Consider the following 86,071-nt stretch of genomic DNA (forward strand, 5'->3'; position numbering starts at 1 on the left):
GGCCTTCCGTCCGGCACACCGAGAGCACGCACCGGACACCGCGGGCACCGCACAGGACTTTCGAAACACCCCCTAGTGCCGGTTTCCGAGCTCGCCGATCAGCCGCTCGAAGCGGGCCCGCCAGCGCTGCTCCGACTCCCGGTTCCCTCTGCCTGTCCCTACGACGAAGGCCGGTTCCCGTGACTCAGGTCACAGGGAACCGGCCTTCACCGTAAGCGAGTTACGGACTCACACGCCCGCGTAGGAGTGCTTGCCGGAGACGAAGATGTTGACGCCGTAGTAGTTGAACAGCCAGCAGCCGAACGCGATCAGCGCCAGGTAGGCGGCCTTGCGGCCCTTCCAGCCGGCGGTGGCGCGGGCGTGCAGGTAGCAGGCGTAGGCGACCCAGGTGATGAACGCCCAGGTCTCCTTGGGGTCCCAGCCCCAGTAGCGGCCCCAGGCGTCGCCCGCCCAGATCGCGCCCGCGATGATCGTGAACGTCCACAGCGGGAAGACGGCCGCGTTGACGCGGTAGGAGAACTTGTCGAGGGTCGACGAGGCGGGCAGCCGCTCCAGGAACGAGGTGGCGAACTGGCCGGGCCTGCCGCCGCTCTGCAGCTTGCTCTCGTACGAGTCCTTGAACAGGTAGAGGATCGTGCTGACGGCGCCGACGTAGAAGACCGCGCCGCACAGGATCGCGGTCGAGACGTGGATGTACAGCCAGTACGAGTGGAGGGCGGGAACCAACTGGTCGCTGGCGGTGTACAAGACAGTGACGGCGATGCCGAGATCGAGGAGGACCGTCGTGATCAGGAACAGTCCGAGCCAGCGCACGTTCTTCTTCAGCGCGAGCAGCGTGAGGTACACACCGACGGCCACGGTGGAGAAGGTGATGTTGAACTCGTACATGTTGCCCCAGGGCGCCCGCTCCACCGAGGCAGCCCGGGCGATGACCCCGCCCAGCTGGATGAGGAACGCGAGCACCGTGAGGGACACGGCGATACGCCCGTAGAGGTCGCCCTGCGCATCGCCCCCGTGGGCGCCGGGCCCGTCGGGCACATCACGCGACCCGGCCGCCGCCCGCACGACGACCTTCGGCCGCTCCAGTACGGCGGTGGAGCCGCCCTTCTTCACCGTGACGGCCGGCGCCTTCGCCGCCTTCTCGGAGGTGAGCGCGGCGGCGGTGCGGGCGATCTTGCTGCGGCCGCCGAAGGTCCATTCGGCGATGTAGGCGAAGAAGGCCAGGGTGTAGACGGCCATCGCGGAGTAGATCAGCGTGTTGCTGAGGTTCGCGAGGTTTTCGTTGGTGGCGGCGGCCAGGTTCGTCACGGCGGTCAGATCGGTTGCGGCGGCGAGAGTCACTTCTCAGCCCCTTCGGCAGGTACGACTTGGGGGTCGGGGGTGGGGGTGTCGTCGGAGTCTTCTGGTTCGGGGGCGCCCGGTGCCTGGTCGTAGAGGATCCCGGCGAGGTCGCCGAGTTCCTCGGGCACCTTGGCGGACTCGCTGCGGCCGAGGCCGGCCATCTCGACGACGGTGACACCGTCGTCGCCCTTGACGGCCCGCACCCACACGCGGCGGCGCTGGATGAACAGGGAGCCGGCCAGACCGAAGATCGCGGCGATCGAACCGCCGAGCGCCCAGCCGCTGCCCGGCTGCCGGGTGATCTGGAAGTTGGCCCACTCCTTGGTGCCCTCGTAGGTGACCGAGCCGGCGCCGTTCGGGAGCTGCATGGTCTCGCCGGGTTTCAGGTTCTCCCGCAGCTGCGTGCCCTTGGAGTTCTTGAACTCCTTCAGGTGGGTCTTGTCGAGCTGGTACACGCTCTGCGGGATACCCGCGTCGACGCCGAGGTCGCCGTGGTAGGCCTCCAGGTTCAGCACCGGATTGTTCAGCGCCGGGAACTGCGAGACCACCGCGGAGTTGGCCCCGCCGTAGGTCGGCAGGAAGAAGGCCTGGAAGCCGAGCTGTTCCTTCACGCCCTTGGCGTTGCGGTAGCCGTCCATGACCTTGATCGCACCGGAGGAGGTGACGTTGGAGTCGAGCGGGAGGAGGGGCACGGCCTGGCTGTAGACGACGTTGCCCTTGCCGTCGCGGACGGTGATGACGGGGGCGTAGCCGTGGGCGGTGAGGTAGACCTTCGAGTCGCCGATGTCCAGCGGCCCGTTGGGCTCGATGGTGGTCTTCCGGTCCTTGCCGTAGGCGCCGACGCTGTAGTCGACGGTCGCCCGGTAGACGCGCGGGGTGCCCTTGCTGGGGCCCGACGGCTCGTAGGTGCCCGTGAAGTCGTCCAGGACGAAGCTGAACGGGTCCAGGTCGTCCTGGCTGAAGAGGTTGCCGGACTTGAAGTCGTCGTACTGCGTGATGGTGTTGGAGAAGCCGTCGCCCTCGACGACCAGCTTGTTGCCCTCCATCTTGAACAACTGACCCCAGGCGAAGGCGGTGAGCATCACGATCAGGGCGATGTGGAAGGCGAGGTTGCCCACCTCGCGCAGATAGCCCTTCTCGGCGGCGACGGCGTCACCGGCGAGGTGGGCGCGGAAGCGGCGCTTCTTCAGCAGGGCGAGCGCGGCCTCGCGGACCTGCTCCGGCTCGGCCTCGGTGCGCCAGGTGGTGTAGGCGGGCAGCCGGGTCATGCGCCTGGGGGCGCCCGGCGGCCGGCCGCGCAGCTGGCCCACGAACTGCCAGGTGCGCGGGACGATGCAGCCGATGAGGGAGATGAACAGCAGGATGTAGATCGCGGAGAACCACACCGAGCTGTAGACGTGGAAGAGCCCGAGCTTGTCGTAGACGTCGCCCAGGGTGGGGTGCGCGCTGCGGAAGTCGGCGACCTTCGTCTCGTCGGTCCCGGACTGCGGGATCAGCGAGCCGGGGATCGCGCCGAGCGACAGCAACAGGAGCAGGAGCAGCGCGACCCGCATGGAGGTCAGCTGCCGCCAGAACCAGCGGGCCCAGCCGATGACGCCCAGGGAGGGCAGGTCGGGCAGCTCTTCCTTGGGGGCGGTGGACAGCTGGGATCCGGCGGCGCCGAGGTCCTGTTCGTCCGGGGTCGCGTCAGCGGGCGCGCCGGTGGTCGTCTTGCTCATCGATCAGATCCCCACAGTGAAGCCGTTGGACCAGTTCTGCATCTCGGAGACGATCTGGTCCCACGCGCCGGTCAGCAGCAGCAGACCGGTCACGATCATCATGGTGCCGCCCAGGCGCATCACCCAGACGTAGTGGCGCTTGACCCAGCCGAAGGCGCCGAGCGCCTTGCGGAAGGCGACCGCGGCGAGCACGAACGGCAGGCCGAGGCCCAGGCAGTACGCGACTGTCAGTATGGCCCCGCGGCCGGCGCTCGCCTGGCTGAAGGACAGCGCCTGCACGGAGGCGAGGGTGGGTCCGATGCAGGGCGCCCAGCCGATGCCGAAGAGGGCGCCGAGGACGGGGGCGCCGACCAGCCCGGCGGCCGGCTTCTGGTGGAAGCGGAAATCGCGCTGGGTGAGCCAGGGCATCAGGCCCATGAAGAAGACACCCATGAGGATCATGAGCACGCCGAGCACCTTGGACAGGATGCCCTTCTGCTCCTGCAGCGTCTCCCCGAAGTACCCGAACAGGGCCCCGCCGGAGACGAACACGGCGGTGAAGCCGAGCACGAACAGCGAGGCCCCGACGACCATCCGCCCGCGCCGGGCCTCGGCCAGGTCGGTGCCGGTGACTCCGGTGACGTAGGAGAGGTAGCCGGGGACCAGGGGCAGGACGCACGGCGAGAAGAAGGAGACGAGTCCGCCGAGCAGGGCGATGGGCAGGGCGACCAGCAGGGCACCGCTGAACACGGTCTCGTTGCGGCCCGTCGCCTCGGCGAGGGTCACCAGCGCGCTCACGTCACTTCTCCGCGAGGACGGGCTTGAGCATGCTGAGCAGATCCTCCTCGCCGAGGGCCTGCAGCGCCCGCGCGGCGACCTTGCCGTCCTTGTCGATGACGAGCGTGGAGGGGATCAGCTGCGGGTTGAGGGTGCCCTTCTTGAAGCGGAGCATCAGCTTGCCCGTGGGGTCGTACAGGCTCGGGTAGGTGATGCCGTAGTCCTTCTCGAAGGCGACCGCGACTCCGGTGCTGGTGTCCCGGGTGTTGATGCCGACGAACTGGACGCCCTTGTCCGCGTACTCCTTGGAGATCTTGGAGAAGTACTTGGCCTCCGCGCGGCACGGCCCGCACCAGGAGCCCCAGACGTTGAGGACGACGACCTTGCCCTTGTAGTCGGCGACGTCGAGCTGCTTGCCGTCGATGGTGGCGCCGGAGAGGTCGGGGGCGGCGACCCGCTCGGCCTGCGCGACGGTGTCGATGCCGTTGTTGCCGGTGACGAAGTTGGTGTCACCGCCTCCGCCGGACGTACCGCCCGAACTGCACGCGGACAGGGTCACCGCGGCTGCCGAGGCAACGGCGGTGAGCAGGACGGCGCGACGGGTGCGACTACGGCTGGCGGCGCTCATGTGAAAAGTTTCGCATGCCCGTTCTGGGGATCTTGCGCACCCCCCTTGCGGGCGGAAACCCGCATTTCAGGCAGCGTTCTCCGAGGTCGCCGAGGTCGCCGAGGCGGTCGAGGCGGTGTCCTTCAGGAACTCGTTCCAGCCACCGGCCGGCTGCTGCCCGACATCGAGGGTACGCAGCTTGGCGAGAACCTCGGGCTTCTGGACGTCCATCCAGTCGACGAACTGCCGGAAGGAGACCAGGCGTACGTCCTCGCCCTTCTCCTTCTCCCGCGCGATGTGCTTGAAGGCCTCCTCGACGGCGTCCATGTAGATGCCGCCGTTCCACTGCTCGAAGTGGTTGCCGACGAAGAAGGGTGCGCGGTTTGTCTCGTATGCCCGCTGGAATCCCTGGATGTAGGCGCCGGCGGACTGCTCGCGCCAGGCCGGGTAGTTGTGGGCGGGCGCGTTGGTGGAGTTGACGGACTGGTTCGCCAAGTGGTTGTAATCCATGGAAAGCACCTCAAATCGGCGGCCGGGGAAAGGTATCGCCTGCAGCGGGAGGTCCCACATGCCCTCCTTCTGCTGCGGCCAGACCTGGCGGCCGCCGGGCGAGGAGGCGTCGTAGCGCCAGCCGAGTTCGCGGGCGGTGGGCAGCAGGTTGTCCTGGCCGAGGAGGCAGGGCGTGCGGCCGCCGACGAGTTCCTTGTCGTAGTCGAAGGGCAGCGCGGGCAGGTCGGTCCACCCCGTGTTGGTCCGCCACTCCTTGACGAAGGACTTGGCCTGGTCGATCTCGCTGCGCCACTGCTGGGGCGTCCAGTTGCCGACGGTGCCCGTGCCGGCGCAGAAGTGGCCGTTGAAGTGGGTGCCTATCTCGTGACCTTCGAGCCATGCCCGCCGGACGTTCGTCAGCGTCGCCCTGACGTGCTCGTCGGTGAGGTAGCCGATGTCGGAGGCGCCGCGCGGGTTGTTCGGCGGGTCGTAGAGGCGCTTCTTCGACTCGGGCAGCAGATACAGCCCCGAGAGGAAGAAGGTCATGCTCGCGCCGTGCTCCTTGGCGAGGTCCAGGAAGCGCGGGAAGAGGCCGTTGCCGACCTCGCCGGCCCCGTCCCAGGAGAAGATCACGAACTGCGGCGGGGTCTGCCCCGGCTCCAACGGCTCGGGCTTCGCGGGCTGGTGGGGCTGCCTGCCGGTGAAGGAGGTGGAGCCGTCGCCGAGGGGGCGGGCGGTGGGCTTCGGGCTGCTCGGGCGGCCGTCGCCGGAACCTCCGGCATGGCTCGACCCGTCCGACGGGGTGAGCGTGCCGCACCCCGCCAGTCCTACGGCGGCCGCGGCGCCCGCGCCGAGTCCGAGTGCTCCCCTTCGGGTGAGAGTGCGCATTGCATCCCCGTTCGTCACGTTCTCTGGTGGTCACCCAGTCAGAGGCGGCGACGAACGGGGAGGTTCCTCCGATACTTACGGATTTCGTAACAGAGGAACCGAGAATGCGCTTACGCCCCGAAGGCCTTGCCCTGCCCCTTCACCGGCTTCGCGCCGGCGAGGAGATGAGCGGGGACGAGATCGCGGGCCGGCTCGGAGTAGCCGACGGAGACGATCTTGTCGCCCCGGTACGTGAAGGTCGTCAGGGACGCGAGGGTGCACTGCCGCTTGCGCGGGTCGTGCCACAGCCGCCGCTTCTCGACGTACGACCGCACGATCCAGATCGGCAGCTGGTGACTGACGAGCACGGCCTCGTGACCACGCGCCCGGTCCTTCGCCGCGTCCAGCGCGCCCATCATGCGGATGACCTGGTCGACGTACGGCTCGCCCCACGACGGCTTGAACGGGTTGACCAGGTGCTTCCAGTTCTCCAGCCGCCGCAGCGCCCCGTCCCCGACCCCGAAGGTCTTGCCCTGGAAGACGTTCTCGGCCTCGATGAGCCGCTCGTCCGTCGCGATGTCCAGGCCGTGCGCCTTGGCGATCGGCATCGCCGTCTCCTGCGCCCGCTCCAGCGGGGAGGCGACGACATGCGTCACGTCACGGGTGGCGAGGTGCTCGGCGACCCGGTCGGCCATCTGCCGGCCGAGCTCGGAGAGGTGGTAGCCCGCGAGACGGCCGTAGAGGACACCGTCCGGGTTGGCGACTTCACCGTGCCGCATCACGTGGACGACGGTGATGTCCCCGTTGTCGTTGTCGTTGCCGTTGCCGTTGGCGTTGGCGTTGGCGCTCATGCTTGCGTGGCCTCCGCAGCCGCTCGGGCCGCCGCCGGAAGGGCGTCGGCGATCCGCTGGACGGCCCGCTCGTCGTGGGCCGTGGACACGAACCAGGACTCGAAGGACGACGGCGGCAGGTAGACGCCGTTCGCCAGCAGGGAGTGGAAGAAGGCGGTGAAGCGGTACGACTCCTGCGCCTTCGCGTCCTCGTAGGTGCGGACCGGGCGGTCCGTGAAGAAGACGGAGAACATGTTGGAGGCGTTCTGCACGGTGTGCGCGACGCCTTCCTTGGCGAGGGCCCCGGAGACCAGCGCCTGGATCTGCGCCGACACGTCGTTGATCTTGGCGTAGGCCGCGTCGTCGAGCAGCCGCAGCTGGGCGAGACCGGCGGCGGTGGCGACCGGGTTACCGGAGAGGGTGCCGGCCTGGTAGACGGGCCCGGCGGGCGCGAGGTGCTCCATGACATCGGCGCGACCGCCGAAGGCGGCGGCCGGGAACCCGCCCCCCATCACCTTGCCGAAGGTCATCAGGTCGGGCCGGACGCCGTCGATGCCGTACCAGCCGGCCTTGCTGGTCCGGAAGCCGGTCATGACCTCGTCGGAGACGTACAGCGCGCCGTTCTTCGCGCACACGTCCTTCAGCCCCTGGTTGAAGCCGGGCAGCGGCGGTACGACGCCCATGTTGCCCGGCGATGCCTCGGTGATCACACAGGCGATCTCGCCGGGGTGGGCCTCGAAAGCGGCGTGCACGGCGTCCAGGTCGTTGTAGGGCAGGACGATGGTGTCGGCGGCCTGGGCGCCGGTGACACCGGGAGTGTCGGGCAGCGCGAAGGTGGCGACGCCGGACCCGGCGGAGGCGAGGAGCGAGTCGACGTGACCGTGGTAACACCCGGCGAACTTGATCACCTTGGTGCGCCGGGTGAACCCGCGGGCGAGCCGGATGGCCGACATGGTGGCCTCGGTCCCGCTGGACACCAGCCGCACCTGCTCCAGCGGCTCGATCCGGGCGACCATCTCCTCGGCGAGCGTGACCTCGCCCTCACCGGGCGTACCGAAGGAGGTGCCGCGGGAGACGGCGTCCTGTACGGCGGCGATGACCTCGGGGCGGGAGTGCCCGAGGATCATGGGCCCCCAGGAACAGACCAGGTCGACGTACTCGCGCCCGTCGGCGTCGGTGAGGTACGGACCCTTGCCGGACACCATGAACCGGGGCGTTCCGCCCACGGCACGGAAGGCGCGCACCGGGGAGTTCACGCCGCCGGGCGTGACGGCGGCCGCACGGTCGAACAGAGCCTGCGAGACAGGCGCATCGTATGAATAGGGCAATTCGCTCATGTCCTGCGACTTCTCCGACCTTCTCCGACTGCTCGGACTCCGGTTTTGCCAGTGACCTCCTCAGGGTAGGCCAGGGGGCACCGAGGACAGCGGGCCGCTGTGGACGGGGCCGCCGAGGCGGGGGCGGGCGGGCTGCCGATGCGGCTACTGACCCGGCGACCAGTCCCGGGCCCCCGTCATCTGCGAGACTGGCACCTGATACACACAGCTCACAGGGACGATGTTGTGGTGCGCCCTGTTCAGGGGCTGCAAAGATCCTGCGGACAGGTGTTTCAGCGCACGTTTCGGCGGGCGGCCGTGGGGGAGGTCACTGACACGATGATCGGGTTGCGCGGCGGGGCCCGCGCGTCCTAGAAAAGCAGTCGGGTGGAGATATGCATCGCGGTGGCGGGCTGGGCGAGGGGACTGACGACCTGGGTCCTCGACGTGCCCGGCGGGGAAGGCACCGACGCGACGCGGAGGAATCGAACGAAGCACGCCAGGGACACGTTGTACCTGGTGAGGAGTCGGAGTGGTCCGACCGACGGATCGACCGGCTGAGGGCGGGGAGCAGGAATGGTGGTCGGGTGGGGGTGACGTACAAGTACTTCGGCGCGCCCGACGGCGCGACCGCAGCCCGCGTCCCGATCTCCATGCGCCCCGAGGAACTCGGCGGCGACGAGCTCGGGATGAACGGCATGTTCACGAAGATCAAGCCGGAGACCATGGCGGCGATGGTCCTCACCGGCATCGAGGGCGTCCCGCTCCACAAGGTGCCGCCCCTGGAACTCGTCGTCCTGCACCCCGACTACGCGGTGGTCAAGCTCCCCATGACGGTCGTCGACCCGCTCCGCGGCATCGGCGAGGAGGCGGTGGGCGCGGCGGCGTTCATCTGGTCGACGGTGCCGGACCGGGGCGGGCCCCGGGACGCGTTCAACGTGTACCAACTGCTGCACGAGTGGCAGGACTTCAGCCATCGGTTGCATGAGGCGGGGCATCAGCCGTACTGCTTGGTGTGGCCCTGACCTGGGGATTCGTGGGATTCGGGCGGGGTCTTCGGGCCTCGCCTTTTTCATGTCCCCGGAGGGGCCGTCAGGCGGCCAGGGCACATTGAGGGCACATGGGTTTTGGTGGGGGCACTGATGTGCCCTGGTCGGCAGGCGGGTCGTCGCCGTTGTCATCCGCCTCGGCTTCCGTGAGGGCGTCGTCGATCGCCTTGCGGGTGCGGGTCTCGCTGGACGGCAGCAGATGCGTGTACGTCCGCAGTGTGAAGCCCGGGTCCGAGTGACCGAGGTACTCGGAGAGCGCCTTGATGCTCTCCCCCGCGTCCAGGAGCACGGAGGCGTAGGCGTGCCGGAGGGCGTGCATGCCGTCTTCCGGAGCCGCTTGGAGGTAGCGCGCGCCGCGCTCGCGCGGCGGGATCACGCCGGCGGCAGCCAGGGCGAGCTTCCAGGCACCCATGTTGAAGACGCTGCGGTTGTACGCCCGACTCTTCTCGTCGACGAAGAGGAGACGGAAGGTCTTCGGTTCGCCGTCCGGCTTGGCCCAGGGCAGCGTGACGGCGACGGGTGGGAACTCCTTCATGTGGGCCTTGAGGGCGGCGGCAAGTTGGGCCGGCAGGGGCACTGAACGGATCTTGTTGCCCTTGGGCAGGGCGAAGACAGGCTTCGTACCGACCAGCCGCACCTGTCGGTTGACGTGGATCCAGCCGCCCTTGAAGTCGATGTCGTCGACTTCAAAACCGAACACCTCGCCCTGGCGCAGGCCGCAGCCGAAAGCGAGATTGCCACCGGCCTGGAAGCGCTTCGGGAGTCCGGCGACGACCGCGCGTACGCGTTCCAACGACCAAGGAATGATCTTCTTCTTGGTCGCCGTCGGTAGCTTGACCGACTTCGCCTTGCAGGGGTTCTTCGGCAGCAACCCGTCCTCCACGGCCGCGCCGAGGATGCCGGAGAGGATGTCGAAGATGCCCTCGATCGTCGACCCCTCAAGGCCGCTGTCCTGGAGCGTACGGACCCAACCCTGAATGAGCGAGGGCTGGTTGAGGGACCGCAGTTCGCGTCGTCCGAGGTGCTCGACGATGTGGTTGCGCACGGTCGCCTCGTAGCGAAGGGCGGTCGTCGGGCCGACGGAGTTCGCGTCGAGCCACTTCTGCGCGTAGGCGCCGAGCGTCTGCTTCGTCTCGGCCGGGACGACGTAGGAGCCGCGACGGATCTCGACGTCGACCTCGGCGGCGCGGTTGTCCGCCTCGGCCTTCGTGTGGAAGTTCTCCTTGCGCTGACGGCCGTCCAAATCTCGGTACCGGACCTGCCAGCGCTTGCCGATGCCGTGATCGGCGGTGGGGACGGCCCGCTTCGTGCGGCCCCTGTGCTCGCTGCACTCGGACTCGTCGGGGTTGGGGTGCGACTTGTGCCAGCGGTCGTACACGTCAGCCAAGAAGGGCCCCCTGAATGTCGTCGAGGGTCCCGCCGAAGTGGGACGCGGGGTCGCGGGCTGCCCACAACGGCAGCAGGGCCGCTGGCGCGATACCGAGAGCCGCGGCGATCGTGACGAGGTCGTCGATGTCGCAGCGGCGGCGGGCGCGCTCGGTGCGGCTGAGGGCGGTGTTGGTCATCGGGCGGCCCAGTGCGGTGCAGCGGGCAGCGAGCTGGTGCTGGGTCAGGCCGCGCGTGAGGCGGATGCACTCGATAGCGCGGGCGGACTGGAGGCCGGCGGGGCCTATTTCGACAGGTCGGGATGCCATGACAGATATCTGTAACTTGCAGCCGGGCGTTATGGCAAGAGTTGGTTCTTAAACTCTACAGAAGTCGTTCGAGGGCAGAGTGGCGTTCGTCTCAGCAATTCACGGCCTATCACGAACCATTTCTCCGGAGCGTCGTGTTAACTTCCCTTCGCGCACGCGAAATGGGGGATTTAGGTAAGTTTCTACCTAACCGTCCAGAGAGGGAGCCGTAGCCCTCATGGCAGCTCGCTGACACGTATGAGCTGTGGCGACGCCTGTGGGCCCACACTCGACCGGCTGTTTCGACGCGGGAATTGCGGCGGCGGAAGAAGCGATTTCGGCAACCGGGGATCCGCCCTTACCGTTTTGGAATCAATCGGTCACACCGAGAAGTGCTGGAGAGTTTGAGAACCAACTCTGGACTTTTCCGCCCGGGGTGTGGCTGTGTTGTCCAAGCCCGATGTCCAAGACCGAAAAGGAGCCCTGTGCCGAATTCCTCTTCCCGCATCACCAACGCCCCTGCCACCGCCGAGGCTGCCAGGCGCGGTCCGCTCGCCAGCCCGCAGGAAGTCGCCACCTACCTCGGCGTGCCGGTGAAGACCCTCTACCAGTGGAAGTACCGGGGTATCGGCCCCAACGTGCACAAGGTCGGCCGTCACCTGCGCTACCGCTGGTCCGAGGTGGACGCCTGGCTGAACGCCCGGTCCGCGTACGACCTCGCCGTCTGAAGCCGCCCATTCGGGACAGCGAAACGGCCCTCGCCGAGCCACCGCCGAGAGCCGCAGTGTCCCTGCCCCGTCGCCCTTGAATGATCGATCCGGTGGGCCGGACCTTACCCGTCCGGCCCACCAGGGAGGAACGCCTGTGGACGAACCTACGTCTCCCACCGCCCCCACCGCACTCTCGACGCCCGCCTGGCCGTCCGTCGCCGCCCCCGGACAGGGCCCACACCCCGGCCCCAAGCCCTCGTCAACCGAGGACGCGGAAGCGCAGCAGGCCGCAGACGGCGCGGAGCTGCTGGACGAGCTGCGGGAAGCCATCGCGCGGTACGTAATCTTGCCGAGCAGCGAGGCTCTGACGGCGGTGACCTTGTGGATTGCGGCAGCGCATATCCAGCCCGCACTGCAGCACGCGCCGCGCCTGGCGGTGGTCGGGCCGGCGAAGCGGTGCGGCAAGTCCCGCCTGCTGGATGTGATCACGGAGACGGTGCACGAGCCGCTGATCACCGTGAACACCAGCCCGGCGGTGGTCTTCCGCGCCATCGGCGACGACCCGCCCACGCTGCTGGTGGACGAGGCCGACACCATCTTCGGCAGCATCAAAGCAGCCGAGAAGAACGAGGAGTTGCGCGGTCTGCTGAACGCCGGCCATCAGCGCAACCGGCCCGCGCTGCGTATCTCCGGGCCGGAGCACAAGCCGCAGGCGTTTCCCACCTTCGCCATGGCTGCGCTGGCCGGCATCGGGGATCTGCCGGACACGATCATGGATCGGGCGGTGGTGATCCGCATGCAGCGCCGCAAGGGTGGCGAGCGGGTGGAGCAGTTCCGCTCCCGCCGGGACATCCCCGCCCTGCACGAAGTGCGCGACCGGCTCGCCGCGTGGCTTCGCCCGCTGCTCGACACCGCCGCCGACCTGGTGCCCCCGATGCCGGTCCAGGACCGGGCGGCGGACACCTGGGAGCCGCTGGTGATCGTCGCCGAACTGGCAGGCGGCCCCTGGCCGGAGCGGGCCCGCGAAGCGTGCGTGGTCATGTGTGCGGCCGAGGTGGGCCAGGACGACGAGTCGAACCTGAAGACCCGCCTGCTGCGGGACATCCGCCGCGTCTTCGCGCGCTTCGGCGATCCCGACATCATGCGCACCCGGGACCTGCTGGAGGAACTCCTCAAGGACCAGGAGGCCCCGTGGGCGGAGTACCGCAACACGGGACTGACGTCACGCCACTTGGGGATCCTGCTCAAGGACTTCGGCATCCAGGCAGCCGTTCTCCGCTTCGAGGGCGGGCGGCAGGCCAGGGGGTTCGCGCACCTGCAATTCACCGATGCCTGGGCTCGCTACTGCCCCGAGGAGCCGACACCGACCCGTGGTGACGAGAGCGCTCGCCACGGGGAGGCCATACACCCGTAAACACCCGTCACACGCGTCGCATCCCAGGTCAGCCCCGTGACGGGTCGTGCGGCTGTGACGGGTCCTCCCGTACCACGCCGTGCTCCCGTACCTGCTCTGACCAGGCATGCGACGGGTGCGACGAGTCATCGCACCTCCCAGTGGTCACCCCACGATCGTGGCCGCCGACCGTTCCCTGCCTGGAGTACTTCGCGTGCCTTCGTCCACCGCCACCACGCCCGCCGCGATACCTGGAACCGCCGCGATCCAGCTCGGCATCGTCCTGCTCGGCGCGATCGGCTTCGCGCTCTCCTACGACGCGCTGCGTCAGATGGCCGTCGCGATCCACGTGCGCGGACTGCTCACCTACGCCTTCCCCCTCGTGATCGACGGGTTCATCGCCATCGGCGTCGGCGCCCTTCTCATCCTGCGCAACGCCCCGCTGCACTCCCGCTTGTACGTGTGGGCGCTCGTCGGGATCGCTACCATCACCAGCATCTGGGCCAACGCTTTGCATGCCGTTCGCCTCAACCAGCAGACTCGCCAAGGCGATGGCCTCCATCTCGACGACTTCACCGTCGGCGGCCTGTCCGCCATCGCCCCGCTCGCCCTGGCCGGCGCGGTCCACCTCTACATCGTCGTCCACCGCCATGCCGCTGCTCACGGCCCAGCCAATGTGGCGCGAGATGCTGCCCACGTGGCTCCGGACACCACCGAAGTGGCTGAGGACTCACAATCCTCCACCGAACCGCCGGATCGCGAGCCCAACGAAATCTCTCCCGAACGGCTCGCCCTCGCGCGTATTGCGCCACTGGGGCGCAAAGGGCGTGCCTCACGCCGCCACATCGAAGCCACCTTCCGTAGCAGGGACTTGACCATCGGCAGGACTGAGGCGGACAAGCTCAAGGACCTCCTTCAGGCCGAACTCGACGAAGTCGCTTCCCAGCAGCAGAGGGACCTCGACACGACCCCCGCCAGGGCCGCCTGACCCTTGCCTTCGCGCCGATCGCCCGCCTCCCGGGCTCACCCCCGTGTCCCCGTGCAGCCGAGCACGGGGACACGGGAGCCGCGCACAGCGAAGCGCCCGACACTCAAGCAACCCCCGGAGACCCCCATGCACGACCCGTACCGCGAAATCCCCACCGCTCAGCAGGAGATGACCACCGCCCCCAACAGCGCAGCAAGGTATGCCGCTGGACCGTCCAAGGGCCGGCCCAACGGGGATGCCTCCGCCCCGGGGGTGGCGGAGGACCTCGGGCACCAGGGGGTGCACGAGGGAGAACAGCCCGTCGACACCGGCGCCGCTGTGCCGCTGCCGCGTGCTGCCGAAGCCGCCGCGCTGCACCGTGTCGCCCGACGCCGTAAGCCCGACCCGAACGGCCAGCGCAAGGAGCGTGTCGACGCGCGCTACAGCGTCGCCGAGAAGAAGGACATCCTGCGCATGGCCCGGTCGCTGAACATCGCCGGCGCCCACTACGTCGGCGCCGTCGTCATGGCCCACATCCACGGTGATCTCACGCTGCCCGGCCAGCGCACTCCGCTGGACGACTACATCGACGAGCTGACCGCCCTGCGTGGCGAGGCCGCCAAGATCGGTCACAACATCAACCAGATCGCCAAGAAGCTGAACTCCGGTGGTCATCCACAGCTTGGGGATACCGCCGTTCTGGCCCAGGCCGAGCGCACCCTGACCGCGGTCGGCGCCACCGTTCGCCACATCGCGGCAGCCGCGAACCAGGCCGTCGCCAAGAAGGCGGCCCGATGATCGCGAAGATCGGCAGCGGCAAATACACCGCGGGACTGATCCGGTACCTCTTCGACACGAAGAAGGCCAAGGACCACACCGACCCGCACATGGTCGCCTCCTGGGACGGCTTCGCCCCAGACCCCGGCCGCACGGACGACTATGACGCCACCAAGAAACTCTTGGTGGCCGACCTCAACCTGCACGTCAAGCAGGCCCGGCGACTGGGCCGCGCCCCCGAGAAACACGTGTGGCACTGCTCGATCCGTGCCACCGAGAGCGACCGCCACCTCAGCGACGAGGAATGGGCCGACATCGCCCGTCGGGTGGTCGCGGCCACCGGCATCGCGCCCGACGGCGACCCGGACGGCTGCCGGTGGGTCGCCGTCCGCCACGCCCCCGACCACATCCACATCGCCGCCACCAAAGTCCGCGCCGACCTGAGCACCGCACGCCACTGGAACGACTACAACACCGCCGACCGCGAACTGGCCACCATCGAGAAGGAATACGGCCTCTTCCAAGTCGTACGCGGTGACCGCACCGCCGCAAAGCGCCCCACCCGCGCCGAGCAGGAGAAGGCCCGCCGCGCCGGCCACGACAAGCCCGCCCGCGAACGTCTGCGCACCACCGTGCGGACCGCCGTGGCCGCCGCTTCCAGCATGGAGGAGTTCCTCTACCTGCTCAGCCACATCGACGGCGTGCTCGCCGAGGTCGTGTACTTCCCCTCCGGCGATGTGCGGGGCTACAAGGTGGCCAGCGAAGACACCACCACCGCCGACCACGAGCCCGTCTGGTTCTCCGGCTACGAACTCTCCCCGGACCTGTCCTTCCCCAAGATCCAAAAGCGTCTGGCGGGCATCGACCCGCAGTCCACTGGGCAGCCGGGTCGGCGCAGGGCCAACCCGTGGCACCAGGCCACCGCCGCCACCGAGCGCATCCCCCACCACCTGGACCAGGCCGACGACGAAGCCTCCCAGGCCCACCTCGCCGCCTTCGGCGAAGCCCTCGACGCCCTCCCGCTCCTCGCTCCACAGGCCCTGCGGCCCCAACTTCGAGAGGCAGCGACCGCGTTCGAGCGTGCCACTCGCTCTCGCATCCAGGCCGAACACCACCACGCTCGCGCACTGCGCGGCGCCGTGCGGGCGATGGTCCGCGAGCCCGCCCCCAAGGACGGCGCCATCCTGGTGATGTTCCTGGACGCCGCGATCCTCCTGGTCATCGCCGCCGCCCGCTGGCACCAGCTCCGCCACCACGACCAGCAAGTCACCGCCGCGCAAGAAACCCTGCTCCACCTCCAGGCCGCCTACGACCAAGCAGCCGCCGCACCGCTGGCCGCCCTCACCCAGCGCCAGCCGCCCCAGCAGGCCGTGGAGCGGCAGATCCGCCGCCTACGCCAGGTCGTGCCCGACCACGCCGAGCAGGTCATCGCAGACCCCGCCTTCGACGCCCTCGCAGTCACCCTCGCCAAGGCAGAAGCAGCCGGACACGACCCGGAGCGGCTCCTCCAACAGGCAGCCGACCAGCGGGCCTTGGACGACGCCGGCTCTGCCGCACGCGTCCTGATCTGGCGCATCCAACGTCTCACGGCGGCGTCGGCACCCAGCACACCAACTCATGCCTCTGCTTCGACCCGGCGCACCCCGCTCACGTCGACACGGCAGTCTTCCGCGCAGCAGTCCGCTATCAGTGGCCAACGCCGCCGCTGACCTACGGCTGACGGCCCGATCGCAGCCTCCGAGCCAATGAACCATCCGCGATGGACTGGCGGTTGTCGACCCTGAAGCGACTAGCAATCAAGCAGATCACGCGCCACAGAGAAGCGCTTGTGCAAAAACTCCTACATCAACTAAAGTCTGCCTGGCAGTGAAGTGCTCCAATGCGAAGTCCGACCAGAGGAGTCGTCCGCATGAGTGTGCCTCTTTCATCCTGGGCGACCGAGGTGTTCGGCAAGCAGGCGTCCGCAGTCCGCATGGGCCTCGGGCAGGCACTACGGAACATGCAGGCCAACGCCCAGGCCGCGCAGGAACAGGCCGATTCGCGCACCAACCACACCTACGGCTCGGCCCGTTGGCAGGGCCAGTTCGAGCGAGTGTGTGAGGAACTGAAGGATCTGCCCGGCTCCACTCCCGTCAAGCCGTTCGGGTTCCCCTTCGAGCTCATGGTCGTCGGAAACGGCCTGCTCTATCCGTTCCTCTACTCGAAGACCACGTCGGACGTTCGCACAGCCCGCATCCCGCGTGAGTCTCGGTTGGTGAAGGAGCTGTTCACGTTCGCGCCCGACCCGGCCGAGGTGCAGGGCGCATTCGACTTCGACGACCTCGACGAGAGCGGCCAGGTGGTGGAGCCGCGAGGTGGTCTCGCGACCGTGCCGCCTGGCACCCGCCTGGTCCTGGTTCCCTTCGCTTGCAACGCCTCCGAGCTGCTGGAGGCTCACTGGGGCATGGCCGCACTGGGTGCCGAGCGACGCCTGGAGTGGGCGACGCTCCCCGAGGCACTTGCGCTGCCTGACACCGTCACCTTCCACGGGCAGCATCTGAGGAGCATCCCCAAGCAGTCGATGTCGTCCGAGCGGGAGCTGACGAGCTTCGACGGCGGAGCAGAGCCGACCCTTACGCTGTCGTCGCGTGGGAACGTTGATCAGCGGCGCGACGTTCCGCCCCTGACCGAAGCAGAGCTACGCGAGGACCAGACCAGCGAAGACGATGCGAACGATTAAGCAAGACCTCATCCCGGACTTGGAGGAGCGGGGCACAACGCCCCGCGCCATTTCCGACGGCTTCGATCCCGCCCGGCTGACGCAGGCGCGTCGGCTGGCCGAGATGACGAAGAAGGACGTCGCGACTGCCCTTGGGGTGACCCCGGCGGCCGTGGGCCAGTACGAGACCGGGGTTTCCCGTCCTCGCCCGGACCTCATCCCCCGTCTTGCCGAATCACTCGGCGTACCTGCCACTTTCTTTCTGGTCGGCCGTCCGGCAAGCCGACTCGATTCCTCCATGGCCCACTTCCGCAGCTTGCGCAGCACGCCGAAGTCCCAGAGGGAACGGGCCCTGGCCTTCGCCGAACAGGTATGGGAACTCACCTACGCCCTCGAACGACGGATTCAGCTTCCCCTCGTGAACCTGCCCGGCTTCGCCGGCGGTGAGGTCCACCCCGGAGCCGAACTGCCCACGGACCCGGCAGCGGCAGCACGCGAGCTGCGGCGGCGTTGGGGTATGGGAGAAGGACCGGTCACCCACCTCGTCCGACGCATGGAATCCCACGGCATCGTTGTCGTGTTGCCCCCCGCGTCCGATCCTTCGGCAGCGACCGTGGACGCGTTCTCCACTCGGGCGGCCCGGCCGCTTGTAGTTCTTACTGCCAATCGGGCCGATGACATCTACCGCCATCGCTTCACGGCCGCACACGAACTCGGGCACCTCGTACTCCATGGCGACGCCACCGGTGACAGCCGTCAAGAGAAGGAAGCCGACGCCTTCGCCGCAGAGTTCCTCACCCCCCAGGACAGCATCCTTCCCTTCCTGCCCAAGCGGATGGACCTCGCGCGCCTGGCCGAGCTCAGGCAGGTCTGGGGCGTTTCCATCCACTCGCTCGTCTACCGATGCCGTGAACTCGGCCTGATCTCCGACGCCACGACCAGCCGCACATATCAACGCCTTCGTGCGCTGGATGGCCAGCCCGGCTTCATCCCCGAGTCGGTATCGAACTACGCCGGCGAGCAGCCCTCTCTGCTGCGCCAAGCCTTCGAACTAGCCCGCAAGGAAGCGGATCTGTCAGTGGCCACACTGGCGCATGAACTGGCCTGGACGCCCCAGCGCGTTCGTGAGCTGCTCGACGTCCAGGAACAGCGGCCGGTCCTACGCCTCGTGCAGTAGTAGGGCAGCTTGTGTGCCATTACACCTGGACTGCAAGGAAGCGAGATTCTCGTTGGACAGCCAGTCTGTTCGCCAACGCCCCGGGACCGATCTTGCTCAAGGCCCAGAGGCTGCTGGTCCTCCGGGCCCACTGCCAGAGCGCATCATCCGTATCCACAGGGGTACGGAAAGGCAGCACAGGGATGTTGCGGGCATGGAACGGATCAACGTCGAGGTAGCGCAGCCCACCGGTGCCACACAGATAGTGGGTACTGCTGGTGGCTGCGGCGAGATCGGCAAGGCGCTCGGACCGGCCTTGACGGGTAGAGATCTCGCTGCTGACCAGCACTTCTCCTGACCAGCCAAGAGCGGTGAGCAGGGCGATCGTCGATGCTCTCGTGAGGTCGGCCACGCGGTCTGTGGTGTCGATCATGTACAAGACCGCGTCCAGGACCTCGCGCGTGGCATCCCAGTAGCGGCTGTGGCCGTAGTACTGGCGCACGAGCAGTTCGACCGTCCGTCGCGAGCGGCGGGGATCGACGAGCCGAGCCTGGCTGATCCTCGTCGCGCGCCCGTGGGGAAGGTGCGTCGGGAGCGTGAGCCACTGCTGCCGACCAGGATCGTCCAAGGCGGCGAGACGGGCTCGATGCTGGTAGTCGCGCCGGGCGAACTGCACATCGTCGAGGACGATCCAGCGGTCGGCGGCAAAGAGCTTCGCCAATGTGGACAGCCGTGGAAACAAGTTCGGTTGATGAATCGCACACACCCCGTCCGACGGACCGACGCGGGGTGATTCAGGCGCTGATGAGGCGGCTGTCGAATCCGGCCTGTAGAAGGCGCTCGTAGGCGTCATGGACATCCTTCGGTACGTCCTGCTCAACGGCGAAGCCGAGCTTCGGGTATTCGATCACCCGTTGCAGGTCTCCGACGAGCATGTCGACGACGAGCCTCTCGTCGCCGATGGACTTGATGTAGTCGTCCAACTCAAGTGGCTCAGAGGCACAGACCACCTCCACCTCCGGCCACAAGATGCGGCAGGTCGCGTACGAGCGGCGCTCCATGTACGGCTTAGAGATCAGCAGAAGCGACTCCACCTCCACGCCGGCGTCGGCCAGCAGCTCGCGGGAGAAGGTGATGTTCTGGCCTGTGTTCGCCGCCTTCGGTTCCACCAGAATCGCCTCGTCCGGAACGCCCAGGGCGAGCGCATGCTCGCGGTAGTGGACGGCCTCGCCGCGCGGGAAGCGGGCTCGGGTGGTGGGGCTGTTGCCGCCGCTGAACACCACGATGGGGACGAGGTCGGCGCGGTATAGGTCGGCGGCAGTGGTGGCCACGCCCAGGTCGTGGCTGCCCAGGCCGATCGCCGCCGAGCAGGGCCGCTGCTCGTGGCCCATCTGGTGGTAGTTCCAGATCAACGTCGCGTCGTGGAACTGCTCGTCGGTGATCTGGCGCTGCTGGTGCTCCGGCACGTTCACTCCCTGACTCATCCCTGCTGGCCTCTACGGATGCCCTCGATGCTGCGCAGCTGGTGGCTCAGCCCGAACTGCTGGGCCACCTGTGCCGCCTGGTCGAGGACGGACAGCCCATCATTCCGGGTCGCCGCGTCCGACAGAAGGATGTGCCCGTACGCGGTGTCCAACCGCACCCGCTGCATCGGGGAGTCGACCATGCCGGTGGTACGCGCGACGTCGATGTAATGCAGGGCCTGCTTCAGATCGCCGACGCCGCGATGGGCCAGGGCCAGCTTCTGGTGGGCGACCGACCAGTCCTCCGGCTCGCCGAGGTCCTCGAAAGCTCGGGTGGCGGCCGTCATCACGTTGGTGGCGTACTCGTTGTCGCCCTCCTTGCTCAGGGCCGTACCGACCCAGAGCTGGGCGCGGGCGCGGTCGCGAGGGCTCAAGCGCTCATCCGTGGCGAGGAGTTCGTAGTGGCGGGCGGAGGCTTCGAGCCGGCCGGACATCTCCTGCACGACGGCGAGGGACAGCTCGATCTGCGCCACTCGCCGTGGGATGTCGAGTTCGGTGAACATGCCGTGGGCAGTGCGGTAGGAGTGAAGGGCGGAGAGCGGGCCGAGGATCGCGCCCTGGTCCCGCTGAAGGTCACCGAGCAGGACGAGTGAACGGCCGTACAAATAGAGGCCCTTGTTGTCTAGGCGGTGCGGGTCGTGACTCCCCAGCCAGCGGTTCAACAAGGTGGAGGCGAAGGAGAAGTTCTGGCGGCTGATGCAGACCACAGCCCGCTCGATGTCCTCGGTCCAGGTCTCGTAGTCCGCTGGCCTTGCGCTCTCTCGCTCCGGGACCAGCACCGCCTCGAACCGGGCATGAGCTGCAGCATCGGCACGAGCCAGCGCGGTGTCGAGGATCGCCTGGGTATCGGGCCGCGGCTGCGTTTCGGCGCGCAGGTTCTCCCATTTGGCCACCGTACGCAGGGCGACGCCCAGGTGCTCGGCGAAGGCGCGCGTGCTCATGCGCAGGGCAGCGCGCAGAGCGCTCGCCTCCCGGCCTGTCCATTGCTGCACGCTGACCACGGCTGACCTCCCCTCCGTCACGTATGTAAGCACCCTCTGTGACGGCGCAGGGCAAGAAGTGCAACGGAAGTACAACAGCAGGTCATTTCGAGGCCGTTCGCACTAGCCGATGCTTTGGACATGGACGAGGAACTCATCACGGAACGCCGCCCGGTCACCGGCCCACACGTCTTCGGCTACATACGCCATGTGACCGGTGGACAGGCCCGCCATGCGGCGTTGGCCGACTGCCTCACCGAGTACTGCCGACGGCACGAACTGACCCTGTACGGGGTCTTCACCGACCGCGAGGCAACCGTAACCGTCCGCTCCCCCGCCTTCGTCGGCCTCCTCGACGCCCTCGAACTCCCCGACACCTACGGCGCCGTGATCCCCGTCCTCAGCCATCTCGGCCCCAAGCGGACCGCCAGCGAGCGGAAGCGGCAGATAAATGCGACCAACACCCGTCTGATCGTGGTCCGTTCCACGCTGGCGACCACTGGTCCTGCGCCTTCGCTGGGCACAAGTTCCGACCTCCAACGGCAAGGAGGCACGTGATGTTCCTACGCGAAGCGCTGCGGAGCGCCCTCATGGTCAACGATGTGCCCGGACTGCGCCTGCTCCAAGTCGGCGACTGCTGGGACCTCGTACGGACCCCCGCGGACATCGGCTTCCTGGCCTTGGCTCACCTCCGCACCACCGGCGCGACGATCGGCCCCGTGCTGTACGACAAGCCCAACGAACGCCTCTACTACGCGATCAGGACCGGCACCCTCGGCAATTGGGACGACTTGCCCGTGCGGCATCTCTCCAGCAACTCTTGGCTGGTGGCCCCTGGCCTGGAGCTGATGGACGACTGGTTCGGCGGCTGGTGCGAACTGCCCGACGACAGCACCCTCACGGACGCGCACGCCCTCCGTGCCGCACTCCAGCACCCGTACGTCGCCACGGCTCTGGAGGCGGTTCGATGACCAGCCGCGCGATCATTCGCCAGAAGCAGTGGACCCTCCAGCCCGACCGGGAACCTGACGCCGAGCCCACCACGTACGCGATGCAGTGCGCGGTCTGCGGCAAGACCTCACCGCCCGGTACCGACTTCGCCGAACCACAGAGCTGGGTACTCGCGCACGGCGGCCGCAATCCCTCGCACCATACGTACCGGGAGATCATCACCCGCCCATGGAGGGCCTGGTGGAAGCCGTGAGCGGCCGCGTCGCCGCCCAGGCTGCCCGCTACACCGGACAACTACTGATCGTGCTCGTGTCCGCCTCGTGCGGCTTCGTGATCGGCGTGGCCGCCTCGACCGCGCGAATCACGACCTGACCTGCGCTTGGCGAAGGGATCCACCGGCCGAGCCGACGGCCAACCTGATCGCCCCCAGACCCGACCAACCCCTCGTACCCAACCCGTGGAGGTCCCGTGATCGAGACGAACACCAGCGCCGAGAGGCTGAGGACCAAAACAGCTCCGCGGCTCGTGGCCAGCCCGTTTCTCGCCCAGTACCTCCTCGTCCAGCCCGGCCGGGCGGCTGGCGTGCGCATCCCGGAGATCCGCTACGAAGAGCTGCGAGCCGCAGGCGCGGAAGGCCGATCCGTCCCGGACTGGCTGGCCGACGCGGCGAGGGAAGCGTGGGGGACCGAGCTGCCCGCGTCGCCGGTCGGCGACGTCGTCCTCGTCCGCGAACGGTCCCGGTACAGGTACGGCAAGGCGTCGTGGGAGATCAACCTCGGCTGCGACTACGACTGCGAGTTCTGCTACCTCGGGAAGAAGCGGTTCGAGGGCCTGAACTGGGACGGTAAGCAGGCGCTGCTCCAGACACTGAGCAACGCCGGTGTCCTGTGGTTGCAGATCACCGGCGGTGAGGCGCTGATCGACCGCGAGTTCGGCGCGGCGTACGAGTACGCCCACCAGCTCGGGATGATGGTCCAGGTCTCGTCGAACGGCTCCTCGCTGCGGAAGCAGCCGATCCGGGACCTGTTCGCCCGCCACCGGCCGTACCGGCTGACCCTGAGCGTCTACGGAGCCACCGCCGAGACGTACGACAAGGTGACGCGGAACCGCGGGGCGTTCAGCCGGTTCCTGAAGGGCCTGGACGCCGCCCGCGAGGACAAGCTGCCGGTCCGCCTGAACGTGATCGTCTCAGACGACAACGCGCACGAAACAGACGCGATGGTGTGCCTCGCGAAGTCGTACGGCTTCCCGCACCAGGTCTTCACGAACATGTCGCCCACGATCGACGGCGAGGCGAACCCCCTGGCGACGCAGGCACTGGGCCATCTCAAAGCCCGCAGCGTGTTCACCGGCTGCAACGCCGGCCACACGTTCTTCCACGTCAACCCGCACGGCATCGCGTCGATCTGCAAGGTAGGCCGCGACCCGAGCGTGAATCTCATCACCGAGGGCGTCGAAGCCCTCCCCCGACTCGGCGCGGTCGCCGAGTCCCTACAGCTCCGCACCGGTGGATGCTCCGGCTGCACGAAGGTAGGCACGTGCCGCACGTGCCGACCGCTGGCCAAGCTCTACCAGGAGGCGGGGGACCGACGAGAGCTCTACTGCCAACATGGAGGTTACGGATCATGACTCCGCCCACCGCAGCCCTGACCCCGCCCCGCGAGCCGATGCCGCTCACCATCGGACGGCGGCCGGCGGATGGGCCGACCAGCGCCCTGCCGGTGCAACTGACCGCCGCGTCGATCAAGGACGACGAGTTCCAGATCATCGCCGACCTGGACGAGGCTGCCGAGGGCGCCGAGTGCAGTTGCTCGGCCGGTGACGACCAGCCGTACTAAATCCAACGCGGACGGCGCCCATGCTGGCCGCCTTGTTCCACCCCCTGAGTGCCGCCCCGGCCGTACCCTGGCCGGGGCGGCATTCTCCGCACCCGAGCACTCCCTGAGGAACCGCACGTGTCCATGTCCCGCATCCCCTTCGAGCAGCTTCCCGCCGACGTCCGCCAAGCCGTCGCCGACGAGATCGGTGCCGTGCATCAATCGCTGACTGCGCAGGGCGGCATGAACTCCGGCATCGCCTCCGTCCTGGAGACGAACAGCGGCAGGTTCTTCGTGAAGGGCATCCCGGCCGACCATCCCCAGGTCGCTGCCCAGCGCCGCGAGGCGGCCGTCGCCCCGTATCTGCCTACGTCCTGTCCGCGCCTGTACTGGCACCTGGAGCTCGGCGGCTGGAGCTTGCTCGGCTACGAGATGATCGACGGCCGCCACGCCGACTACACGCCAGGCTCGCTCGATCTGCCGCTCGTGGAAGCCGCGCTTGTCGAACTGCAGAGCGTTACAGCACCCGCAGGTATAGGAATCAAGGACGCCTTCGACCGGTGGGCGGACTACGCACCTCCGGGCTCGCTGCACTACTTCGAGGGCAACACTCTCCTGCACACCGACTTCGCCCCGGACAACCTCCTGATCACCGGTGACCGTGCACGACTCATCGACTGGGCCTGGCCAACACGAGGGGCGGCCTGGATCGACCCCGGCGCCCTTGTCCTCCGGCTCATGGACGCCGGGCATTCCGTGGAGGAGGCACTCGCCTTCGCAAGTCGGTTCCCGTCCTGGCGGGACGCAAAGGCCGAGGCACTCGCGGCGTTCAGCTCGGCCACGGCGGCACTGTGGCGGGAGATCGCTGAAGTGGACCCGACACCATGGAAGTTGGGGATGGCCGAGCGGGCGACGACGCTCGCACGCATCCGAGACAGAACCTGTAGATGCTAGGCGCTGGGTAACGGGGGCGCGTTCGGGCGGGCTTACCGAGGCCCCCAGCTGTGTTCGCGTCGGGGACGCTTGGGGCTGACGACGGCGTGGTGTCAGTGGTGACGCCTAGGCTGAATGAAGCAAGTGTGTTGCGCCGTCAGTTCCCTTCCTCTGATGTGGTCCGGGGGCGGTCGGCCCGTTCGAATGCGAGGACAACCATGCAGCTCGCCGACCATTTCAATGAGTTCCTGCGCACTACGGTCAACCTGGGCCAAGTCAAACTCGACCTTCTCGATACCAGGGTGGAGGCGATCTACCGGGCGCTGAAGGCGGACGAGGAAATCGGCTCGCTGATCCTGGGCAAGATTCCGCAGGGCTCATGGGCGCATCGCACGATCATCGACCCGGTCGGCGGGACGGAGTTCGATGCTGACGTGATGCTGCTGATGGCCGAGAACCCGGACTGGTCGCAGAGCCCCAAGACGTATATCGAGGAGGTATATGCGGCCCTGCATCGGCACAGCATCTACAAGGACATGCCTCACTCGCGTAAGTGCCGATGCGTGCGGCTGGTCTACAGCAACTCCATGCACGTGGACATCGTTCCCTACGTGGTGCTGGTCGACGGTCGAGAGGTCATCGTCAACCGCGACGAGGACACCTGGGAGAACACCGACTCGCAGGGCTTCACCACTTGGATGCGCACTCAGGACCAGATCGCTCAGGGGAATCTGCGCAAGGTCATCCGGTTGATGAAGTTCCTGCGCGATCACAAGGGATCGTTCACCGGGACGCGGTCGGTGATCCTGACAACGCTGCTCGGCAACCAAGTTCATGACTACAAAAAGTTCTCCGATCCGGGCTACTACCGTGATGTGCCCACTGCTCTATTGCACATCGTCGGTGACCTGGACACCTATCTGCAGGCCAACGAGATCAAGCCTTCGGTCGCCGACCCCTCCGGGTCTGGGCTGACCTACGACCACCGTTGGGAGCAGAACACGTACTCCTACTTCCGCGACCGCATCCACAAGCACGCCGCCGAGATCCACGCCGCTTACCACGCCGAGGACAAGGACACGAGCCTCCGGCTGTGGCAGGACCTTTTCGGCCCCGAGTTCAAGGCCCCGGTCACGGCAACCAGCAGCGCCAAGTTCCCCGTGGCTGCCGCCTCGGTCACCGCTGTCGCGCGGCCCGGTCGCGCCGGGTGAGCAGCAGCAAGAACCGACTCGCACCGACGGACTGGCAGAAGCAGGCCCTGGCCGAGCTGCGCGAGGCGGCGGCCGAGCAGCCGGACGTACTGCGTCTAGTGGGTGTTCCGGCTCGCGGCCAGAACGGTGCGCTCCGGGTGACACTGCGGCTTCACACCGGTCCCTTGACCACTGCTGACGGCGGCTTGGTTCTGCAGGAGCACGAGGAGTTCGTCCTGACCCTGCCAGCCTCACCGCTGTCCGCAACCACCGTCGAAGTCGAGCACTGGAGGTTCGCCGGCTACCCGCACGTCCTCCAGGGGCGCCAGTTGTGCATCTTCCTGGACCCCGCCCGCGAGTGGGATCCGCTGCGCGCGGGCATGCGGGCGTATCTAAACCGGCTGTGGTCCTGGCTTAGGGACGCGGCAGCGGGCGAGTTCGACGCCTCGAAGGCGATGTACCACGCCGTCGGCGGAGTGCTTCACCACACACCCGGCACCCCGACCCTGGTCGTACGCGTTCCCGGCCCCGACCAGCGGATCCAGACTGGATATCTGATCGCGCGCACCGAGCACCGCCTAGACCTGGCCTACAGTCCGCCCCCGGAAGGCGGGGCCGCACGGTTGCCAGTGATCACCATTGCAGGCGCGCTGCCGCTCGGCGGCGGCTCCACCTTTGCGGAGCTGCTGACCTACGTGGACAACCCTCCGTTCGATCGCCAGCAGAGAGGCTCGCCGCAGGCGGTCGCCCAGTCTCCGGCGATCCTGACCACGCTCGCGGCCAGTGCAGCCCGCAACCCCGATGGCTCGCCGCAGTACCTGATTCTGGCGGTCCCGCACCCTGCGGGCGGCCCGCCCCATCTGTTGGGTGCACGTCTTCCCGCGCCCGCCGCGGATGCGCTGCGGCACATGGCCCACGAGCAGGGTTCCGCGCTGAACATCGACGCCTCCCGGATCCGCTCGGACCTACTGATCGAATGGTGCCCTGTGTCCGATGAACGACCTGCCGTGACCACACGTCGCGATGACGGAAGCCTCATCGGGGGCTTCTTTGGGAAACACGTGCATGTCTGGGGCTGCGGCGGCCTTGGCTCCTGGATCGCCGAGTTCGTCGTCCGTGCCGGCGCCTCACAGGTGACGGTGTGCGACCCCGGAACAGTCACCGGCGGACTGCTGGTCCGGCAGAACTACGTCGAGGTTGACGTTGGAGCCTCCAAAGCCCAGTCCCTGGCCCGACGGCTGCGAGCAGTGGATGACACCGTCGCGATCCACGTCCACGACGGCGTACTGCCCGACGCTGCAGCTCTGGCGGGCGCCGAAGTCATTATCGACGCGACCGTCAGCATTGCCATGGGCCACATCCTGGAGCGCCTCGCAGCTAGCGGGGGACTCCGCCCGGTCCTGGCTCAGGTAGCCACCGACACCCGCACCGGCACCTTGGGCCTACTGAGCGTCTCCGCGCCCACCACCGCACAGGGGCCCAGCAGCATCGACACTGCCGCCGGGAAGATCGTACTGGCCGACCCCGCCCTGGAGCTTTACCACCGCCTGTGGCAGGACACCCCGGACGGCGACGAACTTGTACCGACCCGCGGCTGTTCGGTGCCCACCTTCCACGGGTCATCGGCCGACCTGGCCGCTGTCGCCGGAACGCTGACGTCCTTCCTGGGGATGCACCTGATCACTCCCGGCTCGGGTACGCATCTGGTCGCGCTTCCTCACGCCGCCGGATCGCCCCATCACCGCTTTCTGCCCCACGACCCGACACCGGCCGCGCCCTGACCCGCCCCGCGCGCACTGGGCCGGTTGTGCTGTCACCAAGGTGAACGCAGTAGCGGGCTATCGGCTCGCCAGCGCGTGCCAGTGCGTCAGGGGATCTCCAAGGCCAGTCGATATCCGCTCGGCGTGCGGTCGTAGAGCACCAGCGCCGGGTGCACCTGCCGGTCGCGTACCCGTCCCAGGCTCACCCCGGCCGAGAGCGGCACCGCGAACAGCACGTGCAGGCGCCGTACCTGCTTCGCGCTCGCCTCCAGATCCGCGAACAGCGACCGCAGCACCTCCTGGAACTGGGTCAAGGAAGCGCGATTGCGCAGCACGTCCGGCGCGGCGGCAGCACCGACAGGGCTGATGCGGTAGCGGCGTAGTCCGGCGAGTTGGTGCGGAACCTCCTCGGGCTGGATCGTGCCTGAGAGGTTCAGCACCAGCACCGCCTCATGTGCGGGAGGCTGGTCTACGTCGAGGTGGACCGCGAAGCCGACCACCGGCGCAGTCGAAGACCACGACCAGGACTCGTCCTCGCGGTGGCGCTGGTAGATGTCGGTGGGCACGGTGTCGTCCAGACGGGATCCGAGGTAGACAAGCAGTGGCAGCCGGGCGAAGCCGAAGACGCTCAAGTGCGCGACTTTGTCTCGGGCGATGCCGCGGTTGAGCTGGTTGTCGATGACCTCGTCGATGGCGGCGGTGGCCGCCCGGTAGTAGGGCGAGCCTCCAGTCTCCTCATCGGGGATGTCACGCAGATCGATCGTCATCTCGCCGGCCACGTGGCGCAGGTCGATCTCCACGCCATGCCGCTCATAAGACTCCAGGAACAGCGGGAACCGATCCCCGGAGGTGATCACCGTGGTAGCAGCGGTCTGCCGGGTCAGCTCGACTTCCTGGCCACGCACCCGGCCCACCATCCGCAGCACCGTGGTCGCCCGGTCGTCGGCCAGCCCAGTGACATGCTTGATGCGGTCCTCGTGAGCGCGTTTGAGCGCGCGCAGCCGTTCCACGGTGAAAACGTCCAGGGTGCCGGAAGCGTCGATCTCGTCGTGCTCGTCGGCGCAGACCAGCATCAAGTTGTCGGCCGTGTCGCGTTCCACCAAATCGTGTTCACCGCGCGGGGATCCTACGGTCTGTTGCTGGCCCACGATGTGCGCCAGCTCCCCCTGCCGCACAGTGCGGCCCGTCATCCCACCGTCGAGCAAATACCTATTACAGATCGCGCACCGGCCACCACTGCGCACCCACACCTCCAAGCGCACAGGCGCTGGGATGGCTCGTCTCCCGCCGCCCTGTCCCGCAGCCTTCCTCGCCATAGCTTGTCTCCTGCCTCGGAGCGCATCTGCTGGAACCATTGTGCGTTCCCAGCCGCCCGTATGACCGCCCCTCGATCCCAACACAGGAAGCCATGTTGCGTTCCGACCCCGCCGACTACCGTCCGGTGTGGATGCTCGCCTTCTACGACCAAGCCGAGCTGGATTCCCTGGCCCTGTCAGCGCACTTGTCGCTCGGCGACTACTCGACCGCCGAGTACCACGCCCACCGCTGCCTGGCCGCCCTCCGACCCCACATGATCCGGTCCCGAGCCATCACCACCACCCGGCTCGCACACGCCCAACTCGCACAGGGCGCCCCCGACGCCGCCATGAAGGTCCCCGCCGACGCCGCCACTCAGCACGCCCGGGTAACGCGCATGCTGCAGGAGTTCGGAGCCGCGCTGCGCGCCACCGCACCGGGCAGTTCCAGCGTGCAGACCTGGACCGAGCACGCCGCCACCTGGAGGATGGCCGCATGACCACGGCACCCGCCATCGAACTGCGCACGTCACCACCCTCGACACCGCCCGCGGCGACCTCCTCGACGTGTACGCAGACGTGCGCGCCCCACTGCTCCACCTGCCGAACTACGCGGTCACCGCGTTCGGCGAACGCATCGACCGGCACAGCACCGAGCCCGGATTCATGGCCGTCCTCGCATACGCGAACGGCCATCCGGTCGGCTACGCCTACGGCAACACCATCGAACACGGCGATCGGTATTGGCAGCGCACCAGCCCGGCGCCGGCGGACAAGTACACCGAGCATCCGGCCGTGGCCTTGAAGGAGATCGGCGTCCGGCCGGCTTGGCGGAAGACCGGCACCGCCCGCCGCATCCACGACGCTCTCCTCGCCACCCGTGACGAGCCGTACGTGACGCTCATGGTCAACCCGGCCGCCGGTGACGGAAAGGTCCACGCGCTCTACGAGTCGTGGGGATACGAGGACATCGGGCAGAGCCAGCCCTCACCGGCCTCGCCGACCCTGATCGTGATGATCCGCGCGATCCGAGGACCGGACCGCAGGTAGTCCAGGAACCCTGTCAGGTGTCAGATCCACAGGACAAAGCCGCAGTGGGGCAAGAAACACGAGCCACCACAAGATCCTCAGTCAGCGGTCGCTGCTCACACTGCCGCCTACTTGCCGATAAAGGACACCAGCCGTAGCTCAGCGGAATCGGACAACCAAAGCCCTACCGCCCGCCCCCTTATTGCCTGGTGTGGCGCTGACCTGGGGTTCTGGTGTTGGCGGGCGGGGTTTTCGGACCCCGCCTTTTTCATGTCCTCGGGGCGCCCGTATGGCCACACGGGCGCCCCACCGGCTTCACCCTCCGTGGGGCACCTGCGTCGTCGGCCGACTCGGCTGACGGCGCCGTGGTCGCTGCGTCGGGCAGCTAGGCGATCGTCAGCGTCGTCTTGGCCGTGGCGAGCGAGCTGTTGCCCACGTAGATGTCGATGGCGCCCTTTTCGATCTCGAAATGTCCACCGGTGTCGTTCGTCCAGAAGCCGAGGTCGTCGGCGCCGAGGCGGAACCGGACGGTGGTGCCCTGGCCCGCGTCCAGGCTGACCCTGCGGAAGCCGCGCAGCCTGCGCACCGGCTGCACGATGCTCGCGACGGGGTCGTGGAGGTAGAGCTGGACGACCTCGTCGCCCGAAAGCTCGCCGGTGTTGCGCACGGTGACCGCCACCTCGACGGTGTCGCCCTTGCGGAGCGCGCCCGCCGAGATCCGGCGGGCGCTCAGGGCCGGGTCGCCGATGGCGAACGATGTGTAGCTCAGGCCGTGCCCGAAGGGGAACTGAGGCCCGTCAGAGAGGTCGAGGTACTTGGACGTGTACTTTTCGACGGCGTCGTACGGGCGGCCGGTGTTCTCGTGGTTGTAGTAGATCGGGATCTGCCCGACGGTGCGAGAGAAGGTCACCGGGAGCTTGCCGCCGGGGTTGACGGTGCCGAACAACACGTCCGCGATGGCGTTGCCGGCCTCCATGCCGGGATGCCACGCCTCTAGGACGGCGGGGGCCAAGTCCAGCCAGCCGCCTGTGGCGAGAGGACGCCCGTTGACCAGGACGACGACGAAGGGCTTGCCGGTGGCCGCGACCGCGGTGATCAGGTCCTCCTGCGCGCCGGGCAGTGTGATGTCGCTGCGCGCGCCGGCCTCGCCGCTCATCCACGGCGGCTCGCCGACCACGACGACGGTGACGTCGGCCGCCTGGGCCGCCGCGACCGCGTCCCTGATTCCCGAGGTGTCCGTACCCTCCGGGTTCACCCCCGTGACGGCCGTGACCTTCGCCTTGGGGGCTGCCTCCCGGATCCCGTCCAGCACGGTCGCCGAGGGGAACTTTTCCCACCCAGGGCCGGCCCACGTGCCCTGTAGATCCTTGGAGTCGGAAAACGGACCGACGACGGCGATGGTACCGACGCCCGCACGCAGGGGCAGGGCGGCCTTGTCGTTCTTCAGCAGCACCATGGCTCGCGCGGCAGTCGTTCGCGCTGCGGCGCGGGCCTCCTCGGTCGGCTTCGTGATCGCCGCTTCCTCGTCGACGTAGGGGTGGTCGAAGAGCCCGAGCCGGAACTTCAGACGCAGGATGCGGGAGACCGCGTCGTCCAGGCGACGGGTGGTGATCCGGCCGCTGCTGAGCAGTTCCTCGCCGTGGTCCATGAGGTTGGTGCTGACCATCTCCATGTCCACCCCGGCGTTCAGGGCGAGCCTGCCGGCGTCGGCCCCGTCGGCGGCGAAGCCGTGGACGATCAGTTCCTGCACGCCGGTGTAGTCGCTGACGACGAAGCCGTCGAAGCCCCATTCGTCCTTGAGGATGTCGGTCAGCACATGCTCGTTGCCGTGGGCGGGGACGCCGCTGACGGTGTTGAAGGACGCCATGACGGTGGCCACGCCGGCGTCGAGGGCTGCCTTGAAGGGCGGGAGGTAGTGGTTGCGCAGACGGGCCTCGGAGACGTCCACGGTGTTGTAGTCGCGGCCGCCCTCCGCGCCTCCGTAGGCGACGAGGTGCTTGGCGCACGCCGCGATGCGGTCCTTGGCGTCCAGGTCCTTGCCGTCGCCCTGGTATCCACGGGTTTTGGCTGCCGCGAAGACCGCCGTGAGGTACGGGTCCTCGCCGTTGCCCTCCGCGATGCGCCCCCAGCGCGGGTCGTGAGTGACGTCCATCATCGGGGAGAACGTCCAGCGGACCCCGTTGGAGCGCGCCTCCGCCGCCGAGACCTCGGCGTCCCGCTCGGCCACCGCCGGGTCGAAGCTGGACGCCTGGGCCAGGGGGATGGGGAACGTGGTCAGGTAGCCGTGGATGATGTCGCCGCCGAACAGCAGCGGGATGCCCAGCCTCGACTCCTCGACGGCGATCCGTTGAAGGGCGTTGGTGGTGTCCGCCCCGTAGATGTTGAGTACGGACCCGAGCAGGCCCTTGCGGGCGGCTTCCTCCGCCTGTGCGGTCTGCCCGCCGCCGGGGCCCGTCTCGCCCGTCCAGGACAGCTGCTGCAACTGCCCCAGCTTCTCCTCTACGGTCATCCGGCCCAACAGGGCCTGGGCCTCTGCTTCGTACGGGCCGGTTCCGCCCTTCGCTGCGGCTGCCGAAGCGGGGTCCTCGGCCGCCTCTTCGGTGCCCGCGGCTGCTGCGGCGGCGACCGTCCCGCCGAGTGCCGTCATCGCTGTGCGCCTCCGTATGCCACTCATAGAACATTGATCCTTTTTGCCTGTGGGGGGGAATCTCCGGGCTGTCCCAGGCCCTGTGGTCACTTGATGCCGACGGTGGCGATGCCTTGGACGAAGTAGCGCTGCAGTGCCATGAACAGGGCGACGATGGGTGCGATGACGAGAACTGATCCGGCCAGCAGGAGGCCGTAGTGGGTGGAGTTCTGGCCCTGCGAGTACAGCGCCAGGGCGACCGGGAGGGTGTACTTGTCCTCGGTCTGGGCGGCGACCAGCGGCCACAGGAAGTTGTTCCACGAGCCGAGGAAGGTCAGGATCGCCAGGGTGGCCAGCGGCGGCCCGCACAACGGCAGCACGATCCTGGTGAAGGTCCGGATCTGCCCGGCGCCGTCGATCCTGGCCGCCTCCAGGAGCGAGTCGGGGATGCCGAGCATGAACTGCCGCATGAGGAACACCCCGAGCGGCGAGGCCAGGAACGGCAGGATCAGGGCTGGGTAGGTGTTGACCATGTGCAGCTTGGCGACCATGACGAACATCGGTACGAAGGTCACCACGCCGGGCACCATGAGCGTGATCATGACCAGGGTGAACAGCAGGCGCTTGCCGGGGAAGTCCAGCTTGGCCAGCGCGTAGCCGATCATGGAGCAGAAGAGCAGGTTGCCCAGCACGGTGAAGACCGCGACGATCAGGCTGTTGAGGAAGTAGTGGCCGATGTGCAGGTCGCCGAGCCAGGTCGTGTAGTTGCTCAGGGTCGGCGACTGCGGGAGCCAGCCGCTGGGGTCGCGTACCAGCTCACCCTGGGTCTTGAAGGACGACAGCAGCATCCAGGCGAACGGCATGAGTGTCGCGGCGAGGGCGACGGCCAGCACGGCGTAGGTCAGCACGCGTGCGCGCCGCGAGGTTGCGGTGGGCGATGCACCACCGCCGCGCGTCTTCGGTACGGCCGGGGAGACGGTGGGTGTCGAGTGGGTCATGTTCTCCGCCTCAGTCCTTCGGCCGCAGCAGTCGGAACTGGAGCATGCTCAGCGCGGCGATCACCGTGAACAGCACGTAGCTGGCTGCCGAGGCGTAGCCGTACTTGCCGAAGCCGAACTGGTTGTAGGTGAAGTAGCTCACCGACAGCGTCGAGTTCAGCGGGCCGCCCTGCGTCATGACGAACGACTCCTCGAAGAACTGGAGGTAGCCCACCGAGAGCATGACCGCGCCGAACAGCAGGGTCGGGCGCAGCAGCGGCAGCGTGATCCGGCGGAAGCGCTGCCACGGGCTGGCACCGTCCATGGTCGCCGCCTCGTGCAGTTCTCCCGGGACGTTCTGCAGGCCGGCCAGGAAGATGATCATCAGTGTGCCCATGTTGCGCCACGCGGTCATCACGATCAGCGACGGCAGGGCCCAGGTGGTGCTGTGCAGCCAGTCGGGACCGGTGATGCCGATCCAGCCGAGCACGGTGTTGAGTACCCCGTCGGGCTGCAGGATGAAGCGCCACACGACCGCGACGGCGACGATGCTGGTCACCACCGGCGTGTAGAAGCCGACCCGGAACAGCGTACGCAGCCGCGTGATCCCGCTGTTGAGGGCCACGGCGAGCGCCAGGGCGACCGCCATCGTCAGCGGGATGCCGAACACGACGACGTACGCGGTGTTGACCATGGCCTTGCGGAACTGCTCGTCCCCGAACAGGTCCACATACTGCCGCAGACCCACGAAGTCCACCGCGAACGGCGTCTGCGCGTCGGTGCTGCGGAAGTCGGTGAACGACATCAGGAACGAAGAGACCAGCGGGACGAGCATGAAGACGGCGAAGACCAGCATGAACGGCAGTGCGAACAGCCATGCGGCCAGTCCCTGCCGCCGCCGTGCGGCCGAAGGGCCGCCCCGGGCCCGCCGGGGCCCCGCGCCCCGGCCGGCGCGGCGTCCCCCGGCCGGGGCGTCTGCGGTGGTGGTCGCCATCGGTCAGTTCCCGGTTCCCATGGAATCCGCGCTCTTCTGCAGGTCGCGCAGCGCCGAGGCGGGGTCGGTGCCCTTGACGATGCGTTCGATCTGCCCGTCACCGGCGTCGCTGACCTGGTTCCAGGCGGTGTTGTTCGGCGCCGCCTTGACGTTCTTCAGCTGCTCCTTGAAGACCGCCAGCTTCGGGTCGCCGGTCAGGCTGGAGTCGTTCCAGGCGGACTGCACGGCCGGCAGGTCACCGGTCATCTTGTACCAGCTGGCCTGAACGCTGGGCTTGGACAGGTACTGCACCAGCTTCCAGGCCGCGGCGCTGTGCTTGGAGTTGCGGAAGACGACCAGGTTGGAGCCGCCGACGAGCGAGGTGGAGCTCTGGTCCTTCGGGATCGGCATGACGCTGTACTTCTTGTCGAAGCCCTTGCCGCCGGCGTCGTTGATCGTGCTGATGTCCCAGGGACCGTTGATGAGGGCCCCGGTCGTGCCCTTGACGAACGACGCCTCCGCGGCCCCGGGCGAGATGTCGGGGTTGCGGTCGGCGATGCCCTCGGTGAAGAAACTCTGGTAGTACTTCATCGCGGTGGCCATCTGCGGGGTGTCGAGGGTCCACTTGGTGCCGGCGCCGTTCATCAGCGACCCTCCGGCCGACCAGACGAACGGCAGCGCGCCCTGGAAGGCGAGGCTGCCGTTGCCGCCGGTGGGCAGATTGATGCCCCACTTCGCGCCGGCCTTGGTCTGCATCGCCTTCAGCATCGCCTTGAAGTCGGCCGAGGTCTTCGGCGGGCTGGTGTACCCGGCCTTCTTGGCGAGGTCGGTGCGGTAGTAGATGACACGGGTGTCGACGTACCAGGGCACACCGAGCGTGTCCCCCTTCACCACCGCCGACTCCTTCGACCCCGGGAAGATGTCACTGGTGTCGATCCCCTTCGGCACCTGCTGGAAGGCGTCCGCGAAGTCCGGCATGTAGGTCGTGCCCATCTGCGCGACATCGGGTGTCGTGCCGCCGGCGATCGCCGTCTGGTACTTGCTGTGCGCGTTGGCCCAGGGGATCGCGGTGACGTTCACCTTCACACCGGGATTCTCCGCCTCGAAGCCCTTGACCAGCGCCGGCAGCTTCTCCCCCTCGGTACCCTGCGCCCACAAGGTGATCGTGCCCTTGACCTTGCCGGACGGCACCGCACCGGACGGCGTCGACGACGACGCGCCGGTATCGCTCCGCCCGCACCCCGCCACCAACAACGCGGCGGCCACGCACACGGCGGCCGTAGAAGTCTTCCTCAGCACCATTGCTGCCCCTCTCCTGGGAACCGCCACCAACCGGATGACGGAGGGATCGATTGATATAAGCGCTTAGATCCTCAGCGTGCTCGGAATCTAAGCGCATAGGAGGTGGCCTGTAAAGAGTCGATGCCGATCACGTTACGGCTACGGTCCGACGCTCGACCGCCGGAGACCTGCCCGGAAACCGCCCAGCCGCAGGATCCCGAAACCCACGGGCAACGCCACTACCTGCGGAAAGTTCAACGGCAGGACAGCCGAAGCTCTCACCTGCCACCACCGGCGACCGGCCAACGGCGCGCTATCGGCGGCCCGGCCGGGTCCCGTCGAACCGACGAGCCGCACTCCGCGATCGGTCAGCGCTGTCGACGGTCACATTTCGCCAAGATCGCATCCTCGGGCACCGAGAGGAGTCAGGACGACTCCGCCGCGGTCAGGGCCCGTACTCGCCGTCTAAGCGCATAACATGGGGCAGGAAGCGGCTGAGGAAAGCAGGGGGAACGTGGCGAAGGCTCCGACGGTCTATGACGTGGCGGAACGCGCCGGGGTGTCCATCGCGACCGTGTCGATGACCTTTCGCCGTCCCCACAAGGTGAAAGAGGAGACCCGGAAGATCGTCGAGGCCGCTGCCGAGGCGCTGAACTACGTGCCCAGCGCGAGCGCGCGCGGGCTGGCACATGGACACACCGGGGCGCTGGGCCTCTACTCGTACGACATCTTCCTCCCGGAACCCGACGAGAGTCTCGGGAGCAAGGCGGCGGGCAGCGCGCGGTCCCGAGCCAAGGTCCCTGTGGTCCGGGACGACGGCGACGACGACTACCGCCGTTTCCCGCTCTACGTCCACGAGGTGCAGCGTGGTGTCGAGCTCGAGTGCTGGCAGCGTGGGTACGCGCTGTTGATCGGCGGGGCCAGTCAGGCCGACAGCGCGACCCGGGTCACCGACATCGTCGGGCGGGTCGACGGGCTCGCGGTCTTTCCCGACCACTCCATCCCCGCTGAAGTCCTTGAGCGGATCGCGCGCCGGAAACCGGTGGTCGCCGTGTCGCAGCGACCGCAGGACGACGGCCTGAGCCATGTCTCGATCGACAACAGGGGCGGCATGCGCGCGATGACGGAGCACCTGGTCGTCGAGCACGGGATGCGCGATCTGCTGTTCGTCGGTTACATGAACACCTTCGACGCCCAGGAGCGGTTCGCCGGATTCCGGGCAGCGCTGCGGGCAGCCGGACTGCGCGTGCCGAGCAAGCCCGCGCAGTTGATCGGCAAGAACTACGTGGAAAGCGTCGTCGCCGATGTCCTGGCGCGTGACGCGCTGCCCGAGGCGTTCGTGTGTGTCAGCGACGAGATCGCCCTCGACCTGATGAAGGTGCTGGCCGAGCACGGGGTGCGGGTCCCGGAGCAGGTGGCCGTGACGGGGTTCGACGGGGTCGTGGCGGGGCGGGTCGTACGGCCTTCGCTGACGACCGTGCGTCAGCCGATGCAGGCGATGGGACGAGTCGTGGTGGACATCCTCCTGGAGCGGATCGCCGACCCGGCCGGGCAGCCGATCACGCGTCGGCTGCCGGTCCAGGTGGTGCTGCGGGAGAGCTGCGGCTGCTCACGGCCCTGAGACTCCGCGGAGTGGCCGCCCGCATGGAGGTCGCCTGGTCAGGGCATGACAATCCACGGCGTGATGGTCCGCGGTATGGCGATCATGAGGCGCCGACCGGCAGGCGGGCCCAGAACAGGGCATGGCCCCCGTCACCTTCCGGCACGAACTCCTCCCGCTCAATGGTCAGCCCGACCTGAGCGATCCACTCACGGTTGGTGGCGGCGTCCGCGTGACTCCACCACATCGGAGCCCCGCCGCCCAGCCAGTCCTCCTCGACGCCGGTCCAGGCACGGTGCCCTGTCGTGGCCACGAACCAGCCTCCCGGACGCAGCCACCCGGCGATCTTCCGCAACAACGGCGGCTGCTCGGCCAACGGCACGTGGATGAGGGCGTAGAAGGAGACGACCGCGTCGAAGGAGGCGGCGGCGAAGGTGGCCGCCGTGGCATCGACGTGGATGAACTCCGCCTGCGGCACTCGTTCCCGAGCCCGGCGGATCTGCACCTCGCTGATGTCGATGCCGGTGACCTGGTGACCGGCATCGGCCAGAGTGCGGGCGACCGGCACGCCGCTTCCACACCCCAGGTCCAGCACTGTGCCGCCGGCCGGGATCCGCCGACGCAGGTCGTCGAGAAGCTGCTCGTACTTGCTCTCGGCGCCGTACGACTCGTCGTACCGCAGGGAGACGGCGTCGTATCCACGCCGGACGATGTCCTTGAGGTTGTGCGCGTCCATGCCCGGAGACGCTAGTCATTGCCCCGAGCCGCTGCGAACGCATTTCGCCCCCGTCCGACGGCCTCCGTCTCAGCGTGTGCCGACCCTGTGGGCATCGACGACCGCATCGACGGCCAGGCGCAGGTCGCGGCTGGAGCGTCCGATGTGGAGCCGGTAGCGGCCGGGAGGAGTGTGCCAGCCCTGTGCCTCGGTGTCCCAGATCTGGAAGGCCCGGGCTGGCACGTGGACCTCGGCGCTGACGCGGGCGCCCGCCTCCGCGTGGACGGTGGCGAAGCCCGCGAGCAGGCGCACCGGCCGGTCGGGGCCGTCCTGCGGGGGCTCCAGATAGACCTGGACGACCTCACGGCCCGGGCGCGGTCCGGTGTTGGTCAGCTCCACGGTCAGTTTGAGCCCGTCTCCGCCTGCGGGGCTGGTCAGGGAGGCGGCGGAGACGGGGTACTTGGGGGAAAGGGTCACGGACTCGTAGGACCAGTGGGTCCAGCCGAGGCCGTGGCCGAAGGGGAAGGCCGGAGCGAGTCCGGCGCGGTCCCAGGAACGGTGGCCGATGTGGACGCCTTCGGTGTAGTCCACGATGCCGTCGCGGGGGCGGGCGTCGGGTACGGGGACGTCTTCTGCCCGGGCGGGCAGCGTCCACGGCAGCCGGCCCGACGGCTCGGCGCGGCCGAGGAGCACGTCGGCCAGAGCGTGCCCGGCCTCCTGGCCCGGCAGCCAGGCCCACAGCAGCGCCGGTACCTCCTGCGCCCAGGGCAGGAGGACCGGGGCGCCGGCGTTGACGACCACGAGGGTGCGTGGGTTTGCGGCGAGGACCTTGCGCACCAGCTCGTTCTGGTGGCCGGGCAGGTCGATGCTCGTGCGGTCCCAGCCCTCGGATTCGACCTCCTCGTTGGTGCCGACCACGACCACGGCCACGTCGGCGGCGGCCGCCGCGGCCACGGCATCGGCAATCTCCTCGTACGGCGTGGGCGCCGGCGGAGCGTGCCGCAGCTGGGCGGTGACGAAGCGGTTGTAGCCGCCGGCGTCGACGACGGTGAGGTCCACCACAAAAGCGATGCTGCGCGGCTCGTCACCCACGTGGAGGTCGATGTCCTTCAGCGGCGGGTGGTGGAAGCTGGAGTCGAGCACCAGCTCCACGCCCCGGTCGTCGTCCCCTGACAGGATCTCCTCGCCGTCCACGGTCACCCGGAAGCGTCCCACGCACCCGATCTGGAGGCGGTGCGTTCCGGGCTCGGTCAGGGTCAGTACCGTGCGCAGGACGACGCGGCGGGTGGCCAGGGTGAAGGCGCCGTAGGCGCTCCAGTCAGCGTCGCGGCGGACCTCGCCGCCGATCAGGGTGGCGTCGGCGTCGAAGAAGTCGGCCCGCACCCCGGGCGCGCCGGTGTCGGGGTCGGCCAGCAGGTCGCCGGACACGAACGGGGCGCCCAGGCGGGAGTCGCCGCCGCGGTGCACGCTCAGACGCACCTGCTCGGGCAGGGCGGCACGCAGCCCCTCGGCGAAGGAGACGGAGCGGACCGCCGGGACGAACGCGCTGCCGCCCCCCTGGAGGTAGGGGTCCACGGCGTTCGGGCCGATCAGTGCCACACTGGCCAGCCTCTCCGGGGCCAGCGGCAGCAGGTCCTGCTCGTTGCGCAGCACCACTGTGCCGCGGCTCGCCACCTCGCGCAGCAGACCGAACTCCTCCGGCCCCGGCGCTTCGGGAGCCGCAGACGGCCGCGGATCGTGGCCCGGTGCCCCGAGCCGACCGGTGTGCCGGGCCAGGCGCAGCAGCCGCAGCACCTTGTCGTCCACCAGGTGCTCCGGCACCTCGTTGGCGCGTACCGCCGCCACGAGCGCGTCGCCCCAGGGGCCGCCCGGCCCGGGCATCACCAGGTCCAGACCGCCGAGCGCCGAGGCCGCCGTCGATTCGGTGGCGGACCAGTCGCTGACCACCGGCCCGGTGAAACCCCACTCCTGTTTCAGGACCTCGCGCAGCAGCCGCGTGTGCTCGGTCATCGGCGCCGACTGTGTGCCGTCGTCGACGCCGGAGTAGGCGGACATCACACTCCACGGCTCGACCTCGGCGAGGACCTGCTCGAACGGGGCTAGGTACACCTCGCGCAGCGTGCGCTCGTCCAGCCGGGCCCGGTATCGGGTGCGGTCGGTCTCCGAGTCGTTGGCCACGAAGTGCTTCAGGCATGCGCCGACGCCCAACCCCTGGAGACCGCGCACGACCGCCCCGGCCACCGCCGCGGTCAGCAGCGGGTCCTCGGAGAAGTACTCGAAATGTCTGCCGGCGACCGGCGTGCGCTGCAGGTTCACCGCAGGCGCCAGCACCACGTCGACGCCCTTGCGCCGTGCCTCGGTGGCGAACAGCTCCCCCAGCCGCTCGGCCAGGCCCGTGTCCCACGCCGCCGCCAAGGCGCTGGGAGCCGGGGCCAGCAGCCCGGTGTCCGCGGGGTCGTCCAGGGTGCCGCGGACCCCCTGTGGGCCGTCCGACATCGTCACCGCCGCCAGCCCGAGTCGGGGTTCGGCCGGAACTCTCCACAGGCTCGCCCCCGTCAGCAGCCGGACCTTCGACTCCAGGTCCATGTCCCGGATGCGGGTGAGCAGCTCGGAGTCATCGGGCAGGGCAGCGGGGATCATGCTGGTCCTTACATCAGATCTAAGCGCTTAACTTCTCCGGATGCTCGAAATCTAAGCGCATAGAAAGCGGGCTGTAAAGCGATGCAGACGGAGAGGGCGGGCCCGAAGGATGGCGAGCACCAACTCCTGCGGCGATCTGGCCGAGGCATGGCCGGTGCCACCAAGGGGGAGCAGCGCATGCGGGCCTCCGCGTGCACCGGAAGCCATCGCGCCGGCGCCGGTCGCACCGGCCTCGACCGGGCCGAACTACTGGACTCGACGGGCGCCTGGTAGGTGCACACAGCGGTACCCGCCACGCATACGAAGGCGGCGCTGTTCGTGTAGCCGCCCTCTACGGAGACCGCGCGCGGACGACTGCGACATGGACCTCCGGTCCGGGCGACTCGCCCGGGCGTCTCCAGACACCCGGGCGAGTCGCCCAGACCCACACACCGCTCAACCTCCGTTACGGAGACAGACTCAGTGGGTGAACGTGAACCAGTTGAGGTTGGTGAAGTCGGCGGACTGGTCGCTGGCGAAGGTCAGGTAGACGGAGTGGGTGCCGGTGACGCCGGAGAGGTCGGCGGTCTTGGTGGCCCAGGTCTGCCAGCCTCCTGTGTTCTCCACCGTGACGCTGCCGACCGGGGTGCTGGTGGGTGAGTCGAGCCGGACCTCGATCCGGCCGCTGACGCCGCTCGCGGCGCCGGATGCCACCCGGACCTGGAACTGGGTCGCGGCCGTGGTGCCGAACTGCACCTTGGGGTACTCGGCCCAGTCGCCGGGGGAGATGTAGGCGATGTCCTGCCCGCCGCCGGTGTCACCTGTCTTCTCGATGACGACGCCGGACGCGTTGAGGTAGTTCTCGGCCTGGATCGTGCCGTACGCGTCGGTACCGGTGTCGCGGGTGAACGTGAACCAGTTGACGTTGGCGAAGTTGTCCGGCTGGTCGCTGGCGAAGGTCAGGTAGACGGTGTGAGTGCCGGTGACTCCGGAGATGTCGACAAGCTTGGTGATCCAGCTCTGCCAGCCGCCGGTGCTGTCCACCTGGATGCTGGCGACCGGCTTGCTGGAGCGTGAGTCGAGCCGCACCTCGATCCGGCCACTGACGCCGCTCGCGACACCCGATGCCACCCGGATCTTGAACTGGGTCGCGGCCTGAGCTCCGAACGCCACGTTGCGGTACTCAGTCCAACTGCCGTTGCCCAGCCAGCTGATGTCCTCCCCACCGCCCGTGTCGCCACTGGCCTCGACGGCGGCACTGGAGGCGTCGTCGTACGCCTCGGCCTGGATCCTGCCGTAGGCGTCGGCAGCGGCGGCGGACGACGACGAGGGTGTCCAGACGTACGTGCCGACGGTCTTCGGCGGCAGGGCGTCTATGAGCTGCTGCTGCCCGCTGCGCAGGGTGAACTCCTGGGCGTCGGAGGTCCCGTTGATCACGACGGTCGCGACCGTGCCGTCCGGGTTGCGGAAGGCCACCGTGGTGACGGTGTCGGTGCTGCCGTAGTCGCTCCAGATGCGCTTGGCGCCGCGCTGGACGAACTTCGAGAACTGCGCGAACAGGTAGTACTCGGGCAGCATCCAGTACGTGTTACGGCTCTCGGGGTCCTGGATGAGCGGCGTCGGGTCGGGGCGGCCCAGCTGCTGGCTGTCCCGGTTCTGGTCGAGCATCGTGACCCACGAGATGTAGCCCGTCGACCAGCTGCGCAGGTACCGCGCGATCCGGTCCGCGCCGTTCGTGCCCCACAGCATGCGCTCGGTCATGACCATGTCGAGGTCGGGGTAGTCCGTCTTGGCCAGGGACATCATGCTCGGGTCGCCGGAGTAGTCGTGCCAGGCGATGCCGTCGGTATTGCGGTAGGCGTCGGTGTACCCGGACTCCTTGGTGCCGAGCGAGTCGGGGAGGTAGGTCCCGACGTCGCCGAAGTTCCAGTCCCAGGCCCAGATCTGTGTCTTGATGCCGTGCGCGTCGAACTCCGCGCGCATGGCGTTGATGAGCTTCTTCGACTGCTGGGCGCTGACCAGCATGCTCGGGTAGATGCCCGCAGGCCAGCCGGGTTCGTTCTGGGGCGAGACGGCGTGGACGGTGATGCCCTGCTTGGCGTACGCCTGCAGGGTCATGCGGTAGTAGCGGGCGAGGGTGGGGATGTACTCGTCGAGCAGGTGGCCGTCGATGAGGCTGTTGTTGTCCTTCATCCAGGCCGGGCCGCTCCAGGCGGTGCCGCAGATGAAGAGGTCCGGGTTGATCCGGAGCGCTTCCTTCAGGGTCGAGATGATGTGGTTGTCGATGTCCTTCTGGATGGAGAACCGCGACAGGGTGGGGTCGGCCGGGCCGTCGCAGTAGGTGTAGAAGTCCGGCGAGTGGTAGAAGTCGGAGCTGCCGAAGCAGATGCGGGTGAGGTCGAACCCGGCGCCGCTGGTGGGGTGGAAGAGCGCCTGGAGGGCCTTGGTGCGCGTCTTCTTGTTCATCAGCGACAGGTTGTGGATGGTCGAGTCCTCCATCGAGGAGCCGATGCCGAGCATGCTCTGGTACGCCTTCGCCGGGTCGACGTTGATCACCGAGCCGAAGTCCCTGCCCGAGGCGGCCAGCGCGATGTCGTCCTGCCGGCTGAGCTTGTAGGCGACCGAGGCCAGGCCGACCGCCGGATCGGCGAACCAGGTGCCGCTCTTGGGCGCGTAGCCGCTCGCGGTGGACTCCGAACTCCAGGTCACGCTGGCCTTGGCGGTGGGGCTCGGACGGCTCGGGGCGGCACTCGCCCGGCCCGGCAGCGCGAGCTCGGACCCCGCCGCCGCGGCGGCGACAGCGGCGGCGGCAAGGAAGTTCCGGCGGCTGAGGCGGGCGTGGCCCTGCGGGGACGACGGTTGCGCGGGCGTGGAAGCGGACGTGGACATGGATCGGCTCCTTCAGATCTGGGCTCGTCGTCCCGACGCGAGCGCAGGCTGGTTGTCGAGGTGCGCAGCCCTGGGCAGGCGGCCGGTCGAGGGCCGCGGGCCGGTGTGGTCCCCACACATGGAAGCGCTGCACGTCTTATTTCAAGGTGTAATGGAAGTGCTCTAGGCGCCGGGCGTCAAGGTGTCGGACACAATGAATCGCAGCGACCGGAACCCAACGTGCCGCTTCCGCGGCGCTCTGAGCAGCGTGGCGCACCGCGCGGCAGCAGGGAGTTCGCGGCGCTTACGCCGCCCAACTCGTAAGCCGTGCCGACGACTTCATCCACGTAAACCCCGAAGACCGTCTCCGACCCGAAGGCGTCCAGGGCTTCGTCGTGCCGCCCCGCCGCGTGGCAGCGTCACCCTCGGCTGGATCACGGACGAGCGACCACATCACACGGGCGTCGCTGTGCTGCGAGAGACGTTCGTAGTCGCGGACGTTACGGCGGACGCGCTTTCGCCCGCAAAGGTGATGGCCTGGTCGCCTCCGCGAGCGAGCAGGCCAAAATCCGTTCATGCCGGCTCTTTCAGCGCGCAGTCCGTTCGTCTAACACCGTGCGCCACGCCGGAGACAGTCCCTCACTCACGGGCTCGGCGCGCCGCCCGCCCCGTGCGAAGAAGTCGGCGAGGGGCAGGATCGCGGCGCCGACCGTGACCGCGTCCGGGCCCAGCCTGCCGAGGTCGACGGAGACACGTTCCGCAGGATGGCGCAGGGCGTAGGAGGCGGCGTGCCGGCGTACGGCGGGCAGGAAGCGGGTGCCGAGCTGGAGCCCTGCCCAGCCGCCGATGAGGATGCGCTCGGGCTGGAAGAGGTTGATCAGGTCGGACAGTCCGGCGCCCACGTACTCGGCGGTCTCCTCCAGGACGGCGAGTGCCACCGCATCGGCCGGGCCGCCCTCGGCCGGGTAGGCCGCGGTGAGCATCGCGGTCAGCGCGGTCTCCTCGTCGATGCCCTCCGGCGGGTGCCCGCCCGCCTCGCGCCAGCGGTCGAGGAGCGCCCCCGCTCCCACGTACGCCTCCAGGCAGCCCCGGGCACCGCAGCGGCAGCGGCGCCCCCCGACCCGTACGGTCACATGCCCCCACTCAAGGGACCGACCGTGCTCCATTTCCTCGGTGACGAGGCAGGCGCCGACGCCGGAGCCGAGGAGGACGACGACCGCGTTACGGGCACCACGGCCGGCGCCGAACCACATCTCGGCCAGGCCGAGCGTCCGGGCGCCGTTGTCGATGAAGAACGGGACAGAATCAGGGAGTTCACACGTCGCGCGCAGCAGGGATTCGAGTGGGACGGCGTCCCAGCCGATCGTCTGGCCGTGGACCACAGCTCCCTGTTCGGGGGTGCGGGCGACGATGCCGGGGACGCCGATACCGACGCCCAGAAGCTGATCGGGGGCGATGTCCGTCTCGGCGAGGACCTCGGCGATACCGTCGCGGATGTGGCCGACTATGACCCCGACGTCGTAGCCCTCATGCTCCAAGGGCCGTTCTGTGCGGCCGAGCTCGGCGAGAGTGAGGTCGAAGAGTTCGACGCGTACGCGGGTCTCACCGACGTCGACGCCGATCATGTGGCCGCTGGCGGGTGCGACGCGCAGCAGGATGCGGGGCCGTCCGCCGTCGGACTCGACGCTGCCGGCCTCCTCGACAAGGTTGTCCTCGACCAGTTCCGCGACCACGTTGCTGATGGAACCGCCGCTCAGCCCGGTGGCCGGGGCCAGCTCGAAGCGGCTCATCGGCCCGTCGAAATACAACCGTTGCAGCACGGCGGTGCGATTGCCCCGCCGCAGGTCACGCACGGTCCGCCCGCTCCGCCCCGCCATGTGGGTCCCCTTCCCATCTGCCCGACCTGCAAGATACCGGTGCGCGAGCTCTTGACGCGACTTTGTTCAACCTCTTAAATCACATCGTAAATTAAGCCCTGGATGTTGGGAAGTGAACCCGCCCGGGGCCCCCTGGAAGGGACGCCAGAGCCATGCGTAGAACCCGAGCCGCGGCCGCCGGTGCGGTCACTGTTTCCCTGCTCACCGCCGTGACCGCCTGTGGCGGCGGCTCGTCGACGGGCGGCGGGTCCAACGACTCGCCGAAGACCCTGACCTACTGGGCCTCCAACCAGGGCGCCAGCGTCGAGGTCGACAAGAAGGTCCTCCAGCCGGAGCTCGACAAGTTCGAGAAGCAGACCGGCATCAAGGTGAAGGTGGAGGTCGTGCCCTGGTCGGACCTGCTCAACCGGATCCTCACCGCGACCACCTCCGGCCAGGGCCCGGACGTCCTGAACATCGGCAACACCTGGAGCGCCTCGCTGCAGGCCACCGGAGGTCTGCTGCCCTGGGACGCGAAGAACTTCGCCGCGATCGGCGGCAAGGACCGCTTCGTCGACTCCGCGCTCGGCTCGACCGGCGCGCAGGGCCAGGACCCGGCCGCCGTCCCGCTGTACTCGATGTCGTACGCGCTCTACTACAACAAGAAGATGTTCGCCGACGCCGGCATAGCCAAGCCGCCGGCGACCTGGGACGAGCTGATCGCCGACGGCAAGAAGCTGTCCAAGGACGGCAAGTGGGGCCTGGGCATCGAGGGCTCGAACCCCTCGGAGAACGTCCACCACGCCTTCGTCTTCGCCAAGCAGCACGGCGCGGAGTTCTTCACCGCCGACGGCAAGCCCGACTTCACCAACGACGGCGCGGTCGCCGGGGTCAAGCAGTACGTCGACCTCATGGCCAAGGACAAGATCGCCGCACCGGGCAACGCCGAGTACGCCCAGAACCAGTCGGTCAGCGACTTCGCCAAGGGCAAGACGGCGATGCTGCTGTGGCAGGGCGTGTCCGCCAACCTCAAGTCGCAGGGGATGAGCGAGGACGCCTACGGTGTCGCCCCGGTCCCCGTGCAGTCCGGCACCCCCGGGACCGGCAAGCAGGTCAACTCCATCGTCGCCGGCATCAACCTCGCCGTGTTCAAGAACACCGACAACCTCGACGGTGCCAAGAAGTTCGTGAAGTTCATGACCAGCGACGAGGAGCAGAAGGTCCTGAACACCGCGTACGACTCCATCCCGCCGGTGAAGGCCGCCCAGTCGGACGCCGCCTTCAGCGCCGGGGCCACGGCCGTCCTCAAGGACACCCTCGCCAAGAGCGCCGCCGCGATGCCGCAGGTCGCCGACGAGTCCCAGTTCGAGACGGCCGTCGGTACCGCCGTCAAGGAGCTGCTCGCCGACGCGGCCGCCGGACGCCCGGTCACCACCGGCTCGGTGAAGGCGGCGCTGGAGAAGGCCCAGCAGCAGATGCCGGCGAAGTGAGGACGATGACGACCACTGCTTCCGCAGAGGCTGCCGTGCACAAGAGCCCTTCCGGGGCGGCGGAGCAAACGCCCCGCTTCCGCCGCCCCGGGAGGATCCGCCGCATCGGGCTGCCGTATCTGCTGCTCCTGCCCGCCCTGCTCCTCGAGCTCCTCGTCCACCTGGTGCCGATGGTGATCGGCATCGTGATGAGCTTCAAGGAGCTCACGCAGTTCTACATCCGTGACTGGGGCACGGCGCCCTGGTCGGGCCTGTCCAACTACAAGGTGTCGGTGGACTTCGACGCCCCCGTCGGCGAGGCCCTCCTCCACTCCTTCTTCGTCACCATCGCCTTCACTCTTCTGTCGGTCGGCCTCTGCTGGCTGATCGGCACGGCGGCGGCGATCTACATGCAGGACACCTTCCGAGGCCGCGGCCTGCTGCGGGCACTCTTCCTGGTGCCGTACGCACTTCCGGTCTACGCGGCCGTCATCACCTGGGTGTTCATGTTCCAGCACGACAACGGCCTGGTGAACCACGTTCTGCACGACCAGCTCGGTCTCACCGACAAGCCGTCCTTCTGGCTGATCGGCGACAACAGCTTCTGGGCGCTGCTGATCGTGTCCGTGTGGAAGGGCTGGCCGTTCGCCTTCCTCATCGTCATGGCGGGGCTGCAGAACATCCCCGGGGAGCTGTACGAGGCAGCCGCGCTGGACGGTGCCGGGATGTTGCAGCAGGTCCGCCGGATCACCCTGCCGTCCCTGCGCCCGGTCAACCAGGTGCTGGTGCTGGTGCTGTTCCTGTGGACGTTCAACGATTTCAACACGCCGTTCGTCCTGTTCGGCAAGTCGGCTCCGGAGGCCGCCGACCTCATCTCGGTCCACATCTACCAGGCGTCGTTCGTCACCTGGAACTTCGGCACCGGCTCCGCCATGTCCGTTTTGCTGCTGCTCTTCCTGCTCGTGCTGACGGGCTTCTACCTCCTGCTGACCTCCCGAGGAAGGAAGCCGGCCGATGTCTAGCACCTCCCAGGCGCACCGCTCGCCGATGGCTCCGCCCCGGTCCTACTTCTGGTCACGGCGGATCTTCCTGACCCTGCTCGCCAGTTTCGTCCTGGTACCGGTCTACGTGATGGTCTCCAGCTCACTGAAGCCCCTGGCCGACGTCTCGGGAGAGTTCCGCTGGCTGCCGAGCAGCGTGACCATCCGCCCGTACATCGACATCTGGTCGACGATCCCGCTCGCGCGCTACTTCCTGAACTCGCTGATCGTGGCGGGCGCGGCGACGGTCTGCTCGGTGGTGATCGCGGTGTTCGCCGCCTACGCGGTGAGCCGCTACGAGTTCCGGGGCAAGCGCGTCTTCACGGTCACCGTGCTGTCCACGCAGATGTTCCCCGGCATCCTCTTCCTGCTCCCGCTGTTCCTCATCTACGTCAACATCGGCAACGCCACCGGCATCGCCCTGTTCGGCTCACGCGGCGGACTGATCCTTACGTATCTGACCTTCTCGCTGCCGTTCTCGATCTGGATGCTCATCGGCTACTTCGACTCGGTGCCGCGCGAGCTGGACGAAGCCGCGCTGGTGGACGGCTGCGGCCCGCTCGGCGCGCTGTTCAGGGTCGTCGTCCCGGCCGCGATCCCCGGCATCATCGCGGTCGCCGTCTACGCCTTCATGACCGCCTGGGGCGAAGTGCTGTTCGCGTCCGTGATGACCAACGACAGTACGCGCACACTCGCAGTGGGCCTCCAGGGCTACTCCACGCTCAACAACGTCTACTGGAACCAGATCATGGCCGCGTCGCTGGTGGTCAGCGTGCCCGTGGTCGCCGGGTTCCTGCTCCTGCAGCGCTACCTCGTCGCCGGGCTCACCGCAGGAGCCGTCAAATGACCAACTCGCCTGTCCCCGAAGGGAATTTTGTGACCATCGACCTTGCCGCACTCCCCGACGACTTCCTGTGGGGCACGGCCACGTCGGCCTACCAGATCGAGGGAGCCGTGGCAGAGGACGGCCGCTCCCCCTCCATCTGGGACACGTTCTCGCACACCCCCGGCAAGACCGACAACGGCGACCACGGGGACACCGCCTGCGACCACTACCACCGCTGGCGCGACGACATCACGCTGATGCGCCAACTGGGCGCGAACGCCTACCGGTTGTCGATCGCCTGGCCGCGAGTGGTGCCCGGCGGCGACGGCCCGGTCAACGCCAAGGGGCTCGACTACTACGACGCGTTGATCGACGGACTGCTGGAGGCGGGCATCACCCCGTCCGTCACCCTGTACCACTGGGACCTGCCGCAGGTGCTCCAGGACCGGGGCGGCTGGCCGGTCCGCGACACGGCACACCACCTCGCCTCGTACGCGGCGGTCGTCGCCGAGCGTCTCGGCGACCGTGTCCACCACTGGACCACCCTCAACGAGCCCCTCTGCTCGGCCTGGATCGGCCACCTGGAAGGCAAGATGGCCCCCGGGCTGACCGACCTCACGGCCGCCGTCCGCGCCTCCTACCATCTCCTCCTCGGTCACGGCCTCGCCACGCAGGCGATCCGCGCGGCGGCGCCGGACGCCCAGGTCGGCATCGTCAACAACCTCTCCACGATCCACGCCGCCACCGGCCGCCCCGAGGACATCGCCGCCGCCCGCCGCATGGACGGGCACACCAACCGCTGGTGGCTTGACCCGGTCCACGGCCGCGGCTTCCCCGAGGACATGCGCGAGGTCTACGGCGTCGACCTTCCCGAACATCCAGGCGACTCGGAGACCATCGCACAGCCCCTGGACTGGCTGGGCCTCAACTACTACATGCCGTTCACCGTCGCCGACGACCGCACCGGGCCGGCCCCACGGGCCCGCACGGTCCCCCGCCCCGGCGTGCCCCGCACCGGCATGGACTGGGAGATCGACGCCTCCGGCATCGAGACACTCCTGCTCCGCCTGACGCGCGAGTACGGCGCCCGCAAGCTGTACGTCACGGAGAACGGCTCCTCCTACCCCGACGTCGTACGCCCCGACGGCACCGTCGACGACCCCGAGCGCACCGAGTACCTGGAGCAGCACCTCGCGGCCTGCACCTCAGCAGCCCGACAGGGTGCCCCGCTCGCCGGCTACTTCGCCTGGTCGCTGCTGGACAACTTCGAGTGGGCGTACGGCTACGACAAGCGCTTCGGGCTGGTGCACGTCGACTACCCGACCCAGAAGCGCACAGTGAAGGGCAGCGGCCACCGGTACGCGGACATCATCCGGGCGTATGCGGAAAGAGGGCGCAGGGCTGCATAGCAGAAGCCCCGGGTCACAAGCCCTTTTCACTGGTGACCCTGGCGACGGGCCCTCCCAGGACCAGCTCGTCGGCCGAACAGGGAGTCCTCCGGTGAGTGGGCCCGAGGGCACATCCAGGGCACATGAGCCTGGGAAACGGCGTTGACCAGTGAGAACTACGGAGAGGGGTTTGGACGATTCCCGCCCTCCCGCGTACGTACAGGAGTCCCACGTTCGAACGACGCGATCGGTACGGCAGGACGGCCTGTTCGTACCGACCTGGCTCGGGGCGGCCTTCGACATCCCGGGACGGATCGATCTCGACGTCCTCCAAGGCGCGTTGCGTACCTGGACACTTCGGCACGAGACGCTGCGCAACGGATTCCGCTGGACCGACGACGAGATGCGACGCTTCACGCTGGACGCCGACACGGTCGTGCTGCACCGCGAGGACATCGGCACCTTCTCCGACGCGGCGGTGCTGACCCGCTATCTGCAGGACCGTTTCGACGTCGCGGCGGACGCGCTCACCTGGCCGAACTTCATTTTCACCACGGTCGTCAGGGACGACGGCACGAGTGTGTACATGGCGTTCGACCACAGCAACGTCGACTCGTACTCGCTGCAGCGCATCCCCGGCGAGATCCACGACCTCTACGCGGCCGGGCTCCAGGGCCGCACCGCCGACACGGCACCGGTCACCAGCTACGTCGACTTCTGCGCGTCCGAGCGCACGCGTGCCGACGGGATCGACGACTCGCACGCGACGGTCACCCGCTGGCGGGAGTTCATCTCCCGATGCGACGGGAGGCTGCCGAACTTCCCCGTCGACCTCGGCCTCGACCCCGAAGGGCCGCTGCCCGCCCAGAAGCTCATGCACGAGATGCTGGTCGACGACGCGGAAGCGGCAGCCTTCGAGGCGTACTGCCGCCCGTACGGCGGAAGTCTGGTCGGCATCCTCGCCGCCACCGCCCTCGTCGTCCGCGAGATCGGCGGCCAGCAAGTCTACCGCACCGTCGTGCCGTTCCACACCAGGGCGAAATCCCAGTGGTCGGACTCGGTGGGCTGGTACGTGGGCGGCGCGCCGATCGAGGTTCCCGTGGCACGGGCGGCGGATTTCGACAGCGCGCTGGCGATGGTCCGCACCGCGCTGCGGGAGAACCGGTCACTGGCCCGGATGCCCATCGCCCGCGTGCTCGGGTTGCTGGGCTCCGACTTCCGGCCCACGTCTCCGGACCTGTACTCGATCGTCTCGTACGTCGACACGCGCGGCACTCCGGGGTCGGAGCGGTGGCAGGACCTGAAGGCCTCCGGGCTGATGCGGATTTCGTACGGCGACCAGGTGTGCGTGTGGATGAACAGGCTCCACGAGGGCTTGCAGTTCGCCAGCCGCTATCCCGACAACGACGTCGCGTACAAGAACATGCGGCTGTACGTCGAGGGGCTGCGGGACCTCATGGTTTCGGTGGCCCGGGACTCGGCCGTGCGCGTCTAGGACGGGGCCGTAGGTGGAGCGGGCTACACCCCCGACCGGGGAGAACGCTCTCTCGTGATGGCAGGCCGATGACGGGATCGTTGATCTCACAAGGTCAACGGCTCCCGTCGGGGAGATCCACAGATCCACCTCTCCCCGAAAGGCACCTGCCATGAAGGCGATGCTCTCCTCCCGCCCCGTCCTGTGGTTCCTGTTCCTCTTCAACCTCACCGTCGCCCTGGCCGCCCCCCTCATCGACGACAGCGCGAAGGGCATCGCGACCAGCATCGGCATGGCGGTCGTCTCCCTGGGCGCCGGGTCAGCCCTGTACAAGGGCCGCGGCCGGCGCGCCTGACCGCGCAAACCCCACGTCCGCGATCGCCCCGCGCGGGTACCCGTACGGTCGTGATCACTGAGGTGGAGTGGGGGACGTTCGCCCCGTCGGCGCTGCTGCTGGCGGCCACGCCCGGGGCGAATCAGTTACTGGCCCTGCGCAACGGGCTGCGGCACGGACTGGCCCCCGCCGTCAGCGCGTCCCTCGGCCGCTTCGCGGCGTTCGCGCTGATGGTGATCGCGGTCGCGGCGGGGCTCGGAGCGGTACTCACGGAGTCCGCGGTGGCGTTCAACGTCATCAAGTGGTGCGGCGTGGCCTACCTGGGGTGGCTGGGAGCGCGAACGGTGCTGGCGGCCGTACGCGGGAAGGCGTCGCGGGCCGCAGCCGACGGCGAGCCTGCCGACGAGGGCCTGAACGGCGTCAGGTCGCCGTGGCGGCTCGCGTGGCAGGAGTTCCTCGTGGCGGCCTCGAACCCGAAGGCGCTGATTCTGTTCACCGTGTTCCTGCCGCAGTTCCTGCCGCAGTTCCTGCCGCGCGACGCCGACCGCGTCGCCGTCCCGCTGCTGGCCCTCGGCGCCGCGTACATCGGCGTCGAGTTCTGCTGCGCCTGTGGTTACGCGGCTCTGGGCAGCCGTCTGCAGAGCATGGGAATCACTCGGCGCGCCCGCCGGTGGCTGGACGCGCTGACGGGTGCGGCCATGCTGGGTCTGGCCGGGGGGCTGGCCACGGAGAACCGTTGAAGGGGCGGGCAACCCCTGCCTGCCTCAAGCCCCGCCCACCGTGAACCCGATCACCGTCCCGCCGCCCTCCCGCCGCACGGCGAACGGCGCGCCCCCGTGCGCGAGGGCCACCTCCCGCACGATGGACAGGCCGAGGCCCGAGCCCGGCAGGGAGCGCGCGTCGGCGGCGCGGTAGAAGCGGTCGAAGATGCGGACCAGGTCGGCGTCGGCGATGCCGGGGCCGCGGTCGAGGACCTCGACGCGGACGGTGCCCGGGCGGGCCGGACCGCTGACCTTGATCTCAATGGGGCCCCTACCGTCGCGGTCGAACTTGGCCGCGTTCTCGACGAGGTTGGAGAAGGCGCGCTGAAGCATCGCCGGGCGGCCGTCGGTCGTCGTGTCACCGCTCGCCCGGACGACGATCTCCCGCCCGGTACGGCGGCGCGCGAGCCCGGCGACGTCCTCGGCGATGTCGGCGAGGTCGACCCGCTGGGGCGGCTCGGTGTCGGACTGCCCGGCCGCGAGGTCGACCAGCTCGTTGACGAGGTCGGTGAGTTCGCGGGCCTCCTGGCCGAGGTCGGCGACCAGTTCGGCCCGGGTGTCGGGAGGCAGCTCGTCAATCCTGCGCAGCAACGAGATGTTCGTCCGCAGGGAGGTCAGCGGCGTACGGAGTTCATGCCCCGCGTCCTGGACCAGCCGCCGCTGGTCCTCCTCGGACTGGGCGAGCCGCCCGAGCATGCGGTCGAAGGCGCGGCCGAGGCGGCCGACCTCGTCGTAGCCGGCGACGGGCACCTGGATGCCGAGGCGTCGGGTACGGGCGACGTCCTCGGCGGCGGAGGTGAGGATCACCAGCCGGCGGGTGATGCGCCGGGCCAGCCACCAGCCGAAGAGCCCGGCCGCGGTCACGACCGCGGCCATGAGGCCGAGCGTCCGCTGCTGCAGGGCCCGCAGCAGGTCCTCGGTGTCGCTGAACTCCTGCGCGACCTGCACCGCGCCCCGCCCGTCGCCGAGGGCGACGGTCGCGACCCGGTAGACGTCGTCACCGACGTCGACGTCCTTGTGCTCGACCATCGTCCCGGCGGTGGCGTCGGCCGCGATCCGCCGGTCGCCGGCGACGACCGGCAGCCCCGGCCGGCCGGGGTCGACGACGCCGCCGTCCGGCCCGAGCACCTGCACATCCGTGCGGGCGGGCCGGACGAGGTCGTGGCCGGGCTCGGAGGAGGAGAAGTCGCCGGGTGTCATCCGGTGCGTGCGCACCTCGTCCCGCAGGTCCTGCACGACCTGGTCGAACACGGATTCCTGGTCGACCCGGACCAGCCGGGCGGCGGCGTTGTAGGAGAGCACGCCGACGAGGAGGGTGACGGCGGCGGTCACGGCCGCGAAGGACACCGCGAAGGTGGTCCGCAGGGACAGGAGCCGGGGCCGCCGTCTCACCAGCAGCCGCCCGAGGCGGCCCACCCGTCAGTCCTCCCGCAGCACATAACCCACACCGCGGACCGTGTGGATCAGCAGCGGCGCCCCGGGCTCGTCGAGCTTGCGGCGCAGGTAGCCGACGTACACGGCGAGATTCTTGGAGCCCGGCCCGAAGTCGTAGCCCCAGATCCGGTCGTAGATCGTGGAGTGGTCGAGGACGATCCCCGCGTTGCGGACCAGCAGCTCCAGCAGCTCGAACTCGGTGCGGGTCAGCTCCAGCTCCCGCCCCCCGCGCCAGGCCCGCCGCGCCTGTACGTCCATCCGCAGCCCGCCCGCCTCGATCCGCCCCTCGGCGTGCTCGGGCGCCTGCGGCTGCGGCGCCCCGCTCAGCGCGCCGACCGGGCTGGTCCGGCGCAGCAGCGCCCGCAGCCGGGCGAAGACCTCCTCGACGTCGAAGGGCTTGACCACATAGTCGTCGGCGCCCGCGTCCAGCCCGGCGATCCGGTCCTGGGTCTCCACGAGTGCCGTCAGCATCAGGATCGGTGTCCGGTCCCCCTCGGCGCGCAGGACCCGGCAGACCTGCAGTCCGTCGATCCCGGGCATCATCACATCCAGCACGAGCACGTCGGGCGGACTCTTGTGGGCGTGCGCCAGCGCCTCGATCCCGTCGGCGACCGCGGTGACCCGGTAGCCCTCCAGGGTCAGGGCGCGCTCCAGCGCATGGCGGATGGCGCGGTCGTCTTCGGCGAGCAGCACGTTTTGGGGCACGCCCTCAGTGTGCCAAGCCCGCCGACCCGTGCGACGTGATGAGCGGCTCACCGGGCGCCCTTCTTACTGCCCTCTCACCGCCGGGTGCGCAACCGGGGGCGCACCCCTACCGTCCTCTCACTCTCCCCGCCGGGGAGCTCACGGGCGCAGGCCGTCGAGCGCGGCCCGCAGGATCGGCTCGACGTAGTCGGGGGCGCCGTGAATCGTGGCGACGGCGATGATCATGTCGCAGATCTGCTCGAGGGTGAGGTCGTCGCGGACCTCGTGGGCCTGCTGTGCGGCGACGAGGAGCGGCCGGCCGGCGGCCAGTACGCGGCTGCGGCTCTCGCTGAAGACGGCGTCGTCGCTGTCGGAGTGCGTCAGCAGCTCGGTGGCGATGTCGTGCTTGCCGGTGGCGAAGGCGAAGAACCGGTGCAGCCAGGCCGTGAACACCGCTCCCGGCGTCTGGCCGTCGACGGCCTCGGCAGGCGCGCAGACGGCGTCGACCTCGTCGAGGTAGAGGGCTTCCAGGAGCTCTCGGCGGCCGGGGAAGTTGCGGTAGAGCGTCGCCATGCCGACGCCGGCGCGTCGCGAGATCTCGGCCATCGACACCTGGGCGCCGGGCTCGGCGAAGGCGGCGCGGGCCGCCGTGAGGATCTTGTCGCGGTTCCGCTCGGCGTCGGCACGTCTCGACGGTGTGGGCGACTGGTCCGAGGTCATCACGCGTCGTCGAGGCGCAGTGGACCGCCGAGCGCCGCGGCCGCGAACGGTTCCGCACCGAGCAGCCCCCGTACTCCCTCCTGGCCCGCGCCATCGAGTACGACGTGCTGCCGACCTGCCTGCGCCACGGGATGGGCGTGCTGGCCTACAGCCCGCTGGCCGGCGGCTGGCTGACCGGCCGCTACCGCAAGGGCCAGGAGATCGCCGGGCCCGGTTCGACGGCCCGCCGGGTCCGTTTCGCCGACGTCTACGACGCCACGTCCCCGGCGAACGCGGCCAAGCTCGACGCCGCCGACGCCCTCGGGGCGCTCGCCGACGAGGCCGGGATGACGCTCGTCCAGATGGCGATCGCGTTCGTCGTCCGCCACCCGGCGGTCACCTCCGCGATCGTCGGCCCACGCACCATGGACCACCTGGAGTCCTACCTGACCACCGACGGCATCGAACTGTCCGACGACCTCCTCGACCGCATCGACGAGATCGTGCCCCCCGGACACACGGTCAACATCGCCGACAACATGTGGCACACCAGCACGTCCACACTGGACGCCGCCTTCCGCCGCCGCTAGGGCGCTTCTGATGGATCTCCGTGGAGGAAGGAGCGGCGTCCGGTGCGTGCGCTCGGCGTGCGGAGTGAAGGGTCATGTGGCGGAGCCACCTGGCCCTTCACTCCGTGCGGCGAGGGTGCGTGCCGGACGCCGCGACGCCGCGGAGATCCATCAGAAGCGCCCTAGGCCTGTCCGGCGGATCAGGCCGCAGGAAACCGGCGGCGGTGCCTGATCGACGCAGGTGAGGGGGGCATGGTGCGTCGGGCTGCACGGCGGAGGAGGGCGTCTATGCGGAGCTTCGGCAACCGACGACAACACCGCAGATCGGCGCCCGCCGCGGAGCAGCTGATGTCACCGCTGCCCCGCGCCTGCGGCGGGCCGGGCCGGCCAACCCGCCGCCCCGGCCGCACCCGGTCCACCTGACCTCACCGCCCTGCACTCACACCCGCAGCGCGGCCAACTGCTCCTCGAACGGCACGACCACTGCGAAGGCGTCCTTGACGGGCCCGGCCGCGGACAGCCCCGTCATCAACGCCTTCCGCCGCCGCTAGACCGACCCGGCCGGGTGCGGCCAACCCGCCGCCCCGGCCGCACCCGGTCCACCTGACGTCACCGCCCTGCACTCACACCCGCAGCGCGGCCAACTGCTCCTCGAACGGCACGACCTCTGCGAAGGCGTCCTTGACGGGCTTGGCCGCCGACATGCCCGTCATCAGGGCCGCCAGCTCACCCGCAGCCCGCTCGATCCGCCCGTCCAGCCCTTCCGCGCCCCAGTCCTCCGAGGCCGCGTACACCCCGGTCGGGACGACGACGGTCCGCAGGTGGGCGAAGAGCGGACGCAGCGCGTGGTCCAGCACGAGGGAGTGCCGGGCCGTACCGCCGGTCGCGGCGATCAGCACCGGCATGCCCGCCAGCGCGTCCTTGTCGATCACGTCGAAGAACGACTTGAACAGCCCGCTGTACGACGCCGAAAACACCGGCGTGACGACGACCAGCCCGTCCGCCCCCGTCACCGCGTCGATCGCGGCGGACAGCTTCTTCCCCGGGAACCCGCTGGTGAAGTTGTGCGCGATCTCCACGGCGAGGTCGCGCAGCTCCACGACCTGGACCTCGACCGGCAGGTCCCGGCCCACGGCCGCGGCCAGCCGGTCCCCCAGCAGGCGGGTGGACGACGGGACACTCAGCCCGGCCGAGACGACGACGAGCTTCATTCGACGGTCACTCCCTTCGATGCGGCCGCGAGCAGCGACTGGTGGGTCGGCGCCTCCGGCACCCCGGCCGGACGCCTCGCGGCGAACTCCTTGCGCAGCACCGGCACGACCTCCTCGCCGAGCATGTCGAGCTGTTCGAGCACGGTCTTCAGCGGCAGCCCGGCGTGGTCGACCAGGAACAGCTGACGCTGGTAGTCACCGGCGTACTCACGGAAGCTGAGGGTCTTCTCGATGACCTGCTGCGGGGAGCCGACGGTCAGCGGGGTCTGGTCGGTGAAGTCCTCCAGCGACGGCCCGTGCCCGTAGACCGGCGCGACGTCGAAGTACGGCCGGAACTCCCGCACCGCGTCCTGCGAGTTGCGCCGCATGAAGACATGGCCGCCCAGGCCGACGATCGCCTGCTCGGGGGTGCCGTGCCCGTAGTGGGCGTACCGGCTCCGGTAGAGCTCGACCATCCGCTTGGTGTGGTCGGCCGGCCAGAAGATGTTGTTGTGGAAGAAGCCGTCGCCGTAGTAGGCGGCCTGCTCGGCGATCTCGGGGGACCGGATCGAGCCGTGCCAGACGAACGGCGGCACGCCGTCCAGCGGCCGGGGCGTGGACGTGAACCCCTGGAGAGGCGTACGGAACTTCCCCTCCCAGTTCACGACGTCCTCGCGCCACAGCCGGTACAGGAGGGCGTAGTTCTCGATGGCGAGGTTGATGCCCTCGCGGATGTCCTGCCCGAACCACGGATACACCGGGCCGGTGTTGCCGCGCCCCATCATCAGGTCCACCCGGCCGTCCGCGAGGTGCTGGAGCATCGCGAAGTCCTCGGCGATCTTCACCGGGTCGTTGGTGGTGATGAGGGTGGTGGAGGTGGAGAGGATCAGCTTCTCCGTCCGCGCCGCCACGTAGCCGAGCATGGTCGTCGGCGACGACGGCACGAAGGGCGGGTTGTGGTGCTCGCCGGTCGCGAAGACGTCGAGCCCGACCTCCTCGGCCTTCAGCGCGATGGCGACCATGGCCTTGATGCGCTCGCGCTCGCTCGGCGTACGGCCCGTGGTCGGGTCCGGCGTGACGTCGCCGACGCTGAAGATCCCGAACTGCATGGTCGCTCAACCTCCAAAGTTGTTGACCGTTCAACTATAGCCTGACAACGGTCCCGCCCTCCCCCGTATTCCGAGTCCCGCCCTCCCGCCCTCCCGCCCTCCGACTACCCGGCGCCTGTCAGTGCCCCGTCCTACGATCGCTCCATGGCCCCCGTACGCCGTGACACCCGAGGCATCGTCGACGCCGCGGAGCTCTTCACGCACGTGGACTTCCGCCGCGTCGAGCCGGCGGAGCCGCTGCGCCGGTATGTCGAGCAGTACTGGCTGATCGACTGGAACCTCTCCGAGCCGTACGTCTCCCATGTCGTCCCGCATCCGGCGGTCAACATCGTCTTCCAGCGGTTCGAGGGCCAGGACCCCTTCGTCGAGGTGGCGGGCATCCAGCTCGGGCTCTTCGCGCAGAAGCTGGAGGGGCGGGGCCGGGTGTGCGGCATCAAGTTCAGACCGGGCGGCTTCCGCCCCTTCGCCCCGGAGCACCCCGTCACACACTGGACGGGCCACCGGATCCGCTCCCCCGAGATCTTCCCGGACACGGACCCCCTGACGATCCTCTCCCCGGACGACGAGAAGGCCAGGGTCGCCGCCCTCGACACCTTCCTCCTCGCCCTGGACCCGCGGCCCGACCCCCAGGCCGACCTCGCGACCGCCCTGGTCGACCGCATCGGCGCCGACCGCACGATCCGCCGCGTCACCGACTTCGCGCGGTCCGAGGGCATGTCTGTACGACTGCTGCAGCGCCTGTTCGCCGCGTACGTCGGCGTCGGCCCCAAGTGGGTCATCCTGCGCCACCGCATCCACGAGGCCCTGGAACGGGCGGAGACGGAGGCGCCGGTGGACTGGGCGGCACTGGCCGCCGACCTCGGCTACGCCGACCAGGCCCATCTGGTCCGGGACTTCACAGCGACGGTGGGGGTCCCGCCGACGGCGTACGCGCAAGGCGTGCACTGAGGGCCCTCCGCGGCACTTGTCCGCCGCGCAAGAAAGAGACCCCGGCCTGTCACACTCCCGCCCCGCTCCCCGTCAACCCGGTGAACGCGATGAAGCCCACCACCGAGGAGCACCCCATGTCCGTCGCCCACACCGTCGTCACCCTGCTGGCCGCCGCGATGGCCGGCTACTCCGGAGTCGTCGTCCTCACCCGCGCCGAGTGGATCATCAAGGCCCTGACCGACTACCGGGTGCCGAGCTCGTGGTGGCCCTGGCTCGGCGCGGCGAAGGTCGCCGGAGCCGTCGGCCTGCTGGTCGGGTTGTTCGTACCGGTCATCGGCATCGCGGCCGGGACCGGGCTGGTGCTGTACTTCGCCGGGGCGGTCGTCACCGTCGTACGGGCGCGGTGGTACGCGCACATCCCGTTCCCGCTGGTGTACGCCGCCCCGGTGGTCGCGGCCATGACGTTGGGCGCACTGGCCTGACCCGCCGCCCGGTACTCAGGGCACCAGCACCAGCCGCCCCCGCACCCCGCCCTCCGCGAGCCGGGCGTGCGCCTTCGGAGCCTCGTCCAGGGCGTACGTCCCGGCCACCCGGAGAGTCAGGACCCCCTCGTCCACCAGGCCGACCAGCTCGGCGAGCCGGGCCCCGTCGGCACTCACCCCGACGGCCGTCGTCCGCACCCCGCGCACCGGGGCCGGGGCCGCCCCCGGAATGACGCCGACGAAGGCGCCCCCGCCCCGCACCCACTCCAGGGCCGCCTCGCCGAGGATCGCCGCGTCCAGCACGGCGTCGACGCTGCCCGGCTCGACGGCACCGGTGGTGAAGGACGAGGCCCCCAGCGACCGTACGAGCTCCGCGTCCTCCTCGCGGGCCAGCGCGGTCACCGACACCCCTCGGCGCGCGGCAAGTTGGACGGCGTACCCGCCCACCGCGCCCGCGGCCCCCGTCACCAGCAGCGACTGACCCGGCGTCAACTCAAGCAGGTCCAGGGCCTGGACGGCGGTCAGCGCGTTCAGCGGCAGGGTCGCCGCCGCCACCGCGTCCACCGACCTCGGGGCGAGCGCCACCGCATCCGTGTCGACGACCACGTACTCGGCGTGCGAGCCCAGCGGGTTGTCCACGCCGTGGTCGAGCGCCACCACCTCGTCCCCGACACGCCAGTCTCCCCCGGAGTGGGTACCCACCGCGTCCACCGTCCCGGCCACGTCCCAGCCGAGCCCGATCTGCCTGCCCGCGCCGCCGAAGGCCCCCGCCCGCACCCCGGCGTCCACCGGGTTCAGCGCGGCCGCCGCGACCTTGATCCGCACCTGCCGCGCCGCCGGCTCGGGCAGCTCCGTCTCCACGATCCGCACGGCCTCGGGCCCGCCGAACGTCGTCACCACCACAGCTCGCATGTCCGTCAACTCCCCCTACATCACTGACTGCCTCGGTATCTCCTCAGCTGCCGGCAACCCTAGGAAGAGTTACTATCCATCGGGAAGTAGTTACCCAAAGGTGCGTACATACCCCGGAGGTGAGCCATGGCGACTATGACGGCGGCCCAGCGGCGCGAACAGGCCCGCACCGAGTACGACGCGTTCCTCAAGGGATGCCCCACCAACCAGCTCCTGGACCGGCTCAGCGACAAGTGGGTCAGCCTCGTCGTCTCCGCCCTCGCCCCCGGCCCCCAGCGCTACAGCGACCTCGCCCGCAAGCTCGCCGGCGTCAGCCCCAAGATGCTCACGCAGACCCTGCGCGCACTGGAACGCGACGGCATCCTCACCCGCACGGTCACCCCGTCCGTCCCGGTCCGCGTCGACTACGAACTCACCCAACTGGGCCGCAGCCTGAGCCTGTTGCTGCTCGCGGTGAAGGACTGGGCGGAGACGCACATCGAGGAGGTCCGGGAGGCGCGGGAGCAGTACGACGCCGGGGACGCGGCGGCTTCCTAGGACAGGCTCCGGGCCTGCCCCAGCGGGCCTGCCCCAGCGGCCCTGTCGACTCCGGGCCTGTCCTAGCAGGCCTGCGTCCGTACGTCCGCCGTGAACCGCACCTCGTCGTCCTGGCGGGCGACGACCCGGACCGCGTCCGCGTCCCCCTCCACAGGCTGCGCCTCTATCCAGCAGGGGGCGTCGAACTCGCCGTAACGCCGGAAGGCCGTCTCCATGCCCACCGGCAGGACGGGCGCGGGATGCCGTACCGCCTGGGCCGCCTGGCGGGCGGCCTCGATGAGCAGCATCCCGGGGACGTGGTCGACGGCGTGGTCGAAGTACTTGGGGTGCCGGGTGTCGACCCGCAGCTGCCAGCGGTCCGGGCGTTCCGTCGGGGACAGGACGACGTCCTCGGTACGGTCCCGCCCGACCGCCTCCGCCGGGGCGGGCGCCGGTGGCGGTACCGCCGCGGCCATCGCGCGGGCGGTGTCCGTACGGTCGCCACGCAGCCGGTCGTAGACGGCCGGCGCCTGGATGGTGAAGCGCGAGCGGGCCCGGGCACGGACGGCGCCGTCGCGCACCAGGTCGACGTCCATGGTCATGGCGGCCACATGGGTGCGTCTGCGCGCGATGTCGCTGCAGGTCACCCGTAGTTCGGGCAGCGCGGGGCCGGGGCGCAGGGTCTCGGGCGCGAGGTCGAACCCGTACTCCTCCCAGACCAGGTGGTGGCCGTCGGGCACTTCGTATCCGGCGTGGCACAGCAGCGGGAAGAGCTGGCGAATCGTTTCGCTGACCAGCAGGGGCTGGTACGCCCCGGACTCGGCCGTGTAGAAGGGATGGTCGCCGGGCCAGCAGGCGGCGACCCGGAAGGAATCGGGAGCCGTACGGCTCCAGCGGGTCAGCAGCACCTCTGCGGCGTCCGACTTGTGGACGAGCCGCTGGGTCACGGGCCGGCCGGCCACGCTCGGCTGCTGCTGTTCGCACACAACGGTGGTCATGACGGAACCTCCCCCACTCAGAAGGGCTTTGGCGCAGCGCTCGGGTGCCGGCTACGACGCAGAAAAAAATAGAGTACGTTCTGTTTTTTGTCGAAGGGGCGACGTCAGACGACATGAGTGCGAGGAGAGAGCCGATGGCACGGCCCAAGCAGGAACGCGCTGTCCGCACGAAGCAGCTGATCCTTCACGCGGCGGCCGAGGTGTTCGACGAGTGCGGCTACGCGGGCACGAGCATCACCCGCATCCTGGAGCGCGCGGGCTCCACCCAGGGTGCGATGTACTTCCACTTCAAGTCCAAGGAGGACCTGGCACGGGCCGTCATCGTCAACCAGGCCGAGGGGCTGAAGCTGCCCAAGGACCCGGCCGGACTCCAGCAGCTCGTGGACATCACGCTCCACCTCGCCCACGAGCTCCAGCACAACGTCCTACTCAGGGCGGGCGTGCGGCTGGCCGTCGAGCAGGAGGAGTCGGGCCTGAACGAATACTCGGTGTACGAGTGGTGGATCGGCCAGTTCCGCCGGGAACTCGACGTGGCGCGCGAGCGCGGCGAGCTGCTGCCGGAGGTGGACGAGGCGGAGTTCGCGGGCGTCCTGGTGGCGAGCTTCACCGGTACGCAGGTGATGTCCCAGGTGGCGACCCGGCGCGCCGACCCGCCGGAACGGATCGCCTCGCTCTGGCGCTATCTGCTGCCGGGGCTGGCCCCGGGCGAGGTCAGGGAACGGCTGGTGGTGGGCGTGGAGCGGGGGGAGGCGCCGGTATGAAGCCCCTCAGTACCGCCGAGGTCGCTGAGGTCGCTGAGGTCGCTGAGGTCAAGGACACCTTTCCCGGCGCCGCAGGTGGCAGGCCCTCGTGACCGAGGTGACAAAGTACGCCACCCCCGCTCCCCGGTAGTACGGCGGCTCGCAACAGCCCCTTAGGATCGGCGAATTGCGAATCCGTAGGCCGTGCGCGCAGACCGGGACCTGTGCGGGCGGCAGTCGTCCGGAGCCGGGCGACGGCCCCTCCCCCGTCCGGCATGGGCAACCACCCTAAGTCCCGTGAGTCCCGTGAGTCCTGTGAGTCCCGCACCACGCCACATCACCGTCGTCGGCCGCGGCCTGATCGGCTCCGCCCTCACCGCCGCCCTCCGCCGCGACGCGGCGACCGTGCACACGGTCGCCCGCAGCGGCGCCCCTACGGCCCAGCACGAGCCCTGCGACCTGGGTACCCGGCACGGCCGCGACGCCCTGCGCGCAGCCCTGCGCCGCCAACAGCCGGACCGGGTCGTCCTCACCCACGGCCCGAGCGACGCGACCTGGATGGAGAACCACCCTGAGGACGCGGCCGAGGCGCACGCCGGCCTCGCGCGGGCGGTTGCCGAGGAGTTCGGCCCCCGGATCCTGCTGGTCTCGACCGACAACGTCTACCCCGGCACCGACCCCCTGCGCACCCCCGCCGACCCGCCGGCCCCCGCCAACGTCTACGGCCACGTCAAGCTGGCGGCCGAACAGGCCGTACTCGACGCGGGCGGCCACGTCGTGCGGGTCAGCCTCGTCTACGGCGGCTGGTCCCCGTCCGGACAACGCGTCACCTTCGCCGAGCGCTGCCTCGCCGCCGCCCGCGCCGGACAGCCCCTGGCCGCGCCGGAGGACCAGTGGTTCACCCCCGTCCACCTGGACGACGTCACCACCGTCCTGCGGGCGATGTGCGGCCCGGGCGTCGACCGCAGCGCCGTAGAGCCCTTGTCGCACCTCTCCGGCCCCCGCCAGCTCAGCCGCCACGACTTCGCCCTGGCCGCCTACCGCCTGGCGGGCGCCGACGAAGCCCTGGTCACCCCGGTCCCGCGGGCGCGGAGCGAGTGGGCCAGCCGCCCCCGCTACTCCTCCCCTGGTCCAGTCGTGGATCCCCGACTACGACGCCAACTTCAGCGTGAACCCGCCCGGCTGTTCCCGTCCAGCGAGGCCGTCTTCTACCTCTGCTTCCCGCTGCTGTTCGCCCGGGCCCGCCGTATCGCCCCGCACCGCCTCAAGTACTGGACCGCGGCCGTCGTCGCCGCCGTCGTCGCCACGCCCTTCGTGACCACCGCCGTGATCCCCGCCGGCGACGTCTACATGTCCAACGAACCGTCCGTCTCCGGCCTCCACCTCTGGTTCGCGTACGTCTTCCCGCCCACCCGCCTGCTCGACTTCCTGCTCGGCATCCTCGTCGCCCGCGCGGTGCTGCTGGGCCGCTGGCGCGACATCGGCATGGTGTGGTCGGGCCTGCTCCTCGTGGCGAGCTACGCGGTCGCCGAACTCCCGGGTGTGCCCTACCTGCTGGCCCAGCGCGCGGTGTGTGTGGTGCCCTGCGTCCTACTGATCGCGGCCGGCGCGATCAGCAGGACGCCCAGGGCCGTTTCACGATCTTCCGCAACCGGGCGATGACCTGGCTCGGCGAGGTGTCCTTCGCCTTCTACCTGCTGCACTTCGTCGTACTGGCCGAGGGCCGCAAGCTACTCGGCCCGGACCTGAACTCCGTACCGGCCGCGATCGCCGTGCTCGTCGCCGAGTGCGCGGTGGCTGTCCTGCTCGCCTGGGCCCTCTACGAGTGGGTGGAGAAGCCGATCGTCCGCCGCTGGTCCCGCCCCCGCGCAGGCACTCACACCTCGCCCGCCCGCAGCCGGGCCACCTGAGCCGCACTGAACTCCGTCGTACGCCTCATGTGGTCGACGAGCAGCCCGAGTTGGGATTCGTCCAGGTCGTCGAAGAGAGCGGACCAGCCGCCCCCCAGCCGCTCCCACACCCGCCCGAACTCGGCGATCCGATCCGGCACCGTCGCCACCAGCACCCGCCGCCGGTCGGCCGCGTCCCGCTCCCGTACGACGTACCCCGCCCGCTCCAGCCGGTCCACCAGCCGCGTCGCCGACCCGGTCGTCAGCCCGGTCAGCCCGGCGACGCGGCCGGTCGTCACCGGCCCACCCTCCAGCGTGAGCAGGCTCAGACACTGCAGGTCGGTGGGGTGTAGCCCGAGATGGTCGGCGACCGCCTGGTTGAACAGGGCGTACGACGCCATGTAGCGGCGGGAGAAGGTGGACAACTCCTCCAGCAGCCGCTCACGTCCCTGACCGGCTGACACCTCGCCGGCCACCGCCTGACCGGCCCCCGCCCCACCAGCCATCGCCTCGCCGGCCATCATCCCGTCCGCCTCTCCTCTGCGTCGCGCAGAGATCGTACGACGCAGCCACCGAGGTACCTGCGGGGCCGGCGCCGGCGCCTGCTCAGAAGTAGTACTCGTCCCCGGTGTCCAGGACCAGCACCCGCTGCCGGTCGTTGGCCCGGTTGCGGTCCACCACCCCGCCGCTCCACACCGTGTCGACCTCCAGCAGCACCTCCGACGGCGCCCCCCGCAGCCGTACCCCCAGCTCCACCCGCTCCCCCAGCCCGTCCGCGGCCAGCGCCCCCACCCGGCACAGCACCACCCGCAGCCCCGAGCGCGCACACCCGTCGGGCAGCACCTGCCGGAACGCCAGCGGCTCCGACCAGCGCAGCCGCACCGTCGCGTCCGGCACGGCCGACGGCCCGTGATTGCGCGGCGTGAACCGCACGTCGACGACCCCGAAGGCCATCGAGGCGGTCCCGTGATAGGCGAGATCGGCCTCGGGCCCCCCGTCGGCGCCAGCCACCGGAATCGTCCCGCCGCCCACCGCCGCCAGAGCAACCCCCCACACCGCAAGACACCGCAGAACCCGTAGAACCCACACCCGCATGCCACCACTCCTCAATCAGCAGTCAGCAGTCAGCCGTCAGCCGTGGTCAGTACGGGATGTATCCCACGCGCGGCGCACCCCAGGCGCAGCCCATCAGGTGACGCACGACCCCCTACACGCGCATGGAAAGCTGGACCGCATGCTCATCCTCCGCTCCGCCGCCCTCTTCGTCGTCGCCGCGCTCTTCGAGATCGGCGGCGCGTGGCTGGTCTGGCAGGGCGTACGTGAGCACCGCGGCCTGCTGTGGATCGGCGCGGGCGTCCTGGCTCTCGGCGCGTACGGCTTCGTCGCCACGCTCCAGCCCGACGCGAACTTCGGCCGCATCCTCGCCGCGTACGGCGGTGTCTTCGTCGCCGGTTCCCTGGTCTGGGGCATGGCCGCGGACGGCTACCGCCCGGACCGCTGGGACGTCACGGGCGCGCTGATCTGCCTCGCGGGCATGGCGGTGATCATGTACGTGCCGCGGGGCCACTGAGCGTACGTACGGCAGGGACCGCTCAGGCCGGCTCTTCGGGCAGCAGCCCCAGCTGCCCCAGGAAGTCCATCTCGTCGAAGTAGAGCCGGTAGTCGACGATCTTGCCGTCCGCCACGGTGGCGATGTCCACCCCGCGGATCCTGATCTCCTTCTGGGTCGGCGGGAGCGTCTCCCCGTTGGGCAGTTGCAGCGGCCCGGTGTTCCGGCCGCTGAAGATCCCCTCGTCGATGGCCGTGTCACCGGCCTCGTACGCGTGCAACGTCTCGAACGTGGCCTCGGGGACCGCCTCCGTCATCTGCCGCCAGTACTCGACGATGCCGTCGCGACCGCGGATCTGCCCCTCGTCGGAGGTGAAGGCGACCGCGTCGTCGGCATAGAGCTCGGCGATGACCTTCAGATCCGGGTGCGAGGTCAGCGCGTCCGTGAGCCGGTCCATGACCTCACGTGCCTGTCCCATCGATCCACCTCCTGAACCGCGGATCACCCACCTCATTGTCCCACCGGGACCGCGCCGGGGCAGACCGGAGAACGAGACCACAAACCACCCGGTTGCCCCACGCACTTAAGCTGGCCGGGAAGGTCCGTCACGCACCGTCCGAGGAGCAGCCCATGGCCACCGCCGCACCGTCCGCCGCCTCCCGCATCGCCGTCGTCACCGGTGCGAGCAGCGGAATCGGCGCCGCCACGGCACGCCGCCTCGCCGAGGCCGGCTACCGCGTCGTCCTGACCGCCCGCCGCAAGGACCGTATCGAGGCGCTGGCGGAGGAGCTCACCGCGGCCGGCCACCAGGCGACGGCGTACGCCCTCGACGTCACGGACCGCGCCGCGGTGGACGAGTTCGCGACCGCCTTCAAGTCGATCGGCGTCCTGGTCAACAACGCCGGCGGAGCCCTCGGCGCCGACCCGGTGGCCACCGGCGACCCGGCCGACTGGCGCTCGATGTACGAGACGAACGTCATCGGCACCCTCAACCTCACCCAGGCCCTCCTCCCCAAGCTGGACGCGAGCGGCGACGGCACGATCGTCGTCGTCTCCTCGACCGCCGGCCACGGCACCTACGAGGGCGGCGCGGGCTACGTCGCCGCCAAGCACGGCGCCCACGTCCTCGCCGAGACCCTCCGCCTCGAAATCGTCGGCCGCCCCGTCCGCGTCATCGAGATCGCCCCCGGCATGGTCAAGACGGACGAGTTCGCCCTCACCCGCTTCGCCGGCGACAAGGAGAGGGCGGAGAAGGTCTACGAAGGCGTGGCGGAACCCCTCACGGCCGACGACGTGGCCGACACCATCGCCTGGACGGTCACCCGCCCCAGCCACGTCAACATCGACCTCCTGGTCGTCCGCCCCCGCGCCCAGGCCTCGAACACAAAGGTCCACCGGGACCTCTGATGCGTGGCGTTCGTGATGATCTACGCGGTGACGCACGCACCGAAATAGGTGACACAAAGGGGCCCGAGTCTCCTCGGGCCCCCTTCACACGGCCGGCCGTCAGCCCTTCACGCACACGACCTGCTTCAGCTTCGCCACGACCTCCACCAGGTCTCGCTGCTGATCGATGACCTGCTCGATCGGCTTGTACGCGCCCGGGATCTCGTCCACGACACCGGAGTCCTTACGGCACTCCACGCCCCGCGTCTGCTCCTCCAGGTCCTTCGTCGAGAAGCGACGCTTCGCCGCGTTCCGGCTCATGCGCCGACCCGCGCCGTGCGAGGCCGAGTTGAAGGCCTTCTCGTTCCCGAGGCCCTTCACGATGTACGAACCCGTGCCCATCGAACCCGGGATGATCCCGAAGTCGCCGGAACCCGCGCGGATCGCGCCCTTGCGGGTGACGAGGAGGTCCATGCCGTCGTAACGCTCCTCGGCCACGTAGTTGTGATGCGCGCTGATCTCCGGCTCGAAGGTCGGCTTCGCCTTCTTGAACTCCTTGCGGATCACGTCCTTGAGGAGCGCCATCATGATCGTGCGGTTGTACTTGGCGTACTCCTGCGCCCAGAACAGATCGTTGCGGTACGCCGCCATCTGCGGGGTGTCCGCGATGAAGACGGCGAGGTCGCGGTCGATCAGCCCCTGGTTGTGCGGGAGCTTCTGGGCGATGCCGATGTGGTGCTCGGCCAGTTCCTTGCCGATGTTCCGGGAACCGGAGTGGAGCATCAGCCAGACAGAACCGGTCGTATCCGTGCACACTTCGACAAAGTGGTTGCCGGATCCGAGCGTTCCCATCTGCTTTCCAGCCCGCTCGTGACGGAACTTGACCGCCTCCGCAACCCCGTCGAACCGCCCCCAGAAGTCGTCCCAGCCACCGGTCGCGAACCCGTGCAGCCGCCCCGGATCGACGGGACTGTCATGCATCCCCCGCCCCACCGGAATGGCCTGCTCGATCTTCGACCGCAGCCGCGACAGATCCCCCGGCAGATCGTTCGCCGTGAGCGAGGTCTTCACCGCCGACATCCCGCACCCGATGTCCACCCCCACCGCCGCAGGACACACAGCCCCCCGCATCGCGATGACCGAGCCGACCGTCGCGCCCTTCCCGTAATGCACGTCGGGCATCACGGCGAGCCCCTCGATCCACGGCAGGGTCGCCACGTTCCGCAGCTGCTGGAGCGCGCCCTCCTCGACCGTCGCCGGGTCGGCCCACATGCGGATGGGTACCTTCGCGCCCGGCATTTCCACGTACGACATATCGTCCTCATTCCCCCGGAATCACAACAGAAGTCCTGAATCGCAAAACCGGCGCCAAGGTCGACGTAAGGGACAACGGACCGGCGTCGACGGCCATGCGTGCGATACACATTGTCTCCAGGGCAGGCCCCCGTGCGGCAAGCGATTAACCAGCGGGGACACTGAAGTACCCGGCAACAAAGCCATCGTCGAGAGGAGCCTGACCGTGCAGCGGAAGGCGTACGTACCCGGCGTCGCCGCGCTCCTCGCGGCCCTGCTGGCCGGCTGCACCGGCAGCTCGGGAGACGGCGGTACGACGGACGACGCGAACCCCGGTCAGGCCGGCACGGCGTCCGCCGCGGCCCAGCCGGGCAAGTACCGCGTCCTCCCGGAACCCTGCGGCGCGGTCGGCCGGGGCACCCTCGACTCGCTGCTGCCCGGCATCAAGCAGCTCACGGACGAGGAGCAGCGGGAGAACGCGTACGCGGGCGAGGCCACGCTCACCTACGACACCGACCGCAAGGTCGGCTGCCGCTGGAAGGTGGAGTCCACGGACGCCACCGACCATCTGCTCGTCGACTTCGAGCGAGTGGTGTCGTACGACACCGCGGTGAGCGACGACACCGAGGCACAGCAGCTCTTCGGGACGAAGGAGGAGGCGGCCGACCTTCCCGAGGCGGCGAGCCCCAGCGCCGCGTCCGACGTCGAGACCGGCGAGACCGGTGACACGAGCACCGGCAGCCCCACCGCCACCCCGACCGACGCCGCCTCCGCGTCCGCCTCCCCCTCCTCGACGGCCTCGCCCTCGCCCTCGGATTCGACCTCCCCCTCCTCCACGACCTCGGCCACCCCGACCGATCTCCAGCCCCGTCTTCTCGACGATCTGGGCGACGAGGCGTTCCTGGACGACGCGTTGGGCAGTTCCGGTTCGACGGCCCAGCAGCGCACGGTGACTGTGGCGTTCCGCACGTCGAACGTGATCGTGACGATCGAGTACGCGGAGCAGCCGACGACGATCGGCGTGCCCCCGGACAGCAAGGAAATGCAGGACAAGGCCCGGAAACTGGCCGCCCAGCTGGCGGAGGCACTGGCCGGGTAACCCCCCTTCACAGGCCCCTCACGCCCGCGCACAAAGCGGCGGAAGCGAGACCGCGCAACTCCCTCACCGCGTACCGTGGCCCCTCGGACCAGATCCGACGGCAGGAACCACAAGCGTCATGAGTGAAGGAACCATGCAGCGACCAGCACAGGCAGACCAGCGTGACGAGCGAGACCAGCGCGATCGGCGGGCCAAGCGCCTTGGCCGCGTCCTTGTCTGCGCGGCCGCCGTCCCCGTGATGCTGATCGCCGCCGGCTGCTCCTCGGACTCCGATTCCGGCTCCGACGACACCGGCGGCAAGAGCGCGGACACCGCCGCGTCGGCCTCGGCGAGCGCTTCGCCGACCGTGCAGGCGGCGGCGTACCAGTCGCTCCCGAAGGCATGCGGGGTGTTCTCGAAGAAGACCTTGGGCGAACTGGTGCCGAAGGCGCCGAAGTCGGGCAAGGAGAGCACTTCGGACGACAAGTCGGCCCGCGCCAGCTGCTCCTGGAGCAGCCTCGACAACAACGGCGTGAAGGGCTCCCAGTTCCGCTGGCTGAACGTCTCCCTGCTCCGCTTCGACTCGGACACCTCGCGCGGTGCGGGCGACGCGCAGGCGCAGACGTACTACGAGACGCAGGTCCAGGACGCCCAGGCGGTGGACGGCGCGAAGAGCGTGAAGTCACAGCCGGTGTCCGGGACGGGCGACGCGGCGACGACGGTGACGTACGACCTGAAGAAGAAGGAAGGGTCCTTCAAGCAGCAGACGATCGTCGCACGCGTCGAGAACGTCGTCCTCACCCTCGACTACAACGGCGCGGGCCTCGCCGGCGAGAAGACCCCGAGCGCGGCGACCCTGACGAAGCTCGCGGAGAAGGCCGCCAAGGAGGCGGTGGCGGCGGTGTCGTCGGCGAACGGCGAGGGATCCGGCGCGGGTACGGGCTCGAGCCCCTCCGCCTCGAAGTCCCCGTCGAAGTCCCCCTCGAAGTCCCCGTCGGCCTCGGCTTCTCCGTCCAAGTCGGCTGTCAAGAAGAGCTGACGAAGGTCTCAACCAGGGCGGCCGAAACCTACCGGCCGCCCGTACGCCGCACACATGTGCCACTCTGTTGCGCGCAACAACACGCACGGGGAGGGGAGTACGGGTGGCCGCGCCCATTCAGCTCACACGGACGCACCGGATTCTCATCGGCGTGGTCGTCGCCGGTGCCGTGGTCATCGCGGGCATCGGCTTCGCCGGTTCGTATGCGGCGGTCCGTGAACTGGCCCTCAAGAAGGGCTTCGGGAACTTCAGTTACGTCTTCCCGATCGGCATCGACGCGGGCATCTGCGTCCTGCTCGCCCTCGATCTGCTCCTGACCTGGATCCGGATCCCGTTCCCTCTGCTCCGCCAGACGGCGTGGCTGCTGACGGCGGCGACGATCGCCTTCAACGGTGCGGCGGCCTGGCCGGATCCGCTCGGTGTGGGCATGCACGCGGTGATCCCGGTGCTGTTCGTGGTCTCCGTGGAGGCGGCCCGGCACGCGATCGGCCGCATGGCCGACATCACGGCCGACAAGCACATGGAGGGAGTCCGCCTCACCCGCTGGCTCCTGTCCCCCGGGCCCACGTTCCTCCTCTGGCGCCGCATGAAGCTGTGGGAGCTCCGCTCCTACGAACAGGTCATCAAGCTGGAGCAGGAACGTCTCGTCTACCAGGCCCGCCTCCGCTCCCGCTTCGGCCGGTCCTGGCGCCGCAAGGCCCCGGTGGAGTCCCTGATGCCCCTGAGGCTGGCCAAGTACGGCGTCCCGCTGGCCCGCACCGCTCCGGCGGGCCTGGCGGCAGCGGGCATCGAACCGGCCCTGCTGCCCCCGGCGCCGGTGGAGGCACAGGCCCAGGCACCGGCACTCGCTCCCCAACAGGAGCTGGCACCGGCCCCCGCGTCACAGGAGCAGCAACAGCAACCGCAACCACAACAGCAGACACAACAGCAGGCAGAGCCGCTCGACCAGTCGCCCGAGGATGACCAGAACCCCTGGTTCCAGTCGCCTCACGAGGTCGCGTACCAGGGCGGCTACGACCCGACGTACGACCCGTCGGAGCAGTACGCCGAGTGGTACGCGCAGCAGCAGCATGCCGAGCAGTACCGGGACCAGTACCAGGAGGAGCCCCCGGCCCAGGAGCCCTCCCCCGAGGAGACGGGTTCCTTCCCCATTCCGGTGGGCCCGGGCCGCAGCCGCGAGCTGGGCGAGGGCGGCGGCACCCCGATCGCCGAGCCGGACGAGGAGTCGTACTACCAGATATTCAAGCAGTCGTCGATGAGCGGCAGCGGTTACCCGACGCCGAGCCAGTTCAGCTACGACGTGGAGGCGACCTACGGCGCCCCCATCCCGGACTCCGAGGCCAAGCGCATGGTCATGCGCTTCCAGAAGCGCCACGCGGCGGAACTGGAAGAGGACCACATCGCGTAGGTGCAACAACGCCCAGGTGAAACAACGCGAAGGTGAAACAACAAGAGGCCCTCTGACGAGGGCCTCTTGTCCGTGTCCTGTCCGCGTCCTACTCCCCGAGCAGGGCCCGCACCCGCTCCTGCCCCACCGCGAGCAGCAGCGTGGGCAGGCGCGGACCGGTGTCGCGCCCGACCAGCAGGTGGTACAGCAGGGCGAAGAAGGACCGCTGGGCGGTCTTGATCTCCGCGGGCAGTTCCTTCGGCGTCGCGTCCGCCGGGAACCCGGCCTGGACCTTGGGCACGCCGTACACCAGGTGGGTCAGTCCGTCGAGCGACCAGTGCGAGGCCAGGCCGTCGAGGAGCAGCCGCAGCGAGCCCTGTGCCTGCTCGTCGAGGGACTTCAGCAGCTCGACGTCGGGTTCCTCCCGCACGATGGTCCGCTGGTCGGCGGGCACGTGCGTGTTGATCCACGCCTCGGCCTTGTCGTACCGCGGCCGGGCCTCGTCGAGGGAGCCGAGCGGGTCGGACGGGTCGAGCTCCGACAGGATCCGCAGGGCCTGGTCCGCGTGCCCGGCGGTGATGTCGGCGACGGAGGCCAGGGTCCGGTACGGCAGCGGCCGGGCCGTACGCGGCAGTTCACCGCCCGCGGTCCGCACCGCACGGGAGTGCGCGGCCACGTCGCCCGGGAGAGCGGAGCCGTCCGTGACCTTCGCGTCCAGCTTGTCCCACTCGTCGTAGAGCCGCTGGATCTCCTGGTCGAAGGCGATCTTGAAGGACTGGTTGGGCCGGCGCCGGGCGTACAGCCACCGCAGGAGCTGCGGCTCCATGATCTTCAGCGCGTCACCGGGGGTGGGCACGCCACCCTTCGAGGACGACATCTTCGCCATCCCGGAGATACCCACGAAGGCGTACATCGGCCCGATGGGCTGCTTCCCGCCGAAGATCCCGACGATCTGCCCGCCCACCTGGAACGACGACCCGGGAGACGAGTGGTCGACCCCGCTCGGCTCGAAGATCACGCCTTCGTACGCCCAGCGCATCGGCCAGTCGACCTTCCAGACCAGCTTGCCGCGGTTGAACTCGTTCAGCCGGACGGTCTCGGAGAAGCCGCAGGCGGTGCAGGTGTACGTCAGCTCGGTGCTGTCGTCGTCGTAGGCGGTGACGGTGGTGAGGTCCTTCTCGCAGTTGCCGCAGTAGGGCTTGTACGGGAAGTACCCGGCGGACCCGGAGCTGCCGTCGTCCTCGCTCGCGGCCCCCGAGCCCTCGGCGGCCTCCAGCTCGGCCGCGTCGACAGGCTTCTGCGACTGCTTGGCCGGGGCCTTCTTGGTCCGGTACTGGTCGAGGATCGCGTCGATGTCCCCGCGGTGCCTGATCGCGTGCAGGATCTGCTCGCGGTAGACGCCGGAGGTGTACTGCGCGGTCTGGCTGATCCCGTCGAACTCGACGCCGAGCTCGGCGAGCGACTCGACCATGGCGGCCTTGAAGTGCTCGGCCCAGTTCGGGTGGGCGGAGCCCTTGGGAGCCGGCACCGAGGTGAGCGGCTTGCCGATGTGCTCGGCCCAGGACGGGTCGACGCCGTCGACTCCGGCGGGCACCTTGCGGTACCGGTCGTAGTCGTCCCACGAGATCAGGTGCCGGACCTGGTGTCCCCGCCGCCGGATCTCGTCGGCGACGAGGTGCGGGGTCATGACCTCGCGGAGGTTCCCCAGGTGGATGGGTCCGGAGGGCGAGAGCCCGGACGCGACGACGACCGGTTTGCCCGGGGCCCGACGCTCCGACTCCTCGATGACCTCATCCGCGAAACGGGAGACCCAGTCGGTGGTCTCGGTGCTCTGAGCCACGATCGGCACGTCCTTCTTTCTCCGGGGCAGCCATACGGTCAACGGCTGACGCCCTCATTCTCCCAGCTCGGGCGGCAACCACGAAAACGCCTTTTCACACCCACCGCCACCACCCGGGCTCTCCGCAATAACCGCTTTACTCCCCATGGGATACTGGCCACGTCCATCAAGCCCACGAGGAGAACGGCTCCCACCCCATGGCCTCGGTCACGTCCCTCACCGATCTCGTCCAACAGCGCCTCGCCGACGCCCTCACTTCCGCCCTCGCGGAAGCCGACGGAGTCGACCCGCTGCTGCGCCGAAGCGACCGGGCGGACTTCCAGGCCAACGGGATCCTGGCTCTCGCGAAGAAGGCGAAGGCGAACCCGCGGGAGCTGGCGACGCAGGTCGTCACCGAGGTGGTCACCGGTGACGTGATCAAGGACATCGAGGTCTCGGGCCCCGGCTTCCTGAACATCACGCTCGCGGACAGCGCGATCACCGAGAACCTGGCCGCGCGGTACGCCGACCCCGACCGTCTCGGGGTCCCCTTCGCCGAGAACCCGGGCACGACGGTCGTCGACTACGCCCAGCCGAACGTGGCGAAGGAGATGCACGTCGGCCACCTGCGCTCCGCGGTGATCGGCGACGCGGTGGTCCAACTGCTGGAGTTCACCGGCGAGACGGTGGTGCGCAGGCACCACATCGGCGACTGGGGCACCCAGTTCGGCATGCTCATCCAGTACCTGGACGAGCACCCGCACGAGCTGGACCACAAGGACGCGCAGGTCAGCGGCGAGGAGGCGATGTCCAACCTCGACCACCTCTACAAGGCCGCGCGCAAGCACTTCGACTCCGACGAGGAGTTCAAGACCAGGGCCCGCCGCCGGGTGGTCGACCTCCAGGCCGGGGATGCGCACACCCTCGCCGTCTGGCAGAAGTTCGTGGACGAGTCGAAGATCTACTTCTTCTCCGTCTTCGAGAAGCTGGACATGGAGGTCCGGGACCCGGACATCGTCGGCGAGTCCGGCTACAACGACATGCTCGCGGAGACCTGCCGCCTCCTGGAGGAGTCCGGCGTCGCGGTCCGCTCCGAGGGCGCCCTCTGCGTCTTCTTCGACGACGTCAAGGGCCCGGACGGCAACCCGGTCCCCCTGATCGTCCAGAAGTCGGACGGCGGCTACGGCTACGCGGCGACGGACCTGTCCGCCATCCGCGACCGCGTCTTCAACCTGAAGGCGAACACCCTGGTCTACGTGGTCGACGCCCGCCAGTCACTGCACTTCAAGATGGTCTTCGAAACGGCTCGCCGGGCGGGCTGGCTCGGCGAAGACGTCAAGGCGCACCAGCTGGCCTTCGGCACCGTGCTCGGCAAGGACGGCAAGCCGTTCAAGACCCGTGAGGGCGAGACGGTGAAGCTGGTCGACCTCCTGGACGAGGCGATCGAGCGGGCGACGGCGGTCGTCCGGGAGAAGGACACGCTGGGCCAGTTGTCCGAGGCGGACATCGCCGAGCGCGGCACCCAGGTCGGCGTCGGCGCGGTGAAGTATGCGGACCTGTCGACGTCGGCCAACCGGGACTACAAGTTCGACCTGGACCAGATGGTCTCGCTGAACGGCGACACGTCCGTGTACCTCCAGTACGCGTACGCCCGTATCCGGTCGATCCTGCGCAAGGCCGGGGACGTACGTCCGTCCGCGCACCCGGAGCTCGAACTGGCCGAGGCGGAGCGGGCGTTGGGCCTGCACGTGGACGCGTTCGCCGAGACGGCGGCCGAAGCGGCGGCGGAGTACGCCCCGCACAAACTGGCGGCCTACCTCTACCAGCTGGCGTCGCTGTACACGACCTTCTACGACAAGTGCCCGGTCCTGAAGGCCGAGACGCCGCAGCACGTGGAGAACCGCCTCTTCCTCTGCGACATCACGGCCCGGACCCTGCACCGGGGCATGGCCCTGCTGGGAATCCGGACACCCGAGCGGCTCTGAGCGCCCGAAGAGACGCGCGCGGCCCGTCCTCTCCCCCGTGGGAGGACGGGCCGCGGCGTTCGCTCAGGCGCAGTAGTTGATCTCGTTGAAGTCCCAGAACGCGGCCTTGGTCGCCGGTCCGGCGACCCCGTCGACGGCAAGGTTGTAGTCGAAGATGTTCAGGTAGCGCTGCAGCGCCTTGATCGTGTTGGTGCCCACGACTCCGTCGACAGTGCCGGCGTTGAGGTCCAGGTCGTTGAACTTCCTCTGCGCCGCCTTCCAGCTGTTGGTGCCCAGCTGCCCGTCGATCGTGCCGGGGTTGTAACCCGTGTCGCGCAGCCAGCACTGCCAGCGCTGGGCCCGAGCCGTGTTCAGGCCAAGGTTGTTCACCGCGAGGACGGAGACCTCGGAGCTCACGGCCGGCTTCGCGTCCGGCGCCGCGAAGCTGGTACCCGCGGCCGCCACCGTTCCGGCCGCGAGTCCGACGACGGCGGTGAGGCTGATGGCGGTCCTCGTCAACACGTTCGGTCGCATGTTTCCCCCTTGGGGTCGTGGGACGGCACCTGACGTGCCGCCGGTCTGGCAACACGAGAGTGCTCAGTGGGCGGCACCGCCTGCCACAGGTGCCGCAGAAGTGACGCCCTCGCGGGACGCCCCGCCCGCTGACCTGCTGGGACGCCGTCCGCCGGGACGGTCCGGCGGGACGGCTGCGGCGGGCGGTGGCCGATTCCGTACCCGCGCGGGAACCACGCTCCGGTGCGGGCCGTGGATGGTGATGCAGAATGCGACGGGCGCAGGGGCCGCTGACCACGGCCACTGAGCACGGACCGGGAACGCGAGTGGGGGAGACATGTCGCGTTGGAAAGCGCTGCCCGCAGAACTGGATCCGCCTGTCCGGCAGTTGGTCGTGCAGTTGCGCCGGCTGAAGGATCACAGCGGGCTGAGCCTGCGGCAGCTGGCGGCGAAGACGGGGTACAGCCCGAAGTCGTGGGAACGCTATCTGGGCGGCAGATCGCTTCCGCCCCCGGAGGCCATGGAGGCGATGGCCCGGATCGGCGGTGACGATCCGACCCGGCTGCTCGCGTTGCACGAAGTCGCCGCCGAGGCCTGGGGGAACGCGCGCGAAGGCAAAGGCGGAGGCGCGTCCGCGCCGAAGGCGGTCGCGGCCGAGCCGGAGATCCGGTCGGCGGGGGCCGAGAGCACACCGTTTCCCGGCCGTTCGCTGCGCATCGCTCTCGTGGCGGGGACGGCGGCTCTGGTACTGGCCGTCTCCGCGGCGGTCCTCCTGCTGGTACGGCTCAACGGCGGCGGCGACGGCGAATTGGCGGCGTCCGCTCTTCCCTCGTCAGCCGCGTCGGCACCCCGGTCGCCGGCGGCGGCACCCACGTACACCTGCCGCCCGGAGCGGAGCGACGGCCGCTGGTACGCGGGCATCAGCCGCACCCGGGACGCCATCCTGGCGGACGGCCACGCCGGTCCGGAGGTGGCCGAGGCGCAGTGTCTGCTGCGCAGGGCGGGCGTGTCGCCGGGGGTCGTCGACGGGATCTTCGGTCCGCATACGGAACGTGCGGTCAAGCGCGTGCAGCAGCGGGAGGGGCTGGTCGTGGACGGCATCGTCGGACCGCACACGTGGGAGGTCCTGCGGGGATGACGACGCCGTCGCCCGAATGCGCCCGACTGGCCGCCGCGCTGCGGGAGGTGAAGGAGCAGACCGGCCTGAGCATGGCGGGCCTCGCCTCGAAGACCCCGTTCAGCAAGTCGTCCTGGGAGCGCTATCTCAACGGCAAGACGCTGCCGCCGCGCGAGGCGGTGCGGGAGCTGTGCCGGCTCGCCGGCGCACCGGAGGGACGGTGTCTGGCGCTGTGGGAGATCGCGGAGTCGGAATGGCGCGGGCGCGGGACGGGAGAGCCGCGTATGGAGGGGCGGTCTCCGGAGCTGAGGCCGTCCCCGACTCCGGCCCCGCCTCCACCTCCACCTCCACCTCCAGCTCCAGCTCCGCAGGAGGTGACGCGTGCCGGTCACAAGGGTCTGGCAGCCGTGGCGGTCCTCGCGTCGGTGTCCGCCGTGGCCGTCGGGGGCGTGGCGGTGGCCCTCTTCCTGCTGCCGGACCAGGATGTCGGATCCCGGTCGTCCGCGTCCCCGTCGTCGGCGTCCCCGCCCGCCACCGGGCCACGCTGCCGGGGAGCCGCCTGCGAGGGCAAGAGCCCGATGCACATGAAGTGCGGCGCGGGCCCGGACACTCTCGCGTCCCACCGCACGGCCACCGGTGCCTGGTTGGAACTGCGCCACAGCGAGGAGTGCGGGACCAGCTGGGCGCGGATGTGGGGCACACGGATCGGCGACCGGATCGAGATGACGGTGAGCAGTCGTGACGGCCGTGACGATCTCGGCAGTCGTGACGGTCCCGGAGATGGTGACGGTCGTGTCCGCAGCGCCGAGGTCGAGGACGACGTAGACGCGGAGGCCTACGTCTATACCCCCATGGCCGTGACCCGTCCCGGAGCCGTCGTCGAGGCCTGTTTCCAACCGGCGGCGGGTGGCAGGCGGGAGTGTTTCGACGGCAGCGTGGACCAGTCGGGGCGGCCGCCGCCGTTGTCAGTGGCTCCCCCTAAAGTCACCGGCATGGCGACACTTCCCAATCCCCTGCCGAGACTTGCGACCCTCGGTCTCCCCCTCCCGCCCGGACGCCTGGTCGACGAGACACCCGACGGCCCCTGGCACGAACCGCTGCTCTGGTACGCCGACCGGCCCTCGTCCCCCGGCGACTGGTCGGCGCTGGCGGCACCCGCCGCGCGGGCCGGCCTGCTGCCGGTGCTCGTGGACACGGAAGTCGTCCATGGCGGCGGCCCGGAGAGCTGGGCACTGCGGCCCGAGCTGATGTCGTATCCCGGGGACCACGACGCCGAGGAGGTGCTCGCGGAGTTCTGGGAGGAGCACCAGGAGGTGTACGAGGCGGAGTACGAGGAGGGCGCGCCCGGACCGGACTGGCCGGGGCTCGCCTCCGCCGGTCCCCCGGACGCCGGTCCGCCCGACGCCGGTCCGCCCGACGCCGATCCGCCCGACGCCGATCCGCCCGACGCCGATCCGGACGTGCGGGCGGCCGAGGTCGCCGACCTGGTGTGCGGCGGCGGGGCCGACGCCTTCCACCACCCGAGTCTCGCCCTGGTGCCGGCCCGCCGCTCCGCCGACATCCCGGCGGCGATCGGCTGGACCGGCCCACTGAACCACGACAACGACGTGGCCCGGCTCTGCGCTGTCCTGCGGTCCTGGGAGGACCGCTTCGGGATACGGGTGGTGGCGCTGACCTCCAGCGACCTGCTGGTGTCCGTCGCCGCCCCTCCCACCACTCCCGCCGAGGCGGAGGCGATCGCCGCCGAGCACCTCGCGTTCTGCCCGGACGCCATCTGGCAGACGGGCCCCGGCGACCTGGTCTCCTACGCCAAGGACCTCATCGGTCAGCGCTGCTGGTCCTTCTGGTGGGACTGACCGGCCACCGCCCCCTCACTCCGGCGGGGTCAGCAGCGTCATCCCCTCCGGAGCCACCACCCCGAACTCCGCCTCCAGTACCCGACGCGCCTCCGCCTCCTCCGTGACCTCCCGCTCCCTCACCGTGCCGTCGACCAGCGTCTCGGTGAGGAGGCGGCCGTGGAGAAGGAGATGGCGTTCGGCGGAAACCCGCTGCACGTACAGCCGTTGGGTGAAGGGCGAGCGCGGGTTGGTCCCGATGTGCCAGTTGATGACCTCGAAGTCGGGCGCCTCGAACGGCTCCAGGGTGAACGCGTACTGCTCGACCCAGGACGCGGCCTTCTCCTCGTACGCCTCGAGCACCCACATCTCCAACGGCCCCCGGTGCGCCACATGCACGAGCCGATGCCGCCGCTCCGCGTCCCGGACCTCGGCACCCACCACCAACGGCATGGGCTCCAGCAACGCCCCGATGGCCCCGAACCCGACGTCGGCCAGATACGGCGCCCGCTCCCCCGGCACCTCCACGAGCAGAGCCATGTGCGTACGCGGCCGGCTCTCCCTACGGTCCGCCCCCACGACGACGCGGGCGGCCAGCCGGGTCACCACCCGGAAGCCCAGCGCCTGAAGGGCCAGCGAGAACAGCGTGTTGTGCTCGTAGCAGTAGCCGCCGCGCCGGCTGTGGACCAACTTGGTCATGAGGTCGGCGGGTTCGAGTGAGGGCGCCAGGCGCCGCAGGGCATCCAGGTTCTCGAACGGGATGCCCCGCATGTGCGCGAGATGCACCCCCCTCAGCGTCGCCGCGTCGGCCCGCCGCTCCCCCTCCCACCCGATCCGCCCGAGATACGCGTCAAGGTCGAACTCCCCAGTGTCATCGGCCATGCCCTCACCGTATGCACACCGCTCAGCCCACGTCAGCGATCCACAGCAGTAGCCGCTCCCCCGCCTTTGGACCTAGTCCCCCAGAAGCCCGAACCCGGTCCCCAGCCTCCGCAGCCCCTCCCCGATCTCCGCCGGCGTCTGCGTGACGAAGCACAGCCGCAGCGTCGACCGGTCCGGCTCACCGGCATAGAAGGGCGCCCCCGGCACATAGGCCACGTCCTGCCGCACCACCCGCGCCAGCAGCTCGGTCGTGTCGTACGACGACGGCAGCCGGGCCCAGAGGAACATCCCGCCCTCGGGCCGGCTCCAGACCGATCCCTCCGGCAGCGCGTCCGCCAGCCCCGCGAGCATCGCGTCCCGCCGCTCCCGGTACACCCCGGCGACCCGCCGGACGTGGGCGTCCAGGTCCCGGTCGGCCAGATACCGTGCCGCGGCGAGCTGGTTGACCGTCGGCGTGTGCAGGTCGGCGGCCTGCTTGGCGACCGCGCAGGCCCGCCGCAGAGTGCCCGGCGCCCGCAGCCACCCCAGCCGCAGCCCCGGCGCCATGACCTTGGAGAAGGAGCCGAGCAGGACCGTACGGTCCTCGGCGCCCGGGTACGTGGCGATCCACGGCACCCGCTCGCCCTCGAACCGCAGCTCCCCGTACGGATCGTCCTCGACGATCCACAGCCCCCGCCGGGCGGCGACGGACGCGATCGCCGCCCGGCGCGCGGCCGGCAGCGTACGGCCCGTCGGATTCTGGAAGGTCGGCACGGTGTACAGCAGCTTGGGCCGCTCCCGCACGACCAGTTCCTCCAGCGCCGCCGGATCCAGCCCGTCTCCGTCCCCCGGCACCGCCACCACCCGCGCGCCCGCGAAGCCGAAGGCCTGAAGCACCGCCAGATAACAGGGACTTTCGACAAGAACCGTGTCCCCGGGCTCCACCAGCACGGTCGCGAGCAGGGACAGAGCCTGCTGCGAACCGGTGGTGACCAGCACGTCGTCGGCCTCGGTGGGCAGCCCCCGCACCGACATCCGCCCGGCCAGCGCACCCCGCAGCCCCGGCTCGCCCTCGGTCGTGGAGTACTGCAACGCCCGCTCGGGCGCCTCCGCGAGCACCGCCCGATAGGCCTCCGCGATCCCGTCCGCGTCGAACAGCTCCGGCGCCGGCAGCCCGCCCGCGAAGTTGATCACCTCGGGCCGGGCGGTGACGGCGAGGATGTCCCGTACGGCCGACCCACCGACCGCCCGGGCCCGCGCGGCGAGCGGCGGCGCGGGAACGACATCGGCCTCGGCAACGGTCATGGCGGCTCCTTCGACTGCGACGGACTGGAGAACAGCGACAGTGCCGCGCAGCCTAGGGAAATAAATGCCACCTACAAGCAGGTTTCCGCCATCCGGACGGCTACCCCCGCCGACGCTTCAGCCCCTCAACCCTCAGCCCTTGAGCCCGGTCGCCCCATACACATTGATGTCGTCGTCCGTCACGTCGTTGATGTCCCGGTAGCGGATCTTCTCGATGTCGTCGAGCCTCTCGAAGTCCTCCGGATCGATGGCCGGCGGAGCGGGCGCGGGATCCGGCTTCCACTGATGGACGGGGACGACACCGGGCTCGTCGAGCGTGATGCCCGGCGTCTCGGTGAAGAACCGCTCCACCTCGGCCTTGGTCCGGAACACGAAGGTGAACCCGCGCTCGGTGTACGTCCGTTGGACCGCCCGGGTCGGCTCCGGGTGCATCTCGTCGGTGAGATGGGTGAGCACGAGCCGGCTGCCGGAGGGCAGCGCGTCCACCAGACCGCGCACGACCGAGTAGGCCTCCCCGTCCTCGACGAAGTGCAGCAGCGCCACCAGACACAGGGCGATCGGCTCGTCGAAGTCGAGGGTCTTGGCGGCCTGTTCGAGGATCTGGCCCGGTTCGCGCATGTCGGCGTCGATGTAGTCCGTACGCCCCTCGGGCCCGCTCGTCAGCAGCGCTCGCGCGTGCGCGAGGACGACCGGGTCGTGGTCCACGTACACGACCCGGGAGTCGGGAATGACCCGCTGGGCGATCTGATGGACGTTCTCCGCGGTCGGCAGCCCGGTGCCGATGTCGAGGAACTGCCGGATGCCGTGGTCCGTGGCCATCCGCGTCACGGCGCGGCGCATGAAGTCGCGGTTGTGCCGCACGTCGAGGTAGCCGCGCGGATTGGCGGTCAGGGCGGCGGCCGCCGCCGCGCGGTCCATCGGGTAGTTGTCCTTGCCGCCGAGGAAGACGTCGTAGACACGGGCCGGGTGCGCCTTGGTGGTGTCGATCCTCCTTCTCAGCTCGGCGGGGTCCTGGCTGAGGGCGTCACCGGACATGGGCGTCTCCTCGGAGAGTCGGCGGTGGAACGGTCAACAACCTAACTCCCGGCGGCACTTGATGGTGCCCACCGGCACATTTCACAGAACCCGACCGTACGACGTCCCGCGCCACGTCCCTGGGAAGCAGCATCCCCGCAGGTCAGCCCACATCCCACGACCCCGGCGTCCCGAATCCCCCGCGAACCGTGGCACCGCCACCACTCACCCCGCACGCTGTTCCCACCGCCCCCCACCCACCACGGAGGCCGCCCAGCATGTCCGCCCGAACCCGCCACCGCCGCCGCCTCCTCGCCGCCACCGCCCTCACGCTCCTCGCGCTCGTGCTGACGGGCTGCGAGGACGGAACGGGCGTACGCGACGAGGGCCCGTCGACGCTGTCCCCCTCAGCGCACTCCACCCGCTGACCGGCCGGCCCCACTCAACGCGAAAGGCCGCCCGGAGAGCGGCCGGGCGGCCTCACGTCAAAGGGTCGGAACTCGGCGTCAGACGAGAACCGGCGCTTCCTTCGGGTTCGCACCGAACCTGTTCGCGCCGGACTCGCCGTTGCCGCACAGGAAGACCAGCATCACGATGGCGCCGACGAGCGGGACCAGACCGATGAAGATCCATGCACCGGCGCGGCCGGTGTCGTGCAGACGGCGCACGGTGACGGCGAGGCTCGGCAGCAGGATCGCGAGCCAGAAGACGACCGCGATCAGCGGCTGCTTGGTGACGGCGGCGATGATCGCGAACACGATGTAGAAGATGGACACGAACAGCGTGTACATCCAGTATTCCTTGCGACGCGCACGCCCGTTGAACACCGCGTACTTCTTCAACGCCTCGATGAACCAGCTCATTGCGTCCCCCCAGGGATCGACGTACCCAAGACCCCTCCGAACGGATCAGGCCAGGCGCAGAAGATATGGACACTGACGGGAACTCGTCAATTCGTTACGTCCGCCCAGTTCCGAGCCCCGAACCCAGCACCCGCCGCGGAGCAAGCGCTCTCCCCAGGGTCATTTTCCGGACAGACCCCCAGAAGCTCACCGCGAAAACCCGGAAACGCCACGGAAACACCACGGTTCACGCCCCCTGCGTTCCCCGGACCGAGTTCCGCCCGTAGCCGGACCGAGTTCGAACCGTTGCGTACGGTAGGCACCCGAGAGCGTCCCGTTCGCGTCCCGCCCCGCCGTCACAGCAGGCGCTGCGCGACCTCGGTGGCCCAGTAGGTGAGGATGTTCCGCGCCCCGGCCCGCTTGATGCCGGTGAGGCTCTCCAGAATCGCCCGGTCCCTGTCGATCCAGCCCTTCTCGGCGGCGGCCTCGATCATCGAGTACTCGCCGGAGATCTGATAGGCGGCGACCGGCACATCCACGGAGTCGGCCACCCGGGCCAGAATGTCCAGGTAGGGCCCGGCCGGCTTCACCATCACCATGTCGGCGCCCTCTTCAAGATCGAGCGCCAACTCCCTCAGCGACTCACGCGCGTTCGCCGGATCCTGCTGGTACGTCTTCCGGTCCCCCTTCAACGAGGACCCGACGGCCTCCCGGAAGGGCCCGTAGAACGCGGAGGCGTACTTGGCGGTGTACGCGAGGACGGCCACATCCTCCCGCCCGATCTGGTCAAGGGCATCCCGGATGACCCCGATCTGCCCGTCCATCATCCCGCTGGGACCCACCACATGGGCCCCGGCGTCGGCCTGGACCTGCGCCATCTCGGCGTACCGCTCAAGGGTCGCGTCATTGTCGACACGCCCTTCCGCGTCGAGCACCCCACAGTGCCCGTGATCGATCGTCTCATCGAGGCACAGGTCGGACATGACGAGCAGCTCATCGCCCACCTCGGCCCGCACATCACGGATCGCGACCTGCAGAATCCCGTCCGGGTCGGTCCCCGGCGTCCCCACCGCGTCCTTCTTCGACTCCTCCGGCACGCCGAACAGCATGATCCCGGAGATCCCCGCCGCGACCGCCTCCGCGGCGGCCTTCTTCAGCGTGTCCCGGGTGTGCTGCACCACCCCGGGCATCGCCGCGATCGGCACCGGCTCGGCAATGCCCTCGCGCACGAAAGCCGGAAGGATGAAGTCGGCAGGATGCAGCCGCGTCTCGGCGACCATCCTCCGCATGACGGGGGTGGTCCGCAGCCGCCGCGGCCGCGTGCCGGGAAAGGATCCGTACGTCGTCATACACCTACGCTACGCCCGCCCCAGCACCCCCTTTGCCGACGCCCCGTCGGCGCCCGGACGGTCTCCATTCACCCCAAGTTCCCAGTCACCCGGCACGGGCGCGGGCGTCCCTGGGGACTCCGCCCCCAGACCCCCGACCTATGCCCACCCGCCGCCCGACTCGGTGGGTCGAGGGACGGCCCTCACCCCTGGGGCTACGCCCCCAGGGGTGAGTGGGGGCTGGGGATGGTCTCCACCCACCGCCCGACTCGGTCGGCCAAGAGGCGAGCGCCACCCTGAAGGCTGCACCCCCAGAGGTGAGTGAGGGCTGGGGATGGCTTTACCCACCGCCCGACTCGGTTGGTTGAGAGATAACTGAGCTTGTCCTGGGGCTGCGCTCTCAGCCGGTGGGTGAGGGCTGCGGATGGCCTCCACCCGCCACCCGACTCGGTCGGCCGAGAGGCGAGCGCCACCCTGAAGGCTGCGCCCCCAGAGGTGAGTGAGGGCTGGGGATGGCTTTACCCACCGCCCGACTCGGTTGGTTGAGAGGTAACTGAGCTTGTCCTGGGGCTGCGCCCTCAGCCGGTGGGTGAGGGCTGCGGATGGCCTCCACCCACCGCCCGAATCGGTCGGTCGAAAGGTGGGCCTCACACCTGGGGCTACGCCCCCAAGAGTGGGTGGGGTTGGGGATGGCTTTACCCACCGCCCGACTCGGTCGGCCGAAAGGTGAGCGCCCCCTGGAGGCTGCCCCAGGCGGATCGCTCGGCGGGCCGAGAGGTGACGGTGGTCGGTCGGAAGGTGGACGCTCCCGCACTCGCGTACGGCGGCAAGGGGACGTGTCGGGGGGTGTCCGCCCGCAGCGGTTGGCGCGTCAACGCCGGCACCTCAACAGCCGACCGATTCCGCGCCGTTCCGAGGACGGACACCCCCCGGCGCGGCCCCGCCCCCCACACAACC

General features: G+C 69.4%; 79 protein-coding genes and 5 pseudogenes. 44 read left to right on the top strand and 40 right to left on the bottom strand.

Annotated features, from left to right (window positions below; translation table 11 throughout):
• Nucleotides 1-228: 228 nt before the first annotated feature.
• The 7 genes from ccsB to hemL form a co-directional block, all read right to left on the bottom strand.
• Entirely contained in the window at nucleotides 229-1,341 is a 1,113-nt protein-coding gene (gene ccsB / locus AC5P09_RS29520) for a c-type cytochrome biogenesis protein CcsB (protein WP_493876796.1), read from the bottom strand.
• Nucleotides 1,338-3,059 (bottom strand): cytochrome c biogenesis protein ResB, encoded by a 1,722-nt coding sequence (gene resB, locus AC5P09_RS29525; RefSeq protein ID WP_493876797.1) that lies wholly within the window; start codon nucleotides 3,057-3,059, stop codon nucleotides 1,338-1,340. The genes ccsB and resB overlap by 4 nt, the downstream gene beginning before the upstream one ends.
• Before the next feature lie 3 nt (nucleotides 3,060-3,062).
• The gene (locus AC5P09_RS29530; RefSeq protein WP_307676582.1) at nucleotides 3,063-3,836 is read right to left on the bottom strand and encodes a cytochrome c biogenesis CcdA family protein; all 774 of its coding nucleotides are present in this window, start codon (nucleotides 3,834-3,836) and stop codon (nucleotides 3,063-3,065) included.
• 1 nt (nucleotide 3,837) lies between these two features.
• Nucleotides 3,838-4,443, bottom strand: a complete 606-nt coding sequence (locus AC5P09_RS29535) for a TlpA family protein disulfide reductase (RefSeq protein WP_493876798.1) — start codon at nucleotides 4,441-4,443, stop codon at nucleotides 3,838-3,840.
• Nucleotides 4,444-4,509: 66 nt separating this feature from the next.
• Nucleotides 4,510-5,799 carry a polysaccharide deacetylase family protein gene (locus AC5P09_RS29540; RefSeq protein WP_493876799.1) on the bottom strand — a complete coding sequence of 430 codons (1,290 nt, stop codon included), beginning with the start codon at nucleotides 5,797-5,799 and terminating at the stop codon, nucleotides 4,510-4,512.
• 110 nt (nucleotides 5,800-5,909) lie between these two features.
• Nucleotides 5,910-6,629: a histidine phosphatase family protein gene (locus AC5P09_RS29545; protein WP_493876800.1), complete on the bottom strand. Its 720-nt coding sequence runs from the start codon at nucleotides 6,627-6,629 to the stop codon at nucleotides 5,910-5,912.
• Entirely contained in the window at nucleotides 6,626-7,945 is a 1,320-nt protein-coding gene (hemL, locus tag AC5P09_RS29550; protein WP_493876801.1) for a glutamate-1-semialdehyde 2,1-aminomutase, read from the bottom strand. The genes AC5P09_RS29545 and hemL overlap by 4 nt, the downstream gene beginning before the upstream one ends.
• Before the next feature lie 566 nt (nucleotides 7,946-8,511).
• On the opposite strand from hemL, the gene AC5P09_RS29555 reads away from it, so the two are divergent.
• Complete coding sequence (locus AC5P09_RS29555) at nucleotides 8,512-8,949, top strand: hypothetical protein (RefSeq protein ID WP_003974483.1); 438 nt, start codon at nucleotides 8,512-8,514, stop codon at nucleotides 8,947-8,949.
• Between the two features lie 67 nt (nucleotides 8,950-9,016).
• On the opposite strand, the gene AC5P09_RS29560 is transcribed toward AC5P09_RS29555, so the two are convergent.
• The gene (locus AC5P09_RS29560) at nucleotides 9,017-10,351 is read right to left on the bottom strand and encodes a tyrosine-type recombinase/integrase (RefSeq protein WP_493876858.1); all 1,335 of its coding nucleotides are present in this window, start codon (nucleotides 10,349-10,351) and stop codon (nucleotides 9,017-9,019) included.
• A 1-nt stretch (nucleotide 10,352) separates the two neighbouring features.
• Complete coding sequence (locus AC5P09_RS29565; protein ID WP_493876802.1) at nucleotides 10,353-10,667, bottom strand: helix-turn-helix domain-containing protein; 315 nt, start codon at nucleotides 10,665-10,667, stop codon at nucleotides 10,353-10,355.
• Between the two features lie 464 nt (nucleotides 10,668-11,131).
• Here AC5P09_RS29565 and AC5P09_RS29570 point away from each other — a divergent pair, with 464 nt between their 5' ends.
• The 7 genes from AC5P09_RS29570 to AC5P09_RS29600 all read left to right on the top strand — a co-directional run bounded on the left by AC5P09_RS29570 (nucleotide 11,132) and on the right by AC5P09_RS29600 (nucleotide 18,368).
• A complete protein-coding gene (locus AC5P09_RS29570) occupies nucleotides 11,132-11,374 on the top strand; it encodes a helix-turn-helix transcriptional regulator (RefSeq protein ID WP_493876803.1) in 243 nt (80 codons plus the stop codon).
• Nucleotides 11,375-11,510: 136 nt separating this feature from the next.
• Nucleotides 11,511-12,770, top strand: coding sequence for a DUF3631 domain-containing protein (locus tag AC5P09_RS29575; RefSeq protein ID WP_493876804.1), 1,260 nt, complete (start codon nucleotides 11,511-11,513; stop codon nucleotides 12,768-12,770).
• A gap of 193 nt (nucleotides 12,771-12,963) precedes the next feature.
• The gene (locus AC5P09_RS29580) at nucleotides 12,964-13,737 is read left to right on the top strand and encodes a DUF2637 domain-containing protein (protein WP_493876805.1); all 774 of its coding nucleotides are present in this window, start codon (nucleotides 12,964-12,966) and stop codon (nucleotides 13,735-13,737) included.
• A 126-nt stretch (nucleotides 13,738-13,863) separates the two neighbouring features.
• Nucleotides 13,864-14,514, top strand: coding sequence for a MobC family plasmid mobilization relaxosome protein (locus AC5P09_RS29585; protein WP_493876806.1), 651 nt, complete (start codon nucleotides 13,864-13,866; stop codon nucleotides 14,512-14,514).
• The gene (locus tag AC5P09_RS29590) at nucleotides 14,511-16,202 is read left to right on the top strand and encodes a relaxase/mobilization nuclease domain-containing protein (protein WP_493876807.1); all 1,692 of its coding nucleotides are present in this window, start codon (nucleotides 14,511-14,513) and stop codon (nucleotides 16,200-16,202) included. Before AC5P09_RS29585 ends, AC5P09_RS29590 begins: the two co-directional genes overlap by 4 nt.
• Before the next feature lie 233 nt (nucleotides 16,203-16,435).
• The gene (locus AC5P09_RS29595) at nucleotides 16,436-17,212 is read left to right on the top strand and encodes a hypothetical protein (protein WP_493876808.1); all 777 of its coding nucleotides are present in this window, start codon (nucleotides 16,436-16,438) and stop codon (nucleotides 17,210-17,212) included.
• Nucleotides 17,199-18,368, top strand: a complete 1,170-nt coding sequence (locus tag AC5P09_RS29600; protein WP_493876809.1) for a helix-turn-helix domain-containing protein — start codon at nucleotides 17,199-17,201, stop codon at nucleotides 18,366-18,368. Before AC5P09_RS29595 ends, AC5P09_RS29600 begins: the two co-directional genes overlap by 14 nt.
• 19 nt (nucleotides 18,369-18,387) lie before the next feature.
• On the opposite strand, the gene AC5P09_RS29605 is transcribed toward AC5P09_RS29600, so the two are convergent.
• Genes AC5P09_RS29605 through AC5P09_RS29615 form a run of 3 tightly spaced genes read right to left on the bottom strand, consistent with a single transcriptional unit; the run spans nucleotide 18,388 to nucleotide 20,871 of the window.
• Nucleotides 18,388-19,113, bottom strand: coding sequence for a WbqC family protein (locus tag AC5P09_RS29605; RefSeq protein ID WP_493876859.1), 726 nt, complete (start codon nucleotides 19,111-19,113; stop codon nucleotides 18,388-18,390).
• Nucleotides 19,114-19,141: 28 nt separating this feature from the next.
• Nucleotides 19,142-19,831: a YdcF family protein gene (locus AC5P09_RS29610; protein ID WP_493876810.1), complete on the bottom strand. Its 690-nt coding sequence runs from the start codon at nucleotides 19,829-19,831 to the stop codon at nucleotides 19,142-19,144.
• Nucleotides 19,828-20,871, bottom strand: a complete 1,044-nt coding sequence (locus AC5P09_RS29615; RefSeq protein ID WP_493876811.1) for a helix-turn-helix domain-containing protein — start codon at nucleotides 20,869-20,871, stop codon at nucleotides 19,828-19,830. Before AC5P09_RS29615 ends, AC5P09_RS29610 begins: the two co-directional genes overlap by 4 nt.
• 120 nt (nucleotides 20,872-20,991) lie before the next feature.
• Here AC5P09_RS29615 and AC5P09_RS29620 point away from each other — a divergent pair, with 120 nt between their 5' ends.
• From AC5P09_RS29620 to AC5P09_RS29660, 9 genes are all read left to right on the top strand, one after another.
• Nucleotides 20,992-21,408 carry a recombinase family protein gene (locus AC5P09_RS29620; RefSeq protein WP_493876812.1) on the top strand — a complete coding sequence of 139 codons (417 nt, stop codon included), beginning with the start codon at nucleotides 20,992-20,994 and terminating at the stop codon, nucleotides 21,406-21,408.
• On the top strand, nucleotides 21,408-21,821 hold the full coding sequence (locus AC5P09_RS29625; RefSeq protein ID WP_493876813.1) for a hypothetical protein: 414 nt from the start codon (nucleotides 21,408-21,410) through the stop codon (nucleotides 21,819-21,821). The genes AC5P09_RS29620 and AC5P09_RS29625 overlap by 1 nt, the downstream gene beginning before the upstream one ends.
• Complete coding sequence (locus AC5P09_RS29630) at nucleotides 21,818-22,054, top strand: DUF7848 domain-containing protein (protein WP_356381465.1); 237 nt, start codon at nucleotides 21,818-21,820, stop codon at nucleotides 22,052-22,054. Before AC5P09_RS29625 ends, AC5P09_RS29630 begins: the two co-directional genes overlap by 4 nt.
• The gene (locus tag AC5P09_RS29635) at nucleotides 22,042-22,173 is read left to right on the top strand and encodes a hypothetical protein (RefSeq protein WP_493876814.1); all 132 of its coding nucleotides are present in this window, start codon (nucleotides 22,042-22,044) and stop codon (nucleotides 22,171-22,173) included. Before AC5P09_RS29630 ends, AC5P09_RS29635 begins: the two co-directional genes overlap by 13 nt.
• Before the next feature lie 96 nt (nucleotides 22,174-22,269).
• Nucleotides 22,270-23,430, top strand: a complete 1,161-nt coding sequence (locus AC5P09_RS29640) for a radical SAM protein (protein WP_493876815.1) — start codon at nucleotides 22,270-22,272, stop codon at nucleotides 23,428-23,430.
• Nucleotides 23,427-23,639, top strand: coding sequence for a hypothetical protein (locus AC5P09_RS29645; RefSeq protein WP_356381456.1), 213 nt, complete (start codon nucleotides 23,427-23,429; stop codon nucleotides 23,637-23,639). The genes AC5P09_RS29640 and AC5P09_RS29645 overlap by 4 nt, the downstream gene beginning before the upstream one ends.
• Before the next feature lie 123 nt (nucleotides 23,640-23,762).
• Nucleotides 23,763-24,572: a phosphotransferase family protein gene (locus tag AC5P09_RS29650; RefSeq protein WP_493876860.1), complete on the top strand. Its 810-nt coding sequence runs from the start codon at nucleotides 23,763-23,765 to the stop codon at nucleotides 24,570-24,572.
• Between the two features lie 197 nt (nucleotides 24,573-24,769).
• On the top strand, nucleotides 24,770-25,762 hold the full coding sequence (locus AC5P09_RS29655; protein WP_493876816.1) for an SMODS domain-containing nucleotidyltransferase: 993 nt from the start codon (nucleotides 24,770-24,772) through the stop codon (nucleotides 25,760-25,762).
• Nucleotides 25,759-27,522, top strand: coding sequence for a ThiF family adenylyltransferase (locus AC5P09_RS29660; RefSeq protein ID WP_493876817.1), 1,764 nt, complete (start codon nucleotides 25,759-25,761; stop codon nucleotides 27,520-27,522). The genes AC5P09_RS29655 and AC5P09_RS29660 overlap by 4 nt, the downstream gene beginning before the upstream one ends.
• A gap of 86 nt (nucleotides 27,523-27,608) precedes the next feature.
• Here AC5P09_RS29660 and AC5P09_RS29665 read toward each other — a convergent pair whose 3' ends face one another.
• A complete protein-coding gene (locus tag AC5P09_RS29665) occupies nucleotides 27,609-28,763 on the bottom strand; it encodes an SAVED domain-containing protein (protein WP_493876818.1) in 1,155 nt (384 codons plus the stop codon).
• A gap of 137 nt (nucleotides 28,764-28,900) precedes the next feature.
• Between AC5P09_RS29665 and AC5P09_RS29670 the strand changes: the two are divergent.
• Nucleotides 28,901-29,296: pseudogene (locus tag AC5P09_RS29670) on the top strand (NsdA family TPR-like regulatory protein); the annotation flags it as partial.
• Nucleotides 29,293-29,846 (top strand): annotated as a pseudogene (locus AC5P09_RS29675) (GNAT family N-acetyltransferase). The pseudogenes AC5P09_RS29670 and AC5P09_RS29675, both read left to right, overlap by 4 nt.
• Nucleotides 29,847-30,210: 364 nt before the next feature.
• On the opposite strand, the gene AC5P09_RS29680 reads toward AC5P09_RS29675, so the two are convergent.
• The 4 genes from AC5P09_RS29680 to AC5P09_RS29695 all read right to left on the bottom strand — a co-directional run bounded on the left by AC5P09_RS29680 (nucleotide 30,211) and on the right by AC5P09_RS29695 (nucleotide 35,703).
• On the bottom strand, nucleotides 30,211-32,334 hold the full coding sequence (locus AC5P09_RS29680) for a glycoside hydrolase family 3 N-terminal domain-containing protein (protein WP_493876861.1): 2,124 nt from the start codon (nucleotides 32,332-32,334) through the stop codon (nucleotides 30,211-30,213).
• A 224-nt stretch (nucleotides 32,335-32,558) separates the two neighbouring features.
• Nucleotides 32,559-33,449, bottom strand: a complete 891-nt coding sequence (locus AC5P09_RS29685) for a carbohydrate ABC transporter permease (RefSeq protein WP_493876819.1) — start codon at nucleotides 33,447-33,449, stop codon at nucleotides 32,559-32,561.
• Nucleotides 33,450-33,459: 10 nt separating this feature from the next.
• Nucleotides 33,460-34,422, bottom strand: coding sequence for a carbohydrate ABC transporter permease (locus AC5P09_RS29690; RefSeq protein WP_493876820.1), 963 nt, complete (start codon nucleotides 34,420-34,422; stop codon nucleotides 33,460-33,462).
• Between the two features lie 3 nt (nucleotides 34,423-34,425).
• The gene (locus tag AC5P09_RS29695; protein WP_493876821.1) at nucleotides 34,426-35,703 is read right to left on the bottom strand and encodes a sugar ABC transporter substrate-binding protein; all 1,278 of its coding nucleotides are present in this window, start codon (nucleotides 35,701-35,703) and stop codon (nucleotides 34,426-34,428) included.
• Nucleotides 35,704-36,196: 493 nt separating this feature from the next.
• Here AC5P09_RS29695 and AC5P09_RS29700 point away from each other — a divergent pair, with 493 nt between their 5' ends.
• Entirely contained in the window at nucleotides 36,197-37,303 is a 1,107-nt protein-coding gene (locus AC5P09_RS29700) for a LacI family DNA-binding transcriptional regulator (RefSeq protein ID WP_493876822.1), read from the top strand.
• Nucleotides 37,304-37,385: 82 nt separating this feature from the next.
• On the opposite strand, the gene AC5P09_RS29705 is transcribed toward AC5P09_RS29700, so the two are convergent.
• The 5 genes and pseudogenes from AC5P09_RS29705 to AC5P09_RS29725 all read right to left on the bottom strand — a co-directional run bounded on the left by AC5P09_RS29705 (nucleotide 37,386) and on the right by AC5P09_RS29725 (nucleotide 45,361).
• Complete coding sequence (locus AC5P09_RS29705) at nucleotides 37,386-38,018, bottom strand: class I SAM-dependent methyltransferase (protein ID WP_493876823.1); 633 nt, start codon at nucleotides 38,016-38,018, stop codon at nucleotides 37,386-37,388.
• A 69-nt stretch (nucleotides 38,019-38,087) separates the two neighbouring features.
• Nucleotides 38,088-40,637, bottom strand: a complete 2,550-nt coding sequence (locus tag AC5P09_RS29710; RefSeq protein ID WP_493876824.1) for a beta-glucosidase family protein — start codon at nucleotides 40,635-40,637, stop codon at nucleotides 38,088-38,090.
• Nucleotides 40,638-41,096: 459 nt separating this feature from the next.
• Nucleotides 41,097-41,510 (bottom strand): annotated as a pseudogene (locus AC5P09_RS29715) (carbohydrate-binding protein); the annotation flags it as partial.
• A gap of 18 nt (nucleotides 41,511-41,528) precedes the next feature.
• Nucleotides 41,529-43,505: pseudogene (locus tag AC5P09_RS29720) on the bottom strand (carbohydrate-binding protein); the annotation flags it as partial.
• Nucleotides 43,506-44,071: 566 nt separating this feature from the next.
• Nucleotides 44,072-45,361, bottom strand: a complete 1,290-nt coding sequence (locus AC5P09_RS29725; RefSeq protein WP_493876825.1) for an ROK family transcriptional regulator — start codon at nucleotides 45,359-45,361, stop codon at nucleotides 44,072-44,074.
• Nucleotides 45,362-45,513: 152 nt separating this feature from the next.
• On the opposite strand from AC5P09_RS29725, the gene AC5P09_RS29730 reads away from it, so the two are divergent.
• The 7 genes from AC5P09_RS29730 (at nucleotide 45,514) to AC5P09_RS29760 (ending at nucleotide 52,611) form a co-directional block, all read left to right on the top strand.
• Nucleotides 45,514-46,830 (top strand): ABC transporter substrate-binding protein, encoded by a 1,317-nt coding sequence (locus AC5P09_RS29730; RefSeq protein WP_493876826.1) that lies wholly within the window; start codon nucleotides 45,514-45,516, stop codon nucleotides 46,828-46,830.
• 5 nt (nucleotides 46,831-46,835) lie between these two features.
• Nucleotides 46,836-47,831: a carbohydrate ABC transporter permease gene (locus AC5P09_RS29735; protein ID WP_493876827.1), complete on the top strand. Its 996-nt coding sequence runs from the start codon at nucleotides 46,836-46,838 to the stop codon at nucleotides 47,829-47,831.
• A gap of 25 nt (nucleotides 47,832-47,856) precedes the next feature.
• Nucleotides 47,857-48,696 (top strand): carbohydrate ABC transporter permease, encoded by an 840-nt coding sequence (locus AC5P09_RS29740; RefSeq protein ID WP_493876862.1) that lies wholly within the window; start codon nucleotides 47,857-47,859, stop codon nucleotides 48,694-48,696.
• 29 nt (nucleotides 48,697-48,725) lie between these two features.
• Nucleotides 48,726-50,084 carry a GH1 family beta-glucosidase gene (locus tag AC5P09_RS29745; RefSeq protein ID WP_493876863.1) on the top strand — a complete coding sequence of 453 codons (1,359 nt, stop codon included), beginning with the start codon at nucleotides 48,726-48,728 and terminating at the stop codon, nucleotides 50,082-50,084.
• A 169-nt stretch (nucleotides 50,085-50,253) separates the two neighbouring features.
• Complete coding sequence (locus tag AC5P09_RS29750) at nucleotides 50,254-51,558, top strand: condensation domain-containing protein (RefSeq protein WP_493876828.1); 1,305 nt, start codon at nucleotides 50,254-50,256, stop codon at nucleotides 51,556-51,558.
• 151 nt (nucleotides 51,559-51,709) lie between these two features.
• Entirely contained in the window at nucleotides 51,710-51,892 is a 183-nt protein-coding gene (locus AC5P09_RS29755) for a hypothetical protein (RefSeq protein WP_493876829.1), read from the top strand.
• A 50-nt stretch (nucleotides 51,893-51,942) separates the two neighbouring features.
• Nucleotides 51,943-52,611, top strand: a complete 669-nt coding sequence (locus AC5P09_RS29760) for a LysE family translocator (protein WP_493876830.1) — start codon at nucleotides 51,943-51,945, stop codon at nucleotides 52,609-52,611.
• A gap of 24 nt (nucleotides 52,612-52,635) precedes the next feature.
• Here AC5P09_RS29760 and AC5P09_RS29765 read toward each other — a convergent pair whose 3' ends face one another.
• The 3 genes from AC5P09_RS29765 to AC5P09_RS29775 all read right to left on the bottom strand — a co-directional run bounded on the left by AC5P09_RS29765 (nucleotide 52,636) and on the right by AC5P09_RS29775 (nucleotide 55,470).
• Nucleotides 52,636-54,048 carry a HAMP domain-containing sensor histidine kinase gene (locus AC5P09_RS29765; protein WP_493876831.1) on the bottom strand — a complete coding sequence of 471 codons (1,413 nt, stop codon included), beginning with the start codon at nucleotides 54,046-54,048 and terminating at the stop codon, nucleotides 52,636-52,638.
• A gap of 3 nt (nucleotides 54,049-54,051) precedes the next feature.
• Nucleotides 54,052-54,759, bottom strand: coding sequence for a response regulator transcription factor (locus tag AC5P09_RS29770; protein ID WP_493876864.1), 708 nt, complete (start codon nucleotides 54,757-54,759; stop codon nucleotides 54,052-54,054).
• A gap of 150 nt (nucleotides 54,760-54,909) precedes the next feature.
• Entirely contained in the window at nucleotides 54,910-55,470 is a 561-nt protein-coding gene (locus AC5P09_RS29775; protein ID WP_493876832.1) for a TetR/AcrR family transcriptional regulator, read from the bottom strand.
• On the opposite strand from AC5P09_RS29775, the gene AC5P09_RS29780 reads away from it, so the two are divergent.
• Nucleotides 55,446-56,039, top strand: coding sequence for an aldo/keto reductase (locus AC5P09_RS29780; protein ID WP_493876833.1), 594 nt, complete (start codon nucleotides 55,446-55,448; stop codon nucleotides 56,037-56,039). The genes AC5P09_RS29775 and AC5P09_RS29780 overlap by 25 nt on opposite strands.
• 602 nt (nucleotides 56,040-56,641) lie before the next feature.
• On the opposite strand, the gene AC5P09_RS29785 is transcribed toward AC5P09_RS29780, so the two are convergent.
• On the bottom strand, nucleotides 56,642-57,229 hold the full coding sequence (locus AC5P09_RS29785; RefSeq protein ID WP_493876834.1) for an FMN reductase: 588 nt from the start codon (nucleotides 57,227-57,229) through the stop codon (nucleotides 56,642-56,644).
• The gene (locus tag AC5P09_RS29790; protein WP_493876835.1) at nucleotides 57,226-58,317 is read right to left on the bottom strand and encodes an LLM class flavin-dependent oxidoreductase; all 1,092 of its coding nucleotides are present in this window, start codon (nucleotides 58,315-58,317) and stop codon (nucleotides 57,226-57,228) included. Before AC5P09_RS29790 ends, AC5P09_RS29785 begins: the two co-directional genes overlap by 4 nt.
• 144 nt (nucleotides 58,318-58,461) lie before the next feature.
• Between AC5P09_RS29790 and AC5P09_RS29795 the strand changes: the two genes are divergently transcribed.
• Both AC5P09_RS29795 and AC5P09_RS29800 read left to right on the top strand, forming a co-directional pair.
• Nucleotides 58,462-59,265, top strand: coding sequence for a DUF6597 domain-containing transcriptional factor (locus tag AC5P09_RS29795; protein ID WP_493876836.1), 804 nt, complete (start codon nucleotides 58,462-58,464; stop codon nucleotides 59,263-59,265).
• Nucleotides 59,266-59,381: 116 nt separating this feature from the next.
• A complete protein-coding gene (locus AC5P09_RS29800) occupies nucleotides 59,382-59,729 on the top strand; it encodes a DoxX family protein (RefSeq protein ID WP_493876865.1) in 348 nt (115 codons plus the stop codon).
• 15 nt (nucleotides 59,730-59,744) lie between these two features.
• Here the strand turns inward: AC5P09_RS29800 and AC5P09_RS29805 are convergent, their stop codons facing one another.
• Entirely contained in the window at nucleotides 59,745-60,641 is an 897-nt protein-coding gene (locus tag AC5P09_RS29805) for an NADP-dependent oxidoreductase (RefSeq protein WP_493876837.1), read from the bottom strand.
• A gap of 126 nt (nucleotides 60,642-60,767) precedes the next feature.
• Between AC5P09_RS29805 and AC5P09_RS29810 the strand changes: the two genes are divergently transcribed.
• Nucleotides 60,768-61,178, top strand: coding sequence for a winged helix-turn-helix transcriptional regulator (locus tag AC5P09_RS29810; RefSeq protein ID WP_493876838.1), 411 nt, complete (start codon nucleotides 60,768-60,770; stop codon nucleotides 61,176-61,178).
• A 62-nt stretch (nucleotides 61,179-61,240) separates the two neighbouring features.
• Here the strand turns inward: AC5P09_RS29810 and AC5P09_RS29815 are convergent, their stop codons facing one another.
• A complete protein-coding gene (locus tag AC5P09_RS29815; RefSeq protein ID WP_493876839.1) occupies nucleotides 61,241-62,155 on the bottom strand; it encodes a ScbA/BarX family gamma-butyrolactone biosynthesis protein in 915 nt (304 codons plus the stop codon).
• Between the two features lie 134 nt (nucleotides 62,156-62,289).
• Between AC5P09_RS29815 and AC5P09_RS29820 the strand changes: the two genes are divergently transcribed.
• From AC5P09_RS29820 to AC5P09_RS29830, 3 genes are all read left to right on the top strand, one after another.
• Nucleotides 62,290-62,916, top strand: coding sequence for a ScbR family autoregulator-binding transcription factor (locus AC5P09_RS29820; protein WP_493876840.1), 627 nt, complete (start codon nucleotides 62,290-62,292; stop codon nucleotides 62,914-62,916).
• A gap of 294 nt (nucleotides 62,917-63,210) precedes the next feature.
• Entirely contained in the window at nucleotides 63,211-64,557 is a 1,347-nt protein-coding gene (locus AC5P09_RS29825) for a sugar nucleotide-binding protein (RefSeq protein ID WP_493876841.1), read from the top strand.
• A complete protein-coding gene (locus AC5P09_RS29830) occupies nucleotides 64,554-64,805 on the top strand; it encodes an acyltransferase family protein (protein ID WP_493876842.1) in 252 nt (83 codons plus the stop codon). The genes AC5P09_RS29825 and AC5P09_RS29830 overlap by 4 nt, the downstream gene beginning before the upstream one ends.
• Here the strand turns inward: AC5P09_RS29830 and AC5P09_RS29835 are convergent.
• Nucleotides 64,772-65,185, bottom strand: a complete 414-nt coding sequence (locus tag AC5P09_RS29835; protein ID WP_493876866.1) for a MarR family winged helix-turn-helix transcriptional regulator — start codon at nucleotides 65,183-65,185, stop codon at nucleotides 64,772-64,774. The two genes, AC5P09_RS29830 and AC5P09_RS29835, sit on opposite strands and share 34 nt — an antisense overlap.
• A gap of 205 nt (nucleotides 65,186-65,390) precedes the next feature.
• Entirely contained in the window at nucleotides 65,391-65,879 is a 489-nt protein-coding gene (locus tag AC5P09_RS29840) for a hypothetical protein (protein WP_493876843.1), read from the bottom strand.
• Nucleotides 65,880-66,018: 139 nt separating this feature from the next.
• Here AC5P09_RS29840 and AC5P09_RS29845 point away from each other — a divergent pair, with 139 nt between their 5' ends.
• Nucleotides 66,019-66,354 carry a YnfA family protein gene (locus AC5P09_RS29845; protein WP_493876844.1) on the top strand — a complete coding sequence of 112 codons (336 nt, stop codon included), beginning with the start codon at nucleotides 66,019-66,021 and terminating at the stop codon, nucleotides 66,352-66,354.
• A 22-nt stretch (nucleotides 66,355-66,376) separates the two neighbouring features.
• Here the strand turns inward: AC5P09_RS29845 and AC5P09_RS29850 are convergent, their stop codons facing one another.
• Nucleotides 66,377-66,811: an ester cyclase gene (locus AC5P09_RS29850; protein ID WP_493876845.1), complete on the bottom strand. Its 435-nt coding sequence runs from the start codon at nucleotides 66,809-66,811 to the stop codon at nucleotides 66,377-66,379.
• 152 nt (nucleotides 66,812-66,963) lie between these two features.
• Between AC5P09_RS29850 and AC5P09_RS29855 the strand changes: the two genes are divergently transcribed.
• Entirely contained in the window at nucleotides 66,964-67,740 is a 777-nt protein-coding gene (locus AC5P09_RS29855) for an SDR family NAD(P)-dependent oxidoreductase (RefSeq protein ID WP_307676564.1), read from the top strand.
• Between the two features lie 99 nt (nucleotides 67,741-67,839).
• On the opposite strand, the gene AC5P09_RS29860 is transcribed toward AC5P09_RS29855, so the two are convergent.
• Entirely contained in the window at nucleotides 67,840-69,033 is a 1,194-nt protein-coding gene (locus AC5P09_RS29860; RefSeq protein ID WP_493876846.1) for an RtcB family protein, read from the bottom strand.
• 205 nt (nucleotides 69,034-69,238) lie between these two features.
• Here AC5P09_RS29860 and AC5P09_RS29865 point away from each other — a divergent pair, with 205 nt between their 5' ends.
• From AC5P09_RS29865 to AC5P09_RS29875, 3 genes are all read left to right on the top strand, one after another.
• Nucleotides 69,239-70,111 (top strand): DUF3558 domain-containing protein, encoded by an 873-nt coding sequence (locus AC5P09_RS29865; protein WP_493876847.1) that lies wholly within the window; start codon nucleotides 69,239-69,241, stop codon nucleotides 70,109-70,111.
• 118 nt (nucleotides 70,112-70,229) lie between these two features.
• Nucleotides 70,230-71,129, top strand: coding sequence for a DUF3558 domain-containing protein (locus AC5P09_RS29870; protein WP_493876848.1), 900 nt, complete (start codon nucleotides 70,230-70,232; stop codon nucleotides 71,127-71,129).
• A 103-nt stretch (nucleotides 71,130-71,232) separates the two neighbouring features.
• Entirely contained in the window at nucleotides 71,233-72,537 is a 1,305-nt protein-coding gene (locus AC5P09_RS29875) for a DUF2637 domain-containing protein (protein WP_493876849.1), read from the top strand.
• Between the two features lie 88 nt (nucleotides 72,538-72,625).
• Here AC5P09_RS29875 and lysS read toward each other — a convergent pair whose 3' ends face one another.
• Entirely contained in the window at nucleotides 72,626-74,365 is a 1,740-nt protein-coding gene (lysS, locus tag AC5P09_RS29880) for a lysine--tRNA ligase (RefSeq protein ID WP_493876850.1), read from the bottom strand.
• A gap of 188 nt (nucleotides 74,366-74,553) precedes the next feature.
• On the opposite strand from lysS, the gene argS reads away from it, so the two are divergent.
• Entirely contained in the window at nucleotides 74,554-76,320 is a 1,767-nt protein-coding gene (gene argS / locus AC5P09_RS29885) for an arginine--tRNA ligase (protein WP_493876851.1), read from the top strand.
• A 63-nt stretch (nucleotides 76,321-76,383) separates the two neighbouring features.
• Here the strand turns inward: argS and AC5P09_RS29890 are convergent, their stop codons facing one another.
• A complete protein-coding gene (locus AC5P09_RS29890; protein ID WP_493876852.1) occupies nucleotides 76,384-76,833 on the bottom strand; it encodes a peptidoglycan-binding domain-containing protein in 450 nt (149 codons plus the stop codon).
• Nucleotides 76,834-77,149: 316 nt separating this feature from the next.
• Between AC5P09_RS29890 and AC5P09_RS29895 the strand changes: the two genes are divergently transcribed.
• From AC5P09_RS29895 to AC5P09_RS29905, 3 genes and pseudogenes are all read left to right on the top strand, one after another.
• The gene (locus tag AC5P09_RS29895) at nucleotides 77,150-77,950 is read left to right on the top strand and encodes a peptidoglycan-binding protein (RefSeq protein ID WP_493876853.1); all 801 of its coding nucleotides are present in this window, start codon (nucleotides 77,150-77,152) and stop codon (nucleotides 77,948-77,950) included.
• Between the two features lie 71 nt (nucleotides 77,951-78,021).
• A pseudogene (locus tag AC5P09_RS29900) lies at nucleotides 78,022-78,639 on the top strand (helix-turn-helix domain-containing protein); the annotation flags it as partial.
• A gap of 282 nt (nucleotides 78,640-78,921) precedes the next feature.
• Nucleotides 78,922-79,785 carry a DUF4253 domain-containing protein gene (locus AC5P09_RS29905; RefSeq protein WP_493876867.1) on the top strand — a complete coding sequence of 288 codons (864 nt, stop codon included), beginning with the start codon at nucleotides 78,922-78,924 and terminating at the stop codon, nucleotides 79,783-79,785.
• A gap of 15 nt (nucleotides 79,786-79,800) precedes the next feature.
• On the opposite strand, the gene AC5P09_RS29910 is transcribed toward AC5P09_RS29905, so the two are convergent.
• From AC5P09_RS29910 to AC5P09_RS29920, 3 genes are all read right to left on the bottom strand, one after another.
• The gene (locus tag AC5P09_RS29910; RefSeq protein WP_493876854.1) at nucleotides 79,801-80,646 is read right to left on the bottom strand and encodes an arylamine N-acetyltransferase family protein; all 846 of its coding nucleotides are present in this window, start codon (nucleotides 80,644-80,646) and stop codon (nucleotides 79,801-79,803) included.
• A gap of 72 nt (nucleotides 80,647-80,718) precedes the next feature.
• Nucleotides 80,719-81,930, bottom strand: coding sequence for an aminotransferase-like domain-containing protein (locus AC5P09_RS29915; protein ID WP_493876855.1), 1,212 nt, complete (start codon nucleotides 81,928-81,930; stop codon nucleotides 80,719-80,721).
• Between the two features lie 132 nt (nucleotides 81,931-82,062).
• The gene (locus AC5P09_RS29920) at nucleotides 82,063-82,965 is read right to left on the bottom strand and encodes an SAM-dependent methyltransferase (protein WP_493876856.1); all 903 of its coding nucleotides are present in this window, start codon (nucleotides 82,963-82,965) and stop codon (nucleotides 82,063-82,065) included.
• Nucleotides 82,966-83,222: 257 nt separating this feature from the next.
• Between AC5P09_RS29920 and AC5P09_RS29925 the strand changes: the two genes are divergently transcribed.
• A complete protein-coding gene (locus tag AC5P09_RS29925) occupies nucleotides 83,223-83,372 on the top strand; it encodes a hypothetical protein (protein ID WP_307676551.1) in 150 nt (49 codons plus the stop codon).
• 78 nt (nucleotides 83,373-83,450) lie between these two features.
• Here the strand turns inward: AC5P09_RS29925 and AC5P09_RS29930 are convergent, their stop codons facing one another.
• Together AC5P09_RS29930 and hemB are read right to left on the bottom strand one after the other, a co-directional pair.
• On the bottom strand, nucleotides 83,451-83,807 hold the full coding sequence (locus tag AC5P09_RS29930) for a DUF805 domain-containing protein (protein ID WP_493876857.1): 357 nt from the start codon (nucleotides 83,805-83,807) through the stop codon (nucleotides 83,451-83,453).
• A 335-nt stretch (nucleotides 83,808-84,142) separates the two neighbouring features.
• Entirely contained in the window at nucleotides 84,143-85,135 is a 993-nt protein-coding gene (gene hemB, locus AC5P09_RS29935) for a porphobilinogen synthase (RefSeq protein ID WP_266435618.1), read from the bottom strand.
• Nucleotides 85,136-86,071 lie beyond the last annotated feature (936 nt).

The sequence above is a fragment of the Streptomyces sp. a15 genome, assembly GCF_059026085.1.

Excerpts from the sequence above, each read along its gene's own strand:
- resB (WP_493876797.1), bottom strand. The coding sequence starts at position 3,059 with ATGAGCAAGACGACCACCGGCGCGCCCGCTGACGCGACCCCGGACGAA.
- AC5P09_RS29535 (WP_493876798.1), bottom strand. The coding sequence starts at position 4,443 with ATGAGCGCCGCCAGCCGTAGTCGCACCCGTCGCGCCGTCCTGCTCACC.
- AC5P09_RS29540 (WP_493876799.1), bottom strand. The coding sequence starts at position 5,799 with ATGCGCACTCTCACCCGAAGGGGAGCACTCGGACTCGGCGCGGGCGCC.
- AC5P09_RS29545 (WP_493876800.1), bottom strand. The coding sequence starts at position 6,629 with ATGAGCGCCAACGCCAACGCCAACGGCAACGGCAACGACAACGACAAC.
- hemL (WP_493876801.1), bottom strand. The coding sequence starts at position 7,945 with ATGAGCGAATTGCCCTATTCATACGATGCGCCTGTCTCGCAGGCTCTG.
- AC5P09_RS29565 (WP_493876802.1), bottom strand. The coding sequence starts at position 10,667 with ATGGCATCCCGACCTGTCGAAATAGGCCCCGCCGGCCTCCAGTCCGCC.
- AC5P09_RS29585 (WP_493876806.1), top strand. The coding sequence starts at position 13,864 with ATGCACGACCCGTACCGCGAAATCCCCACCGCTCAGCAGGAGATGACC.
- AC5P09_RS29590 (WP_493876807.1), top strand. The coding sequence starts at position 14,511 with ATGATCGCGAAGATCGGCAGCGGCAAATACACCGCGGGACTGATCCGG.
- AC5P09_RS29600 (WP_493876809.1), top strand. The coding sequence starts at position 17,199 with ATGCGAACGATTAAGCAAGACCTCATCCCGGACTTGGAGGAGCGGGGC.
- AC5P09_RS29610 (WP_493876810.1), bottom strand. The coding sequence starts at position 19,831 with ATGAGTCAGGGAGTGAACGTGCCGGAGCACCAGCAGCGCCAGATCACC.
- AC5P09_RS29620 (WP_493876812.1), top strand. The coding sequence starts at position 20,992 with ATGGACGAGGAACTCATCACGGAACGCCGCCCGGTCACCGGCCCACAC.
- AC5P09_RS29625 (WP_493876813.1), top strand. The coding sequence starts at position 21,408 with ATGTTCCTACGCGAAGCGCTGCGGAGCGCCCTCATGGTCAACGATGTG.
- AC5P09_RS29630 (WP_356381465.1), top strand. The coding sequence starts at position 21,818 with ATGACCAGCCGCGCGATCATTCGCCAGAAGCAGTGGACCCTCCAGCCC.
- AC5P09_RS29645 (WP_356381456.1), top strand. The coding sequence starts at position 23,427 with ATGACTCCGCCCACCGCAGCCCTGACCCCGCCCCGCGAGCCGATGCCG.
- AC5P09_RS29650 (WP_493876860.1), top strand. The coding sequence starts at position 23,763 with ATGTCCCGCATCCCCTTCGAGCAGCTTCCCGCCGACGTCCGCCAAGCC.
- AC5P09_RS29655 (WP_493876816.1), top strand. The coding sequence starts at position 24,770 with ATGCAGCTCGCCGACCATTTCAATGAGTTCCTGCGCACTACGGTCAAC.
- AC5P09_RS29680 (WP_493876861.1), bottom strand. The coding sequence starts at position 32,334 with ATGACCGTAGAGGAGAAGCTGGGGCAGTTGCAGCAGCTGTCCTGGACG.
- AC5P09_RS29685 (WP_493876819.1), bottom strand. The coding sequence starts at position 33,449 with ATGACCCACTCGACACCCACCGTCTCCCCGGCCGTACCGAAGACGCGC.
- AC5P09_RS29690 (WP_493876820.1), bottom strand. The coding sequence starts at position 34,422 with ATGGCGACCACCACCGCAGACGCCCCGGCCGGGGGACGCCGCGCCGGC.
- AC5P09_RS29695 (WP_493876821.1), bottom strand. The coding sequence starts at position 35,703 with ATGGTGCTGAGGAAGACTTCTACGGCCGCCGTGTGCGTGGCCGCCGCG.
- AC5P09_RS29705 (WP_493876823.1), bottom strand. The coding sequence starts at position 38,018 with ATGGACGCGCACAACCTCAAGGACATCGTCCGGCGTGGATACGACGCC.
- AC5P09_RS29710 (WP_493876824.1), bottom strand. The coding sequence starts at position 40,637 with ATGATCCCCGCTGCCCTGCCCGATGACTCCGAGCTGCTCACCCGCATC.
- AC5P09_RS29725 (WP_493876825.1), bottom strand. The coding sequence starts at position 45,361 with ATGGCGGGGCGGAGCGGGCGGACCGTGCGTGACCTGCGGCGGGGCAAT.
- AC5P09_RS29730 (WP_493876826.1), top strand. The coding sequence starts at position 45,514 with ATGCGTAGAACCCGAGCCGCGGCCGCCGGTGCGGTCACTGTTTCCCTG.
- AC5P09_RS29735 (WP_493876827.1), top strand. The coding sequence starts at position 46,836 with ATGACGACCACTGCTTCCGCAGAGGCTGCCGTGCACAAGAGCCCTTCC.
- AC5P09_RS29740 (WP_493876862.1), top strand. The coding sequence starts at position 47,857 with ATGGCTCCGCCCCGGTCCTACTTCTGGTCACGGCGGATCTTCCTGACC.
- AC5P09_RS29755 (WP_493876829.1), top strand. The coding sequence starts at position 51,710 with ATGAAGGCGATGCTCTCCTCCCGCCCCGTCCTGTGGTTCCTGTTCCTC.
- AC5P09_RS29775 (WP_493876832.1), bottom strand. The coding sequence starts at position 55,470 with ATGACCTCGGACCAGTCGCCCACACCGTCGAGACGTGCCGACGCCGAG.
- AC5P09_RS29785 (WP_493876834.1), bottom strand. The coding sequence starts at position 57,229 with ATGAAGCTCGTCGTCGTCTCGGCCGGGCTGAGTGTCCCGTCGTCCACC.
- AC5P09_RS29790 (WP_493876835.1), bottom strand. The coding sequence starts at position 58,317 with ATGCAGTTCGGGATCTTCAGCGTCGGCGACGTCACGCCGGACCCGACC.
- AC5P09_RS29795 (WP_493876836.1), top strand. The coding sequence starts at position 58,462 with ATGGCCCCCGTACGCCGTGACACCCGAGGCATCGTCGACGCCGCGGAG.
- AC5P09_RS29800 (WP_493876865.1), top strand. The coding sequence starts at position 59,382 with ATGTCCGTCGCCCACACCGTCGTCACCCTGCTGGCCGCCGCGATGGCC.
- AC5P09_RS29805 (WP_493876837.1), bottom strand. The coding sequence starts at position 60,641 with ATGCGAGCTGTGGTGGTGACGACGTTCGGCGGGCCCGAGGCCGTGCGG.
- AC5P09_RS29810 (WP_493876838.1), top strand. The coding sequence starts at position 60,768 with ATGGCGACTATGACGGCGGCCCAGCGGCGCGAACAGGCCCGCACCGAG.
- AC5P09_RS29815 (WP_493876839.1), bottom strand. The coding sequence starts at position 62,155 with ATGACCACCGTTGTGTGCGAACAGCAGCAGCCGAGCGTGGCCGGCCGG.
- AC5P09_RS29820 (WP_493876840.1), top strand. The coding sequence starts at position 62,290 with ATGGCACGGCCCAAGCAGGAACGCGCTGTCCGCACGAAGCAGCTGATC.
- AC5P09_RS29830 (WP_493876842.1), top strand. The coding sequence starts at position 64,554 with ATGACCTGGCTCGGCGAGGTGTCCTTCGCCTTCTACCTGCTGCACTTC.
- AC5P09_RS29835 (WP_493876866.1), bottom strand. The coding sequence starts at position 65,185 with ATGGCGTCGTACGCCCTGTTCAACCAGGCGGTCGCCGACCATCTCGGG.
- AC5P09_RS29840 (WP_493876843.1), bottom strand. The coding sequence starts at position 65,879 with ATGCGGGTGTGGGTTCTACGGGTTCTGCGGTGTCTTGCGGTGTGGGGG.
- AC5P09_RS29845 (WP_493876844.1), top strand. The coding sequence starts at position 66,019 with ATGCTCATCCTCCGCTCCGCCGCCCTCTTCGTCGTCGCCGCGCTCTTC.
- AC5P09_RS29850 (WP_493876845.1), bottom strand. The coding sequence starts at position 66,811 with ATGGGACAGGCACGTGAGGTCATGGACCGGCTCACGGACGCGCTGACC.
- AC5P09_RS29855 (WP_307676564.1), top strand. The coding sequence starts at position 66,964 with ATGGCCACCGCCGCACCGTCCGCCGCCTCCCGCATCGCCGTCGTCACC.
- AC5P09_RS29860 (WP_493876846.1), bottom strand. The coding sequence starts at position 69,033 with ATGTCGTACGTGGAAATGCCGGGCGCGAAGGTACCCATCCGCATGTGG.
- AC5P09_RS29870 (WP_493876848.1), top strand. The coding sequence starts at position 70,230 with ATGAGTGAAGGAACCATGCAGCGACCAGCACAGGCAGACCAGCGTGAC.
- argS (WP_493876851.1), top strand. The coding sequence starts at position 74,554 with ATGGCCTCGGTCACGTCCCTCACCGATCTCGTCCAACAGCGCCTCGCC.
- AC5P09_RS29890 (WP_493876852.1), bottom strand. The coding sequence starts at position 76,833 with ATGCGACCGAACGTGTTGACGAGGACCGCCATCAGCCTCACCGCCGTC.
- AC5P09_RS29895 (WP_493876853.1), top strand. The coding sequence starts at position 77,150 with ATGTCGCGTTGGAAAGCGCTGCCCGCAGAACTGGATCCGCCTGTCCGG.
- AC5P09_RS29905 (WP_493876867.1), top strand. The coding sequence starts at position 78,922 with ATGGCGACACTTCCCAATCCCCTGCCGAGACTTGCGACCCTCGGTCTC.
- AC5P09_RS29910 (WP_493876854.1), bottom strand. The coding sequence starts at position 80,646 with ATGGCCGATGACACTGGGGAGTTCGACCTTGACGCGTATCTCGGGCGG.
- AC5P09_RS29915 (WP_493876855.1), bottom strand. The coding sequence starts at position 81,930 with ATGACCGTTGCCGAGGCCGATGTCGTTCCCGCGCCGCCGCTCGCCGCG.
- AC5P09_RS29920 (WP_493876856.1), bottom strand. The coding sequence starts at position 82,965 with ATGTCCGGTGACGCCCTCAGCCAGGACCCCGCCGAGCTGAGAAGGAGG.
- AC5P09_RS29925 (WP_307676551.1), top strand. The coding sequence starts at position 83,223 with ATGTCCGCCCGAACCCGCCACCGCCGCCGCCTCCTCGCCGCCACCGCC.
- AC5P09_RS29930 (WP_493876857.1), bottom strand. The coding sequence starts at position 83,807 with ATGAGCTGGTTCATCGAGGCGTTGAAGAAGTACGCGGTGTTCAACGGG.
- hemB (WP_266435618.1), bottom strand. The coding sequence starts at position 85,135 with ATGACGACGTACGGATCCTTTCCCGGCACGCGGCCGCGGCGGCTGCGG.